Annotated in this window: 136 protein-coding genes and 6 tRNA genes; 94 read left to right on the top strand and 48 right to left on the bottom strand. The window is 60.6% G+C overall.

Annotation, left to right across the window (positions count from 1 at the left end; genetic code table 11):
* Window positions 1-91 precede the first annotated feature (91 nt).
* Window positions 92-167: transfer RNA gene (locus AC0C6X_RS09915), tRNA-Thr, on the top strand.
* A gap of 194 nt (window positions 168-361) precedes the next feature.
* Here AC0C6X_RS09915 and AC0C6X_RS09910 read toward each other — a convergent pair.
* Window positions 362-1,303 (bottom strand): LysR family transcriptional regulator, encoded by a 942-nt coding sequence (locus tag AC0C6X_RS09910; protein ID WP_472952898.1) that lies wholly within the window; start codon window positions 1,301-1,303, stop codon window positions 362-364.
* A 137-nt stretch (window positions 1,304-1,440) separates the two neighbouring features.
* Between AC0C6X_RS09910 and AC0C6X_RS09905 the strand changes: the two genes are divergently transcribed.
* Together AC0C6X_RS09905 and AC0C6X_RS09900 are read left to right on the top strand one after the other, a co-directional pair.
* Entirely contained in the window at window positions 1,441-2,061 is a 621-nt protein-coding gene (locus AC0C6X_RS09905) for an FMN-dependent NADH-azoreductase (protein WP_472952896.1), read from the top strand.
* 164 nt (window positions 2,062-2,225) lie between these two features.
* Complete coding sequence (locus tag AC0C6X_RS09900; protein WP_246304394.1) at window positions 2,226-2,480, top strand: hypothetical protein; 255 nt, start codon at window positions 2,226-2,228, stop codon at window positions 2,478-2,480.
* Here the strand turns inward: AC0C6X_RS09900 and AC0C6X_RS09895 are convergent.
* Window positions 2,470-3,186: an AprI/Inh family metalloprotease inhibitor gene (locus tag AC0C6X_RS09895; RefSeq protein WP_173516238.1), complete on the bottom strand. Its 717-nt coding sequence runs from the start codon at window positions 3,184-3,186 to the stop codon at window positions 2,470-2,472. The genes AC0C6X_RS09900 and AC0C6X_RS09895 overlap by 11 nt on opposite strands.
* Before the next feature lie 147 nt (window positions 3,187-3,333).
* The gene (locus AC0C6X_RS09890; RefSeq protein WP_472952893.1) at window positions 3,334-4,209 is read right to left on the bottom strand and encodes a TrmH family RNA methyltransferase; all 876 of its coding nucleotides are present in this window, start codon (window positions 4,207-4,209) and stop codon (window positions 3,334-3,336) included.
* A 218-nt stretch (window positions 4,210-4,427) separates the two neighbouring features.
* Here AC0C6X_RS09890 and AC0C6X_RS09885 point away from each other — a divergent pair.
* Window positions 4,428-4,512: transfer RNA gene (locus tag AC0C6X_RS09885), tRNA-Tyr, on the top strand.
* Between the two features lie 23 nt (window positions 4,513-4,535).
* A tRNA-Gly gene (locus AC0C6X_RS09880) sits at window positions 4,536-4,609 on the top strand.
* A gap of 49 nt (window positions 4,610-4,658) precedes the next feature.
* Here the strand turns inward: AC0C6X_RS09880 and AC0C6X_RS09875 are convergent.
* The gene (locus AC0C6X_RS09875) at window positions 4,659-5,801 is read right to left on the bottom strand and encodes a hypothetical protein (protein WP_472952891.1); all 1,143 of its coding nucleotides are present in this window, start codon (window positions 5,799-5,801) and stop codon (window positions 4,659-4,661) included.
* Window positions 5,791-6,009: a hypothetical protein gene (locus AC0C6X_RS09870; protein WP_472952888.1), complete on the bottom strand. Its 219-nt coding sequence runs from the start codon at window positions 6,007-6,009 to the stop codon at window positions 5,791-5,793. Before AC0C6X_RS09870 ends, AC0C6X_RS09875 begins: the two co-directional genes overlap by 11 nt.
* 35 nt (window positions 6,010-6,044) lie before the next feature.
* Here AC0C6X_RS09870 and AC0C6X_RS09865 point away from each other — a divergent pair, with 35 nt between their 5' ends.
* Window positions 6,045-6,254, top strand: a complete 210-nt coding sequence (locus AC0C6X_RS09865; RefSeq protein ID WP_472952886.1) for a hypothetical protein — start codon at window positions 6,045-6,047, stop codon at window positions 6,252-6,254.
* A gap of 2 nt (window positions 6,255-6,256) precedes the next feature.
* Here the strand turns inward: AC0C6X_RS09865 and AC0C6X_RS09860 are convergent, their stop codons facing one another.
* From AC0C6X_RS09860 to AC0C6X_RS09770, 19 genes are all read right to left on the bottom strand, one after another.
* Window positions 6,257-6,448: a hypothetical protein gene (locus AC0C6X_RS09860; RefSeq protein ID WP_472952885.1), complete on the bottom strand. Its 192-nt coding sequence runs from the start codon at window positions 6,446-6,448 to the stop codon at window positions 6,257-6,259.
* Window positions 6,445-6,657, bottom strand: a complete 213-nt coding sequence (locus AC0C6X_RS09855) for a hypothetical protein (RefSeq protein WP_472952883.1) — start codon at window positions 6,655-6,657, stop codon at window positions 6,445-6,447. Before AC0C6X_RS09855 ends, AC0C6X_RS09860 begins: the two co-directional genes overlap by 4 nt.
* Window positions 6,654-7,394, bottom strand: coding sequence for a hypothetical protein (locus tag AC0C6X_RS09850; protein WP_472952881.1), 741 nt, complete (start codon window positions 7,392-7,394; stop codon window positions 6,654-6,656). The genes AC0C6X_RS09855 and AC0C6X_RS09850 overlap by 4 nt, the downstream gene beginning before the upstream one ends.
* Window positions 7,394-7,681 carry a hypothetical protein gene (locus tag AC0C6X_RS09845; protein ID WP_472952879.1) on the bottom strand — a complete coding sequence of 96 codons (288 nt, stop codon included), beginning with the start codon at window positions 7,679-7,681 and terminating at the stop codon, window positions 7,394-7,396. The genes AC0C6X_RS09850 and AC0C6X_RS09845 overlap by 1 nt, the downstream gene beginning before the upstream one ends.
* Window positions 7,678-8,502, bottom strand: a complete 825-nt coding sequence (locus AC0C6X_RS09840; protein WP_472952877.1) for a hypothetical protein — start codon at window positions 8,500-8,502, stop codon at window positions 7,678-7,680. Before AC0C6X_RS09840 ends, AC0C6X_RS09845 begins: the two co-directional genes overlap by 4 nt.
* 29 nt (window positions 8,503-8,531) lie before the next feature.
* Entirely contained in the window at window positions 8,532-9,842 is a 1,311-nt protein-coding gene (locus tag AC0C6X_RS09835; RefSeq protein ID WP_472952874.1) for a DNA cytosine methyltransferase, read from the bottom strand.
* Between the two features lie 211 nt (window positions 9,843-10,053).
* The gene (locus AC0C6X_RS09830) at window positions 10,054-10,428 is read right to left on the bottom strand and encodes an HNH endonuclease (RefSeq protein ID WP_472952872.1); all 375 of its coding nucleotides are present in this window, start codon (window positions 10,426-10,428) and stop codon (window positions 10,054-10,056) included.
* A gap of 3 nt (window positions 10,429-10,431) precedes the next feature.
* Complete coding sequence (locus AC0C6X_RS09825) at window positions 10,432-10,638, bottom strand: hypothetical protein (RefSeq protein ID WP_472952870.1); 207 nt, start codon at window positions 10,636-10,638, stop codon at window positions 10,432-10,434.
* Window positions 10,635-10,817 (bottom strand): hypothetical protein, encoded by a 183-nt coding sequence (locus AC0C6X_RS09820; protein WP_472952868.1) that lies wholly within the window; start codon window positions 10,815-10,817, stop codon window positions 10,635-10,637. The genes AC0C6X_RS09825 and AC0C6X_RS09820 overlap by 4 nt, the downstream gene beginning before the upstream one ends.
* 160 nt (window positions 10,818-10,977) lie before the next feature.
* On the bottom strand, window positions 10,978-11,535 hold the full coding sequence (locus AC0C6X_RS09815; protein WP_472952866.1) for a DUF1643 domain-containing protein: 558 nt from the start codon (window positions 11,533-11,535) through the stop codon (window positions 10,978-10,980).
* The gene (locus AC0C6X_RS09810; RefSeq protein ID WP_472952864.1) at window positions 11,535-12,320 is read right to left on the bottom strand and encodes a recombination protein NinB; all 786 of its coding nucleotides are present in this window, start codon (window positions 12,318-12,320) and stop codon (window positions 11,535-11,537) included. Before AC0C6X_RS09810 ends, AC0C6X_RS09815 begins: the two co-directional genes overlap by 1 nt.
* A complete protein-coding gene (locus AC0C6X_RS09805) occupies window positions 12,317-12,931 on the bottom strand; it encodes a lambda exonuclease family protein (RefSeq protein WP_472952861.1) in 615 nt (204 codons plus the stop codon). Before AC0C6X_RS09805 ends, AC0C6X_RS09810 begins: the two co-directional genes overlap by 4 nt.
* Complete coding sequence (locus AC0C6X_RS09800; protein WP_472952859.1) at window positions 12,928-13,734, bottom strand: ERF family protein; 807 nt, start codon at window positions 13,732-13,734, stop codon at window positions 12,928-12,930. The genes AC0C6X_RS09805 and AC0C6X_RS09800 overlap by 4 nt, the downstream gene beginning before the upstream one ends.
* 106 nt (window positions 13,735-13,840) lie before the next feature.
* Entirely contained in the window at window positions 13,841-13,963 is a 123-nt protein-coding gene (locus AC0C6X_RS09795; RefSeq protein ID WP_472952857.1) for a hypothetical protein, read from the bottom strand.
* Complete coding sequence (locus AC0C6X_RS09790) at window positions 13,960-14,166, bottom strand: hypothetical protein (protein ID WP_472952855.1); 207 nt, start codon at window positions 14,164-14,166, stop codon at window positions 13,960-13,962. Before AC0C6X_RS09790 ends, AC0C6X_RS09795 begins: the two co-directional genes overlap by 4 nt.
* Window positions 14,163-14,501 (bottom strand): hypothetical protein, encoded by a 339-nt coding sequence (locus AC0C6X_RS09785; RefSeq protein ID WP_472952854.1) that lies wholly within the window; start codon window positions 14,499-14,501, stop codon window positions 14,163-14,165. Before AC0C6X_RS09785 ends, AC0C6X_RS09790 begins: the two co-directional genes overlap by 4 nt.
* On the bottom strand, window positions 14,501-14,920 hold the full coding sequence (locus tag AC0C6X_RS09780; protein ID WP_472952852.1) for a hypothetical protein: 420 nt from the start codon (window positions 14,918-14,920) through the stop codon (window positions 14,501-14,503). The genes AC0C6X_RS09785 and AC0C6X_RS09780 overlap by 1 nt, the downstream gene beginning before the upstream one ends.
* Before the next feature lie 35 nt (window positions 14,921-14,955).
* Window positions 14,956-15,693: a pentapeptide repeat-containing protein gene (locus tag AC0C6X_RS09775; protein WP_472952851.1), complete on the bottom strand. Its 738-nt coding sequence runs from the start codon at window positions 15,691-15,693 to the stop codon at window positions 14,956-14,958.
* A 66-nt stretch (window positions 15,694-15,759) separates the two neighbouring features.
* Window positions 15,760-16,050 carry a hypothetical protein gene (locus AC0C6X_RS09770; RefSeq protein ID WP_472952850.1) on the bottom strand — a complete coding sequence of 97 codons (291 nt, stop codon included), beginning with the start codon at window positions 16,048-16,050 and terminating at the stop codon, window positions 15,760-15,762.
* Window positions 16,051-16,378: 328 nt separating this feature from the next.
* On the opposite strand from AC0C6X_RS09770, the gene AC0C6X_RS09765 reads away from it, so the two are divergent.
* Window positions 16,379-16,648, top strand: a complete 270-nt coding sequence (locus tag AC0C6X_RS09765) for a hypothetical protein (RefSeq protein ID WP_472952849.1) — start codon at window positions 16,379-16,381, stop codon at window positions 16,646-16,648.
* Between the two features lie 291 nt (window positions 16,649-16,939).
* On the opposite strand, the gene AC0C6X_RS09760 is transcribed toward AC0C6X_RS09765, so the two are convergent.
* Window positions 16,940-17,347 carry a hypothetical protein gene (locus AC0C6X_RS09760; protein ID WP_472952848.1) on the bottom strand — a complete coding sequence of 136 codons (408 nt, stop codon included), beginning with the start codon at window positions 17,345-17,347 and terminating at the stop codon, window positions 16,940-16,942.
* A 388-nt stretch (window positions 17,348-17,735) separates the two neighbouring features.
* Here AC0C6X_RS09760 and AC0C6X_RS09755 point away from each other — a divergent pair, with 388 nt between their 5' ends.
* Window positions 17,736-17,945 carry a hypothetical protein gene (locus AC0C6X_RS09755; protein WP_472952846.1) on the top strand — a complete coding sequence of 70 codons (210 nt, stop codon included), beginning with the start codon at window positions 17,736-17,738 and terminating at the stop codon, window positions 17,943-17,945.
* On the opposite strand, the gene AC0C6X_RS09750 is transcribed toward AC0C6X_RS09755, so the two are convergent.
* Complete coding sequence (locus AC0C6X_RS09750; RefSeq protein ID WP_472952844.1) at window positions 17,942-18,313, bottom strand: helix-turn-helix domain-containing protein; 372 nt, start codon at window positions 18,311-18,313, stop codon at window positions 17,942-17,944. The two genes, AC0C6X_RS09755 and AC0C6X_RS09750, sit on opposite strands and share 4 nt — an antisense overlap.
* Before the next feature lie 69 nt (window positions 18,314-18,382).
* Here AC0C6X_RS09750 and AC0C6X_RS09745 point away from each other — a divergent pair, with 69 nt between their 5' ends.
* On the top strand, window positions 18,383-18,589 hold the full coding sequence (locus tag AC0C6X_RS09745; RefSeq protein WP_472952843.1) for a helix-turn-helix domain-containing protein: 207 nt from the start codon (window positions 18,383-18,385) through the stop codon (window positions 18,587-18,589).
* 5 nt (window positions 18,590-18,594) lie between these two features.
* On the opposite strand, the gene AC0C6X_RS09740 is transcribed toward AC0C6X_RS09745, so the two are convergent.
* A complete protein-coding gene (locus AC0C6X_RS09740) occupies window positions 18,595-18,843 on the bottom strand; it encodes a hypothetical protein (protein WP_472952841.1) in 249 nt (82 codons plus the stop codon).
* 26 nt (window positions 18,844-18,869) lie between these two features.
* Here AC0C6X_RS09740 and AC0C6X_RS09735 point away from each other — a divergent pair, with 26 nt between their 5' ends.
* From AC0C6X_RS09735 to AC0C6X_RS09600, 28 genes are all read left to right on the top strand, one after another.
* Complete coding sequence (locus AC0C6X_RS09735; protein WP_472952839.1) at window positions 18,870-19,334, top strand: hypothetical protein; 465 nt, start codon at window positions 18,870-18,872, stop codon at window positions 19,332-19,334.
* A 9-nt stretch (window positions 19,335-19,343) separates the two neighbouring features.
* Window positions 19,344-19,556, top strand: coding sequence for a hypothetical protein (locus AC0C6X_RS09730; protein WP_472952837.1), 213 nt, complete (start codon window positions 19,344-19,346; stop codon window positions 19,554-19,556).
* 323 nt (window positions 19,557-19,879) lie between these two features.
* Window positions 19,880-20,329 (top strand): hypothetical protein, encoded by a 450-nt coding sequence (locus AC0C6X_RS09725; RefSeq protein WP_472952835.1) that lies wholly within the window; start codon window positions 19,880-19,882, stop codon window positions 20,327-20,329.
* Between the two features lie 44 nt (window positions 20,330-20,373).
* A complete protein-coding gene (locus AC0C6X_RS09720) occupies window positions 20,374-20,925 on the top strand; it encodes a hypothetical protein (protein ID WP_472952833.1) in 552 nt (183 codons plus the stop codon).
* A gap of 85 nt (window positions 20,926-21,010) precedes the next feature.
* Window positions 21,011-21,319 (top strand): hypothetical protein, encoded by a 309-nt coding sequence (locus tag AC0C6X_RS09715; protein WP_472952831.1) that lies wholly within the window; start codon window positions 21,011-21,013, stop codon window positions 21,317-21,319.
* On the top strand, window positions 21,316-21,939 hold the full coding sequence (locus AC0C6X_RS09710; protein ID WP_472952830.1) for a hypothetical protein: 624 nt from the start codon (window positions 21,316-21,318) through the stop codon (window positions 21,937-21,939). The genes AC0C6X_RS09715 and AC0C6X_RS09710 overlap by 4 nt, the downstream gene beginning before the upstream one ends.
* Entirely contained in the window at window positions 21,936-23,381 is a 1,446-nt protein-coding gene (locus AC0C6X_RS09705; RefSeq protein WP_472952828.1) for a DnaB-like helicase C-terminal domain-containing protein, read from the top strand. The genes AC0C6X_RS09710 and AC0C6X_RS09705 overlap by 4 nt, the downstream gene beginning before the upstream one ends.
* Window positions 23,381-23,641: a hypothetical protein gene (locus AC0C6X_RS09700; protein WP_472952827.1), complete on the top strand. Its 261-nt coding sequence runs from the start codon at window positions 23,381-23,383 to the stop codon at window positions 23,639-23,641. The genes AC0C6X_RS09705 and AC0C6X_RS09700 overlap by 1 nt, the downstream gene beginning before the upstream one ends.
* Window positions 23,638-24,168: a helix-turn-helix domain-containing protein gene (locus AC0C6X_RS09695; RefSeq protein ID WP_472952825.1), complete on the top strand. Its 531-nt coding sequence runs from the start codon at window positions 23,638-23,640 to the stop codon at window positions 24,166-24,168. The genes AC0C6X_RS09700 and AC0C6X_RS09695 overlap by 4 nt, the downstream gene beginning before the upstream one ends.
* Complete coding sequence (locus tag AC0C6X_RS09690; RefSeq protein WP_472952823.1) at window positions 24,165-24,584, top strand: hypothetical protein; 420 nt, start codon at window positions 24,165-24,167, stop codon at window positions 24,582-24,584. Before AC0C6X_RS09695 ends, AC0C6X_RS09690 begins: the two co-directional genes overlap by 4 nt.
* Window positions 24,556-25,194 (top strand): DUF6362 family protein, encoded by a 639-nt coding sequence (locus AC0C6X_RS09685; protein WP_472952821.1) that lies wholly within the window; start codon window positions 24,556-24,558, stop codon window positions 25,192-25,194. Before AC0C6X_RS09690 ends, AC0C6X_RS09685 begins: the two co-directional genes overlap by 29 nt.
* 349 nt (window positions 25,195-25,543) lie before the next feature.
* Window positions 25,544-25,783 carry a hypothetical protein gene (locus tag AC0C6X_RS09680; protein ID WP_472952820.1) on the top strand — a complete coding sequence of 80 codons (240 nt, stop codon included), beginning with the start codon at window positions 25,544-25,546 and terminating at the stop codon, window positions 25,781-25,783.
* A complete protein-coding gene (locus AC0C6X_RS09675) occupies window positions 25,784-26,191 on the top strand; it encodes a hypothetical protein (RefSeq protein ID WP_472952818.1) in 408 nt (135 codons plus the stop codon).
* Window positions 26,163-27,467, top strand: a complete 1,305-nt coding sequence (locus AC0C6X_RS09670) for a phage terminase large subunit (RefSeq protein ID WP_472952815.1) — start codon at window positions 26,163-26,165, stop codon at window positions 27,465-27,467. Before AC0C6X_RS09675 ends, AC0C6X_RS09670 begins: the two co-directional genes overlap by 29 nt.
* The gene (locus AC0C6X_RS09665; RefSeq protein WP_472952813.1) at window positions 27,467-29,617 is read left to right on the top strand and encodes a portal protein; all 2,151 of its coding nucleotides are present in this window, start codon (window positions 27,467-27,469) and stop codon (window positions 29,615-29,617) included. Before AC0C6X_RS09670 ends, AC0C6X_RS09665 begins: the two co-directional genes overlap by 1 nt.
* A 4-nt stretch (window positions 29,618-29,621) precedes the next feature.
* The gene (locus AC0C6X_RS09660) at window positions 29,622-29,858 is read left to right on the top strand and encodes a hypothetical protein (RefSeq protein ID WP_472952811.1); all 237 of its coding nucleotides are present in this window, start codon (window positions 29,622-29,624) and stop codon (window positions 29,856-29,858) included.
* 14 nt (window positions 29,859-29,872) lie between these two features.
* On the top strand, window positions 29,873-30,892 hold the full coding sequence (locus AC0C6X_RS09655; RefSeq protein ID WP_472952810.1) for a hypothetical protein: 1,020 nt from the start codon (window positions 29,873-29,875) through the stop codon (window positions 30,890-30,892).
* Between the two features lie 19 nt (window positions 30,893-30,911).
* Window positions 30,912-31,922, top strand: coding sequence for a DUF5309 domain-containing protein (locus AC0C6X_RS09650; protein WP_472952808.1), 1,011 nt, complete (start codon window positions 30,912-30,914; stop codon window positions 31,920-31,922).
* 12 nt (window positions 31,923-31,934) lie between these two features.
* Window positions 31,935-32,363 carry a hypothetical protein gene (locus tag AC0C6X_RS09645; protein ID WP_472952806.1) on the top strand — a complete coding sequence of 143 codons (429 nt, stop codon included), beginning with the start codon at window positions 31,935-31,937 and terminating at the stop codon, window positions 32,361-32,363.
* Window positions 32,364-32,429: 66 nt separating this feature from the next.
* Window positions 32,430-32,657 carry a hypothetical protein gene (locus AC0C6X_RS09640; protein WP_472952803.1) on the top strand — a complete coding sequence of 76 codons (228 nt, stop codon included), beginning with the start codon at window positions 32,430-32,432 and terminating at the stop codon, window positions 32,655-32,657.
* Complete coding sequence (locus AC0C6X_RS09635; RefSeq protein WP_472952801.1) at window positions 32,641-32,991, top strand: hypothetical protein; 351 nt, start codon at window positions 32,641-32,643, stop codon at window positions 32,989-32,991. The genes AC0C6X_RS09640 and AC0C6X_RS09635 overlap by 17 nt, the downstream gene beginning before the upstream one ends.
* Window positions 32,991-33,614 carry a phage adaptor protein gene (locus AC0C6X_RS09630; protein ID WP_472952800.1) on the top strand — a complete coding sequence of 208 codons (624 nt, stop codon included), beginning with the start codon at window positions 32,991-32,993 and terminating at the stop codon, window positions 33,612-33,614. The genes AC0C6X_RS09635 and AC0C6X_RS09630 overlap by 1 nt, the downstream gene beginning before the upstream one ends.
* Window positions 33,611-35,065: a hypothetical protein gene (locus AC0C6X_RS09625; RefSeq protein WP_472952797.1), complete on the top strand. Its 1,455-nt coding sequence runs from the start codon at window positions 33,611-33,613 to the stop codon at window positions 35,063-35,065. Before AC0C6X_RS09630 ends, AC0C6X_RS09625 begins: the two co-directional genes overlap by 4 nt.
* Window positions 35,066-35,425 (top strand): hypothetical protein, encoded by a 360-nt coding sequence (locus tag AC0C6X_RS09620; RefSeq protein WP_472952795.1) that lies wholly within the window; start codon window positions 35,066-35,068, stop codon window positions 35,423-35,425.
* A gap of 173 nt (window positions 35,426-35,598) precedes the next feature.
* A complete protein-coding gene (locus AC0C6X_RS09615; protein ID WP_472952792.1) occupies window positions 35,599-35,838 on the top strand; it encodes a hypothetical protein in 240 nt (79 codons plus the stop codon).
* Window positions 35,839-36,699, top strand: a complete 861-nt coding sequence (locus tag AC0C6X_RS09610; protein ID WP_472952790.1) for a hypothetical protein — start codon at window positions 35,839-35,841, stop codon at window positions 36,697-36,699.
* Between the two features lie 10 nt (window positions 36,700-36,709).
* A complete protein-coding gene (locus AC0C6X_RS09605) occupies window positions 36,710-37,762 on the top strand; it encodes a hypothetical protein (RefSeq protein WP_472952788.1) in 1,053 nt (350 codons plus the stop codon).
* Window positions 37,762-39,834 carry a hypothetical protein gene (locus AC0C6X_RS09600; RefSeq protein WP_472952787.1) on the top strand — a complete coding sequence of 691 codons (2,073 nt, stop codon included), beginning with the start codon at window positions 37,762-37,764 and terminating at the stop codon, window positions 39,832-39,834. Before AC0C6X_RS09605 ends, AC0C6X_RS09600 begins: the two co-directional genes overlap by 1 nt.
* Here AC0C6X_RS09600 and AC0C6X_RS09595 read toward each other — a convergent pair.
* On the bottom strand, window positions 39,828-39,962 hold the full coding sequence (locus AC0C6X_RS09595) for a hypothetical protein (protein WP_472952785.1): 135 nt from the start codon (window positions 39,960-39,962) through the stop codon (window positions 39,828-39,830). The genes AC0C6X_RS09600 and AC0C6X_RS09595 overlap by 7 nt on opposite strands.
* Before the next feature lie 75 nt (window positions 39,963-40,037).
* On the opposite strand from AC0C6X_RS09595, the gene AC0C6X_RS09590 reads away from it, so the two are divergent.
* Genes AC0C6X_RS09590 through AC0C6X_RS09580 form a run of 3 tightly spaced genes read left to right on the top strand, consistent with a single transcriptional unit; the run spans window position 40,038 to window position 43,202 of the window.
* Complete coding sequence (locus AC0C6X_RS09590; protein WP_472952782.1) at window positions 40,038-41,198, top strand: glucosaminidase domain-containing protein; 1,161 nt, start codon at window positions 40,038-40,040, stop codon at window positions 41,196-41,198.
* Window positions 41,199-41,209: 11 nt separating this feature from the next.
* Entirely contained in the window at window positions 41,210-42,970 is a 1,761-nt protein-coding gene (locus tag AC0C6X_RS09585; RefSeq protein ID WP_472952780.1) for a hypothetical protein, read from the top strand.
* A gap of 4 nt (window positions 42,971-42,974) precedes the next feature.
* Complete coding sequence (locus AC0C6X_RS09580) at window positions 42,975-43,202, top strand: hypothetical protein (RefSeq protein ID WP_472952777.1); 228 nt, start codon at window positions 42,975-42,977, stop codon at window positions 43,200-43,202.
* A gap of 16 nt (window positions 43,203-43,218) precedes the next feature.
* On the opposite strand, the gene AC0C6X_RS09575 is transcribed toward AC0C6X_RS09580, so the two are convergent.
* Window positions 43,219-44,043, bottom strand: a complete 825-nt coding sequence (locus tag AC0C6X_RS09575; RefSeq protein ID WP_472952775.1) for a hypothetical protein — start codon at window positions 44,041-44,043, stop codon at window positions 43,219-43,221.
* A gap of 118 nt (window positions 44,044-44,161) precedes the next feature.
* Between AC0C6X_RS09575 and AC0C6X_RS09570 the strand changes: the two genes are divergently transcribed.
* The 4 genes from AC0C6X_RS09570 (at window position 44,162) to tuf (AC0C6X_RS09555) (ending at window position 47,182) form a co-directional block, all read left to right on the top strand.
* Window positions 44,162-44,845, top strand: a complete 684-nt coding sequence (locus AC0C6X_RS09570; RefSeq protein WP_472952773.1) for a lysozyme — start codon at window positions 44,162-44,164, stop codon at window positions 44,843-44,845.
* Window positions 44,842-45,102, top strand: a complete 261-nt coding sequence (locus AC0C6X_RS09565) for a hypothetical protein (RefSeq protein WP_472952770.1) — start codon at window positions 44,842-44,844, stop codon at window positions 45,100-45,102. Before AC0C6X_RS09570 ends, AC0C6X_RS09565 begins: the two co-directional genes overlap by 4 nt.
* Window positions 45,103-45,278: 176 nt before the next feature.
* A complete protein-coding gene (locus AC0C6X_RS09560; RefSeq protein WP_472952768.1) occupies window positions 45,279-45,584 on the top strand; it encodes a pro-sigmaK processing inhibitor BofA family protein in 306 nt (101 codons plus the stop codon).
* Between the two features lie 422 nt (window positions 45,585-46,006).
* Window positions 46,007-47,182: an elongation factor Tu gene (tuf, locus tag AC0C6X_RS09555; RefSeq protein WP_173516240.1), complete on the top strand. Its 1,176-nt coding sequence runs from the start codon at window positions 46,007-46,009 to the stop codon at window positions 47,180-47,182.
* A 128-nt stretch (window positions 47,183-47,310) separates the two neighbouring features.
* Here tuf (AC0C6X_RS09555) and AC0C6X_RS09550 read toward each other — a convergent pair whose 3' ends face one another.
* Window positions 47,311-47,847, bottom strand: a complete 537-nt coding sequence (locus AC0C6X_RS09550; protein WP_472953149.1) for a GrpB family protein — start codon at window positions 47,845-47,847, stop codon at window positions 47,311-47,313.
* Between the two features lie 247 nt (window positions 47,848-48,094).
* On the opposite strand from AC0C6X_RS09550, the gene AC0C6X_RS09545 reads away from it, so the two are divergent.
* The 9 genes from AC0C6X_RS09545 to rpoC all read left to right on the top strand — a co-directional run bounded on the left by AC0C6X_RS09545 (window position 48,095) and on the right by rpoC (window position 60,549).
* Window positions 48,095-48,170 (top strand) — tRNA-Trp (locus tag AC0C6X_RS09545).
* Between the two features lie 198 nt (window positions 48,171-48,368).
* On the top strand, window positions 48,369-48,569 hold the full coding sequence (gene secE / locus AC0C6X_RS09540; protein ID WP_173516242.1) for a preprotein translocase subunit SecE: 201 nt from the start codon (window positions 48,369-48,371) through the stop codon (window positions 48,567-48,569).
* Between the two features lie 16 nt (window positions 48,570-48,585).
* The gene (nusG, locus tag AC0C6X_RS09535; RefSeq protein ID WP_034795476.1) at window positions 48,586-49,116 is read left to right on the top strand and encodes a transcription termination/antitermination protein NusG; all 531 of its coding nucleotides are present in this window, start codon (window positions 48,586-48,588) and stop codon (window positions 49,114-49,116) included.
* Window positions 49,117-49,326: 210 nt separating this feature from the next.
* A complete protein-coding gene (rplK, locus tag AC0C6X_RS09530; RefSeq protein ID WP_173516243.1) occupies window positions 49,327-49,758 on the top strand; it encodes a 50S ribosomal protein L11 in 432 nt (143 codons plus the stop codon).
* 4 nt (window positions 49,759-49,762) lie between these two features.
* The gene (gene rplA, locus AC0C6X_RS09525; protein ID WP_247961097.1) at window positions 49,763-50,461 is read left to right on the top strand and encodes a 50S ribosomal protein L1; all 699 of its coding nucleotides are present in this window, start codon (window positions 49,763-49,765) and stop codon (window positions 50,459-50,461) included.
* Between the two features lie 332 nt (window positions 50,462-50,793).
* Window positions 50,794-51,312 (top strand): 50S ribosomal protein L10, encoded by a 519-nt coding sequence (gene rplJ, locus AC0C6X_RS09520; protein ID WP_173516245.1) that lies wholly within the window; start codon window positions 50,794-50,796, stop codon window positions 51,310-51,312.
* Window positions 51,313-51,370: 58 nt separating this feature from the next.
* Window positions 51,371-51,754: a 50S ribosomal protein L7/L12 gene (gene rplL / locus AC0C6X_RS09515; RefSeq protein WP_173516246.1), complete on the top strand. Its 384-nt coding sequence runs from the start codon at window positions 51,371-51,373 to the stop codon at window positions 51,752-51,754.
* Between the two features lie 267 nt (window positions 51,755-52,021).
* Window positions 52,022-56,161 carry a DNA-directed RNA polymerase subunit beta gene (rpoB, locus tag AC0C6X_RS09510; RefSeq protein ID WP_173516247.1) on the top strand — a complete coding sequence of 1,380 codons (4,140 nt, stop codon included), beginning with the start codon at window positions 52,022-52,024 and terminating at the stop codon, window positions 56,159-56,161.
* 182 nt (window positions 56,162-56,343) lie between these two features.
* Window positions 56,344-60,549 carry a DNA-directed RNA polymerase subunit beta' gene (gene rpoC / locus AC0C6X_RS09505; RefSeq protein ID WP_472952764.1) on the top strand — a complete coding sequence of 1,402 codons (4,206 nt, stop codon included), beginning with the start codon at window positions 56,344-56,346 and terminating at the stop codon, window positions 60,547-60,549.
* Window positions 60,550-60,683: 134 nt separating this feature from the next.
* Here rpoC and AC0C6X_RS09500 read toward each other — a convergent pair whose 3' ends face one another.
* Window positions 60,684-60,980, bottom strand: coding sequence for a transcriptional regulator (locus AC0C6X_RS09500; RefSeq protein ID WP_247961098.1), 297 nt, complete (start codon window positions 60,978-60,980; stop codon window positions 60,684-60,686).
* A gap of 564 nt (window positions 60,981-61,544) precedes the next feature.
* Between AC0C6X_RS09500 and rpsL the strand changes: the two genes are divergently transcribed.
* From rpsL to rplQ, 31 genes are all read left to right on the top strand, one after another.
* Complete coding sequence (gene rpsL / locus AC0C6X_RS09495) at window positions 61,545-61,916, top strand: 30S ribosomal protein S12 (protein WP_003507760.1); 372 nt, start codon at window positions 61,545-61,547, stop codon at window positions 61,914-61,916.
* Between the two features lie 77 nt (window positions 61,917-61,993).
* Window positions 61,994-62,464 (top strand): 30S ribosomal protein S7, encoded by a 471-nt coding sequence (rpsG, locus tag AC0C6X_RS09490; protein WP_173516250.1) that lies wholly within the window; start codon window positions 61,994-61,996, stop codon window positions 62,462-62,464.
* Window positions 62,465-62,497: 33 nt separating this feature from the next.
* The gene (gene fusA / locus AC0C6X_RS09485) at window positions 62,498-64,597 is read left to right on the top strand and encodes an elongation factor G (protein WP_173516251.1); all 2,100 of its coding nucleotides are present in this window, start codon (window positions 62,498-62,500) and stop codon (window positions 64,595-64,597) included.
* 71 nt (window positions 64,598-64,668) lie between these two features.
* A complete protein-coding gene (tuf, locus tag AC0C6X_RS09480; protein ID WP_173516240.1) occupies window positions 64,669-65,844 on the top strand; it encodes an elongation factor Tu in 1,176 nt (391 codons plus the stop codon).
* A gap of 319 nt (window positions 65,845-66,163) precedes the next feature.
* Window positions 66,164-66,472 (top strand): 30S ribosomal protein S10, encoded by a 309-nt coding sequence (rpsJ, locus tag AC0C6X_RS09475; RefSeq protein ID WP_003507767.1) that lies wholly within the window; start codon window positions 66,164-66,166, stop codon window positions 66,470-66,472.
* Between the two features lie 138 nt (window positions 66,473-66,610).
* Complete coding sequence (gene rplC / locus AC0C6X_RS09470; RefSeq protein WP_173516252.1) at window positions 66,611-67,297, top strand: 50S ribosomal protein L3; 687 nt, start codon at window positions 66,611-66,613, stop codon at window positions 67,295-67,297.
* A 12-nt stretch (window positions 67,298-67,309) separates the two neighbouring features.
* Complete coding sequence (gene rplD, locus AC0C6X_RS09465) at window positions 67,310-67,930, top strand: 50S ribosomal protein L4 (protein WP_173516253.1); 621 nt, start codon at window positions 67,310-67,312, stop codon at window positions 67,928-67,930.
* Window positions 67,927-68,220, top strand: coding sequence for a 50S ribosomal protein L23 (locus tag AC0C6X_RS09460; protein ID WP_057255571.1), 294 nt, complete (start codon window positions 67,927-67,929; stop codon window positions 68,218-68,220). Before rplD ends, AC0C6X_RS09460 begins: the two co-directional genes overlap by 4 nt.
* Window positions 68,221-68,263: 43 nt before the next feature.
* Entirely contained in the window at window positions 68,264-69,100 is an 837-nt protein-coding gene (gene rplB / locus AC0C6X_RS09455; RefSeq protein ID WP_057255572.1) for a 50S ribosomal protein L2, read from the top strand.
* A 15-nt stretch (window positions 69,101-69,115) separates the two neighbouring features.
* Window positions 69,116-69,394, top strand: coding sequence for a 30S ribosomal protein S19 (gene rpsS / locus AC0C6X_RS09450; protein WP_018239488.1), 279 nt, complete (start codon window positions 69,116-69,118; stop codon window positions 69,392-69,394).
* Between the two features lie 2 nt (window positions 69,395-69,396).
* On the top strand, window positions 69,397-69,786 hold the full coding sequence (gene rplV / locus AC0C6X_RS09445) for a 50S ribosomal protein L22 (protein WP_034795534.1): 390 nt from the start codon (window positions 69,397-69,399) through the stop codon (window positions 69,784-69,786).
* Window positions 69,786-70,520: a 30S ribosomal protein S3 gene (gene rpsC, locus AC0C6X_RS09440; protein WP_173516254.1), complete on the top strand. Its 735-nt coding sequence runs from the start codon at window positions 69,786-69,788 to the stop codon at window positions 70,518-70,520. The genes rplV and rpsC overlap by 1 nt, the downstream gene beginning before the upstream one ends.
* A 38-nt stretch (window positions 70,521-70,558) precedes the next feature.
* The gene (rplP, locus tag AC0C6X_RS09435; RefSeq protein ID WP_011975175.1) at window positions 70,559-70,972 is read left to right on the top strand and encodes a 50S ribosomal protein L16; all 414 of its coding nucleotides are present in this window, start codon (window positions 70,559-70,561) and stop codon (window positions 70,970-70,972) included.
* Window positions 70,973-70,984: 12 nt separating this feature from the next.
* Window positions 70,985-71,185 (top strand): 50S ribosomal protein L29, encoded by a 201-nt coding sequence (gene rpmC / locus AC0C6X_RS09430; RefSeq protein ID WP_056319072.1) that lies wholly within the window; start codon window positions 70,985-70,987, stop codon window positions 71,183-71,185.
* 12 nt (window positions 71,186-71,197) lie between these two features.
* Window positions 71,198-71,434: a 30S ribosomal protein S17 gene (gene rpsQ / locus AC0C6X_RS09425; RefSeq protein WP_173516255.1), complete on the top strand. Its 237-nt coding sequence runs from the start codon at window positions 71,198-71,200 to the stop codon at window positions 71,432-71,434.
* 178 nt (window positions 71,435-71,612) lie between these two features.
* Entirely contained in the window at window positions 71,613-71,981 is a 369-nt protein-coding gene (gene rplN, locus AC0C6X_RS09420; RefSeq protein ID WP_034795548.1) for a 50S ribosomal protein L14, read from the top strand.
* 14 nt (window positions 71,982-71,995) lie between these two features.
* Entirely contained in the window at window positions 71,996-72,307 is a 312-nt protein-coding gene (rplX, locus tag AC0C6X_RS09415; RefSeq protein ID WP_173516256.1) for a 50S ribosomal protein L24, read from the top strand.
* Entirely contained in the window at window positions 72,300-72,857 is a 558-nt protein-coding gene (gene rplE, locus AC0C6X_RS09410; protein WP_173516257.1) for a 50S ribosomal protein L5, read from the top strand. The genes rplX and rplE overlap by 8 nt, the downstream gene beginning before the upstream one ends.
* Window positions 72,858-72,891: 34 nt before the next feature.
* A complete protein-coding gene (rpsN, locus tag AC0C6X_RS09405) occupies window positions 72,892-73,197 on the top strand; it encodes a 30S ribosomal protein S14 (protein WP_173516258.1) in 306 nt (101 codons plus the stop codon).
* Window positions 73,198-73,209: 12 nt separating this feature from the next.
* Window positions 73,210-73,608, top strand: a complete 399-nt coding sequence (rpsH, locus tag AC0C6X_RS09400) for a 30S ribosomal protein S8 (protein ID WP_173516259.1) — start codon at window positions 73,210-73,212, stop codon at window positions 73,606-73,608.
* A gap of 44 nt (window positions 73,609-73,652) precedes the next feature.
* Complete coding sequence (gene rplF / locus AC0C6X_RS09395; RefSeq protein WP_173516260.1) at window positions 73,653-74,186, top strand: 50S ribosomal protein L6; 534 nt, start codon at window positions 73,653-73,655, stop codon at window positions 74,184-74,186.
* A gap of 12 nt (window positions 74,187-74,198) precedes the next feature.
* The gene (rplR, locus tag AC0C6X_RS09390; RefSeq protein ID WP_173516261.1) at window positions 74,199-74,561 is read left to right on the top strand and encodes a 50S ribosomal protein L18; all 363 of its coding nucleotides are present in this window, start codon (window positions 74,199-74,201) and stop codon (window positions 74,559-74,561) included.
* 134 nt (window positions 74,562-74,695) lie between these two features.
* Entirely contained in the window at window positions 74,696-75,265 is a 570-nt protein-coding gene (gene rpsE, locus AC0C6X_RS09385) for a 30S ribosomal protein S5 (protein ID WP_173516262.1), read from the top strand.
* 12 nt (window positions 75,266-75,277) lie between these two features.
* Window positions 75,278-75,481, top strand: coding sequence for a 50S ribosomal protein L30 (rpmD, locus tag AC0C6X_RS09380; protein ID WP_057255581.1), 204 nt, complete (start codon window positions 75,278-75,280; stop codon window positions 75,479-75,481).
* 13 nt (window positions 75,482-75,494) lie between these two features.
* Entirely contained in the window at window positions 75,495-75,965 is a 471-nt protein-coding gene (rplO, locus tag AC0C6X_RS09375; RefSeq protein WP_057255582.1) for a 50S ribosomal protein L15, read from the top strand.
* A gap of 234 nt (window positions 75,966-76,199) precedes the next feature.
* The gene (gene secY / locus AC0C6X_RS09370; protein WP_173516263.1) at window positions 76,200-77,540 is read left to right on the top strand and encodes a preprotein translocase subunit SecY; all 1,341 of its coding nucleotides are present in this window, start codon (window positions 76,200-76,202) and stop codon (window positions 77,538-77,540) included.
* A complete protein-coding gene (locus AC0C6X_RS09365; RefSeq protein WP_173516264.1) occupies window positions 77,537-78,115 on the top strand; it encodes an adenylate kinase in 579 nt (192 codons plus the stop codon). The genes secY and AC0C6X_RS09365 overlap by 4 nt, the downstream gene beginning before the upstream one ends.
* 232 nt (window positions 78,116-78,347) lie before the next feature.
* Entirely contained in the window at window positions 78,348-78,716 is a 369-nt protein-coding gene (rpsM, locus tag AC0C6X_RS09360; RefSeq protein WP_173516265.1) for a 30S ribosomal protein S13, read from the top strand.
* Between the two features lie 227 nt (window positions 78,717-78,943).
* Window positions 78,944-79,333, top strand: a complete 390-nt coding sequence (rpsK, locus tag AC0C6X_RS09355) for a 30S ribosomal protein S11 (protein WP_003536496.1) — start codon at window positions 78,944-78,946, stop codon at window positions 79,331-79,333.
* Between the two features lie 103 nt (window positions 79,334-79,436).
* Window positions 79,437-80,447: a DNA-directed RNA polymerase subunit alpha gene (locus AC0C6X_RS09350; RefSeq protein ID WP_034795592.1), complete on the top strand. Its 1,011-nt coding sequence runs from the start codon at window positions 79,437-79,439 to the stop codon at window positions 80,445-80,447.
* Between the two features lie 104 nt (window positions 80,448-80,551).
* Complete coding sequence (rplQ, locus tag AC0C6X_RS09345; RefSeq protein WP_173516266.1) at window positions 80,552-80,977, top strand: 50S ribosomal protein L17; 426 nt, start codon at window positions 80,552-80,554, stop codon at window positions 80,975-80,977.
* Between the two features lie 40 nt (window positions 80,978-81,017).
* Here rplQ and msrQ read toward each other — a convergent pair whose 3' ends face one another.
* The gene (gene msrQ, locus AC0C6X_RS09340; RefSeq protein WP_472952720.1) at window positions 81,018-81,680 is read right to left on the bottom strand and encodes a protein-methionine-sulfoxide reductase heme-binding subunit MsrQ; all 663 of its coding nucleotides are present in this window, start codon (window positions 81,678-81,680) and stop codon (window positions 81,018-81,020) included.
* A 2-nt stretch (window positions 81,681-81,682) separates the two neighbouring features.
* A complete protein-coding gene (msrP, locus tag AC0C6X_RS09335; protein WP_247959111.1) occupies window positions 81,683-82,624 on the bottom strand; it encodes a protein-methionine-sulfoxide reductase catalytic subunit MsrP in 942 nt (313 codons plus the stop codon).
* Between the two features lie 199 nt (window positions 82,625-82,823).
* On the opposite strand from msrP, the gene AC0C6X_RS09330 reads away from it, so the two are divergent.
* From AC0C6X_RS09330 to sugE, 3 genes are all read left to right on the top strand, one after another.
* Window positions 82,824-84,221, top strand: a complete 1,398-nt coding sequence (locus tag AC0C6X_RS09330) for a DegQ family serine endoprotease (protein ID WP_472952717.1) — start codon at window positions 82,824-82,826, stop codon at window positions 84,219-84,221.
* Complete coding sequence (locus tag AC0C6X_RS09325) at window positions 84,218-85,531, top strand: replication-associated recombination protein A (protein WP_472952715.1); 1,314 nt, start codon at window positions 84,218-84,220, stop codon at window positions 85,529-85,531. The genes AC0C6X_RS09330 and AC0C6X_RS09325 overlap by 4 nt, the downstream gene beginning before the upstream one ends.
* Before the next feature lie 249 nt (window positions 85,532-85,780).
* A complete protein-coding gene (gene sugE / locus AC0C6X_RS09320; protein ID WP_173516271.1) occupies window positions 85,781-86,095 on the top strand; it encodes a quaternary ammonium compound efflux SMR transporter SugE in 315 nt (104 codons plus the stop codon).
* A 125-nt stretch (window positions 86,096-86,220) separates the two neighbouring features.
* Here the strand turns inward: sugE and AC0C6X_RS09315 are convergent, their stop codons facing one another.
* The 9 genes from AC0C6X_RS09315 to AC0C6X_RS09275 form a co-directional block, all read right to left on the bottom strand.
* Window positions 86,221-87,006: an ATP12 family chaperone protein gene (locus AC0C6X_RS09315; RefSeq protein WP_173516272.1), complete on the bottom strand. Its 786-nt coding sequence runs from the start codon at window positions 87,004-87,006 to the stop codon at window positions 86,221-86,223.
* Entirely contained in the window at window positions 86,999-87,664 is a 666-nt protein-coding gene (locus tag AC0C6X_RS09310; protein WP_173516273.1) for an HAD-IA family hydrolase, read from the bottom strand. Before AC0C6X_RS09310 ends, AC0C6X_RS09315 begins: the two co-directional genes overlap by 8 nt.
* Window positions 87,664-88,656 carry an RluA family pseudouridine synthase gene (locus AC0C6X_RS09305; protein WP_173516274.1) on the bottom strand — a complete coding sequence of 331 codons (993 nt, stop codon included), beginning with the start codon at window positions 88,654-88,656 and terminating at the stop codon, window positions 87,664-87,666. The genes AC0C6X_RS09310 and AC0C6X_RS09305 overlap by 1 nt, the downstream gene beginning before the upstream one ends.
* 210 nt (window positions 88,657-88,866) lie before the next feature.
* Window positions 88,867-89,244: a fluoride efflux transporter CrcB gene (crcB, locus tag AC0C6X_RS09300; RefSeq protein WP_472952713.1), complete on the bottom strand. Its 378-nt coding sequence runs from the start codon at window positions 89,242-89,244 to the stop codon at window positions 88,867-88,869.
* Window positions 89,245-89,268: 24 nt separating this feature from the next.
* A complete protein-coding gene (gene fghA, locus AC0C6X_RS09295; RefSeq protein ID WP_472952711.1) occupies window positions 89,269-90,102 on the bottom strand; it encodes an S-formylglutathione hydrolase in 834 nt (277 codons plus the stop codon).
* Window positions 90,103-90,126: 24 nt separating this feature from the next.
* Window positions 90,127-90,774, bottom strand: coding sequence for a DUF1345 domain-containing protein (locus AC0C6X_RS09290; protein WP_173516277.1), 648 nt, complete (start codon window positions 90,772-90,774; stop codon window positions 90,127-90,129).
* 49 nt (window positions 90,775-90,823) lie between these two features.
* A complete protein-coding gene (locus tag AC0C6X_RS09285; RefSeq protein WP_173516278.1) occupies window positions 90,824-91,264 on the bottom strand; it encodes a YaiI/YqxD family protein in 441 nt (146 codons plus the stop codon).
* 184 nt (window positions 91,265-91,448) lie between these two features.
* On the bottom strand, window positions 91,449-92,576 hold the full coding sequence (locus tag AC0C6X_RS09280) for an S-(hydroxymethyl)glutathione dehydrogenase/class III alcohol dehydrogenase (protein WP_247959108.1): 1,128 nt from the start codon (window positions 92,574-92,576) through the stop codon (window positions 91,449-91,451).
* A 68-nt stretch (window positions 92,577-92,644) separates the two neighbouring features.
* Window positions 92,645-93,043 carry a helix-turn-helix domain-containing protein gene (locus tag AC0C6X_RS09275; protein ID WP_173516280.1) on the bottom strand — a complete coding sequence of 133 codons (399 nt, stop codon included), beginning with the start codon at window positions 93,041-93,043 and terminating at the stop codon, window positions 92,645-92,647.
* A gap of 306 nt (window positions 93,044-93,349) precedes the next feature.
* Between AC0C6X_RS09275 and AC0C6X_RS09270 the strand changes: the two genes are divergently transcribed.
* Window positions 93,350-94,288, top strand: a complete 939-nt coding sequence (locus tag AC0C6X_RS09270; protein ID WP_246304278.1) for a DMT family transporter — start codon at window positions 93,350-93,352, stop codon at window positions 94,286-94,288.
* 6 nt (window positions 94,289-94,294) lie between these two features.
* Here the strand turns inward: AC0C6X_RS09270 and lipB are convergent, their stop codons facing one another.
* The gene (lipB, locus tag AC0C6X_RS09265) at window positions 94,295-95,014 is read right to left on the bottom strand and encodes a lipoyl(octanoyl) transferase LipB (protein ID WP_246304279.1); all 720 of its coding nucleotides are present in this window, start codon (window positions 95,012-95,014) and stop codon (window positions 94,295-94,297) included.
* Window positions 95,015-95,208: 194 nt separating this feature from the next.
* On the opposite strand from lipB, the gene AC0C6X_RS09260 reads away from it, so the two are divergent.
* Together AC0C6X_RS09260 and AC0C6X_RS09255 are read left to right on the top strand one after the other, a co-directional pair.
* Window positions 95,209-95,293 (top strand) — tRNA-Leu (locus tag AC0C6X_RS09260).
* 383 nt (window positions 95,294-95,676) lie between these two features.
* A tRNA-Leu gene (locus tag AC0C6X_RS09255) sits at window positions 95,677-95,761 on the top strand.
* 145 nt (window positions 95,762-95,906) lie between these two features.
* Here the strand turns inward: AC0C6X_RS09255 and AC0C6X_RS09250 are convergent.
* Both AC0C6X_RS09250 and AC0C6X_RS09245 read right to left on the bottom strand, forming a co-directional pair.
* Window positions 95,907-96,176: a hypothetical protein gene (locus tag AC0C6X_RS09250; RefSeq protein WP_247959107.1), complete on the bottom strand. Its 270-nt coding sequence runs from the start codon at window positions 96,174-96,176 to the stop codon at window positions 95,907-95,909.
* Between the two features lie 48 nt (window positions 96,177-96,224).
* Window positions 96,225-96,734: a peptide deformylase gene (locus tag AC0C6X_RS09245; protein WP_247959106.1), complete on the bottom strand. Its 510-nt coding sequence runs from the start codon at window positions 96,732-96,734 to the stop codon at window positions 96,225-96,227.
* A 389-nt stretch (window positions 96,735-97,123) separates the two neighbouring features.
* Between AC0C6X_RS09245 and mgtE the strand changes: the two genes are divergently transcribed.
* Window positions 97,124-98,545: a magnesium transporter gene (mgtE, locus tag AC0C6X_RS09240; protein WP_173516283.1), complete on the top strand. Its 1,422-nt coding sequence runs from the start codon at window positions 97,124-97,126 to the stop codon at window positions 98,543-98,545.
* A gap of 68 nt (window positions 98,546-98,613) precedes the next feature.
* The gene (locus AC0C6X_RS09235) at window positions 98,614-99,000 is read left to right on the top strand and encodes a MerR family transcriptional regulator (RefSeq protein ID WP_113537749.1); all 387 of its coding nucleotides are present in this window, start codon (window positions 98,614-98,616) and stop codon (window positions 98,998-99,000) included.
* 76 nt (window positions 99,001-99,076) lie between these two features.
* Here AC0C6X_RS09235 and AC0C6X_RS09230 read toward each other — a convergent pair whose 3' ends face one another.
* The 3 genes from AC0C6X_RS09230 to AC0C6X_RS09220 form a co-directional block, all read right to left on the bottom strand.
* Window positions 99,077-99,550: a methyltransferase family protein gene (locus AC0C6X_RS09230; RefSeq protein WP_173516284.1), complete on the bottom strand. Its 474-nt coding sequence runs from the start codon at window positions 99,548-99,550 to the stop codon at window positions 99,077-99,079.
* Window positions 99,551-99,553: 3 nt separating this feature from the next.
* Window positions 99,554-100,564 carry a heparan-alpha-glucosaminide N-acetyltransferase gene (locus tag AC0C6X_RS09225; protein ID WP_472952709.1) on the bottom strand — a complete coding sequence of 337 codons (1,011 nt, stop codon included), beginning with the start codon at window positions 100,562-100,564 and terminating at the stop codon, window positions 99,554-99,556.
* A gap of 130 nt (window positions 100,565-100,694) precedes the next feature.
* Window positions 100,695-101,387, bottom strand: coding sequence for a DUF599 domain-containing protein (locus tag AC0C6X_RS09220; RefSeq protein WP_472952708.1), 693 nt, complete (start codon window positions 101,385-101,387; stop codon window positions 100,695-100,697).
* A gap of 733 nt (window positions 101,388-102,120) precedes the next feature.
* Here AC0C6X_RS09220 and AC0C6X_RS09215 point away from each other — a divergent pair.
* Window positions 102,121-103,521, top strand: coding sequence for an L-serine ammonia-lyase (locus tag AC0C6X_RS09215; RefSeq protein ID WP_472952705.1), 1,401 nt, complete (start codon window positions 102,121-102,123; stop codon window positions 103,519-103,521).
* Between the two features lie 177 nt (window positions 103,522-103,698).
* Window positions 103,699-104,136, top strand: coding sequence for a DUF1489 family protein (locus AC0C6X_RS09210; RefSeq protein ID WP_173516288.1), 438 nt, complete (start codon window positions 103,699-103,701; stop codon window positions 104,134-104,136).
* The last annotated feature ends 123 nt before the right edge of the window (window positions 104,137-104,259 follow it).

The following is a 104,259-nucleotide window of genomic DNA, read 5'->3' as shown; positions in this document are numbered from 1 at the left end:
GGCCGGCCGCCGAACGCATCTGAAAAATTGGGAGAATTCGCAAATTTGCTTTACACCGCGCGAGATTATGGTAACTCCGACCGCTGAAAGTGCCCTTATAGCTCAGTTGGTAGAGCGGCTGATTTGTAATCAGTAGGTCGGGAGTTCGAGTCTCTCTGGGGGCACCAAGTCATCCTTTTTTGCTGAAATCGTTCGCTTTTGCTGGGACCGCATTCGGGTTGAGATGCGGGCTGCCGCGCATCGTCACGCGGTGGCCCTCGGCGTGGAGATCGTCACGCCAATGCAATTCGGTCCACGGTCCGCGCTCCCGACGGCCATCTCTTGATGATTTGCCGGTGTCGAGCGGCACCGGGTAGCGACGTCAGATGTCGAACGAGGGGGCCATCCGTACCGGAACCTCGCGGCATTTCTGCAGGGCGTTGAGGAGATTTTCGGCGAGATAGTCGATCAGCGCCCGGGTTGCCGGCAGCATGCCCTGGCGGGACGGGAAGACGAGGTGCACGACGACGTCGTTCGAGGTCCACTCCGGGAGCACCGGTACCAAGACGCCGGCCCGGAAGGCGCGCTCGCAGATATGGTCCGGCAGCAGCGCCACGCCCATGCCTTCGATCGCGGCACGTTCGAGAATGATGAAGTCGCTGCAGCCGATGATCGGGCGGTGGGTGATCTCCGTCGTGTGCCCGTCGGCCGAGATGAGCCGCCAGACATCGGTCGGGTGCTGTTCGTTCATCGACAGCGTTGCCTGCCGGCTGAGATTGTCGATCGTGATCTCGCCCGCGCGGGCAAGGAACGTCGGGCTGGCGGCGAGCCGCTCGCGCACTTCGCCGAACTTGCGGATGATCAGTTGATTGTCGGTGTCGAGTTGGCCGCGGGCGCGAAGCGCTACGTCGATCCGTTCCTCGATGAGGTCAATGCGGCGGTTGGTGGCGGTGATCAGCAGCCGTACGCCGGGATAGCGCCGGTGAAACGCCGGAAGGATATCGGCGAGCATGGGCGTAAACCCGAGCGGGCAGGCGAGCCTGACGGTGCCGGAGGGCTCGGCCCGAACGGCCGCGATTTCGGCTTCGGCGGCAGCAACGCCGTCGAGCAGCCCCTGGCAATGCTCGTAGAACACGCGGCCGATGTCGGTGACGCGCAGCTTGCGGGTCGAGCGCTCGAGAAGGCGCACACCGAGCTGCTCCTCGAGGCGGGCCACATGTTTGCTGAGTTTGGACTTGGGTATGTTGAGGTCACGTGCGGCAGCACTGAAGCCGTTGTTTCGCACCACGGCGGCAAAAAGCCCGAGGTCGTTTAGATCCTGCATTGTCCTGTCTCCGAAGTGCGGATGCTCGGCGTGATTGTTTCCGTCTGGAAACAGTATGTCAAATATCCACTGGCTTATCGGGTGATTGTTTTCCCCTCATATGTGGATCACCGCAACGCAAACACAAAGGTGTTCCCATGAATGTTCTTCATATCGACTCCGGTATCCTCGGTGATCACTCGGTTTCCCGCCGCCTGACGGCCGCACTCGCTGCTCAGGTCAAGGCTGATCGCCCGGATGCAACGGTGACCTACCGTGACCTCGCCGCCAGCTCGCTCCCGCACCTGACCGGCGCCCAGATCATGGCTCCCGCAGATCTCGCAGGCGTGGACGCCGTCCTTGCCGCCGACGTCAAGCTTGGCCGCGACATGCTCGAAGAATTCCTGGCTGCCGACACGATCATCATCGGCGCCCCGATGTACAATTTCGGTATTCCGAGCCAGCTCAAGGCCTGGATCGACCGCATTGCCGTCTCCGGCAAGACCTTCCGTTACACCGAAAATGGTCCGGAGGGCCTCGCCAAGGGCAAGAAGATCATCGTCGCCTCGACCCGCGGCGGTCACTATTCCGCCGGTCCGGCTGCCGTGATGGACCACCAGGAATCCTACCTGAAGACGGTCTTTGGTTTCCTGGGCGTCACCGATGTTGAGTTCGTCCGCGCCGAAGGCCTGAACCTCAGCGCCGACTCCAAGCAGTTCGCGATCGCCGAGGCCGAAAAGACCATTGCCGAGGGCAATGTGCTTCGCCTGGCGAGCTAAAATATAGATAGGTTCAGCGGATCACGGCGGTGATCCGGTGGAGGGGCCTTGGCCCTGCTTGCGGACGGTGCCGGTTGCGGATGCAGCCGGCATTGTCCGTTTTCGTCTATCCCGATTTGCTTTATATTGCCTTCATGACGAACCGGCGGACGATCCTTTGGGGCATGACCGCTACGGTGGCCCTTTTGCTCGCCGCCGAAGCCGCACTTGCCGCGCCGCCGGATCACGGCTGCACCTGCCGCAACCGCGATGGTTCGAAGTATGAACTTGGACAGATTGCCTGCGTGCGCGTTGGCGGTAACGCCTATCTCGCGCGCTGCGAGATGAACCTCAATGTCACCACGTGGAAAAAGTTGCGCGACGGCTGTCCGACGGCAAGCACGCCTCTGGACTTTACGCGGCCATCGGTCAGTTTCTGACGAGGAGCAGCGGCTTGCCGCCTTCGTTCCGGTCTTTCTCGAATCCGGAAGCTGTGGCCGTGAAAGCGAGCGAACTGCCGCCGTCTCCGAGCAGGGTTATGCCAAGGCCGTTTGCTGTCCAGCTCCGCAGTTTCAGTTTTCTGACGGCGCCTTCGCAAGGTTCCTCCACGGACAGCCCCAGATTACCGCCACTGTCGACGGTCCCCGTGAAGGTCACCTGGCAGACGGCGGTTCCGTCCGGACGTTTCATCTGCCATGCGCCTTTCATATTGGCCGGCGCCGGCAGATGCGAGATGCCGTCCACCGCCGGCACGAGCGCCAGTCGCGGCCCGTTCTCGCCGTTCGTCAGGAGAGGGGATCCCTCGCTCTCTTCAAAGCGGGCGTGGACTTTTCGCAGGACGTCGATCAGCAACAGGCCACCACTGCCGTCGAAATTCCACGCGGCGACGTCGGCAAGGATTGGCAGACTCTTGGCGCAGCCCTCGGCCCCGGCAACGGCGTAGCCGCCGATCGCCTCGTCGGCGGTGAGTGTGAGCTTGCATCCGTCGGCGCCATCGAGCGGCGCGACCAGATAATCGCCCGTCTGCGCCGCGATGATGGCGGGATCGATGTCGCCGGCCGCGGAGGCGGTGTGTGGACCGAGGCAGACCGCAGTCAAAACCAGCAGCCGAAACAGTGGTACGCGTGATGCCAGTGCGATGACCATGAAAGCTCTCCGATCCCAACCACGCGGAGATTTCCACTGGCCCAATATCGCGTCAATGTGCGGCCCTTGGTGTCGCTGCGCTAAGCCTGGGGCAATGCGACCGCCCGCATGGTCGTCGCGATGGGCGGTCGGCGCTGTCTGGAGATCTCAGCGGTTCAGGAACTGGCGCGCAGCATACATGGCGATCGCCGCCGCGTTCGATACGTTCAGTGATTTGATCGCGCCCGGCATGTCGAGCCGGGCAAGGTCCGTCACGATCGAACGGGTCTTCTGCCGCAGCCCCTTGCCCTCGGAACCGAGAACGAGTGCGATCTTCTCGCCGCTGAATGTTCCCTCGAGCGGCTGCGGCCCTTTCGAATCGAGGCCGATCGTCTGGAAGCCCAGCCGATGGAGCTCTTCGATGGCATCCGCAAGATTGGTGATCTGGATATAGGGAATCATCTCCAGCGCGCCCGAGGCGGATTTGGCGAGCACGCCCGATTCGGTCGGGCTGTGGCGCATGGTGGTGATCAGCGCGCCGGCGTCGAAGGCGACGGCAGAGCGCATGATGGCACCGACATTGTGCGGGTCGGTCACCTGGTCGAGCACGAGAATCAGCGGGCAGTCGCGAAGCGCTTCGAGCTTGCGATGCGGCAAGGGACGCGTTTCGAGCATGACGCCTTGGTGGATCGCATCAGGACCGAGGATCTTGTCGAGATCCTGCGGCGTCACGGTCTCGACCGGGAAGGGCAGGGCCGACAGTTCGCCGAGCTCCAGCCGGGCAGCGGCGTTCTGTGTAACGCTGAGGCGAACGACCTGGCGCGCCGGATTGTCGAGAGCGGCGCGAACCGTGTGCAGGCCGTAGAGCAGGACTTGTTCCGGCGCGAGTTGCGGCGGCTTCCAGTCGGCCGGCGCCTTGCGGCGCTTCTCCTGTTTTGGCGTTGGGATTTCGCCTCGCTCCCGCTTGGCGTCGCGGTGGGCGCGCCTGAGGTTGGCGTAATGGGTGTCCTTGGCGCTCTTGTCGCCGGTGCGATCTTTGCTCATGGGCGTCTTATAGAGAGGTTGCAGGCGGGGCGAAATGGTTTTCGGTGGGCGGTCCGGAATTGTCGCTGTGGAGAAATTCAGAAATTTTCCATTGAGCCGTGTTGACAGGACGAAAGAGGGCAGTCATATACCCGGCCACAGATCGAGAGCGGCAACGACAAGTCGCTGGGTTGTCTCGCGATCTCAATTGCTTGGTCGAAAGATCCCGACAGAATAATGGAGGGATGCCCGAGTGGTTAAAGGGGACGGACTGTAAATCCGTTGGCTCAGCCTACGTTGGTTCAAATCCAACTCCCTCCACCATTCTGCTTCTGGATCGAAGGCCCGCGGGTATAGCTCAATGGTAGAGCAGCAGCCTTCCAAGCTGAATACGCGGGTTCGATTCCCGCTACCCGCTCCAATGAAATCAAGACCTTAGCAGAACGGCGTTTCACTCGTTTCACGACGTGTCACTTACGCATTTCAGCACGAGCCTTGGCAATCTGCCGGCTCTTTTCCAGGCCATCCCCGCGGCTATAGCGGCGAGTGGTCTTTGTCGTGCTGTGCGTCGCCAAATTGCTGGCGTCTTCCAATGAGCCGGTTGCCTCGACCGTCTCCGTCACAGCGCCGGCCCGCGCATCCATCGACCAGACATTTGATGGTACGCCGGCCGCGTCTCTCACCTTCCGGAATTTCTCCGTATAGCGATTCTCCCAATAGGGCTTGCCTGTGTCCTCGTCGACGACGACGGGGCCGATGTCAGGGATGCGGAATGCCTTCAAGGCTTCCTGCACAAGCGGCATAACCGTCAGATCGCGCGCCACGTCGGCGCCCGTCTTGCTCGTCTTGAGCGTCAGGATCATATCCCGCGATATGTCCTGCCCCGTCAGTCCGCGCCAACGGAACGCGCCACCTTCAGGCGGCGGGGCCCACTCCCCAATCACGTCAATGCGCCTCAGCGCCGATTCGAACTTCAGCGCCTCGACGAACCCGATCGAGGGGCATTCCATTTCGATGCTCTTCTGCACGATCGCCAGGCACTGGTCATAGGTCATGACGACCGTGCGCGCCGTCGGCTGTTCGAAACGCATGTCGGAGAGGATTTCTCTGGCCTGCGCGCAGCCGCTGAGGCGTTCGCCGGCTCCGTAGGAGATAATCACCCGCAGGAGCTTGATCGCGCCTGACGCCCTCCTATGGCCTTTCTGTCGCCACTTGGCGAACCACTCTCTGAAATCAGATGCCTTGAGCAAGTCAATACGCCGGCTGCCGACGTTCTTCTCGAGAACGCGCAAGCTCGGTTCGTAATCCCTTATGCGCGTCGAGTGTTTGACGGTGTGGAGCGTGCTCGTCTTGTCGCATCGGTAGCAGTCGATCAGGGCCTTGATGGTCCCGTCGTATTTGGGTGGCGCATCGATATTGCGCAGATCCGCCCGTAACTGCTCGGTGAGCCGCTGGCATTCCGCGGCTATCCCCTCGTCGGAAAGACCATCGGCAAGGCGGATGGTCGCGAGATAATCCGGGGCGGCCTTCACCGCCCGTTTCGGATTCCAGTAATGGACGGCAGTCCCGTCCTTGTTCAGCCGGTACTGGTAACCCGGCCTGTCAGTCCTCATCCCAATTTTCCTTTCCATCGGGGGCGAGATTGCCCGATGGTAGGATGCCTCCTTGATTGGCTGGCGTGTCAACCGGTTCCTTCTTGTGGATACCGGGGATCAAGGTGACAACGAGCGTGCGCAGATCGACCTGCACCGCGGCGCCCTCGCGATCCGCAGCACGGATCAGGCGCTCAACATCTGCTTGTCGGAAGGCCGCTCTGCTCATCTTGCCTCCTGCGCTTCCCGCGCCAAATATCCGAGATGGCTAAGAAACCCGCGAAATCCCCCGACGCCCCCGAGATCGGCGATACCGTCGTGCTTACGGGTGAGGTCGTTTGGATAGACGACGACTTTGTGCCGCGGGTGGCGATCTATGGCGTTGATTACCCGGTCAGGGTTGCGGGACATCGTTATGAAGTGATCAAGTCGACGAAGGCCAAGCCGGTTAAGGCGCCGAAGAGTGAGGGGTAGGGTCATGGCTTCCTCCTCGCGCCGCAGTCGTCACATTCGTAGCGGATATCGGCCAGCGCCTCGTTAGCGCCGAAGCTAACGATTCCCCAGAACACCCGGGAAACAACCCCTTCGTCCGTCTCTCCGAAGACGTTAAACCGGATCTTGGTGTGATCGGTCGCGCACTGGCAGAACCGGCAATAGCGCTTGGTCATGGGGACTCCTTCATCGCTGCCTGTGCTGGGTTATGGTCTACCGTCAGCACGGCCATGTTCTCGCCGGTGGCTTTGCGGTACACAGCTTGCAGTCTCAAGCGCAGGTCTTCCCACAGGCGCGGCTCAAGGTGCCGGCTCAACTGGCCCCTGGATGCCAGGCCGATAGCGGCTTCATCGAAGCGTTTTGACAGTTGCTCGGGCATGGTCACGACCGCCCCTCCGTTTCCTTCATCGCGGCACGGCCGGCGTCGGTGATGGAGAACATCCAGTGCCAGCCAGTCACAGACATTTCCTTCTGTGCATAGCCTAAAGCCACAAGCTGGACCAATGTGAGGGGCATATATTTGCCATTCACTCGGCCTGTCGATAGCTGCTTCAGCGCTTTAGTTTGCAGCTTTGTCATCTTCATGGCTTGCCCTCCTGCTCTGGTGGCGCTGGGCGGACGGAGAGTGGTTGGTGGTGCTCCCTCCGCTCTCTGCCTGATGGCGGCGGCGATGCGCTCGGCTCTCATGTTTGCGGCCAATGCCGCCGCTGCTGAATTTGGCTCGATGGTATTCTCAGCGATATGCGCGGCCTCTTCGAAATCCTGCCTGCGTGCGTCGTTGTAATCATCGATCGCTGCGGTCAGGTGGCCTTCGAGGATCGCCCGGGCCTCACGTGCTTCGGCCAACTCGCGCTCCAGACGGGAGAACAGATCGGCGCGCACGTATTCGGTCGGCTCTTGCTGCTCTGCGCATTCGGGCCAGACCTTATCTTCGCACCATAGGCGGCCTTCGCCGATAGCTTTGGCATCCTCGGCATTCTGCAGCCAGATGCGTTCGGGATCGCCCTTGCCTTCGGAGGGGGTCATGGGAGGCGGATCAGGATCGGTATGGGTGTGAGGATTGCAGTCCGGGCAGCTTCGGCTGCACATGCGCTGATGCCGGTGGCAATAGTCGTGGCCCATCACTTGATCCTTTCGCCGCGCTGGTGGAGCATCATGCAGAAGTTGGCGACGTCTACCGGGTCACCCTTCTCGACGTGCTCGCGGAGGAGTTGCGATAGGAACTCTGCCGAGCATTCTTCCTTGTTCTCCCATCCGCCGCGACCTTCGTTGCGCTTCTGAGCAAGCTTATCCTTCATCGCATAAGCGAACCCGTCCACGGCGAAGTCGTCTGCATGAGGAGCTCGGACGCGTCCCATTGGGGCGGTCCCAAGATTTGGCAGGCCGTGCGTCTGCTTGGGCTTTCTCATCCCTGTCTCCTTTCCTCGTCTCTGGACGCATCGCGGGAGAGGGCGCGAATGGCATCGCGGAGGTATTCAAGCGAGATTTGCGCGACGTTGCCTTCGCAATCGACGTAGGCGTGCCACATGGTTGCGTCGGCAGGAGCTTCTGCGAGGATGTATTCAGCTACCTCGGCGAATGGCTTGAGGGCTTCCCGCATTCGCTCCAGATCATCCTGAGCGGCGGGAGGGGTGGAGAGAGCCGACAGGATGCAGCCATTGAGGTGAGCCTGTGCGGCTTCCTTGGCATCATCAAGGGTCTTGAACCAAACGCCGTACTGGCTCGTTCCGAGAAGCCGCACCGCCAACTCGTCGTCGCCGACAACTGGATACTCGGTGATGATGTAGTTGCCGATGGACGACTGTGCGAAATGATACCATGGGTTTTCGTCGCCTTGCTTCCATTCGAGTTCCTTGACCTTTACCGCCACACCCACCGACGGCTGAACGGGACGGAGGGCGTCGGCTTCCGGCATGCCGCATTGAAGTAGCCATTTCTCGCGCGTGTCATGATCTCGCTTGCCGGCTGGAAGCTGCAGGTCAGCCAGTCGCGCCTTCAGCCATTCGACTTGGGCGGCAGCCCCGCCGTTCTCCTTTTCAGGGTCATTATCAGGGTCATTTAGGCAACTTGTTTCCAAGGGGGAGCGGGACGGCAGAAGGGCGACGGCGGCACGAATGCCAGCCTCAACTGCCTGGTCAAAAGCCATGTCGTCGTCAATCATGAATTCGAGATATCGGCTGTTCGCGGCTTCCAGGCCGGCTTCGATCATTTCCTTGCTGAGCTCGGTCACGTGTTCTCTCCTCGGGGAAGGGGTGGCGGTCATGGATCGATCTCCATCATCCGAATAAGGCGAGCTGCGCCGGCGGAGCCTCGCGCGGCAAGCCGAGTTGCAAGAGTGCGGATCGCATATGCTGCCTGAAGTGGGACAACGCCGTTTCCGAGCATGCGAAGTCGGTCCACGCGGCCAATGTCCAGCCGGGAGGCCAGCCCATCAGCCACTCGACGAAAAGCGGGTTCAAGCTCCGGCGCGGATGCGAGAGTGTCGCGCCAACTGGATAGGTCAGCCGGTCCCGGAGCGAAGAGGGGTCGAATCCAAGTCGGCGCTGCGTCTTCTCGCTCACGAGATAGATCTCGCGCGGGACTTCCCCCATGACCATTTCCGCCTGTTGCGCGATCGATAGGGACGACACGCTGTCTGGTCGCTCCAGCGCGATCGATGATGTCCTCTCCGATGAAACCCGAGGTGTGGCCCATTGGCTGGCTTGCGCCGGCAGCGCTGGACGTCCTGAACTGTCCCTCTGGTTCGGGCCCCCGTGCTCGGCGTCCGATGCTCTCGGCGTGCTCCATAGCTGCTCGGCTGCGTAGTCCAGCCGATCGCCCCGCATCTGCCCGTCCTTGCGCTCCAGCGTCGGGCCTGAGCCCTTCCAGTCGTTCGCTGTAGGCGTCGGCCTGGCCGACGCCTGGAACACCTTCGCAGCTATCGCCAGAGGCACGCCGGCCCCATTGCCGTTCTGGTGCTTGTCCTTCAGGTCGCTCGCTCTCGCAAACCACGTCTCCGGCTCTTCCCCGTCGTTTGGAAGCCCCGATGCTGGGGTCGGCCACTGCGAGGATGATGATGCGTTCGCGCTGATGGCTCGCGCCGACTTCTGCCGCCGTGAACAATCCTCCCTCAACCTCGAAACCAAGCTTGTGAAGGTCTCGGAATACTCGTTGCGCGCCAGCGATTTCGTCAGACCCCGCCGCGAGCATGCCGCCGACGTTCTCGATGACGACGAACCAGACACCGGACTGGACGATGATGCGACGGGCCGTTGACCAGAGGTCGCGGGCATCGAGGCTTCCTTGCTTTCGGCCGGCGAGGCTGTGAGGCTGGCACGGGATGCCACCAATGAGGCCGTCCACTGCGCCACGCCACGCTCTGCCATTGAAGGTTCGGGCATCGCTCCAAATAGGAGCTTGAGCCAGGAGGCCTTGTTCCATCGCTGAAACCAGTGTCGCGACTGCGAAGGCTTCCCTCTCCACCATGCAGACTGTTCGAGCGTCTGGAACTGCCAGTTCGAAGCCGAGATCAAGGCCGGCTCCTCCGGTGCAGATAGAGATGAGGTTGAGGTGTTCGGTACGTAAAGCCACAACGGTCACTCTCCTGCGTCTCTCACGCCGTCTAGGGAACGGGGGGTGGTGCGGCGGTTCCAGTCCTGATCTCTGATGTGCGGGTTCATCGTGCACTCAGGGCCGTCTTGCGAGCATGGGCCGTGCGCCTCGCATTCCTCGCAGACGATCACGTTTGCGAAGACCTCAAGTTTCGTGCTGCCGCAGAACGGGCAAGGGAGGAGGGTGGTGCTCATCGGCTTACGACCTCCCCAGTTCGACGATCGACGACGGTCCCGTCCATCAGTTTGCGGAAGCGGGGATTCGACAGGCTCGACTTCGGCTTGTTCAGGCCAAGGTGTTTCGCCTTGACCCGCTTGGCCTTGGCGATTGCGGCCACGTCGAGTTTGTCCTTGCCGCGGCGGCAGTCTTCATGAGCCGGAGCGCAGTTGTCGTCCTCGTCCTTGCCGCCGAGCCCGAGCGCGATCAGATGCTCGATCGTCCATTTCTGGCGCACGCCGTCGATCTTCTGCTCGCAAAGGCAGCAACGCCCGCCATGGGCTTCGAAGATGCGCAAGCGGCGCATGCGGGACATGGAGCCGCGTTTGGTGGTGCCTACGTCGGTCACTGGCTACTCCATCATCTGGCGTTTGCACGGGCCATCGCACCAGAAGCGAAGGTGCTTATTCCGGCCGGCGAGGCGGGCGTGAAGGAATCCGTCACACTGAGGGCATTGGACGCGGGCGGATCTGATACCCTTCTTGAGCATCTGGGCCTTCATCTTCATGCCGTCGGTCAACGTCGACATGATCGCCGCTTTGTCGAAGGTCGCGCTCATGCGTCATCCTCCAGCTTCATCGTTCCGGCCTTCCAGTCCCGCTTGATGGATGCGAGCTCCTGATCAACCGCAAGGATTGCAAACACGACGGCCTTGGCGATCCCGCACAGCAGCGCGTAGACGAAAGACAGGATCAGGGTCGGCGGGGCGAACACGAGGATGAAAAGTCGGGCGATCATCAAAGCCTCCCTGTATCGCGGCGGATGCGCTTGATCAGCCCGAGATAATCAAACGGCTCTCTGCGTTCGTCAGGAAGCCGCACAGCGCGTTCTGCGGCCTCGGCGGTGTCTGGGGTCGGGTGAGTGTCGACGGCGCTCGGCGGGGCTGTGAGAGGGGATGTCATGCTGCCGCCTTCCAAATGATTGCCGGCTGGTCAGCAGCTATCCTGTGCTTGCCCCGCGCCAACGGATGCTTTGGTGCCCCGGATGCTGTTTTTCCCCAGCACCAGAGGTCTGGATACGGCCCCTCACCGGATTGGATTTCTTCGACAACGTGATCGATCCACAGGTCATCCCAAGCGATGGCACCCCAGCAGACGAACACCTGATCGGCGGCCTTTGCCTTTGCGACGACATGCGGAAGGTTGACGAAGTGCAGATCGTCGCGAATGTCCCATGCACCGTGGTCGATCGTCGCGACAATGCGGCGGCACTCTGCCGGGTCCGACGTGCAGAATGGGTAGAGGTTCACGGCGTCATACCGTCCGAACCCAGCGCGGAGGAACCAGGAATTCCACCAGCGGGACGTCGGGTCATCCTTGTAGGCGTCCGCCGTCGAAGGGTTGCACCCGATGACGCAAGCTCGGGGGCCGCTTCCCCATTCGCGGGACAGGGTGAGCCTGTTATCGCCGTGGAATTCGGCGGTGGCCCTTGGTGCATGTCCGAGAAGATCAAGCATCACGCCGCACCTCCGATCTCGGCAACGTCGCAATCAAGCAGGTCGCCGGCGATGAACTTTCGCGACTGCTCAAGCGTGCGCTTGCCGTTCAGAACCGCCTTCAGGCAGACAACGACGGTCGACAGCTTCGGCCAGTCGGCTTCCGGCACGACGTCGCGATAGTTCAGCATCATGTCGCTGACGGCCTTGTCCTTGGCTTCGGCGGTCAGTTCCTTGTCGTCGACCGTCTTCGATGCCTTGCGGGCGAAGTCCATCAGGTGTTGCCGCAGTTCGGCCGGCAAAGGGTTGGAGGGCGACGGCTGAGGGGTTGTGCCGTCGCCCTCTCTGACTGACGGTGGCGGATCGTCAGTCTCCGGCGGGCCTGGGGTATCCTCGCCGGGATTGGTGTTGTCGTTGGATTCGCGCGGCTCCTTGAACACGACGTTCTGTTCCGCGCCGAACGCATAGATGAGCTCGATCAGGTTCGTCATTTCCTCGATCGTCATGCTTGACGTGCGCATGCCGAGCGGAACGAAGGTTCCCTTGTCGATGCCAGGCACGACGCGAGCGTGACGAAGGGAGGCGGTGAAAACGTCCTTCCAATCTTCCGCGTCCAGCTTCGTGCCGTACCACTCGACCTGGTCGGATACCTCATGGAGCATGGCCCACATCTTGGCGCTCTGCTCATGGGAACGGGTTTTCTTCCGGAACTCTACGATGGTCCCGGCTTCGACCTTGTGAGCCCACCGAGCGATTTGCTCGCGTTCGGCTGGCCCGTTGATGGTGACGATGGCGCGCGTGCTCATGCGGCCTCCAATTGACCATAGCGGCGGATCTTCTCGACCGTGGCGGCGAGTTCATCGTTGAACCGGTCGATCTCTCCGGCGATTTCCGAGATGTATTTTTCGTCGCGATAGGCGCGCTTCACGAACAGCGGGAGCTTCGGCCAGAAGCAGACGATATCGACCCACTCGCGTTCTGCGACCCACAGAGCGCCCTGGCACTGAGCCCGATGCTCTGGCGGGAACTGATCCTTCAGCAACACCTCGATCAGGATATGAGGTGCCTTGCTCTTGAACTCGCCGAGCCCATTGGTACCGACGAGGCAATCCGGGCTGGCTCCCTTGTTGCCGTTCCTGACGAACCCGACCAACTCGGGCTCACAGTTCGTCAGGAACTTGTATTCCTTGAGCGCTTCGGGCTCCATTTCGTGCCCGCGCTCCATGGCAGCGTTGGTGTAGTTTTCCGCTGGCGCGCCGGTCAGGATTTCGCCGGCCAGCTTGAGCATGTACGTGCGCCGGGTCTTGCCCTCGCCCTTCGCCATCACAGTGGCGAAATTGGAGGCCGTAGGGATGCCAAGGCGCGCCTCGTACCATTCGGGCGAGTTCTGCTCGCAGGTGATGATATCGACGCTCATGCTGCGCTCCCTGCGCGGGCCTGAGCCTGGGCGCGCTGGTTCGTGAGGTAAGCCACGCGCTGGCGAAGCGACTGCACGACGTCGTTGAACTTGTTCATCGGGATATCGTTGACGGCCCCGATCTCCCACCGCTCGCAGAACTTATCGGTTTCGAGTTCGGCTTTCTCGATCAGTTCGCGGATGACGGACGCCTGTGCTTCCGTGATCAGCTTCGTGTCGTCGGTGGTCTCGTCCGCTTTGGCGCCGTCGTCGTCAGCCGCAGCGGCCAGCCCGAGCGCGGCCTTGAGCGTATATCGCTGCAGATAGGTGACGGTAGAACCGATCGCCTGGATGCTGTTCTTGTTGCCGCTGTCGTCCTTGCCGGCCATCAGCGTGTTTTCCTCACTGTGGCCAAGCCGATGCGAAATGATGCAAGTGACGGAAATCGGATGGTTCGGCTCGGCCGACGTGCGGTAGCGGACGGAAAGGCCATGAGCCGAAAGGACCGGGCCGATCTGGTTCATGATCGAGGCCAGATCCTCATACTGGTAATTCGTCCGGCCCTTCTGCGTGGTGAAATCGACTTTCCGGGTTTTGACGATCTTCGGCATGTTCGCTTTTACGGCCGCCATGGCTTCGTCGAACGCCTTGCGGGCCTGGTTGGCCTCCCACCGCTCCTGCAACGTCATGAGCTGCGTCAGCGTCTCTACGCTGGCACCAGACGAGACGGCGCGGTCCAGCATCTCCATGGGCGTCATAACGGCGCGAGGCCGCTCAGCGGTCATCTGTGTGGGCGTGTGCATGATCTCAACTGCGTTTGCCATCTTGGCCTCCATGGTTTGTTTGACTTGTGGGAGGACGCGGTTTGCGAGAACGTCGCCCAAGAGCACCTCGGGGCCGGCGGGGTCGATTACGTTGCTCATGGTGTCCTCACAGAAAAAGCGGGATAACGATTGCCGCGAAGCAGACGATCACGGCGGTCAGATAGTGGTCGGCCTTCGGCGGCTCGTGCGTGGGCTCAAGGGCGACGACGCGGGAACGAGGAAGGGTCATTCGGCTGCCTCCTTGACCGGATCGCGCTTGACGATCTCGAAGCCGAGACGGTCGGCCAGTTCGCGGAATTGACGATCGATCTCTGCGGTACGGAAGTCGCCGACTGTGCCCCGATGGCCGTCTTCGGCGTAGGCCAACAGGACATCCGCCGAGAGGTTCCGGGCTGACAGGTAGGCGCCGTATAGGTCGGGGTTGTGCTTCACAGCCGGTCCTCCCATTCGCGGTCCCTGCGGGCTTCCGCCTTCATTTCCTCGGCGTCGATGTAATCGGCCTCGTCCTGCATGTGGCTGCGGAAGCGCTCCAGCAGCTTGCCGCGCGATATCGCCTTGGCCTTAAAGACGTTGAAGTCCTGCTGGCTGGCAGGTTCAATGCGCACCAAATTCCCAGCATGGCCGTTTTCTTTCAGCCGGCGTTCGGTGTTGTCGTGCGCGTCCTGCATGATCTTGCGGAGTTGTTCACCGCGCTCGCTGGCAATCTTTTTTTGAGCCTTGCCGACAGTCAGGTAGTTGTCAGGGTCGTTTTTGGTGACCGTGCTCATCACAGCCGCCCTCCGAACTGCTGACGGGCGTTGTAAGTCCCGTGACTGCTCTGGGTGTACGGGAGGCCATCGCGAACCGTGCGGGCCTCGCACCACGATTCCCAAGCATCGGACTGGCGAACGAAGTCGGGGAGGAGCCCTTCGTCGGAAACCCGACCGCCCCAATCGGACAGGAACGCCTCAGCCATCTGCTCGGTCACATCCTCGCCGTGGAGGGCATCTAGATCGAACCGAACGAACTTCGTCACGTCATCCCCGAACCGCGCCTTGCCTTCATCGAACAGAGCTTCAAGCTCGGTGGCGAAGGTGACGCCGAAGGGCTCCGTCTCGTCGTAGTAGAACCCCTTCGGCGAAGCGGTCATGGCGAGAAGGACCTCGCGGCTCTGGATGAACGGTGTGCCTGCTGTTCTCGCGTACATCGTCGTGTCCTCTGGGTTCGGTGGGCGCCGGTAGGTCAGCCGCAATAGGCTTCGGCTTCGGCCTTGGTGATGAAGAAGTGGATGCCGGCGGCGCATTCCTGCTGCCAGTTCTCATCGAAGCAATCCGGAGTGACGCGGGAGCCGGCGACGTATTCCGTCACGCCGTCGTGCAGGGAAATTCCCGTCTCCGCCCCAATGACTTCGGTAACGTCCGCGAACTCGGCCCTGCACTTGCGGCCGAACGCATGGGAGCGCTTCGCATCTGCCGGGATGAGCAGCTTCACGATCACGTCGCCCCGGCATTTCTTCCAGCCGATGAGGTCGCCTTCGGGAAGAATGCGGGTCTGAGCAATAACCAGATCTGCGCTTGTCGCGTCCTTCAGGTCGGCCCGGAACAGGTCGGCCCCGGACAGGTTGGCCCCGTACAGGTTGGCCCCGGACAGGTTGGCCATGGACAGGTTGGCCCCGTACAGGTTGGCCCCGGACAGGTTGGCCATGGACAGGTTGGCCCCGTACAGGTTGGCCCCGGACAGGTTGGCCATGGACAGGTTGGCCCCGGACAGGTTGGCCATGGACAGGTTGGCCCCGTACAGGTTGGCCCCGGACAGGTTGGCCATGGACAGGTCGGCCCCGGACAGGTCGGCCCTGGACTTAATCGCCCACTTCACAGCCAAGCCGATCTTGTAGGAGCGCGCCGAATTCTCGTCGCACTCGATCTCGGCCGTGAACTGCACCGAGCCGCTGAACCTGTTGAGAATGTCGAACTTGATCACGGATATGTCCTCGTGAGTGGTTGAGATCACTTTCCAAATCCGCCCGAAGGCGGATGCCGAAGCGGTTCATGCGGCAGCAGCGCGGATCCGTTCCCGAGCGGCGCGGTCTTCGTTGTCGATCTCACGAGCGCGGAGGAGGTACTGTTCGCAAAAGTCGCGGTCGTCGTCGTTGAGGGCCGCTGCGAAGAAGGTCGGCTTTGACATGAAGGACGGGTCGCGGATGATAGCGATCATGTCGTCCGTGTAGTCGTTGTTCCAGAACTCGTGATCCGTGATTGCCGGCCGAGCGACTTCCGCCAGGTGGCGTGCCTTACGGAAGGCTTCCATGTGAGTGAGCGTGTATCTGACCTTTGTCATTTCCCCATCCTCTTGTTCAGCCCTTCGCCAAGGGCGGTCTGTCGTGAAATCCGTTGGGCCTTTTCCGTTCGTGCCCAGGAACAAAAATCTCTGACGTGTCATCTGTCGGTAGTTGGTCCAGTGCGGACGCTCGCCCCGAGCTGCAGTTCACATGACGGCCTCCAATCGCAGTTGGCTTGATTGCCGTGTCCGTCGATCACGTTTCGCTTTGTCCCTGTCGGGCGGTCAGTCGTGATTGGTTGATGGAGACAATAGTGCATTACATTCACATATCCGTCAACGATAAAAGTGAATGACATGAACGAAAATTTGACTGCGGAGGAATCATGTGCCAAAAGAAAAGCGCCGGCGGGATGATCCGACCGGCGCTGATGGCTTCCAATGCTGTACCGATTGTTTAGCAGAACCGCTTTTGAAACGCAATCGGATTGGTCGCTGTCAGGCGCTGAAAATCGCAAAATCTTGGGTCTGCTCGGAGGTTCCCGCCAAGATGATGTGTTCGGAGGCGCAATGGCAGCGGTCTTTTTCGGGCTTTGACCCCGCGCCGCCGATCAATCCGGCAAATCAAATCCCACGCGGTTACCGGTTCCCAGGCTGAACCGGATAGTCATGGCGGGTCTTATACTTGCGACTTCGACCGTCCGAATGCTGACACGAGCTGAGGAGTAACCAGAGCACACAAACCCGACCGTCCACGTAGCCATCCACAGCTCTGGACGATCACCTTGAGAAAGGGGCGGCGCAAATTTCGCCGAGGGGCAGGGGGACGGCCACCTTCCATCACGGAAAACGGCACTCTGGCTATACTGTGACTTGAAAGGTGTCCTGCCCGGTTCGCAGCCCGCTCGATTGTAGTGGGGGCAGTAAGCGAAGGGGGGAAGTGTACCTACTACTCAACCAGACAGCCAGCCTTGAGCATCTTAGCCTGCTCGACTTCGTGCGCGCGCTGCAGCTTGTTCATCGTTTCAAGGCAGAGGTTCATTACGTCAACCGAGTTCGGGTCGAGCCCATTTGCGAAGTCACTCTTCGCCGCCCGATCCTTCGCCCGCTTGTCAGCCTCATCGGCCTCAATGATCGCGTCGTTCTTGCTGCGGCCACTCTTCGCTAGGAACAACCGCAGGGACATCACCCCGGTCTCGGCATGGCCCCCGCCGATCGACGGCGCACAGAGATAGGCATAGGTCTGATAGTCGAATAGCGCCCGGTACGCTTCTACAAAGTGCTGCTTCACGGACTCGGCTTCGAAGTGGCATTCCTCCGCAGCGGCCGGCGCCGCGATTGCCAAGCTGGCGATCATCAAATATGTCCGCATCACCGTTCCCCCATCGGCCCAAGACGCCAGCCTACGACACCCGCAACCCTCGCGGAAGTCACCTGAGATTTCAGTAATTTATCAAAAGTGAATACTCAGTTCGGGCTATAGGATCGTCCTCGGATGGGACAGACCATGCTGCATCCCGTGTCGTTCATCAGCCATGTCTGCAAAAACCCATAGATTCCATGGGTCTCAAACTCCTGATCCGTCACATAACTGTCATAAATCTTCCATGATCGATGAACCGGCAGGCCGATTATGACGGGTATGTGAAATCTTCACGCCGCAACTACCCCAGAAAATAGCCCTCGCCAAATGCAACCGTTGGGCTAACGTGCGGTGGCATAGGGCGTTTGGGGGTCAACTTAGAATGCTTAGACGAGAGTTCTTTTCCTTCGCGGCGGCAGGAGTGGCCGCAGCTCCACAGAATGCAGAGACGGAAGCGATTGACGTCGCAGGCTTAATTGAGCAGATCGACAAAACAATCCGCAGGGAAGTGCCAGGCGTCACGCGCGTCGAGATCATCCATGATCCAGCTAACCGCAAGATGCCCCTGATGATCGCAGCTTTCTGCGACTAGCCGTCTGTCCCGGTTCTCTTCTTTATCAAGGCGTCGGCCATGGTGAGGATGTCCCCTCGAAGCTCGGGGGATGCCTTCTTCAACTGGTCGTAAAGCGACCATACGGCGTCCTTGTCGAGCGGATTGCGCATGATCAGGTCCGCCACCTCACAGCCATAAGCGACCGCAGCGTTTTCCATGAACTGCTGTGTGTAGGGGCTCTTGGCGTTTTCGATCTTGGACAACAGCGTTCTTGATACGTTGAGGCGCGATGCTGCGGCCTCCTGGCTCAGGTTATGAAACTCCCGCCATTCCTTGATGAATGTCCGCTGTAGCTGCTGCTTTGGTTTCTTGACTGGAGCCATTTTCAGATTTTCGCACAGCAGCAATCTCGTTTCCATGCATTGTCATTCACAATGTGCTTGACATTCACGTTCATCACATTCACATTGTGAAGCATGAAAACGCTCGCTGAATATATGGCCGAACACAACATCAAGGACGCTCCCATGGCGGAGAAGGTCGGGTGTGACCGTTCGATGATCACCAAGATCAGGCTGCAGCAGGCAACGCCGTCGTTGCCCTTGGCCGTTAGGATCAACAAGGAAACGGGCGTTCCGATCGAAAGCCTTCTCGTTTCCAAGGCCGGCGAGGTCGCCCAATGACCCGCTCACTCCTCCAGATCCTTCAGCGTCCGACAGAGTTGCCAAGCCAGATCCTTCGGGATGCGCAGACGAGCGACAACGGTCGCCTTCGGGATGCCGTCGCCGTTCTGCGTGATGGCGGCAAAGCCGAGGCGCACGATACCGTCCTCCTCGGAAACCTCCGTCGCGATGTCGACGAAGACGGGCGGGTTTCCCTGATCAAAGATCACGAGGACCTCGTCGCCATTCCGGATTTTCCCGACCGTTCTCAACATGCCGTCTCCAGATTTTCGAGGGCTGCGTGATGAATGCGATACCGGAAGACATCAAGGAAACGGCCAAGTGCCTCTTTGAGGCGATCAAGATGCTTGAAGGTGAGCCTTCGACGAGCAAGGTGAACGTGATCGCCCATTCGCTTTTCGCCGAGCGCCAGCTCTGCGCTGAACGCGCCAAGCACGCCACGATGATGACCGGTGCGCCTCTTGAAGAGATTGGCGACGAGGTTGCCGAGTACGTCATGATCCCGCTCCATCGCGAACGGTTCTGGATGGTTCTCGGCATCGGGCAGGGTGTCCCGCGCTATCAGCACACCACCAAGGCAAGCGCCCAGGCAGAGGCTAAACGCCTCGCGGGCTGTTACCCCGAAATTATGTTCGTCGTGCTCGAAGTGGTCGATGGCTATCGATCCGAGAAGCCGACCGTCAACCAGTTCCGCATCGTCGACCCTGATCCCAATCAGCCGGAAGACGACGGAATCCCATTCTGAGGACGGGCCATGATCGATTTCATCCAACAGCATCCGAAACTGTTCTGGTCGTTGCTGATGTTCGCCGGCCTCGTTGGCGTGGTCCTTCTGTCGGTCGCAATGCCGCAGATGTACCGTAACTTCCTTCTCGCCCAGCGCGAGCAGCAGAAACGCGAAGAGGCCCTGATGGGCCGATACGCAAGTCTCAAGGAGTCTGTTGAGCGCGCTTCGAGGGGCATCTGATGTCATCTCGTCTTCTCCCCGGCGCACGTCGCATTCCAACCAGTCTTCAAGGGCGATCTGCCCTTGAGCTTTTCCGAGCCGGTTTCGACACCGTCGATATCGCGGCTCATTTCCGGATCGATGAGAATGAGGCGCACAAGTTAGTGTCCAGCTGCCTCAGCGCCATTCTCGGTCGATCCAATCCATATCCATCCAATTCGCTCCCCGCGGTGCGGGAAGTCCCCCATAGCCGAAAAGGCCGGGTGGCTTACGCGGGGCGCGGGTAACTCCTTCCTGCGTCATGGCCCCTGTCCGATGGGATCAACCTATCGGAGTGAATGACCATGACGCGGGTAGAAACTGACACGTTGGCGGCAACAACCAAACAAGAGGCAAGTGCAATGTCTGCGGTAGATGCATACAGCCCAGAGGAGGCCATCCAGTTCGCAAGCAAGATGTTCAAGCGTCGTTGCGAGGGATGGGGGGACGAGACGAGAGCTCTCGACGAGGTTTCGACATGGTGCGGCATGTCGGCCCGAAGCTTCAAAAGACTGATGAAGCGCGACGTGAAGGATCTGACACTCAGGTCCTATCGCAAGGTTCGCCTTGCTTACGTCGACTTCACGCACCGGCTCATCTCCGAGCTGAAGAACGAAATCTACGCGTTGGAGGAGACCCACGGACATGCGCCTGTGGCGGATATCGCAGATAGCCTGGCGGTTATTGAGGCTCAAGTCAAAGCTGAAAAAGCAGCCATCAAAAAGCGAATGCAAGACGCTGAAACCAAGAGGTGACGGGGAGAACACTCCGTCGCCCGTAGCCAAAGGATAAGGTGAGAATGCTAGTCAATGACACAGCCAAAGCCGAGCGCGAGCGCAGGACGCTCTTCAGCTACTACCACCAGCAGGACCGGGCAATAGCGGCCAAGATCAAGGCGCTGAACGAAGAGCGCAAGTCGGTTCGTCAGAACGCAAAGGCAAGCGGCTTCGCGGCGCAAAAGCTGGATCACTACCTCAAGTCCTTCCAGGCAGAAGACCAGCAGAAGCCCGTCGATCGGCTGCGGTCTGATCGGCAGAACCTTGAATGGCTCGGGCTCATCCCCGAGACGAGCGGCGGCGACCTCTTGGCCCAAGGCGATCGTGTCGACGGCGAGCAGCTTATCCGAGCCAAGGGCTTCCATGCCGGCCTGACGTGTCTGGACCGCGTGTCCGGTTATGACGCCGGCAGTGTCGACGACAAGCTGTGGCTGGAAAGCTACGACGCCGGGAAAGCCGAATACGAAGCCGAGATCCCCGACATTCTGGCGCGGGTACAGGCCGCCGCGACGAACGAAGAGCCCGCTGCGACGGGCGAAGACCCGTTCGGCGACACCCCGATCCCCTTCGACTGAGTTACCGCCGGCCGCGCTTTCCCTCCCTCGCGCGGTCGTAAACTATCCCGGCTTCGGCCGGGAGCTTTTTCGCAAGAGGTTCCCCGTGAGCGTGAAACTGGCAGTTCAAGGCAAGACATTGGCGATCCTCGAAAGGGAAGCCGCCACCCTCAAGGCGCCGCCGACCGTCGTGGCCCGCGCAATCATCGACACAGTCATTAGAGAAGGCATCACGCAAGAGGTTTTGGCCGGCGTGGAGCTCGAATCCTACCTGAACCGGAAGCGCGGTCAGCGGCAGGGCAAGCACCTGTTTCAGGGAAAGCTGCGCACCATGACGTGGGGCTGGACGCTGGAGAAGGCCGCGACCGTACCGAAAATGTCCAAGGGCTTTCCGAAGCGGGAGGTGGTGCAATGAAGGTCATTGCTTTCGACCCTTCGAAGACGACCGGCTGGGCATGGCGCGATTGCGACCGTGATCATTCCGCCATCCGCTGCGGCGTCTTCCAGATGCCCGATAAGGCCGACCACTATTACACCGCCGACCAGATCGGCCAGAAGGTGAAGAACTTCATCCGGGATCTGATGGCCGACAAGGACGCCGGCAAGCCCGATTTCGCTGTTCTAGAGGAGCAGAGCCTTGCCAAGATCGGCAACACCTCAGCCGACGCCATGATCTATCCTTGGCTTGCTACCTCGGCGATCGTCGCCACTCTCGCCAATTTCGGCATCCCCTACGGCACTCTTCCGGCCAGCACATGGCGCGTTGCCTTCTACGGCAAGGGATACAAGCCTCCGGTGGACAGCAAGGGCAAGAAGGACTGGAAGTCGGCGGCGATCACCGCTTGCGAACAGATGAACATCACCCTCCCGCCACAGAAGACACTCGCCCACAACGCGGCTGAAGCCTGCGCGCTGGCTATCTGCTGCCAGGTCAAGGCCATGAAGGTTCACGCCGGCCGGTATCAGCCCGCATGGATGGCGTTGCAGATGGCGCGCAATGTCCGCAGCGGCGATTTGTTCGGGAGCGCGGCATGAACATGCACCCGTCATTCCACGCCAACGACCGGATCACCGAAGACGACGCGTTTACCGCGGCCGAGAAGTTCTTCGCCTGCGTTCTGGCTGACAACAACATCATGGCCGATTGCGGCCTCGATGCCGAAGACTTCGCCGAGGAGCTTCATCAGCGGATCTTCCGCGAGGCGTACCGGCTGTTCCAGTCTCAGCAGCACATCAATGCCGTGTCGCTCAAGCCGGGGGTGCCGAAGGATTTGCCCGGTCTACCGTGCTCGCCGGCCGAGTATCTGACGAACCTGCAAAAGCTCGGTCTCAATCCGGCGATCAAATACGAGCTCGACCCGGTTCTGCAGATCATCAAGGGCGTTGCTCTCGCCCGCGGTCTGGCCGAAGACGCCAAGACGGCGACGGACCTTGCCTCTGAAGGCCATTCGCTGCTCACGCTGGACGAGGAGATCGAAGCCCTTGAACAGCGCCTCAGAGAGAGACGTACGCGCCTGTCAGCGCTCAAGGCCGGGGTGAGTGCCGCCGACGCCTACCTCGCGTCCTTCAACGCCTCAGCGCGTCATGACGGGGTGATCGGTGTCCCGATCGCCATGCCTGAGATTGCCAAGGTTCTTTCCGAGCCGGTGTTCGAAGCCGGGAACCTATACGGGCTGCTTTCGTCATCAGGCGAGGGCAAAACCAGCCTCACCATGCAAATTATCCTGCATGCAGTGAAGAACGGCCATCCGGTTCTCTTCCTCTCCTATGACCAGTCGGCCGCGCAGTGCGTGCGTCAGATGATCGCCCAGGAAAGGGGCATCGACCTCAAGCAGCAGCGCGAGCCGAACGAGCGGATGAGCCAGAGCGAGCGCGATGCATGCGTCAACTTTGCTCTCTGGCTGAAGAAGCAACCGCTCGAGATCGTCCGATGCCAGCGGGAAGGGGTGTCGCAACTGGTCGCCTACGCCCGCCGGTTCATCAAGAAGAGCGCCAACGGCAAGACGCCGCTCGTCGTCGTCGATCACATCGGGAAGGTTAAGCCTCGCGACCCGAAGCTGTCACCTGACAGGATATCAGGCGAGGTCACCGTCGAGTTGAAGGCAGTGGCCGACGAACTCGGCGCCTCTGTTCTGATCCTCAATCAGAGGAACGGGGAAGGCAGCCGGCGCCAGAACCCTCGCCCGATCGCCAAGGACTTGTATGGGGGCGAGGGTGCGCGCGCCGACTATGACGCGATCATGACCCTCTATCGCCCGGAGAAATACAAGAAGGAGATGGAAAAGATCGCCGCCACGCCAGGGGACTGGGCCATTATCAATCGGGTCTTCGGGTCGGAAGTCGAGGGGGTGGCTGAAATCGCCTCGATCAAGGTCAGATTCGGAGACCCCTCCATCGTCGAGAGACTGAAATTCGAGGCCCGATACACCCGGTACGTGTCGGACAAGCCCGTCGTTGCGCAGGAAAGGATGCTTTGATGAACCGGTCTGGAGCAAAAGCAATTGGCACCATCAACGGCTGGGAGGCGCAGTATCGCCCCGTTTGGGCGGCCAGTTACCGCACGGTCAAGGAGAAGGGGCGCACGGTCTATTTCAAGTCGGCCTTGGCCGCAGAGGTCGCGGCTTGGCGGTTCCTCTATGCGTTGGAGCAGCGGGTGATGAAGCGCGACGGTGAGACCGTCATGGCTGCGAAGTCGGCCGCACATGCCTTGTTCGCGAAGCAGGAGGCGCTGGCATGATGTGGGTCCAGGCAGAACGCTATTCATCCGCCGCCGACATGAAACGGCAGTATGCAGCAGGGCGCGCGAGGCTGATGGGGAAGCCGCCAAGGCCAGAGCCTAAGTCTGAGCCAGAAGAGGCGCCGCCAGCGCGCGTCATCGTCTTCCGAGACCAAAGCCCCAAGGATGCGCATGTCCGCGCCTGGGAATACTGGAAGGCCGAGGCGGGCAGCCCATGCAAGGCCTATATCAAGCGCCGTTGCGAAGAGATGGGTCTGGCCTATGTCGCCGTGATCGGCCCGAGCCGCATTCAGAAGTTCGTCGATGCCAGGCAGCTTCTAATGTGGGAGGTCAAGACCATCATCAAGCCGGAGATATCGTATCCTGAGCTTGGGCGCCTGTTCGGTGGTCGTGATCACACTTCAGCGCTGTACTCCGTCCGCAAGGTCGAAGCCATGAACGGCGAGGATCGGGGAGCGGCCTGGCTGGAGCGCAAGGAACGGTGCGCGAAGGAAACCCACGCGCGGAAGAAGGCAGCAAGCCAATGAGCAAGGGCCGGCTCGACGCACTGCTTGACGGTCTCGGCATTAAGTTGGTGCCGGTCTATCGCCGTCGTCTGGCAGCGCAGAGCCACGCCCGCGGAACCATGCACGAGATCCGCAACCAGTACGGCGACGGTCATCTCGTCATGACCCTGCGCTGTATCCGCCAGACCAAGAACAACAGAGACGAGTTGTGGAGCGAAACCATCGGCGCCGTCTCTGATATCCTCATCCAACGCCCTGATTGGGCCATAGAGCGCGCTGGAGAGGTTCTAGACGCCTTCGACAGCGTTCCACTCGGTATTCTTCGCGGCAAGGCTGTAGCCCGTCGCCCTTGGCCCGTTCGGGCAACCCTTCGCACCCTGATCTACGAACAACTGGAGACGATCCTTGATGAGCCAGAGCAACGCCTTGCGGTTTGACGTGACGATCAGCACAGAAGCGGCCGAGGTTGCCGACGCCATCATTATCGTGAGAGCCAGGTTCATCGAGGCGGCCGACACCATGGCCCACCTCGACGTGCGTAACCTGCGGCCGGCGGCGGTGCGCTCCTTCTGGCCCACCACCCAAGACGAGACAGTCGGCGGTCACTCGGTCGGCTATGGCATCAACGGCACCCGCGTTCGATACACGCCGTCATCAGCCGCCATATCCAGGGCAGAGGAAGTCATGTACGGTTGGCTCCTCGACCATGTGCGCGACGATGAGCGCCGCATTCTCCTCGGCAAGTGGTCAATGTGCCTGGCAGCCCCCAAACAGGCCGGATCATTTCGCGCTTTCTGCCAGAAAACAGGCCGCTCGCGTAGTACAGCAGAACGCCGCTTGAATAATGAATTTCAAAACGTTTCCAGCGCGTTGATCAAAAACGCTAAATCGTTACATGAGCCAAACTGGTCGAGAGTGGTGCCAATGGTCCCGAACTGGGCTATTGATCCGAATACGGTCGCGAGACGTCCACCCAAGAACGAAACACACTGGATCGCCGAGGACGGCAGAACCGGACGGGCCGATTGGGCGAGCAGCGCGACATAGATAACAAGACCGGCCACGCTTCGGCGCACCAAGGCCGGTTACTAATCGGGACACGGTCAACCGAAACAGACCTACCCACCGCAGACCGGTTAATGCGGGTGTCCTGACAGTCGGTTAAGCGTGGCGAAAAGTCCTTGTGAGCGCCTGGCCTTCGGGTCCGACTAGGGCAAATATCAAAGTTAGCGCCAGAGAGCCCCGCGCCGGTTTGTCACCCGGTCAGCGGGGTTTTCGCTTATCGAACTCGTGCAACATGACATTCGTCGGCGCCGTCTAATGAGCAAGCCCAAGCCCATCCATAGGTCCGGCTGGATAGGTCCATGGTTCGGCAACCCGAAGACAGGGGAGTGGGATGGCCAAGGTAGTGTTCACGACCGGCGAAGAGGTCATCAGCGATCGAGGGCAGAACGACGATTGCGTTTCGTGCCTCGAAAACCTCCTCCAGAAGGCCAAGGACGGCGAAGTGACCGGCGTGTGTGTTGCCATCCAATATGCCGATAGATCGACGGGCAACGCGACGGGCGGCTTCGTCTGGAATAGCGCGCTGATCGGCTGCCTGATGCGCATGGTCAACAAGCTTGCGAGTGAGTGAATGCCAGTCCTTCAGAATGCACGCCATGAGAGGTTCGCCCAGGCGCGCGCGACAGGCAAAACAATCGACGAGGCATATGCAGATGCAGGGTTCAAAGCCAACCGCGGCAATGCTGCTCGCCTGAATGCAAATGAAAGCGTGCGCAAGCGCGTCGAGGAGATCACGTCTCGGGTAGCTGAGAAGGCCGAGTGGAGTTCAGCTGCACGCCTCCGCATGCTCGGCATCATCGCCAAGCGGAACCTGCTGAAGGACCCGCGGTCGTCGATCGCAGCCATTGCCGAAGCAAACAAGATGCAGGGTTCTCATGCGGTCGTGCGCCATCAGATCGGCGGCATCACCGACAACCCGATTGAAGTGGTTCACACGATAGAGCGCCGCATTGTCCGTCCTACAGATACCAACGGCTGAGGTCTTCGCGCCTCTCCTTGAGCCTGCTCGTGACAAAGGGGCATGGGGCGGCCGAGGGTCGGGCAAGTCTCACTTCTTCGCGGGCTTGCTCATCGAGGACAGCCTGGCAGAGCCGGGGCTTACTGGTGAGGGGCTTCGATCCATCTGCATTCGTGAAGTGCAGAAGGACTTGCAGCAGTCATCCAAGGCGCTGATCGAGCGCAAGCTGGCTGAATACCGATTGGGAGAAGCTGCAGGCTTCCGCATCTTCAAGGATGTGATCGAGACGCCCGGCGATGGTCTCATGCTCTTCAAGGGCATGCAGGACTATACGGCCGAGAGCATCAAGTCGCTCGAAGGCTTCAAGCGGGCATGGTGGGAAGAGGCGCAGACGGCCACGGCCAATTCGATCAAGCTGCTTCGCCCGACGATGCGAACGGCCGGCGCTCAGATGTGGTGGAGCTGGAACGCTCGACGGAAGACTGATCCGGTCGATGTCATGCTCCGCGGTCCTGAGAAGCCGACAGGCGCCATCGTCGTCAATGCCAACTGGAAAGACAATCCGTGGTTCGGCGCAGAGCTTGAGCAAGAGCGAGCCGACTGCCTTCGCATGTCGCCCGATGATTATGACCATGTGTGGGAAGGCGGATACGTGACGGTTGTTGCAGGCGCCTACTTCGCAAAGTGCCTCAGCGCTGCAAAGACAGAGGGGCGCATAGGTCGCGTTGCTGCTGACCCGCTGATGACGCTGCGCCTCTTCTGGGACTTGGGTGGCCGAGGCGCAAAGTCGGATGCAACGGCTATCTGGGTCGCTCAATTCATCGGCAAGGAGATCCGCGTTCTTGATTACTACGAGGCGCAGGGACAGCCGCTGGCTACGCATCTCAATTGGTGCCGGTCCAAGGGCTACACGCCCGACAGGGCCAGCATGTGGTTGCCGCACGACGGCGCGCCTATCAATCCGGTGGCTGACGCCTCTTGGGAAACGGCGCTGAGGTCTGCGGGCTACGGTGTGACTGTGATCCCCAACCAGGGGCCCGGAGCTGCCAGCATGCGCATTGAAGCTGCCCGCCGGCTATTCCCGGCCATGTGGTTCAACGAAGAGCCAACGCAGGGCGGCCGAGAAGCGCTCGGCTGGTACCATGAAAAGAGAGACGAGGAGCGGGGCCTTGGCCTTGGTCCCAATCACGACTGGTCATCGCACGGCGCCGACGCCTTCGGGCTGATGTGCGTGGCTTATGAAGAACCACGGAAATTGCAGGCCCCCGCGCCCGCTAAACGGAACTGGGTTGTTTGATGGCATCACGCGACAAAGCTATGGACGAGGACGAGATCAAGGCTCTCGTCACGGCAGAGATTCGCGACGCCGAACTCTATTTCCGTGATGACGTGGTGCAGAACCGTGAGCGCGCCATCAATTATTACAATGGCGAGATGCCCGACACGCCGGCCGCGCCGGGTTGGTCGTCGTTCAAGAGCCGCGATGTCTCCGACGTGATGGGCTGGGTGCTGCCTGGCATCATCCGAGTGTTCTCAGCATCCGATCGCATGGTCAACTACGAGCCGCGGCGCCCTGGTGATGAGCAGTTTACGGATCAGGCATCCGACTACGCGAATTACATCTTCTGGGTAGACAATAACGGCTATCGCATCCTCTGGGATGCCACACACGACAGCCTGTTGCTCGCCGATGGCATCGTCAAGACCTATTGGGATGACAGCGAGGAGTGTGAATACTCGGTGCATTCTGGCCTCACGGCAGAGCAGGTCATGCTGCTGACCGAAGAGGAAGGCGTCGAGATCACAGCGCAGAAGGAAGGCGAACCCTTCGTTGATGTGGACCCGCAGACGGGCGAGCCGATCGAAATCCCAACCTACGATGTGAAGATCAAGCGGGTAACGTCGCATGGACGCACTCGCATCGAAACGGTAGAGCCTGAGAACTTCCTGATCGATCGGAATTCGATCTCCATCGCCGATGCTCGGTTTGTCTGCCACCGCGATCCGCATGTGACCCGCTCGAAGCTTATCGAGATGGGTTTTGACAAGGACATCGTCGAGAGCATCCCGCGCTACACCTTCGGTTATTCCCAGCTTTCGGAAGAGGCGACCGCACGCGATCCGAACGTGGTCACCGACAACATCGGCGACAAGTCGATGGATCGCGTGGAACTGTACGAGTGCTATGTGAAGGCCGACGTGAACGGCGACGGAATCGCCGAGACGGTTCTTGTCTACTATGCCGGCGGCAACGGTGCGGGCACGCTGCTCGATTGGGAAATCTGGGACGACGACCTGCCCTTCTCGCAGATACCCTGCGAACCGGTACCGCATCGCTTTTCCTCGCGGTCACTGGCCGGCGAGGTCATGGACGTCCAGCAGATCAAGACAGTTCTGTTCCGTCAGATGCTGAACAACCTGTATCAGGTCAACAACCCGCAGAAGGACGTTGAAGCTGAATCGGTCATCAATATGGATGAGCTGATCAACCCGACGATCGGCGGCGTTATCCTGCGCAAGCGCGGGGCTGCCCCGATCAACTACAACGTCGTTCCGTCCATCTTCGACAGCGCTCTTGCCGGCATTCAGGCCATGGACAACGTGACCGAGATGCGCACAGGCGTTTCCCGCGCCACGATGGCTCTCGACCCGATGACGCTGCAGAACCAGACGGCGACGGCCAGCCAGAACCAGCGGGACAGCGCCTATTCGCAGATCGAGCTTATCGCCCGAAACCAGGCCGAACTGGGCTGGAAAGACGTCTTCGGCAAGATCCTTCGCCTGATCGTCAAACATCAGGACCGGCCGCGCACCATCCGCCTTCGCGATCAGTGGGTGGATATGGACCCGCGCCAGTGGAATGCAGGCATGGATGCGGTGATCAACGTAGGCCTTGGTACCGGCTCGCGTGACCGTGACATGGCGATGCTCAACACCATTCTGCAAAGCCAAATGGGCATCACCGATCGCTTCCAGACCTCAGGCATGACCCAAGAGGCCTTGGACATGGTGCCACGCATCAAGAAGACTCTCGTCAAGCAGGCCGAGGCCGCGGGCATCCGCAATGCAGACGACTTCTATCCCGAGATCACGCCGGAACGGCTCCAGCAGATAGCACAGCAGCAGGCCGCAGCCGCCCAGCAGCCCGACCCGAAGGTTGCCGCCGATATGGCGAAGTCCCAGGCTGAAATGGGAATGAAGCAGCAGCAGATGCAGCAAGACGCCGCACTGCAGCAGGAGAAGATCCAGACCGATGCAGCCTTGAAGCGCGAGCAGATGGCTATCGACGCGCAGTTGAAGCAAGAGCAGATGCAGCAGGAAATCGCCTTGAAGGAGCGCCAGCTTGCGGCAGAGATCGAGTTGAAGCGCGAGACCGCCTATCTCGGCGCCGCGGTCAAGGGAGCCTCTGCCTCGTCAGAGGTCCACGTAGGCGGGGAGCCTGGCTAAACACATGGACAAAGAATTCTTGGCACGTGAGGCTGCAAGGCTTCGCGACGATCCCGTATTCCGTGAAGCCCTGTCAAAGATCCGCGCCGACGCTGTTGAGCGCATCATCGCAGCGCCGGCCGCCGATACGGACAAGATCACCGAATTGCAGGCGCTAGCGCGAGCCTGTGACCGTCTCCCGAGCGAGCTTGAGGCCATGATCCAGAGCGCCCAGCCGCGACAAATTCCCCGCGCTGTATAGCAAAGGAAAGTCTTATGACTGACACAGCTACGACCTCCCCGAGCGGGACCGTAGAACAAGCCCCCATGTCTTTTGATGCGGGGGTCAATGCCATTGAAAATCTGTTGTCCGACGACCCTGAAATGGATCTCGAAGGCGCAGGTGAGGCAGCCGCCAGCCAAGGCAATGCCGTCGAAGCTCAGGCCGAAGACGACGAGCCGGATCTGGTTCTTGATGACGAGGACACAGGCGAAGTAGCAGACGGCGCGGCCAATGCCTCTTCCGAGCCCGAGGACAGCGTGATGATCACGCTTCAGGGCGGCGAGAAGATCAGCTTAGGCGACCTGAAGCGCAACAACCTGTTTCAGCGTGATTACACCCAAAAGACGACGGCCCTGAAAGAGCAGGAAAAAGCTCTCGAAGACGCCTTCAACAAGCGGGTGAGCGACGCGGAAAGCGATATCCGCCAGCGACGCGATTTCATTCTGGACAACTGGCAGAGGTTCATTCCTCAAGAGCCCGATCTGTCGATGATGGACGAGAAGTCCGAGAACTTCGACCCGATCGGCTACCTCCAGGCAAAGCAGCGCTATGATGCCGACATCAACCGGCTGAATGCCATGCATGCCGACCGCGTGAACGAGGCCAACGCTTCCTCCGAAAAGGAGAAGGCTGATGCTGAAGCGTTCGCCCGGGAGGAGTGGAGCAAGTTCCTCGGTAGCAACAAGCGTCTGCAAGACGAGACGAAGCTGAAGGCTTTCCGGGACGACGTGAAATCCATTGGTGTCGGCCACTACAAGCTGTCACCGGAGGAAGTTCAGGGCGTTACCGATCATCGCTATATGCAGGTTCTTCATGACGCGATTGCCTATCGCAAGCTCGTCGCCAAATCCCAGGCGGCGAAGCAGGAAATCACTGCCAAGCCCAGGCTGCGCCAGCAGCAGCGGATGTCTCCGCAAACCGTCCAGTCCCGAGACCGTCAGGGCCGATTCGAAAACGCGCGCCAGAGCGGCAGCCTCGATGCTGTCGCGCGATCCATCGAAGACCTCATCTAACGTCTGAAGGACAAACACCATGCCTCAGGTATCCAATACCTTTGAGACCTACGACGCCGTAGGCAACCGCGAAACCCTCGCGGATCGCATCTACATGATCACGCCGGAGGAAACCCCGTTCCTCTCCATGATCGGCAAGACCGATTTGGAAGGCGTGCACCCGGAATGGCAGACGGATTCGCTTGCCACCCCGGACACCAGCAACAACCAGCCGGAAGGCAATGACTGGTCGTTCCAGACCGTCAGCCCGACGACCCGCGTGGGCAACTACTGCCAAATCTCCGACAAGCGTATCGTCATCTCGAACACGCAGGAAGTCGTGTCGAAGGCCGGTCGCAAGTCGGAAATGGCGCGCGAGATCGCCAAGAAGGGCCAGGAACTCAAGACCGACATGGAGGTCATTCTCCTGTCGAACCAGGCTTCCTCGGCTGGCTCCGGCGATGCAGCAAGCAACCGCACGCTCGGCGGCTTCCGTGCCTGGCTGGCATCGAACGACAGCCTCGGCGCTGGCGGTGCTTCCGGCGGTTTCAACTCGTCCACCGGTCTTGTCGACGCAGCCACCAACGGCACCCAGCGTGCCCTGACGAAGGCTCTTCTGGATACCACCATCCAGGCGACCTACATCTCCGGCGGCAATCCGACGACCCTTCTGCTTTCGCCCTACGCAAAGACGGTCTTCTCGACCTTCATGAGCGACGCCAACGTTGCGCAACAGCGCTTCGCGGCCAAGGGCTCGGGCCAGACGACCATCGTCGCCGCCGCTGACATGTATCTCTCGGACTTCGGCACCCTGACCGTCGTCCCGGATCGTCAGATGGCTCGTGCCGGCGCCACCATCGCCCGCAACGCCTTCCTCGTCGACCCGTCCATGGTCCAGCTCGGCACGCTGCGCGATATCGCAAAGCGCGACCCGGCGGAAACCGGCGACGCGAAGAAGAAGGTTCTGAACGTCGAGTACTCGCTCGTCGTGAAGAACGAGGCCGCCCACGGTGTCGTTGCCGACATCTTCGGCATGACCGCATCGAGCTAAGGAGACACGGACATGCCTTATCAGCCCATCAATATCACCGCGGCGACGCTCACGCTCAACGCGAACGCACATGGTGATGCGACTATTACCGCCAACCGTGCCGCCGGCACCACCTTCACCCTCCCGGCTTCGGTCGGCAAGGGCGCGAAGTTCAAGATCGTCGTCGGCACCACGATCACAAGCAACAGCCTGATCGTGAAGGTTGCCAACTCGACCGACGTCATGACCGGCGTCGCTGTCGTCGCCAACGACACGGACGCGTCCATGTCTGGTTGGGAGACCGCAGCATCGTCGGACACGATCACGCTGAACGGCACCACGACCGGCGGCATCAAGGGCGACATCATCGAGTGCGAAGATATTTCCGCTGGCCTTTGGTCGGTCAAGGTCGTCGGTTCGGCGACCGGTACGGAAGCAACGCCGTTCTCGGCGACGGTCTAACCATCCTGAAACCTGGAAGGGCGCTCTACGGGGCGCCTTTCTGTTCCTGAAACAGAGGATTTTTCAATGGCACCCGAAGCAAAGAAGGCTGACAGCAAGACTTTCCCGGTCAAACTCCTCAAGAATTATCGCCCGGTTGGCGAATTCCTCATCGAGGACGCAGAAGAACTGCGTGAGCCCACAGGCGACGAACTCGCCAAGGTTCCGGCCGGCTCCGTCATTCATCTGCCGATCGACGAGGCCCGCGCCATCGTTGGCAAGAAGATCGCCGACCGCAATGACGCAATCGCTTGATCTCCGCAACATCGACGGTGCGGCGTGGGAACTCGAAGAGGTCACCCCGCACTATCGTCGCTGGCTGCTCCCCCTCGGCGAAGGTCGTTTCATCCGCAAGACCGAGTTCCTGGCGGATGACGAGTTGGTAGAAGCCAACCGGCAAGCCTTCAACGACAGTGATGGCAAGCGTTGGGGTGACGGCCAGATCGTGGCGCGCGTGCCGCTGAACAAGCTCTACGGCGCCCAAGACCAGATCATGGAGAAGTTGCGCGAAGGCGATCGGGATCACCTGAAATGGTGGCTCAACTCCGAAGCCGCGCGGCCGTATCGAACCTTTAAGGGGCGCATCTGATGGACTATGCAGGCCTTCAGGCCGCGCTGGCGGATTGGTCGGCGCGCAACGACGTTACCGCCGCCGTCCCGTCATTCATCGAGTTCGCAACCGCCATGTTCAATCATGGCATCCCCGACAGGGCCGTTGCGCCTCTCCGGGTGCGTGAGATGGAGACGATTGCCAGCCTGACACCTGCCTCGGGTGCCTGCACGCTTCCAGCCGACTACCTGCAATATCGCCGCGTCGTCGAGAAAGCCTCTATTCGCCGTGAGCTTCAGTATGTCGTGCCGAGCTACACGGATCAGCAGTATCCGGATCGCTCCGGCGGCCTGGCCTGCGACTTCACGATTATCGGCTCTTCGCTCTACATGTTCCCGGTCTCTGGAAACGACATCGAGCTGACCTACTACGCTGCTGTCCCGAACCTATCGGACAGTGCGACGACAAACTGGCTGCTGGCCAAGCAACCGAGCCTCTATCTGCACGCTGGCCTGATGCAGCTCGCCATGTACGTCAAGGATGATGAGTTGATGGCGCGGTCCTCGGCGCTGGTCACGATGTTGATCGACGGACTCAACAAGACGAATGAGCTTGCGAACTTCGCAAGGGCCGGAACCCGCATGAAGGGGCTGACGCCGTGATCGTTCCCTTCCCACCCTTCGAGCCCGATCGAAGCCAGTTCGCCGGCGCCAGCAGCAACAACGTCGTCAACGCATTGCCTGTGTCTGACGGCTGGGGGCCTATGCCAGGCCTCACCGAGATTTCGCAGGCGCTTGGGGCTGAGTGCCGCGGCGCTGTGTACGTTCGCACCTCTACCGGGACGTTCACGATCATCGCCGGCACGGCAACGACCCTCTACAAGCTGAACACGACGGATTACACGTGGACGGACATCAGCGGCCCGAGCGCGCCGTATTCTGTCCCGTTGCTGGATACGTGGACGTTTACGCGCTTCGGCAGCCAGCTTGTTGCGCATAATCTGTCAGATCCCATTCAGGTTTACGACATCGAGGCCGGCGGCAATTTCGCTGATCTCGCGGGCAGCCCTCCGAATGCTCGCTATTCCTGGGTGGCCGGTGACTTTCTCGTCCTCGCCTATCTCGAAGGCGTTGCAGGGCAGAAGACGGTCCGCTGGTGCGGCCAGAACAATATCGAACATTGGACGATCGGCAAGGAAGGCGCTGACTCCCAGGAGTTGCCGGAAGGCGACGAAATCATGGGCGGCTTTGCCGAGCAGGGCGGCTTTACCGTGATCCAGCGCGCCGGGATGCAGTATTTCCCGTTTGCGCCGTCGTCTGGCTTCACCTTCACGCGAACGGTCGTCAACCCGAAGCAGGGCACGCTTGCGCCTCGCTCGATTGTCTCGATCGGGCCGGGGGCATTCTTCTACCTGTCTGAGGATGGATTTTTCGGCGGCGTTGACCGCAAGCCGATCGGCGCTGAACGGGTGGATAGGTGGTTCCTCGATCAGGTTGACCAGAACTATCTGGCTGACGTTCAAGGCGCGGCAGACCCGTTCGAAAAGATCGTCTGGTGGCGCTATCGGGCATTGAACGGCAGCTATTACCGCTTGGGCTACGACTGGCAGCTTGACCGCTGGTGCACGACGGATCTGCAGGTTGGTGAAATGGTCGTTCTCGCCACTCCCGGCATTACCTGGGATGGCCTCGATCTTCTCTATCCGGATATCGAATCGGTAACGGAGCCCTTCGACAGCCGTCTCTTCTCTGGTGGTCGCCCCACGTTCGCGACCTTCACGACGGACAACAAGCTCGCCTATTTCACCGGGCCGAACCTTCAGGCGACCATCGACACGGCAGAGAACGAGGTCGATGGCCTGTCTCGGTCTTTCGTCAACGGCGCGCGCGTGATCACGGATGCGACGACCTTCACCCTTTCGGATGGGGTAGCAGCGTTCCACGGTGGTCCTATCACGTTCTCGACGGCGAACAGCCCGCATAGCCGAACGGGCCTTGTCCCCTTCCGGTCAGACGGCAGGCTACACAAGCAACGCCTGGTCATCCCGACCGGTGAGGCGTGGAGCATTGCGTCGGCCGTCAACGTCAACGCGCAACCGAGCGGACAGCAGTAAATGAGCGTACATGGCAACTATGCCGGCAACGTCGAACAGCCGGTAAACGTCAGCCTGGCCGGCACATCGTTGACGGATATCGGCGATGCGGCCGGCAAGATGGTGAAGGCGCTTGCGTCCTTCGCGTTTGCCAATCCGACCGGCGGCGCGGTCGACTGCTCGCTGTACTGGTATGAGGCAGCGACGGCGACCGATCGCCTCATCTGGTTCAAGACGGTAGCGACGAAGGACACGGCGATTGTGTCCGATCTGCCTATCCGCCTCAAGGAAGGCGACAAGATCAAGGCGATTGGGGCCAACACGGTCCGCGTGACCCTGTTCTATCTCGACCTCATCCCGTTGAACCGGCCGACGATATGAGGATCGGGATAGCGAATGCGGCCGAGGTTGATGCCCTGTGGCCCAAACTGGCTATTCGGTTTCAGGAGGCGATCGACGCTTGCGGGGATGATATCGCGCTCGGTGATCTTTGGCAGATGTGCCGGTCTGGAAACGCTTTTCTCGTCTGCGCAATAGCCGGTGATGAGCCGGTCATGGGAGCGGTTCTCCAGTTCCAGAAGTGGAGCAAGGGCCCGGTTCTCCGGTGCCTGATCATCGGCGGCGACCAGATGGCCGCATGGCTTCCTGATTGGATTGCCGCGGTGCGCAACATGATGCGCGAAGGCGGCGCAACAAGGTTTGTCTTCGACGGGCGGGACGGATGGAGCGAAGTGCTCCGTCGCTCGCTTGAGCACACCCGAAAACTCCGCACGACCTACGAAGTGGAAATCTAGATGTCCGGTGGAAGCAAGAACACCACGACCACGACGAACAACGCGCCATGGTCGGCGGCGCAGCCTGCGCTCCAGACTGGCCTGAACCAGGCGACGAAGCTCTTCAACGCTGATCCAACCGGACAGAACAGCGTCTATAAGGGCTCAACAGTCATTCCGTGGTCGTCTCAGACCCAGCAGGGCATGGGGCATATCCAGAACATTGCCAACGCCAACACGCAGCCCAACAGCGGCACGTCGAGGCAGTATCAGGATATCATCGATCGCGGCGGCTTTACCGATGCCCAGGCGGCGGCGCTCGGCAACACGCGCGCCACTGCCAATTCCACCTTCGATCTCAATGCAAACCCGGCGTTTCAGGACGTTCTGAGGCAGGCGCAGGATTCGGCATCGAACGCGGTCAATCTGAGCGCTGGCGCGGCTGGCCGGTATGGTTCCGGCGTCCACCAGGGCAATCTGGCGCGCGAGGTTGGTGACCTGACGAGCCGCATGGTCGGGCAGGAATACAACAATTGGCAGAACCGCCGCGATGCCGCGAATTCGAACCTGTTCAACATGGGTCAGCAGGGCCTTGGCAACCTCGGGACGGCCTATCAGGGGCTACGGCAGCCGGCGCAGGACTTTATGCAGATCGGCGCCATGAACGAGGACCTCGCGACCCGTCAGAAGAACGATGAGTTGCGGATCTTCAACGATCAGGCCAACGCGCCTTGGAACCAGCTTGGACGCCTCAATGCCATCGCCTCGGGTGCCGGCACGATGGGCGGGACGCAGACGCAATCACAGCCGGGACAGAACCCCTTCCTCACGGCGCTGGGCTACGGCACCACAGGCCTCGGCCTGCTTGGCGGTCTTTTCTAAGGAGCGATAGATGGCCGGTCCCTTGGACTTCCTGCGCACGAACAACATGGCGCTCACTCAGCTTGGGCTCGGGCTGCTCTCGGGGCAGAACGCACAGCAGCAGGCCGCTCTCGGCGCACAAGGGCTGGCGCAGGGCATCAACACCAACAAGACGATGCAGTTCCTTGCAAAGTCGTACCCGGAACTAGCTCAGGCCGTTCAGTCGGGCGCTATGTCGCCGGGGGATGCCTGGAAAATGGCCTATACCCAGAAGCTCGAAGCCGCCAAGCCGAAGAACAATTTCATCACTGCCGGCAAGAACCTCTACAACGTCGAAACTGGGCAGTGGGTCGCGCCACCGGCTGGCATTGGCGGCGAGGACATCGAGGCGGGCCTGAACCTCGTCTACGGACGGGACGCGCAGGGCAACACGGTCGGCTTCCAGCCACTCAAGAGCGGTGGTCTCAAGCGCGTTGACGTTCCCGAGGGCGTCAGGCTCACCCCCGGCACGTCGTCGGTTGATCTCGGGACCTCGATAGGCATTCGCGACAACAAGAGCGGCGCCATCATCCAGCAAGTTCCGAAGGATCTCGCCGGAGCCGAGCGGCAGAAGGAAATCGGCACGGCCGAAGGCAAGTCCATTGCCGCGGCCCCTGGCGACCTGCAGGCGGGGATGAACGCGAAGGACATCATCACGCAACTCAAGACTGACCCCAATCGAGAGATGGGTACCGGCTGGAGTGGGTGGGCGCTGAACAGCGTGCCGGCAACGCCCGGTTACGACTACCAGAACAAGGTCAATCAGGCGAAGTCAGGGGCGTTCCTCACGGCTATCCAGCAAATGCGCGGACTTGGCGCCCTGTCGAATGCTGAAGGCGATGCCGCGACAAAGGCGGTAACCCGAATGGATACGGCAACCTCCGAAGAGGCATTCATGGAAGCCCTGAACGCTTACGAGAAGATCATCGACCAAGGTATTGCCAAGGCCCAGTCGCGCATTCAGGGCGGCGGCGCACCGGCGGCAGCCACTCAGGGCCGGCCAACCGGCACCACTGGCAGCGGTGTGAAGTGGAGCGTTGAATAATGGCGACACTCAACATCAACGGGCGGCGCGTTACCGTCGATGACGGATTTCTGCAGCTTTCCCCGGAAGAGCAGAACGCGACGGTCGAGGAGATTGCAGCATCGCTACCGGCATCATCTTCTGCGCCGCAAGAGAAGGCACCGGCAGGCCGCCACCTCTCCTATGAGGAAGGCCTGAAGGAACTTGAGAAGGAAGACCTTGGCGCGACCAGCGGCCGCGTAGGGGCTGGTCTGACCGGTATACTTGAAGGCGTTCCCGTCCTTGGCCCGATGTTGCTCGGCGGCACGCAGCGCGGTGCGGCCGCACTCACGTCGGCGATCGAGGGCAGCGACTACGGCGAGAACGTCAAGGAAGCGCAGCGGATCTCGCAGGCGGCAAAGGAAAAGCACCCCCGTATCAATTTCGCGGGCCAGCTTGCCGGGAACGTCGGTTCTATGGCCGCAGGTGGCTCTACGGCTCTCGGCGCCAAGGCGCTAGGCATCACCGGGCGTAACCTGGCAACGCGCGTCGGCGCTTCCGGTTTGTCGTCTGCGGCCATCTCTGGGGCCGATGCTGCGGCCCGGGGCGGCGATGCGGCCGACGTAATCAACAGCACGGCCATCGGTGGCGGTATTGGCGCGGGTATCCCTGTTGTCGGTGCAGCCCTCAGCGCTGGGGCTCGCGCCCTCGGCGACAAGCTCTATCCGGTCGTCAATGCCATGCGGAATCCGGCCCAGGAGGCACAGCGCCGCGTTGGGATGGCGGTCACACGCGACATCGAGGCCAACCCGAACATGATCATGACGGCGGCCGACCAGCAGGTTGCCCGCCAGAACGCTATCCCGCTCATCAATGCCGATCGGGGCGGCGAGACCACTCGGGCGCTGGCACGCTCTGTCGCCAATCAGTCGCCCGAGGCGCGCGCCGTCATCGAAAACACCGCGAGCGACCGTTTCGGAGCGCAGAGCCAGCGGGCGGCCCAGTTCATCCGGCGCATGACCGGCGGCGCTGTCGATGATCTTGGATATCAGGCCAACCTGACGAAGCAGGCGCGGGCGATCAACGCGCCTGCTTACAAGGCGGCTTTCGACGATCAGAAGGCGCAGACGATGTTTTCGCCCCGCCTGCAGGAGCTTATGCAGTCGCCGACGTTCCGCAGTGCGATTGATGACGTTCCGACCCGTAGCGCAGACCGTGGCGCGGTGCAGGGGTTCAAGGAGATCGGCAATCCGTTCTCGAAGAACAGCCAGGGCGCCTACGTCCTGCGGCGCAATGCCGATGGCACGATGGTTTCCCCAAATCTCCGCTTCTGGGATCAGGTGAAGCAGAACCTTGATTCCGAGATCGGAAAGGCTACACGCGCAGGCGACAAACAGACGGCCTCCGATATCCTCGGGCTGAAAAAGGCTCTGGTCGATGAGCTGGATTTCACCGTTCCCGCTTATAAGGCGGCACGGCAGGGTGCGGCGGGGTTCTTCGATGCAGAGGATGCGCTGGAAGCGGGCCGGAAGTTCGCCAACACGCCGCGCCTTGTTCCTGAGGCAAAGCAGGCCTTCTCCAAGTTCTCCAAGCCGGAGAAGGAAGCTTTCGCCACCGGCTACGCCTCGGAACTGATCGACAAGATCAAGGCCAGCGGCGATCGAACGAACGTCATCAACTCCGTCTTCAAAAACCAGTCGGCGCGGGAGTCGATGGATCTCGTCTTCGGGCCTAAACGGCTGAAGGAGATCGAGGCCTATGTGCGCATCGAGGACATCGTTGATCGTCTTCGCGGCTCCATGGGGAACTCGACGACTGCTCGCCAACTGATGGAGATGGGGATCGGCGCCGGCGGCGGTGGCTATCTCACCGGAGATTGGACCGGGGCTCTTGCTGGCGCTGCTGCAGCGCGAGGCGCTCGCTATGTCGGCCAGCGCGTCGACAACAGGGTCATGCAGCAGGTGGCGAAACTGCTCACCAGCGACAACCCCGGCGCTTTGAAGCTGGCTGTTCAGCAGGCAGCGGCGCAGCCCTCATACATGAAGGCTCTCGATAATCTTGGGGCTGCTCTCGCGATCCCGGCACGAACCGGCGCGATGGTTGGCGCTCAGTGAAACAGGCTTACGACCCAATCGCCGAAGCCGAAAAGGCGTTCTGACTTCAGCCACCAGCCAAGCGGGATAAGCAGCGCGGCAGCCACAAGGTAGCTGATGATGGAAATAGCGTCGGGGGTGTCGTTCATCCCCGCAACATACACGAGTGCAGATTGACTGGATAGGCGGTTCTTCGGGGCCGCCTTTTTCTATGAGGGCAAGCCATGGCTTCACCGCGAGAGCGCTTTTACAACGAGGCCTACCAGCAGGCCAGAGAGGCCGGCCTCAATGACCCACAAGCTCGCTTGGCGGCGTCACAGGCGGCTCTGGAAACCGGTTATGGCCAGAGCGTTGTAGGCAACAACTATTTTGGCATCAAGGCCGGCTCGGCGTGGAACGGGCCGACAGTCACCGCGAATACGTGGGAAGACACCGCCAATGGCCCGGTTCGGGAGTCGGCACGGTTCCGGTCATACGAGAACCCTGTTGGGGCCTTCGGAGATTGGGCGCGCACAGTCAGCCGGAAATGGAGCGATGCGTTCACCGCTCCGACCTTCAACGATGCAGTCGAGGGCCTGAACTACGGCCGGCAGGGCGGTTACGCGACCGATCGCAAGTATGGCGCCAAGCTGCGCGCGATCGACGCCAAGTATGGCCCCCAGGCTTCCGCCACCACCGGCATCATGTCGGCCATCAACCCCGCGAAGAGTGCAACTCCCATGGCAAGACCTATGTCGCTGGCCGAGCAATACGGCCTTCTCGATCAAGCACGCGGCATGCAGCGCGATATTGGCCTGTTGCGGCAGGACGTGGCAGCACAAGACCCTATGGGCCAGTTGAAGCGCGATCTGATCGCCCGAAACAAGGCCTACGAGATGGCTACAGCGCCGCCGGCGGGTGGCTTGCTGGAGAGCCTTCCAGAGGCTCCTGTCGCCACCGTCGAAGGCCCTGCCGGCGCCTCCGTGGTTTCGGCCTACGACCAGCCAGCGCCGGCTGGAGCATCCCCGTTCAATTCGGTTATGGGCGGCGGTGCCCCCGGCCTTCTGTCCGCTCAGGAGCAGGACATGGTCAACGCGCAGCAAGCGCGCCTGGCCGACATGGGCCTCAACCGCCGTGTTCAGTTCGCCAACGCCGCAAAGAAGGGCCTGAGCGCCTTCGGCGGCGGCGTCCTGGGCGGAATGCTTCTCGGGCCGCTCGGGGCCGTCGCTGGCGGCCTGCTTGGTCCGACCATCGTCAACGGGATGACGAGCGCCGGCAACTTCCCGGCAGCACCGAAAAACACGCCTCGCGGCGACGGCAAGGTGACCGAGTACGGCGAGAGAGTTCAGCGAGATTCGAAGCAGTTTGACCGAGCCGTCAAGAGCGGTCGCGGCGGCCTCTGGTAAGGGATTGAGATATGGCCTTTCTTGATTGGAGCACGACTGCTTCCAGCAATACCTCTGTCGGTGGTATTGGCATCCAGGGCACGAACGCCGTCAGCAACTTCGACGATGCCATCCGAACCATCATGGCGGAGGCGCGCGCTGGCGTAGATGGCAAGGTGGCATATGTCACCAAGAGCGCCAACTATACGGCGGTCGCGAACGACAACAACGCCTTCATTCGTTGCTCGGCGGCCATGACGCTCTCCCTGACGGCTGCCGCTACTCTTGCTGCCAACTGGCATCTGTTCGTCTATGCTGACGGCGCAGATGTCATCATTGACCCGAATGGCGCCGAAACCATCAACGGCTTGAGCACGATCACGCTCAAGAACGGCGAGTCTGCGGACATCATCTGCACCGGAACGGCCTTCTTTGCCAAGGTCGGAAGCTCGATCCAGCAGGACGACGTTGCCTTCTCCGTGCTGAACTTCCCCGGCGCCGACGATAACGCCAGGTTTACCGCGGCCATTGCCGCAGCAGCAGCTTTGGGGAACGGGGCAACGGTCTTCGTTCCTCGCGGAACCTATTCCATCACCCAGAAGACCGTGCCAGCGAACGTCAAGCTTGTGCTCGACAAGGGGGCGGTTATTCAGCCTTCGTCCGCGACTGCGAGCCTGTTCAATTTCACTGGGGGTCTTTCTGGTATCTCCGGGGGCCTTCTCATCAACACCGGTTCTCTCGCGACAGATGGCATCGTCATCGCTAAGCCAGCGAATGATCTGAGTTTTGAGGTAAACGATGTCTATATGTCGTCGTTCACTCGCGCAGTTCGTCTCACAAGCGGTGACTGCCTGAAGGTGACGGGCTGCATCGGGGTATCAAACAGTACCTTCGTTCGCATCGACGACGACGGGCGGAACTCGAAGATATCGGAAAACTACGCCATCGGCGGTAACGGCGTCAGCATTCAGAAGGCTACCCAAGGGGCGGAAGGCGTCTTTATCGAGGGCAATAGCTTCCTGCCGGCGAGCGGGACCTTCTGTGTCCAACTGCTGTGTGGCCTCGAAATCTCGATCATCGGCAACATCTTCGATCAGGTCACCACCGGACCCGCCGTAATCATCGATGGTCAGACCAATGCAATCAACAGCGTAAAGGTGGAGAGCAACTGGCTTGGTCGACAGGCAGCCGCCGCAGCCGCCGATTACGGCCTCTACGTCGTTGGTAACGTCCGCGACGTGAAGTCGTTCAACAATACCTACGTTGGCTGGCGACAGGCTGGCATCTATTTCAACGGCTTGACACCGGGAACCCTTCTGCACTGCAAGAGCCTTGATGACACCTTCTATTATGTGGATCCCTGTGTCCGCGATATCCAACTCACCTATGCCGAAAACACGACGGTACGAGGCGCTACGTTCTCAGGGACGGCCTCTATCGTCGAAGGAACCGGCGTCACTGGGCGGGTGGATTTCTGCGATTATTCCGCCTCTACTATCCCTGTGGGCATTTCGAGCGGACTTCGCTACGGCCGGCAGACGGCAGGGATGACTTTGCGGGCGAAGGGCACGGCAACGCTCGCGCAGACGACAAAGGTCGCCACTATCACGCATACGCTTAGCTACACGCCCGCCGCGCAGGATATCAAGATCGAGGCAAACGGCTTCGCGAACAACGCCCCGGGGGAATACGTTGCCGACACGATCGGCGCGACGACGTTCCGCGGCGTCTGCCGAAACGATCCGGGCGCCTCGGGGGCACCGGTGAAGTGGGAAGCGAATATCGAGAGGTGAGAAAATGAAGTTTGTTATATCGCGTTCAAGCCATGAAAATCGTCGGCTCACGCATCTACAGCCCATCGATGGGGCCGTCTATGCTGGTAAAGACGAAGATGATGAAGAAGAGACAGTCTGGGAAATCGAGATCAATACTCTTGAAGAGCTAATGGACCTTCGGAAGAGGGCCAAGGAAAATCTGATCGTAAGGGCGTTGTCGATAGAAATCTATGATGACCGGATCGAGTAACTCCGCCGCACCGTAATCAGCGCCGGAGCATGCCTAAGAGGGAGCGCTTGCGCTTCCTGATCACGATTTGAAACTCGTTCTCGATCGACGATTCAAAGACGATATCAGCGATCCCTCTGATAACCCGGCTCACATGATCCCTGAAGGTATCCGGCGTCCAGCAATGGACATGGGTATCCATCCTTTTCTGCAGCAGGGATTGCGCCTCGGCCTCTTGCTGTTCCTCTGGAATGGCTGGGCCATAGAGCGGGTGAACCAACTTCACATGGTCCCGATAGGCTTCGATCAAGGAGGGTTCACCTCCGGTGCGGAGATCAGCGGCCAGGTGTTCGAAGGTGGTAGGAGTGCGGAACCGGTCGAAGGTATGCCGCATGTCGGGCACCACAACCACATAGACGCCACCGCCCCTAAGGCGCTTCAGCCCTTCAAGGATGGAGCCGAGTGGGTTGGCGAGGTGCTCGATAACGTGAGCTGAGATGACAAAGTCGAGGATGCCGGGGGTGATGCCTGCGAAGGTCTCGGCGTCGATCATGCCGCCTTGGACGACGGCATCGTTTCGGAAATGCTCCTTGAGTTCGGTGTTGTCTCGAATGTCACCATAGGAGACCGTCACCCCTTCCTTCACCGGGAAGGGACGGTCACCGCCGCCGACCTCAACGCCGAATCCTGAAATGAACACGTCAGAGATAATCGCCCGGGCGCCGTTCACACGATGAAGGCCGACCTGCTCCTGCATCACCCGGCGCTGTCTGTGAAGCTCGGCCACGGTCTCAACGAGCAAGCTGCGCTCCTTGTCCTGCCAGAACGGGATCGTCTCCGCTTCGTGTGCCGTGCTCATCATCAATCCCTCATCGTCTCAAGCGTTGGGTATTGCTCACACAATGCAGAATTGTGTCAACCCTAGATCCGTCTGGGTTGGCCGAAACGGAATCAGTAATCCTCAGAACAAGGTGAAACACATGGAACGACGCATCAACGCGGCGGGGCTTGCGCTCGTCAAGCAATGGGAAGGCCTGGAACTCGTCGCCTATAAGGACGTGGCCGGCGTGCTGACGATCGGCTACGGCCATACGACCGCAGCGGGCATCCCGTATGTCAAGCAGGGCATGCGCATCAATGAGCGCGAGGCGGAAGACATTCTGCGCGATGACCTCAGGAAGTTCGAGGAGCGCGTTAACCGGCTCGTGAAGGTATCTTTGACGGATAACCAGTTCGCGGTACTCGTCTCCTTCGACTTCAACACCGGGGCGCTGCACAAGTCCACGCTGCTCAAGAAGCTGAATGCCGGCGACTACGACGCTGTGCCGATCGAGCTAATGAAGTGGGTCAACGCCGGCGGCAAGAAGGTGAAGGGCCTTGTGAACCGGCGCGCTGCTGAAGCTGGCCTGTGGGCCAAAGGCGAGTTTGTCGCGAGCAACACGGTCCCGGCATCCACCAAGGCGCCATCGACTGACGTTGCAGTCATAGGGGGCAGCGGTGCGGCTGGCGTGGGCGTTGCTGTCGGCCCTGCCATCCCTGACCTCATCAGCGCCATCAGCGGGCAGCAGGACGCGCTTACAAGCGGGCAGTGGGCACGCATCGCCGTGGCGCTCGTCATCCTCTCCCTGACGGCCTACGGCATCTATCGCAAGGTGCGGGCGTGATCTCCCGCCTCAGTTTGGCCGTGGGCGCTCTTATCGGTGGCCTGGCTGTCTTCCTCATCATGCAGGCAGCAAACGCGCTCTGGCTGCTCCCTGCGGCCAAGGAAGCGGGCAGGGATGAGGAGCGCACCGCCGCCATTGCCCGATCGATGGAGATCATCAAGGAAAGGACGCGCACCAATGCGCAAGTCAACGCTCTTACTGACGCTGATCTGTGCCGCGAGCTTGGCGGCCTGTTCGAAGACGGGGAGTGCCGTTGACGGCGCTGGCTTCGAGCTTCTGACGCCTTCGCCGGCCACCCGACAGTTCATCATCGCCAATGACCAGCCGTTCGCGCGACAGGTCGCAAGCCATAATCGCACCTGCCAAGCATTGGCGGGCTGCCAAAAGTGATTTCGCATTGCATACGAGGGGCAGGATGCAAGAGGACAACACCATGGAAGCCGCCGACCTGCGCTCGCGTATGGTTTCACAGGAACACAAGACAGCCGCGCTCGATCAGCGATTGACCACGATCGAGCAATGGCGCGCGCAAAGCGATATCTCCGATGCGCGGAAAGACGAGCAGTTCAAGAGCCTGCTTGAGAAGGTCGGGCTGCTCGACACGAGCATGAACAAGAAAATGGACGAGCTCGGTGGCAGCATCAAATGGGTCGGCAAGCTGGTCATCAGTTCAGCGCTCGGCGCCATCATTGCCGGGGTCGTAGCCTTTATGATGAAGGGCGGGTTTCATATCCCTTGAACGCAACGACGGCGACAAGCCGTGTCAAGCCTGCCGCCGTCCTTAGTTGTCACAACTGATTCCTAGTGACACGCTGCCCTGTTTTTATTAAGAGTTCTCGAAGCCTTCCAAGCTGAATACGCGGGTTCGATTCCCGCTACCCGCTCCAGCAGCGAATTCTCTCCAAATCTCCAATTAAATCGATGCCTCAGCGCCTCGTGATAAGCCATTGTTTATCTTGCTTGGCTGGCGATCCGTGATTCGCAGATGCCCGGTCTTGCGTCGGCGCTTCACCGTTCTTACATTTCGATAGGAAAAGGCCGTCGGCGACCGGTCCGGGCGTACGCAATTAAGTCTTGCGCAAATCCCCTGAAACCCTTAAACGGCTCCACAAACCGGCCCTGCCGGCTGATCATTCATACTTGACCACAGGAAACGTACCCATGGCAAAGAGCAAATTTGAGCGCAACAAGCCGCACGTTAACATTGGCACGATTGGCCACGTTGACCATGGCAAGACGTCGCTGACGGCAGCGATCACGAAGTACTTCGGCGAGTTCAAGGCGTATGACCAAATCGACGCCGCTCCGGAAGAAAAGGCCCGTGGTATCACGATTTCGACGGCGCACGTCGAGTATGAGACGGCCAACCGTCACTACGCTCACGTTGACTGCCCCGGCCACGCCGACTACGTCAAGAACATGATCACCGGTGCTGCACAGATGGACGGCGCGATCCTGGTTTGCTCGGCCGCTGACGGCCCGATGCCGCAGACCCGCGAGCACATCCTGCTCGCCCGCCAGGTCGGCGTTCCGGCGATCGTCGTGTTCCTCAACAAGGTCGACCAGGTTGACGACGCCGAGCTTCTCGAGCTCGTCGAGCTGGAAGTTCGCGAACTTCTGTCGTCCTACGAATTCCCGGGCGACGACATTCCGATCATCAAGGGCTCGGCGCTTGCCGCTCTGGAAGATTCGGACAAGAAGATCGGCGAAGACGCGATCCGCGAGCTGATGGCAGCGGTTGACGCCTACATCCCGACGCCGGAGCGTCCGATCGACCAGCCGTTCCTGATGCCGATCGAAGACGTGTTTTCGATCTCGGGCCGCGGTACGGTTGTGACCGGTCGCGTTGAGCGCGGCATCGTCAAGGTCGGCGAAGAAATCGAAATCGTCGGCATCCGTCCGACGACGAAGACGACCTGCACGGGCGTTGAAATGTTCCGCAAGCTGCTCGACCAGGGCCAGGCCGGCGACAACATCGGTGCGCTGCTGCGCGGTGTCGACCGCAACGGCGTCGAGCGTGGCCAGATCCTGTGCAAGCCGGGTTCGGTCAAGCCGCACAAGAAGTTCAAGGCCGAAGCCTACATCCTGACGAAGGAAGAAGGCGGCCGTCATACGCCGTTCTTCACGAACTACCGTCCGCAGTTCTACTTCCGCACGACGGACGTGACGGGCATCGTGACGCTGCCGGAAGGCACGGAAATGGTCATGCCGGGCGACAACGTCACCGTTGACGTCGAACTGATCGTTCCGATCGCGATGGAAGAAAAGCTGCGCTTCGCGATCCGCGAAGGCGGCCGTACCGTCGGCGCCGGCATCGTTGCTTCGATCGTCGAGTAACGATCGGAAGGGCGATGCCGTAAGCTGCCGACGGCAGCAAAGATGTGCAAATGGCGCGCAAGCGCGATTTGCACGCGGCGCCGGCATCGTTGCCTCGATCGTCGAGTAATCCCTAGGGTTACAGTTCTTCAGAGGGCCCCGCTGGCGACAGCGGGGCCCTTTTTCGTTGCCGCCAGTGCCAGGACTTCATTGATGAAGCCGCGCTTCCCATTGGTGTAGATATCCCAGTCTCCCTTCGCCTCCCTTGCGAGCCGCCGCTTCAGCGTGTCGTAACGGCGGGCGAGATCCTGGTGCTCGCGAAGCGCATCGCGGAACAGGAGGCGTGCCGCATGCGCGGCGTTGCCGGTTTCGCAGAGATAGAGGCGCGTGCCACAGGGGCGCGTGTCGGCGGTGAAGGTCCAGAGGTTGCATGCGTACGGATCGCCGTGAAAGGTGTAGCCGGCGCTACGAAGGCGCGCGCTCATTTCCGCCACCATCCTTTGATCCGAGACGACGACATCGATATCGATCTTCGGCTTCGCCGCCAGTCCCGGTACTGCCGTGCTGCCGATGTGGTGGATCTCGCTGACGAAAGGGAAGAGCAGGGTGGTTACGGCCATGGCTCGTTCTTCGAAGAGCGATGGCCAGCAGGGATCGTATCGACCAGCGCGATGCGCGACATTGATTCGGTTCCAGCCAATTGCCGGCAGGGTAGCGGCTCCTTTGGTTCTGCGCCTGTGGAAAATTCCGATTGGCACGGCAATAACTTGCGCCCCTTCTTCGAGCCTGTAGGCGGGAGGGTAAGGCCGGATACGTTCCGATGAGGATTTTTTCGCTTCTTCGGTGAAAGATGCTTGTCATCCTCCGGCAAACTGAATATGAAGCCGCTGACTTGAGGCGGTGACGCGTCGTTGGACGAAGGCGCCGCTGAATAGGGGTATAGCTCAGTTGGTAGAGCGGCGGTCTCCAAAACCGCAGGTCGGGGGTTCGAGCCCCTCTGCCCCTGCCATTCTCCTCGACACTTGCATAAAGGTTGAGGGTTCGGCAGAGTAAGTTTAAGGGCCGGTTACCCGGCTGACGAAATTCACAAAAAAGACTGATTGGCTCTTGTGGTTTTCAGAATCGGTCTTTATGTAGGGTCCAAACAGACACGCGGTGCGTGGGGCTGAATCATCGGCTTTACGCGCCGTAATGGCGTGAGCATTACATGGCATCCAAAACGAATCCGGTAACGTTTCTGCAGCAGGTTCGCTCCGAGACGTCGAAAGTGACTTGGCCCTCTCGGCGCGAGACGATGATCTCGACGCTGATGGTTTTTGTCATGGTCTTTTTTGCCGCTGCCTTCTTCTTTGCTGCGGACCAGTTGATGGGATGGCTGATCGGCCTCGTCCTCAACGTTGGCGCTTGATTGGGTGGAGGGTAGCATGGCTGCGCGCTGGTACATTGTTCACGCCTATTCGAACTTCGAAAAGAAGGTCGCTGAATCGATCGAGGAAAAGGCCAAGCAGAAGGGCCTCGAGCATCTGTTCGAGAAGATTCTCGTGCCGACCGAGAAGGTTGTCGAAGTGCGTCGTGGCCGCAAGGTCGACGCCGAGCGCAAGTTCTTCCCGGGCTACGTTCTGGTTCGTGCCAACCTGACGGATGAGGCATTCCACCTTATCAAGAACACGCCGAAGGTGACGGGTTTCCTCGGTACCGACAGCAAGCCGGTTCCGATTCCGGATCATGAGGCCGAGCGCATTCTCGGCCAGGTGCAGGACGGCGTCGAACGGCCGAAGCCGTCGGTTTCGTTCGAGATCGGCGAGCAGGTTCGCGTCTCCGACGGTCCGTTCGCCTCGTTCAACGGCGTCGTTCAGGACGTCGACGAAGAGCGTTCGCGCCTCAAGGTCGAGGTGTCGATCTTCGGTCGCGCGACGCCGGTCGAACTGGAATACGGTCAGGTCGAGAAGGTCTGAGAAGATCTCAAGAGATAGGGCGGGTTACGACCCGTTCTGGCGGAGAAATCCGCATGCGCGTGGAAGGAGGCCGGCCTTAGCCGGGTCGGATGTTCCGCACCACGCAACCGCAGCCGCCGATCTCCCCGTGGTCGGCAAAAGCCGGGAAGCCGGCGCAATCGATCCTTGGAGCGATCCGTCGCGAGAGGGTTTTAGAAAAGGCAGAGAGAAATGGCTAAGAAAGTTGCAGGCCAGCTCAAGCTGCAGGTGAAGGCTGGGTCGGCCAATCCGTCCCCGCCGATCGGTCCTGCGCTCGGTCAGCGTGGCATTAACATCATGGAATTCTGCAAGGCGTTCAACGCCGCCACGCAGGAAATGGAAAAGGGTATGCCGATCCCGGTCGTCATCACCTATTACCAGGACAAGTCCTTCACCTTCGTCATGAAGCAGCCGCCGGTCAGCTACTTCCTGAAGAAGGAAGCAAAGATCCAGTCCGGCTCGAAGACCCCGGGTAAGGGCGCTTCCGCTGGCAAGCTCACCAAGGCTCAGATCAAGTCGATCGCCGAAGCCAAGATGAAGGATCTCAACGCTGCCGATATCGAAGGCGCAATGGCTATGGTCGAGGGCTCTGCCCGCGCTATGGGCCTGGAAGTGGTAGGCTAAGACCATGGCGAAGATTGCAAAGCGTGTACAGAAGTCCCGCGAGGGCATCGATCCGGCGAAGATCTACGGCCTCACCGAAGCCGTATCGCTGGTCAAGGAACGTGCGACCGCCAAGTTCGACGAGACCATCGAAGTCGCGATGAACCTCGGCGTTGACCCGCGCCATGCCGACCAGATGGTTCGTGGCGTTGTCAACCTGCCGAACGGCACCGGCCGCTCGGTTCGCGTCGCTGTTTTCGCCCGTGGCGCCAAGGCTGACGAAGCCAAGGCTGCCGGTGCTGACGTTGTCGGCGCGGAGGAACTCGTCGAAATCGTCCAGGGCGGCAAGATCGATTTCGATCGCTGCATCGCCACCCCGGACATGATGCCGCTCGTCGGTCGTCTCGGTAAGGTTCTCGGCCCGCGCGGCATGATGCCGAACCCGAAGGTCGGCACGGTTACGATGGACGTTGCCGGTGCCGTCAAGGCATCCAAGGGCGGCGCTGTCGAGTTCCGCGTCGAGAAGGCTGGTATCGTTCACGCCGGCGTTGGCAAGGCATCCTTCGATGCCAAGGCGCTGGAAGAAAACATCCGCGCTTTCGCTGACGCCGTGATCAAGGCGAAGCCGACCGGCGCCAAGGGCAACTACGTCAAGCGCGTCGCGATTTCGTCGACCATGGGCCCGGGCCTCAAGATCGACCCGGCCACGCTCAGCGTCGCCTAATTGTTTTCGGGCTTCGGCCCGGCACACAAATTCCCGGTCCTTCGGGGCCGGGAATTCCGGATGTCAAGTCCGGAACTCCTGTCCGAGATTGCGGGTGGTTCTACCTTAATCACTTCGGCCTGCATGAGACGGGTAAGATCTGAATTTCACCATGGCGCCGGAGGCGTCGAAATTCGGTTCGAACCTCGCTTGCCTTGTGTCAGACCCGGCTCTCCCGGGAACGCCAAGGGACAGGATCCTTAAGCGTTATCAGGGATCGAGCTCGATCTCGGGTGACAAAGGCAAACCCGGCAGGGGGGCATTATTGCAACCCTGTCAACTGGAGACAGACAGTGGAAAGAGCGGAAAAACGCGAATTCGTCACGGAGCTGAACGAAGTCTTCAAGGCTTCCGGTTCGGTTGTCGTGGCCCACTATGCTGGTGTCACAGTTGCGCAGATGAACGACTTCCGTTCGAAGATGCGCGCTGCTGGCGGCACCGTCAAAGTCGCGAAAAACCGCCTGGCCAAGATCGCTCTTCAGGGCACCGAGTCGGAAGGGATGAGCAATCTCTTCAAGGGTCAGACGCTGATTGCATACAGCCAAGACCCGATCACGGCTCCTAAGGTTGTCATGGATTTCGCCAAGACCAACGACAAGCTCGTTGTTCTCGGTGGCGCCATGGGCACGACCACGCTCAACGCCGAAGCAGTCAAGTCGCTCGCGACCCTGCCTTCGCTCGACGAGCTGCGCGCAAAGCTGCTGGGCCTTCTCAATGCCCCGGCAACCCGCGTCGCAACGGTTGTTCAGGCACCGGCAAGCCAGCTTGCTCGCGTGTTCTCGGCCTATGCCAAGAAGGACGAAGCCGCCTAAGGCGGATTTTCGCTGTTGTATTTAAAACCAGTTCGAACCGAACAAAAGGAAAAGTAAAATGGCTGATCTCGCAAAGATCGTTGAAGACCTCTCCTCGCTCACCGTCCTGGAAGCTGCTGAGCTCTCCAAGATGCTCGAAGAGAAGTGGGGCGTTTCGGCTGCTGCTCCGGTAGCTGTTGCTGCTGCTGGCGGCGCTGCCGGCGGTGCTGCTGCTGCTGCTGAAGAAGAAAAGACCGAGTTTGACGTAATCCTCGTTGACGCTGGCGCCAACAAGATCAACGTCATCAAGGAAGTTCGCGGCATCACCGGCCTCGGCCTCAAGGAAGCCAAGGACCTGGTCGAAGGCGCTCCGAAGCCGGTCAAGGAAGCAGTTTCCAAGGCTGAAGCTGCCGACCTCAAGAAGAAGCTCGAAGAAGCTGGCGCCAAGGTTGACGTCAAGTAATTCGGCTACATGCAAGGGGAGGTGGCCTTTTCAGGCCGCCTCTCTTTGACCGTTTTTAGAACATATTACCCAAAAGCCTGTCGAAAAACGGCTTTTGGGTAATGGGTTCTTCAAGAGGATGGTCTCGAACGGAAGGCAGCACAGCAATCCGCGCTGAGCGTTTTTCGTTAGCTGGACGAGATTGGACTACTCATTGATTGACGGGATCGACTGGCCATCGGTTCCCGTCCGTTGCAGGCCCGGATGCAAGATTGACAAGGAGCGACGATGGCTCAGACCCTTTCGTTTAACGGTCGCAGGCGCGTACGCAAGTTTTTTGGTAAAATTCCAGAAGTCGCAGAAATGCCGAACCTCATCGAGGTTCAGAAGGCGTCCTACGACCAGTTTCTGATGGTTGAAGAGCCCAAGGGCGGTCGCCCTGACGAAGGGCTCCAAGCTGTTTTCAAGTCCGTTTTCCCGATCAAGGATTTCTCGGGCGCATCGATGCTGGAGTTCGTGTCCTACGAATTCGAGCCGCCGAAGTTCGACGTCGAAGAATGCCGTCAGCGCGATCTGACCTACGCAGCGCCGCTCAAGGTGACGCTGCGTCTCATCGTGTTCGATATTGACGAGGATACCGGCGCGAAGTCGATCAAGGACATCAAGGAACAGAACGTCTACATGGGCGACATGCCGCTCATGACCGACAACGGTACCTTCATCGTCAACGGCACCGAGCGCGTCATCGTTTCGCAGATGCACCGTTCGCCGGGCGTCTTCTTCGATCACGACAAGGGCAAGAGCCACTCGTCGGGCAAGCTGCTCTTCGCAGCTCGCGTCATTCCTTACCGCGGCTCCTGGCTCGACATCGAGTTCGACGCCAAGGACATCGTGCATGCCCGTATCGACCGCCGCCGCAAGATTCCGGTGACGTCGCTGCTGATGGCGCTCGGCATGGACGGCGAGGAAATCCTCGACACCTTCTACACGAAGTCGCTCTACCAGCGCGACGGCGAAGGCTGGCGCGTGCCGTTCCAACCGGATGCGCTCAAGGGCCAGAAGGCCATCACCGACATGATCGACGCCGACACCGGCGAAGTCGTTGTCGAGGCCGGCAAGAAGCTGACCCCGCGCCTGCTCCGTCAGTTGCAGGAAAAGGGCCTGAAGGCGCTCAAGGCGACCGACGATGATCTCTACGGCAACTACCTTGCCGAAGACGTCGTCAATTTCGCCACCGGTGAGATCTACCTCGAGGCCGGCGACGAGATCGACGAGAAGACCCTTCCGGTCATCCTCTCGGCCGGTTTCGACGAGATCCCGGTTCTCGACATCGACCATATCAATGTCGGTGCCTACATCCGCAACACGCTCGCGGCCGACAAGAACGAGAACCGTCAGGACGCCCTGTTCGACATCTATCGCGTGATGCGTCCGGGTGAACCGCCGACCATGGATTCCGCGGAAGCCATGTTCAACACGCTGTTCTTCGATGCCGAGCGCTACGACCTTTCGGCCGTCGGTCGCGTCAAGATGAACATGCGCCTCGACCTCGAAGTCGCCGACACCGTGCGCATCCTGCGCAAGGAGGACATCTTGGCGGTCGTCAAGATGCTGGTCGAGCTGCGCGACGGCAAGGGCGAGATCGACGACATCGACAACCTCGGCAACCGCCGTGTTCGTTCGGTCGGCGAGCTCATGGAGAACCAGTACCGTCTCGGCCTGCTCCGCATGGAGCGTGCGATCAAGGAACGCATGTCCTCGATCGAGATCGACACGGTCATGCCGCAGGATCTGATCAACGCGAAGCCGGCCGCTGCTGCCGTTCGCGAATTCTTCGGCTCCTCGCAGCTGTCGCAGTTCATGGACCAGGTGAACCCGCTTTCGGAAATCACCCACAAGCGCCGTCTCTCGGCACTTGGCCCGGGTGGTCTGACCCGCGAGCGCGCCGGCTTCGAAGTCCGCGACGTTCACCCGACCCACTACGGCCGTATTTGCCCGATCGAAACGCCGGAAGGCCCGAACATCGGTCTGATCAACTCGCTCGCAACCTTCGCCCGCGTCAACAAGTACGGATTCATCGAAAGCCCGTACCGCAAGATCGTCGACGGCAAGGTGACGAACGACGTCGTCTATCTCTCGGCGATGGAAGAGGCGAAGTATCACGTTGCCCAGGCAAACTCGGTTCTCGAGGGTGATGGCTCCTTCGCTGAAGAGTTCGTCGTTTGCCGTCACGCCGGCGAAGTTATGCTGGCGCCGCGCGACAACATCAATCTGATGGACGTTTCGCCGAAGCAGCTCGTTTCGGTCGCAGCCGCGCTCATCCCGTTCCTCGAGAACGACGACGCCAACCGCGCACTGATGGGCTCGAACATGCAGCGTCAGGCCGTGCCGCTGCTGCGCGCCGAAGCACCGTTCGTCGGTACCGGCATGGAGCCGGTCGTTGCCCGCGACTCCGGCGCGGCGATTGCAGCCCGTCGTGGCGGCGTCGTCGACCAGGTTGACGCGACCCGTATCGTTATCCGCGCCACCGAAGACCTCGATCCGTCGAAGTCGGGCGTCGATATCTATCGTCTGCAGAAGTTCCAGCGTTCGAACCAGAACACCTGCGTCAACCAGCGCCCGCTGGTGACCGTCGGCGACGTCCTGAACAAGGGCGACATCATCGCTGACGGTCCATCGACCGACCTCGGTGACCTGGCTCTCGGCCGCAACGCGCTCGTCGCGTTCATGCCGTGGAACGGCTACAACTACGAAGACTCGATCCTGCTCTCCGAGCGGATCGTGCGCGACGACGTGTTCACCTCCATCCACATCGAAGAATTCGAAGTGATGGCGCGCGACACCAAGCTGGGGCCGGAAGAAATCACCCGCGACATTCCGAACGTTTCGGAAGAAGCGCTGCGCAACCTCGACGAGGCCGGTATCGTTTATATCGGTGCTGAGGTTCAGCCGGGTGACATCCTCGTCGGCAAGATCACGCCGAAGGGCGAAAGCCCGATGACGCCGGAAGAAAAGCTTCTGCGCGCCATCTTCGGTGAAAAGGCCTCCGACGTCCGCGACACCTCGATGCGCATGCCTCCGGGCACCTTCGGTACCGTCGTCGAAGTTCGCGTCTTCAACCGCCACGGCGTTGAAAAGGACGAGCGCGCGATGGCGATCGAGCGCGAGGAAATCGAACGCCTCGCCAAGGACCGCGACGACGAGCAGGCGATCCTCGATCGCAACGTCTACGCACGTCTCGTCGACATGCTGCGCGGCCATACGGCCGTTGCCGGCCCGAAGGGCTTCAAGAAGGGCACCGAGCTTTCGAACCTCGTCGTCAGTGAATACCCCCGCTCGCAGTGGTGGATGTTCGCCGTCGAAGACGAAAAGGCTCAGGGCGAGATCGAAGCTCTGCGCGCCCAGTACGACGAGTCCAAGTCGCGCCTTGAGCAGCGCTTCATGGACAAGGTCGAAAAGGTCCAGCGTGGCGACGAAATGCCTCCGGGCGTCATGAAGATGGTCAAGGTCTTCGTTGCTGTTAAGCGCAAGATCCAGCCGGGCGACAAGATGGCCGGCCGTCACGGCAACAAGGGTGTCGTGTCGCGTATCGTGCCGATCGAAGACATGCCGTTCCTGGAAGACGGCACGCATGTCGACGTCGTTCTGAACCCGCTCGGCGTTCCGTCGCGCATGAACGTCGGCCAGATCCTCGAAACCCATCTCGGCTGGGCTTGCGCCGGCATGGGCAAGAAGATCGGCGCGATGCTCGATGCCTACCACGAGAGTGGCGACATCAAGCCGCTGCGCGCGACCATCGACGATGTCATCGGATCCGGTCCGAAGGGCGAGCCGATCAAGCAGTACGACGACGAGTCGATCGTGCGCCTGGCCGAGCAGACCCGCCGCGGCGTGTCGATCGCGACTCCGGTCTTCGACGGTGCAGTCGAAGCCGACGTCAACGAGATGCTGGCCAAGGCCGGCCTCAAGGTGACCGGCCAGTCGACGCTCTACGACGGCCGTACCGGCGATCAGTTCGACCGCCAGGTGACCGTGGGCTACATCTACATGCTGAAGCTCAACCACCTGGTCGACGACAAGATCCACGCCCGTTCGATCGGACCGTACTCGCTCGTCACCCAGCAGCCGCTGGGCGGTAAGGCGCAGTTCGGCGGTCAGCGCTTCGGGGAAATGGAGGTCTGGGCGCTGGAAGCTTACGGCGCGGCCTACACCCTGCAGGAGATGCTGACGGTCAAGTCGGACGACGTCGCTGGTCGTACCAAGGTCTACGAAGCGATCGTCCGTGGCGACGACACCTTCGAGGCGGGCATTCCGGAGAGCTTCAACGTTCTCGTCAAGGAAATGCGCTCGCTGGGCCTTTCGGTCGAGCTCGAAAACTCGAAGGTCGACGAGGCTGGCGCGGCACAGTTGCCGCACGCAGCCGAGTAAAGAGACCCAAGGTGCGTGCCGCGATGCGGCGCGCACCGTTTCCGCCTGGAGACGCTCAGTCTTCGGAAGGAACAGAGCCGCAGCCAATGCGGTTTTAGCTGTTTAAGGGGCAGGGGCCGGCGCCCGGGATTTGTCGGCACCCTCGCCAAGCTCAGGGCGTAAAGCCCGTAAAGGAGACAGGCATGAACCAAGAGGTCATGAATCTTTTCAATCCGCAGGTGCCTGCACAGACCTTCGATTCCATCCGGATTTCGATCGCGTCGCCGGAGAAGATTCTTTCCTGGTCTTACGGTGAGATCAAGAAACCGGAGACGATCAACTACCGCACGTTCAAGCCGGAACGCGACGGTCTGTTCTGCGCGCGCATCTTTGGCCCGATCAAGGACTACGAGTGCCTGTGCGGCAAGTACAAGCGCATGAAGTACAAGGGCATCATCTGCGAAAAGTGCGGCGTCGAAGTCACGCTGTCGCGCGTTCGCCGTGAGCGCATGGGCCATATCGAGCTCGCTGCTCCGGTTGCCCATATCTGGTTCCTGAAGTCCCTGCCGAGCCGCATCGCGACGCTGCTCGACATGACGCTGAAGGATGTCGAGCGCGTTCTGTACTTCGAGAACTACATTGTCACCGAGCCCGGTCTGACGTCGCTGAAGGAAAATCAGCTTCTCAGCGAAGAAGACTACATGCTCGCCGTCGATGAGTTCGGCGAAGATCAGTTCACCGCCATGATCGGCGCTGAAGCGATCTATGAAATGCTCGCTTCGATGAACCTGGAGAAGATCGCCGGCGATCTGCGCACCGAGCTCGCGGAGACGACCTCGGATCTGAAGCAGAAGAAGCTGATGAAGCGGCTGAAGATCGTCGAAAACTTCATGGAATCCGGTAACCGGCCGGAATGGATGATCATGAAGGTCGTTCCGGTGATCCCGCCGGATCTGCGTCCGCTCGTCCCCCTCGACGGCGGCCGTTTCGCGACGTCGGATTTGAACGATCTCTATCGCCGCGTCATCAACCGTAATAACCGTCTGAAGCGCCTGATCGAACTGCGTGCTCCGGGCATCATCATCCGCAACGAAAAGCGCATGCTGCAGGAATCTGTCGATGCGCTGTTCGACAACGGCCGTCGCGGCCGCGTCATCACCGGCGCCAACAAGCGCCCGCTGAAGTCGCTGTCCGACATGCTGAAGGGCAAGCAGGGCCGCTTCCGTCAGAACCTGCTCGGCAAGCGCGTCGACTATTCCGGCCGTTCGGTCATCGTGACCGGTCCGGAACTGAAGCTGCATCAGTGCGGTCTTCCGAAGAAGATGGCACTCGAGCTGTTCAAGCCGTTCATCTATGCGCGGCTTGACGCCAAGGGCTTCTCCTCGACGGTGAAGCAGGCCAAGAAGCTCGTCGAGAAGGAAAAGCCCGAAGTCTGGGATATCCTCGACGAGGTCATCCGCGAGCATCCGGTTCTGCTGAACCGTGCGCCGACGCTGCACCGCCTGGGCATCCAGGCCTTCGAACCGACGCTCGTCGAAGGCAAGGCGATCCAGCTGCACCCGCTCGTCTGCACGGCCTTCAACGCCGACTTCGACGGCGACCAGATGGCCGTTCACGTGCCGTTGTCGCTCGAAGCGCAGCTCGAAGCCCGCGTGCTGATGATGTCGACGAACAACATTTTGCACCCGGCAAACGGCGCGCCGATCATCGTTCCGTCGCAGGACATGGTTCTCGGTCTCTACTACTTGTCGATCCTGAACCAGAACGAGCCGGGCGAAGGCATGGCGTTCTCGGACATGGGCGAGCTGCATCATGCGCTCGAAACCAAGGCTGTGACGCTGCACGCCAAGATCCGCGGTCGCTACAAGACCGTCGACGCCGAGGGCAATCCGGTTTCGAAGATCTACGAAACGACGCCTGGCCGCATGATCATCGGCGAACTGCTGCCGAAGAACTCGAACATTCCGTTCGACATCTGCAACCAGGAAATGACCAAGAAGAACATCTCCAAGATGATCGACACGGTCTACCGTCATTGCGGCCAGAAGGACACGGTCATCTTCTGCGACCGCATCATGCAGCTCGGCTTCGCCCATGCCTGCCGCGCCGGCATTTCGTTCGGCAAGGACGACATGGTCATTCCGGACACCAAGGCGAAGATCGTCGGTGACACCGAAGCGCTGGTGAAGGAATACGAGCAGCAGTACAACGACGGTCTCATCACCCAGGGCGAGAAGTACAACAAGGTTGTCGATGCCTGGGGCAAGGCGACGGAAAAGGTCGCCGACGAGATGATGGCACGCATCAAGGCGGTCGAGTTCGACGACAATGGTCGCCAGAAACCGATGAACTCGATCTACATGATGTCGCACTCGGGTGCTCGTGGTTCTCCGAACCAGATGCGTCAGCTGGGCGGTATGCGCGGCCTGATGGCCAAGCCGTCGGGTGAAATCATCGAGACGCCGATCATCTCGAACTTCAAGGAAGGCCTGACCGTGAACGAGTACTTCAACTCGACGCACGGCGCCCGTAAGGGTCTTGCAGACACCGCCTTGAAGACCGCGAACTCCGGTTACCTGACCCGCCGTCTCGTCGACGTGGCGCAGGATTGCATCGTCAACTCCGTCGACTGCGGTACCGACAAGGGTCTGACCATGACGGCCATCGTCGATGCCGGTCAGGTCGTGGCATCGCTCGGTGCACGTATCCTCGGCCGCACGGCCCTGGACGATATCGATCACCCGGTGACCGGCGCTCGCATCGTCGATGCCGGCAAGATGATCCTTGAGGCAGATGTCATCGAGATCGAGAAGGCTGGCATCCAGTCGATCCGTATCCGCTCGGCGCTGACCTGCGAAATCCAGACTGGCGTCTGCGGCGTCTGCTACGGTCGCGACCTGGCGCGTGGTACGCCGGTCAACATGGGCGAAGCGGTTGGCGTTATTGCAGCTCAGTCGATCGGTGAGCCCGGCACCCAGCTCACCATGCGTACCTTCCACTTGGGCGGTACCGCGACCGTGGTCGACCAGTCGTTCCTGGAAGCGTCCTACGAAGGTACGATCCAGATCAAGAACCGCAACATGCTGCGCAACTCGGAGGGCGTTCTCGTCGCGATGGGCCGCAACATGGCGATCCAGATCCTCGACGAGCGCGGCGTAGAGCGTTCTTCGCAGCGCGTTGCCTATGGTTCGAAGATCCTCGTCGACGATGGCGACAAGGTGAAGCGCGGTCAGCGTCTCGCCGAGTGGGATCCCTACACCCGTCCGATGATGACGGAAGTGGAGGGTACCGTTCACTTCGAAGACGTCGTCGACGGCATCTCGGTGCTCGAAGCGACCGACGAATCCACCGGCATCACCAAGCGTCAGGTTATCGACTGGCGTTCGACGCCGCGCGGCTCGGATCTCAAGCCGGCGATCGTTATCAAGGACAAGAACGGTGCAGTTGCCAAGCTGTCGCGCGGCGGCGAAGCCCGGTTCATGCTCTCGGTTGACGCGATCCTCTCGGTCGAACCCGGCCAGAAGGTAAGCCAGGGTGACGTTCTCGCCCGTTCGCCGCTCGAAAGCGCCAAGACCAAGGACATCACCGGTGGTCTGCCGCGCGTTGCCGAACTGTTCGAAGCACGTCGTCCGAAGGATCACGCCATTATCGCCGAGATCGATGGTACCGTTCGCTTCGGCCGCGACTACAAGAACAAGCGTCGCGTTCTGATCGAGCCGGCGGAAGACGGTGTCGAGCCGGTCGAGTACCTGATCCCGAAGGGCAAGCCCTTCCATCTTCAGGACGGCGACTACATCGAAAAGGGCGACTACATCCTCGATGGCAACCCAGCGCCGCACGACATTCTGGCGATCAAGGGCGTGGAAGCACTTGCTTCCTACCTGGTCAACGAAATCCAGGAAGTCTACCGACTGCAGGGCGTTGTGATCAACGATAAGCACATCGAAGTCATCGTTCGCCAGATGCTGCAGAAGGTGGAAATCACCGATGCCGGCGACTCGACCTACATCGTCGGTGACAACGTCGATCGTATCGAGCTCGAAGACGTCAATGACAGCCTGATCGAACAGGGCAAGAAGCCGGCATACGGCGATCCGGTCCTGCTTGGCATCACCAAGGCGTCGCTGCAGACACCGTCCTTCATCTCGGCAGCTTCGTTCCAGGAAACCACCAAGGTCCTGACCGAAGCGGCGATCGCCGGCAAAACGGACGGCCTGCAGGGCCTGAAGGAAAACGTCATCGTCGGCCGTCTGATCCCGGCCGGTACCGGTGGCACGATGACCCAGATTCGCCGCATCGCAACCGCGCGCGACGAAATGATCCTGGAAGAGCGTCGTCGCGGCACGGGTGCGGAGGCCGCAACGCCGATGCTGGCCGATCTCGCCAACGAGAACGCAGCAGCCGAATAAACGGGGGAGGGCGGGCTTCCGCCCTCTGTCCAGACAAAGAAGAAGCCGCCGAGATCGCTCTCGGCGGCTTCTTCTCTTGGGGAGGTGCGGCCCGCGCGCAAGCGGCGAGGGCGAAGGTCGCTTGCCCGTAAAGCTCAACTGAAGCGGATGATCGCCACTTCGCCTTCGAGTGCGCCTTGGTAGGCGGAGGCATGAGGTTCTTCGCTCGGCACCTCGGTCAGGGTGCCGATCTGGTCCAGATCGGCCTCGAGAAAACCCTCTTCGGCAAGGGCGTTCAGTGCTTCGCGAACGGCGGTATCGTCGTCGGGCGCCTTGAGCATCACGTGAATGTCCACGCCGTCTTCGTCGCCGTCGGTCTCATAGGCCTTGCCGATGATGATGAACACCATCGGTTCGTCCGGGGCATTGTCGTTGTCTGGGGTGACGGCCATTTTGTTTCCTTTCGTTTGGCGGGCGCGACCTTAGCGCCCTTTTTTGTCCAAGGCGATGGAAATGCGGCGCAGCCGGAGCGCATCTCGGGCGGCCGACTCGAAGACGGTGGAAAACCCCCACAAAGTGGTTGCCGATTCCTTAACCCTGTCGGACACTCCGGCTGCTGAAGGGTCAAAGAGGCGAGCGCCGGGTGCGAAACCATGTGCAAAAGCCTGGTTTTGCAGGCATGTCAGGCCTGCGGGCGATAGAATATTTCTTAATTGCCCTTGACTGTTGGCTTTGAAATCAGTACACCCCGCCGCATCGGAGCCCATGTGAGGCTGGCTGGTTCGGAACGTCGCGTTCTGGAGTTCGCCTCAAACAAGGTTCGAAACGCACGCTGACGACTACAATGCTGCACGCACGACGCGCACGATAGTGCGTCCTCTGCTTTATTTGGGGCCATCTGCGGAAAGGCGGATCGGCCCCTGTTTTGCGCATTTCATGAGGCGTTCGAAACTGCCGGCGACGGCAACGATCCGCCCGCAAGGGTAACGTGACAAGATTTTGCAAGGGATGGGTATATGCCTACCGTAAACCAGCTGATCCGCAAGCCTCGTCAGGCACAGGTAAAGCGCAACAAGGTTCCTGCTCTGCAGGAAAACCCGCAGAAGCGTGGCGTTTGCACCCGCGTTTACACGACGACCCCGAAGAAGCCGAACTCGGCTCTCCGTAAGGTTGCCAAGATTCGTCTGACGAACGGCTTTGAAGTCATCGGCTACATTCCGGGTGAAGGTCACAACCTTCAGGAACACTCGGTTGTTATGATCCGCGGCGGCCGTGTTAAGGACCTTCCGGGTGTTCGTTACCACATCATCCGTGGCGTTCTCGATACGCAGGGCGTTAAGAACCGCAAGCAGCGCCGTTCGAAGTACGGTGCGAAGCGTCCGAAGTAATTCGGTTTTGAAAATCCTGGCGCTGCGCGAGGTCCTCCGCGTGGTAAAGCGCTGAAACAGTTAAAGAGACGAAAAGTATGTCCCGACGTCATAGAGCAGAAAAGCGTGAGATCAACCCGGATCCGAAGTTCGGTGATCTGGTTGTCACGAAATTCATGAACGCAATCATGCTGCACGGCAAGAAGTCCGTAGCGGAAAGCATTGTTTACGGCGCATTCGATGCGGTCCAGGCTAAGCTGAAGCAGGAGCCGATCACCGTATTCCATTCCGCGCTCGACAACATTGCGCCGCACGTTGAAGTGCGTTCGCGCCGCGTCGGTGGTGCTACTTACCAGGTTCCGGTCGATGTTCGTCCGGAGCGTCGCCAGGCCCTCGCCATCCGTTGGCTGATTGCGGCCGCACGCAAGCGTAACGAAACGACCATGGTCGATCGCCTCTGCGGCGAACTCATGGACGCAGCGAACAACCGTGGTAGCGCCGTGAAGAAGCGCGAAGACACGCACAAGATGGCTGATGCCAACCGTGCGTTCTCGCATTATCGCTGGTAATTCTGGCGCGAACGTCTCGAGAGGCAGTCCACTATGGCACGCGAATATAAAATCGAAGACTACCGTAACTTCGGTATCATGGCGCACATCGACGCTGGCAAGACCACGACGACCGAGCGCATCCTCTACTACACCGGCAAGTCCCACAAGATCGGCGAAGTCCACGACGGCGCCGCTACCATGGACTGGATGGAGCAGGAGCAGGAACGCGGCATCACCATCACGTCCGCTGCTACGACGACCTTCTGGAAGGGTCGCGACGGCAAGACCCGCCGCTTCAACATCATCGACACCCCCGGCCACGTTGACTTCACCATCGAAGTCGAGCGTTCGCTGCGCGTTCTCGACGGCGCCATCGCGCTGCTCGACGCCAACGCCGGCGTTGAGCCGCAGACGGAAACCGTCTGGCGTCAGGCTGAGAAGTATCATGTTCCGCGCATGATCTTCTGCAACAAGATGGACAAGACCGGCGCCGACTTCTACCGCTCGGTCGAAATGATCAAGACCCGTCTCGGAGCGACCGCCGTCGTCATGCAATTGCCGATCGGCGCTGAAAGCGACTTCAAGGGCGTCGTCGACCTGATCGAGATGAACGCTCTTGTCTGGCGCGATGAATCGCTCGGCGCCCAGTGGGACGTCGTCGAGATCCCGGACGACTTGAAGGATAAGGCCGAAGAATATCGCGAAAAGCTGATCGAGACCGTTGTCGAGATCGACGAAGCCGCGATGGAGGCCTACCTCGAAGGCAACATGCCCTCGAACGACAAGATCCGCGAACTCGTTCGCCGCGGCACCATCGACGTGAAGTTCCACCCGATGTTCTGCGGCACCGCGTTCAAGAACAAGGGCGTTCAGCCGCTTCTCGACGCCGTCGTCGACTACCTGCCGTCGCCGGTCGATATTCCGGCCATCAAGGGCATCGACGTCAAGACCGAAGCTGAAATCGAGCGTCATGCTGACGATGCCGAGCCGCTCGCGATGCTCGCGTTCAAGATCATGAACGACCCCTTCGTCGGCTCGCTGACCTTCGCCCGCATCTACTCGGGCAAGCTCGAAAAGGGCTCGTCGGTCATGAACACGGTCAAGGACAAGCGCGAGCGCGTCGGCCGTATGCTGCAGATGCACTCGAACTCGCGTGAAGACATCGAAGAAGCCTTCGCAGGCGACATCGTTGCTCTCGCCGGCCTCAAGGAAACCACGACGGGTGACACGCTCTGCGATCCGCTGAAGCCGGTCGTTCTCGAGCGCATGGAATTCCCGGAGCCGGTTATCCAGATCGCGATCGAGCCGAAGTCCAAGGGCGACCAGGAAAAGATGGGCCTCGCGCTCAACCGCCTGGCGGCCGAAGATCCGTCGTTCCGCGTCAAGACCGACCAGGAATCCGGCCAGACGATCATCGCCGGCATGGGTGAACTTCACCTCGACATCATCGTCGACCGCATGCGTCGCGAGTTCAAGGTTGAAGCCAACGTTGGTGCACCGCAGGTTGCTTACCGCGAAACGATCACGCGTCAGCACGAAGAAGACTACACGCACAAGAAGCAGTCCGGTGGTACCGGTCAGTTTGCGCGCGTCAAGCTCGTGTTCGAACCGAACCCGGACGGCGACGATTTCGTCTTCGAATCCAAGATCGTCGGCGGTGCTGTTCCGAAGGAATACATCCCGGGCGTTCAGAAGGGTATCGAAAGCGTTCTGTCCTCGGGTCCGCTTGCTGGCTTCCCGATGCTGGGCGTCAAGGCGACGCTCGTGGACGGTGCATTCCACGACGTCGACTCGTCGGTCCTCGCCTTCGAAATCGCTTCCCGTGCTTGCTTCCGTGAAGCAGCCAAGAAGGCTGGCGCACAGCTGCTCGAGCCGATGATGAAGGTAGAAGTCGTAACGCCGGAAGACTACGTCGGCGACGTTATCGGCGACCTGAACTCCCGCCGTGGCCAGATCCAGGGCCAGGAATCGCGTGGCGTTGCCGTTGTGATCAACGCAAACGTTCCGCTGGCGAACATGTTCAAGTACGTCGACAACCTGCGCTCGATGTCGCAGGGTCGTGCACAGTACACGATGACCTTCGATCACTACGCGCCGGTCCCGTCGAACGTCGCACAGGAAATCCAGGCAAAGTATTCCGGTCAGAAGTGACCGGAATACCGACACGCTGAAAGCAGATAGAAAGTTTTCCCCGAGAGGGGATAGAAAACGGAGAGCCGGAAATGGCAAAGAGCAAATTTGAGCGCAACAAGCCGCACGTTAACATTGGCACGATTGGCCACGTTGACCATGGCAAGACGTCGCTGACGGCAGCGATCACGAAGTACTTCGGCGAGTTCAAGGCGTATGACCAAATCGACGCCGCTCCGGAAGAAAAGGCCCGTGGTATCACGATTTCGACGGCGCACGTCGAGTATGAGACGGCCAACCGTCACTACGCTCACGTTGACTGCCCCGGCCACGCCGACTACGTCAAGAACATGATCACCGGTGCTGCACAGATGGACGGCGCGATCCTGGTTTGCTCGGCCGCTGACGGCCCGATGCCGCAGACCCGCGAGCACATCCTGCTCGCCCGCCAGGTCGGCGTTCCGGCGATCGTCGTGTTCCTCAACAAGGTCGACCAGGTTGACGACGCCGAGCTTCTCGAGCTCGTCGAGCTGGAAGTTCGCGAACTTCTGTCGTCCTACGAATTCCCGGGCGACGACATTCCGATCATCAAGGGCTCGGCGCTTGCCGCTCTGGAAGATTCGGACAAGAAGATCGGCGAAGACGCGATCCGCGAGCTGATGGCAGCGGTTGACGCCTACATCCCGACGCCGGAGCGTCCGATCGACCAGCCGTTCCTGATGCCGATCGAAGACGTGTTCTCGATCTCGGGCCGCGGTACGGTTGTGACCGGTCGCGTTGAGCGCGGCATCGTCAAGGTCGGCGAAGAAATCGAAATCGTCGGCATCCGTCCGACGACGAAGACGACCTGCACGGGCGTTGAAATGTTCCGCAAGCTGCTCGACCAGGGCCAGGCCGGCGACAACATCGGTGCGCTGCTGCGCGGTGTCGACCGCAACGGCGTCGAGCGTGGCCAGATCCTGTGCAAGCCGGGTTCGGTCAAGCCGCACAAGAAGTTCAAGGCCGAAGCCTACATCCTGACGAAGGAAGAAGGCGGCCGTCATACGCCGTTCTTCACGAACTACCGTCCGCAGTTCTACTTCCGCACGACGGACGTGACGGGTATCGTGACGCTGCCGGAAGGCACGGAAATGGTCATGCCGGGCGACAACGTCACCGTTGACGTCGAGCTGATCGTACCGATCGCGATGGAAGAAAAGCTGCGCTTCGCGATCCGCGAAGGCGGCCGCACCGTCGGCGCCGGCATCGTTGCTTCGATCGTCGAGTAATCGACGGGACTAAAGGCGGAAATGAAGTGAGGCGCATGCTATGCGCCTCCGTCATAGCCGCCCCGAAAGATTTAGTTGGTCGCACGGCTTGCCGAAGACGACGAAATAGTGCAAATGGCGCCCACGCGTGATTTGCATGGTGCTTCGACGTTGTGCGCTCACCAAAGAACAGGCCGGCCACGGCCGCTCAAATAGGAAGGGGCAGGGGAAACCCTGTCCCTCCGATCTTTGAAAATTTGCGGACTGGCCGAACATTAAACGAAGTTCAATGCGTGTTTTTCCACGGAAACCGCAGACAACATGAACAAGGATAAGTCGTATGAACGGCCAGAACATCCGCATCCGCCTCAAGGCGTTTGATCACCGGATCCTCGACGCCTCGACGCGCGAAATCGTGTCGACGGCAAAGCGTACCGGTGCAAGCGTGCGCGGTCCCGTACCGCTGCCGACGCGCATTGAAAAGTTTACGGTCAACCGCTCGCCGCACGTCGACAAGAAGAGCCGTGAACAGTTCGAAATGCGCACCCACAAGCGCCTTCTCGATATCGTAGATCCGACCCCGCAGACCGTTGACGCGCTGATGAAGCTCGACCTGGCTGCCGGCGTCGACGTGGAAATCAAGCTTTAATAACAAGGAAGGTACGTGGACCCCGGTCCAACGGCTTCCGAAAACGGGCGACCTCAAGATCGGATGATCTCAAGGAAACCTTAAACCAGAGATGTGAGGGGGCTCGCCCCGTCACTAACTCTCAAGAGGAATGAACCGATGCGTTCAGGTGTGATTGCACAGAAAGTGGGAATGACCCGCGTCTATAACGACGCCGGTGAGCATATCCCGGTTACAGTATTGAAGCTGGAGAACTGCCAGGTGGTAGCCCAGCGTACGGAAGAGAAGAACGGCTACGTGGCTGTCCAGCTGGGTGCCGGCCGTTCGAAGGTCAAGAACACGCCGAAGGCGATGCGCGGCCATTTTGCTGCTGCCAACGTCGAGCCGAAGGCGAAGCTCGTCGAGTTCCGCGTTACCGCGGACAACCTGATCGACATCGGTGCAGAACTGACGGCCAACCATTTCGTTGCCGGCCAGCTCGTCGACGTTACCGGTACCACGATCGGTAAGGGCTTTGCTGGTGCGATCAAGCGCCACAACTTCGGTGGTCTGCGTGCAACGCACGGCGTTTCCGTATCGCACCGTTCGCACGGTTCGACCGGTTCCAACCAGGATCCGGGCCGCGTTTGGAAGGGCAAGCGCATGGCTGGTCACATGGGTCAGACCCGCGTCACCACCCAGAACCTCGAAGTCGTATCGACCGATGAAGACCGCGGTCTGATCCTGGTCAAGGGCGCAGTCCCCGGCTCCAAGGGTGCCTGGATCGTCGTTCGTGACGCCATCAAGTCGGGCACCCCGGAAGGCGCTCCGCGCCCGGCCGCCGTGCGCGCCGAAGCATCGAAGTAAGGGAGCCGAGTAATGGATCTCAACGTCAAAACCCTCGAGGGCAAGGACGCGGGAAAGGTTTCCCTTTCTGACGCCATTTTCGGCCTCGAACCCCGTGAAGACATCATTGCCCGCGTCGTTCGCTGGCAGCTCGCCAAGAAGCAGCAGGGCACGCACAAGGCCAAGGGCCGCGCGGAAGTTTCGCGCACCGGCGCCAAGATGTACAAGCAGAAGGGTACGGGCCGCGCCCGCCACCACTCCGCTCGCGCTCCGCAGTTCCGCGGCGGTGGCAAGGCCCATGGCCCGGTCGTCCGCAGCCACGAGCATGATCTGCCGAAGAAGGTTCGCGCCCTCGGCCTGCGTCATGCCCTGTCGGCCAAGCTGAAGGCTGAAGAGATCATCGTCATCGACGACCTCGTTGCCAAGGAAGCCAAGACCAAGGCTCTCGCCGGTGCGTTTGCATCGCTCGGCCTCACTAACGCTCTGATCATCGGCGGCGCCGAGATCGAGAACAACTTCAAGCTCGCAGCCCAGAACATCCCGAACGTGGACGTTCTGCCGGTTCAGGGCATCAATGTTTACGACATTCTGCGCCGTGGCAAGCTCGTGCTTTCCAAGGCTGCCGTGGAAGCTCTGGAGGAGCGGTTCAAATGACGGATCTTCGCCACTACGACGTGATCGTGTCCCCCTCGATCACCGAAAAGTCGACGCTGGTTTCCGAACAGAACCAGGTCGTCTTCAACGTCGCCAAGGACGCTTCGAAGCCTGAAATCAAGGCTGCCGTCGAAGCTCTGTTCGGCGTCAAGGTTACGGCCGTGAACACGCTCGTCCGCAAGGGCAAGACCAAGCGTTTCCGCGGCTTTGCCGGAAAGCAGAAGGACGTGAAGAAGGCGATCATCACGCTCGCCGACGGTCAGTCCATCGACGTCTCCACCGGTCTCTAACGGATAGGCCCATTAGGGTAAAAACCCAAAAGGGAACAAGAAAATGGCATTGAAAAGTTTCAATCCGACGACCCCGAGCCAGCGTCAGCTGGTCATCGTAGACCGGGCTGGCCTCTACAAGGGCAAGCCGGTCAAGGCGCTGACCGAAGGCCTGTCCTCCAAGGGCGGTCGCAACAACCTCGGTCGCATCACCGTTCGCTTCCAGGGCGGCGGTCACAAGCGTACCTACCGCCTGGTCGACTTCAAGCGTCGCAAATTCGACGTTGAAGGCACGGTCGAGCGTCTGGAATACGACCCGAACCGCACCGCCTTCATCGCGCTCGTCAACTACGCCGACGGCGAAAAGGCCTACATCCTCGCTCCGCAGCGCCTCGCTGCCGGCGACAAGGTCATCGCTTCCGAGAAGGCCGTTGACGTCAAGCCCGGCAACACGATGCCGCTGCAGTACATCCCGGTCGGCTCCATCATCCACAACGTGGAAATGAAGCCGGGCAAGGGCGGCCAGATGGCCCGCTCCGCCGGTACCTACGCACAGCTCGTCGGTCGCGACCAGGGCATGGCGATCCTTCGTCTGAACTCGGGCGAACAGCGCCTCGTGCACGGTTCCTGCCTCGCATCGATCGGCGCCGTATCGAACCCCGATCACGGCAACATCAATGACGGTAAGGCTGGTCGCTCGCGCTGGCGCGGCAAGCGTCCGCACGTTCGCGGCGTCGTCATGAACCCGGTTGACCACCCGCACGGCGGTGGTGAAGGCCGTACCTCGGGTGGTCGTCACCCGGTTACCCCGTGGGGTAAGCCCACGAAGGGCAAGCGTACGCGCTCGAACAAGTCGACCGACAAGTTCATCATGCGTTCGCGGCATCAGAAGAAGAAGTAAGAGAGGAAGTCTCGAATGACTCGTTCAGTATGGAAAGGTCCGTTCGTTGACGGTTATCTTCTCAAGAAGGCTGAGAAGGTCCGCGAAGGCGGTCGTAACGAAGTGATCAAGATCTGGAGCCGCCGCTCCACGATCCTTCCGCAGTTTGTCGGCCTCACCTTCGGCGTCTACAACGGCAGCAAGCACGTTCCGGTCAGCGTCAACGAAGACATGGTCGGCCACAAGTTTGGCGAATTCTCTCCGACCCGGACCTACTACGGTCATGGCGCGGACAAGAAGGCAAAGAGGAAGTAACAATGGGCAAGGCAAAAGCCGAACGCCGGCTGAAGGATAATGAGGCGCAGGCAGTTGCGCGCACGATCCGCGTCAGCCCCCAGAAGCTCAACCTGGTTGCCGCGATGATCCGCGGCAAGAAGGTCGACCGCGCTCTGGCCGAACTGGAGTTCTCCCGCAAGCGCATCGCAGAGACGGTCAAGAAGACCCTTGAATCTGCGATCGCAAACGCAGAGAACAACCACGATCTCGACGTCGATTCGCTCGTCGTCGCAGAAGCTTACGTTGGCAAGTCGATCGTCATGAAGCGCTTCCACGCTCGTGGTCGCGGCCGTGCATCGCGTGTCGAAAAGCCGTTCTCTCACTTGACGATCGTCGTTCGTGAAGTGGAAGCCAAAGGGGAGGCCGCATAATGGGCCAGAAGATTAATCCGATCGGTTTCCGTCTCGGCATCAACCGGACCTGGGATAGCCGCTGGTTCGCGGACAATGCCGAATACGGCCAGCTTCTTCACGAAGACCTGAAGATCCGCGCCTACCTGATGGAAGAGCTGAAGGCTGCCGGTATCGCCAAGGTGGTCATCGAGCGCCCGCACAAGAAGTGCCGCGTCACGATCCACTCGGCTCGTCCGGGCCTGATCATCGGCAAGAAGGGCGCCGACATCGAAAAGCTCCGCAAGAAGCTTTCCGAGATGACCAACTCCGAAACGCACCTCAACATCGTCGAAGTGCGCAAGCCGGAAGTTGACGCAACGCTCGTTGCCCAGTCGATCGCCCAGCAGCTCGAGCGCCGCGTGGCCTTCCGCCGTGCGATGAAGCGCGCTGTTCAGTCGGCCATGCGTCTTGGCGCCGAAGGCATCAAGATCACCTGCGCCGGTCGTCTCGGTGGCGCCGAAATCGCTCGTACCGAATGGTACCGCGAAGGTCGCGTTCCGCTGCACACGCTGCGCGCGGATATCGACTACGGCACGGCCGAAGCGGAAACCGCTTTCGGTATCTGCGGCATCAAGGTCTGGATCTTCAAGGGCGAAATCCTTGAGCACGATCCGATGGCTTCCGAGCGTCGCGCGATCGAAAGTGACAACCAGGGCCCGTCCGGCCGTGATCGCGACCGTGGCGATCGTGACCGCCGTCGTGAAAACGCGTAACATTCGCGTTTGGCAGCCAATATCGGAGAAGTAAAAAAATGTTGCAGCCAAAGCGTACGAAGTATCGCAAGCAGTTCAAGGGCCGCATCAAGGGCGTTGCCAAGGGCGGTTCTGATCTCGCCTTCGGTGAATTCGGCCTGAAGGCTCAGGAACCGAACCGCGTCAATGCGCGCGAGATCGAAGCGGCCCGCCGCGCGATCACGCGTCACATGAAGCGCGCCGGCCGCGTCTGGATCCGCGTGTTCCCTGACGTTCCCGTCACCGCCAAGCCGACGGAAGTCCGCATGGGTAAGGGTAAGGGTTCGGTCGAATACTGGGCATGCAAGGTCAAGCCCGGCCGTATGATGTTTGAGATCGATGGTGTCAGCGAAGAACTTGCCCGTGAGGCACTTCGTCTTGGCGCTGCCAAGCTCTCTGTCAAGACGCGCTTCGTGCAGCGTATCGCAGAGTAAGGAGTGAAGCTCATGAAAGCCGCAGATGTTCGCGCTCTGAGCGCCGATCAACTCAACGAAGAGCTTGCCAAGCTGAAGAAGGAGCAGTTCAACCTGCGCTTCCAGAAGGCAACCGGCCAGCTCGAGAAGTCTTCGCGTATCAACGAAGTCCGCAAGGACATCGCACGCGTCAAAACCATTGCCCGCCAGAAGGCGGCAGAAGCCAAGGCCTAAGGACCAGAAAATATGCCGAAACGCATTCTGCAGGGCACTGTTGTCAGCGATAAGAACGACAAGACGGTTGTCGTCCGGGTCGAGCGCCGCTTCGCGCACCCGATCCTCCAGAAGACCGTTCGCCGTTCGAAGAAGTACAAGGCGCACGACGAAAACAACCAGTACAAGGTTGGTGACGTCGTTTCCATCGAGGAATGTGCGCCGATCTCGAAGGATAAGCGCTGGACGGTCGTAGCCGTCCACGCTTGATTTCTGCAGGTTTTGACCGCAAGACCCTTGCGTCTTGGGCAAATACCTGTATGAAGCACGCAATTGAAGCAGAGGAACGCTCGAGTCCGGGCGTTCTTTTGCTTTGAGATGAGCACTATAAGCCAGGCGAGGGGGTCTCGGCCCAACCGGCCTGGTAACAACAAGAAGGCGACCTGACATGATTCAGATGCAAACAAACCTCGACGTGGCGGATAATTCCGGCGCACGTCGTGTCATGTGCATCAAGGTGCTGGGCGGCTCCAAGCGCAAGTATGCGTCGGTCGGCGACATCATTGTCGTTTCGATCAAGGAAGCCATTCCGCGCGGCCGCGTAAAGAAGGGTGATGTCATGAAGGCTGTTGTCGTTCGCACTGCGAAGGACATCCGCCGTCCGGATGGTTCCGTCATCCGCTTTGACACCAACGCAGCCGTTCTTATCGATAACAAGAAAGAGCCGATCGGCACCCGTATCTTCGGACCGGTTCCGCGCGAACTCCGCGCCAAGAACCACATGAAGATCATCTCGCTGGCTCCAGAAGTACTCTAAAGGAGCGTTGAGAGATGCAAAAGATTCGCAAAGGCGACAAGGTTGTCGTTCTCACCGGTAAGGACAAGGGCCGTACCGGCGAAGTCGTCCAGGTTATGCCGAAGGAAGACCGGGCTGTCGTGCGTGGCGTCAACATGGTGAAGCGTCACCAGCGCCAGACCCAGAGCCAGGAAGCCGGCATCATCAACAAGGAAGCCCCGATCCACCTTTCGAACATCGCGATTGCCGATCCGAAGGACGGCAAGCCGACCCGCGTCGGTTTCAAGATCGATGGCGACAAGAAGGTCCGCGTGGCCAAGCGTTCGGGAGAAGTGATCGATGGCTAAGTCCGCTTATGAGCCGCGGCTCAAGAAGGAATATGTAGAGCGCATCCGCAAGGCGATGCAGGAGAAGTTCTCCTACGCCAACGAAATGCAGATCCCGCGCCTCGACAAGATCGTCATCAACATGGGTGTTGGCGAAGCAACCGGCGACTCGAAGAAGCCGACCGTTGCTGCTGCCGACCTCGCAGCGATTGCTGGCCAGAAGCCGGTAATCACCCGCGCTCGCAACTCCATCGCAGGCTTCAAGGTCCGCGAAGGCATGCCGATTGGTGCCAAGGTTACCCTGCGCGGCGTTCGGATGTATGAGTTCCTGGATCGTCTCGTGAATATCGCTCTCCCGCGCGTTCGCGACTTCCGTGGCCTCAATCCGAAGTCTTTTGACGGCCGTGGCAACTTCGCCATGGGCATCAAGGAGCACATTGTGTTCCCTGAGATCAACTACGACAAGGTTGATCAGATGTGGGGCATGGACATCATCGTTTGCACGACGGCAACTAACGACGACGAAGCTCGCGCTCTGCTCACAGAGTTCAACTTCCCGTTCCGTCAGTAATCCGTAACGACAAGCGTAAAGAAGGATAACTGTAATGGCGAAAACGAGCGCAGTTGAAAAGAACAAGCGCCGCCGCAAACTGGTTGCCTCGCAGGCTGCAAAGCGTGCCGCTCTGAAGGCGATCATCATGAACCAGTCTCTGCCGATTGAAGAGCGGTTCAAGGCAACCATCAAGCTGGCAGGTCTGCCGCGCGATGGATCCAAGACCCGCATCCGCAACCGTTGCGAAGTTACCGGCCGTCCGCGCGCCTACTATCGTAAACTTCGTATGTCGCGTATTGCGCTTCGCGAACTGGGCAACCTCGGCAAGGTGCCGGGCGTCGTCAAGTCGAGCTGGTAAGGAGACGGGCACATGGCAATGACTGATCCGCTGGGCGATATGCTCACCCGTATCCGTAACGGCGCGGCTCGCCGCAAGTCGAGCGTTTCGACGCCGGCTTCGAAGCTCCGTGCACGCGTTCTGGATGTCCTTCAGGCCGAAGGTTACATCCGCGGATACTCTGAAGTCGAATTCGGCAACGGCAAGTCCGAGCTGAACATCGAGCTGAAGTACTACGAAGGCGCTTCCGTGATCCGCGAGATCGCACGCGTCTCCAAGCCGGGCCGCCGAGTCTATGTCTCGGTTAAGTCCATTCCGCAGGTCGCGAACGGCCTCGGCATCACCATCCTTTCGACCCCGAAGGGTGTGATGGCCGATCATCAGGCACGCGAACAGAATGTTGGTGGCGAGATCCTTTGCTCCGTCTTCTAACGAAGGCGTAGCAGGTTCTCCATAGCGAACAGACAGGTATAAAAATGTCTCGTATCGGTAAGAAGCCCGTTCAGGTTCCGGCAGGCGTCACGGCAAGCGTTGATGGCCAGAAGGTAACGGCGAAGGGCCCGAAGGGCGAACTGTTCTTCGTTGCAAACGACGAAGTTTCGGTAAAGCTCGAAGATAATGCGGTTGTTGTTCAGCCGCTCAGCCAGAGCAAGGATGCTCGTTCGAAGTGGGGCATGTCCCGCACGATGATCGAGAACATCTTCAAGGGCGTCAAGGACGGTTACGAGCGCAAGCTCGAAATCAACGGCGTTGGTTATCGTGCGTCGATGCAGGGCAAGAACCTGCAGCTCGCGCTCGGTTTCAGCCACGACGTCGTCTACCAGACGCCAGAAGGCATTACGATTGCTGTTCCGAAGCCGACCGAAATCATCGTGTCCGGCATCAACAAGCAGCAGGTCGGCCAGGTTGCCGCGGAAATCCGCGAATACCGTGGCCCCGAGCCCTACAAGGGCAAGGGTGTCAAGTATGCCGAAGAGCGGATTGTCCGCAAAGAAGGCAAGAAGAAGTAAGGATCACGCGAAATGGCTAGCAGGAAAGATACTCTTGTGCGTCGCGCCAACCGCGTGCGCCGTCAAATCAAGGCGGTCGCCAACGGCCGCCCGCGCCTGTCGGTTCATCGCTCGTCGAAGAACATCTACGCGCAGATCATCGATGACGTTGCCGGCAAGACCCTTGCTTCGGCATCGACCCTCGACACGGATCTGCGGTCTTCTCTGAAGACCGGCGCAGACACGGCAGCCGCTTCGGCTGTCGGCAAGCTCCTGGCGGAGCGTGCTTCGAAGGCTGGCGTCAAGGACGTTGTCTTTGACCGCGGCGCCTTCATCTACCACGGCCGCGTCAAGGCGCTGGCCGAGGCAGCCCGCGAAGGCGGCTTGAACTTCTAAGTTCGTTGGCCCGGGCGTAACGCCCGGGCTTTTCAGCCGGTTTCGCAAATCTCCAGCCGTCTTCACCTCAAAAAGAGGGGAGGCGGTCTCGTCAATCTGCCGATTGCACCCGGAAAAGAAAAAGGAAGAGGACAATGGCACAAGAAAAAAGAGGTTCTCGCGAAGATCGCCAGAACCGCGAAGAGCGCGACAGCGAATTTGTCGATAAGCTCGTAGCAATTAACCGCGTCGCCAAGGTGGTGAAGGGCGGTCGTCGTTTCGGTTTCGCCGCTCTCGTCGTCGTTGGCGACCAGAAGGGCCGCGTTGGCTTCGGCCATGGCAAGGCACGCGAAGTGCCGGAAGCCATCCGCAAGGCCACGGAAGCTGCCAAGCGCGATCTGATTTTCGTCCCGCTGCGTGGTGGTCGTACCCTGCATCATGACGTTCATGGCCGTCACGGCGCCGGCAAGGTGCTGCTGCGTTCGGCCAAGCCCGGTACCGGTATCATCGCCGGTGGTCCGATGCGCGCCGTCTTCGAAACGCTCGGCGTTCATGACGTCGTTGCAAAGTCGACCGGTTCGTCGAACCCCTACAACATGGTTCGCGCAACCTTCGACGCCCTCAAGAACCAGATGCACCCGAAGGACATCGCAGCTCAGCGCGGCATCAAGTACGCCACGCTCCAGGCTCGTCGTGTTTCCTCCGGCGCTGCTTCCGAAGAATAAGGGAGCTGACAGATGGCTAAGAAAGAAGTTGCCAAGAAGACGGTTACCGTCGAGCAGATCGGTAGCCCCATTCGCCGTCCGGCCGTACAGCGTCAAACGCTGATCGGTCTGGGCCTCAACAAGATGCACCGGGTTCGCACGCTGGAAGACACTCCGTCTGTTCGCGGCATGATCCGGACCGTCCAGCACCTCGTTCGCGTCGTCGACGAGAAGTGAGGGGGATAAGATCATGAAACTGAATGAAATCAAGGACAACGAAGGCTCTACCCACAGCCGCAAGCGTCTCGGCCGTGGTATCGGCTCGGGCTCCGGCAAGACGGCCGGCCGCGGTGTCAAGGGTCAGAAGGCTCGTTCGGGCGTTGCCATCAACGGCTTCGAAGGCGGTCAGATGCCAATCTACCGTCGTCTGCCGAAGCGCGGCTTCAACAACATCTTCGCTTCGGAGTTCGTTGTCGTGTCGCTCGGCCGTATCCAGACGGCAATCGACGCCAAGAAGCTCGACGCTTCGAAGACCGTTGACGCAGCCGCTCTCAAGGCCGCTGGCGTCATCCGTCGCGAAAAGGACGGCGTCCGCGTTCTCGCTGACGGCGAGCTGAAGGCGAAGGTTTCGATCGAAGTTGCCGGCGCTTCCAAGTCGGCGATCGAGAAGATCGAAAAGGCCGGCGGTTCGGTCAAGCTGCTCGCAGCTGCCGCTGAATAATATTACTGATGAACCGCCCGGGGTGCTTCACTCCGGGCGGTTTTGCTCCCATATGTGAGCCTCACGTCCGCAGCCGGCGAATCGCTCGTCGCGGCGGACATAGCGGAAACCACGGTGAGGCATCCGATTGCAGACACAATCGCCTCGCGTCCGGTTTTCAAGACGAAAAGTTACTCCTTCCGGAACGGACCGGGTGTTCCCGCTGATTCCGAGATTTGGTACGCGGAGAATTGCATGGCTTCTGCAGCGGAACAGCTCGCCTCGAACCTGAATTTCTCGACTTTCGCCAAGGCGGAAGATCTGAAGAAACGGCTTTGGTTCACGCTTGGTGCGCTTCTGGTTTACCGTCTTGGCACCTATATCCCGCTGCCCGGTCTCAATCCGGAAGCATTTGCCCAGGCATTCCGTGGCCAGAGCGGCGGTATCCTCGGCCTCTTCAACATGTTTTCGGGTGGTGCAGTTGAGCGCATGGCGATCTTCGCGCTCGGCATCATGCCCTATATCTCTGCTTCGATCATCGTTCAGCTGATGACTTCCGTCGTTCCGGCGCTGGAACAGTTGAAGAAGGAAGGCGAGCAGGGCCGCAAGATTATCAACCAGTACACCCGCTACGGCACGGTGCTTCTCGGCACGGCGCAGGCTTACGCCATCGCCGTCGGCCTTGAGAGCGGCAACGGCCTCGTCAACGATCCGGGCTGGTTCTTCCGCATTTCGACCGTCATCTCGCTGCTCGGCGGCACCATGTTCCTGATGTGGCTCGGTGAGCAGATCACGTCGCGCGGTATCGGCAACGGCATTTCGCTGATCATCTTCGCCGGTATCGTCGCCCACCTGCCGACCGCACTTGCCGGTACGCTCGAACTCGGTCGCACGGGCGCGCTTTCGACGCCGCTGATCCTCGCGATCATCATCATGGTCGTTGCCGTCATTGCGCTCATCGTCTTCGTCGAGCGGGCACAGCGCCGGCTTCTGATCCAGTATCCGAAGCGCCAAGTCGGCAACCGCATGTTCCAGGGCGACACCTCGCACCTGCCGCTGAAGCTCAACACTTCGGGCGTCATCCCGGCGATCTTCGCTTCCTCGCTGCTGCTGCTGCCGGCAACGCTTGCAGGCTTTGCCAACACGGCGACGCTGCCGGGTTGGGCGACGACCATCGTTGGTGCGCTTGGTCACGGCAGGCCGCTCTACATGGTTCTTTATGGAGCGATGATTGCGTTCTTTGCCTTCTTCTATACGGCGATCGTCTTCAATCCGAAGGACACGGCCGACAATCTCAAGAAGCATGGCGGCTTCATTCCGGGCATCCGTCCGGGTGAACGCACCGCTGAGTATATCGATTACGTCCTGACGCGCATCACCGTCATCGGTGCGGTCTACCTGATCTTCGTCTGCATTCTGCCGGAAGTTCTGATTTCGCAGACCGGCGTGCCGTTCTACCTTGGTGGTACGTCGCTTTTGATTGTTGTCAGCGTGACCCTCGATACTGTAGCACAGATCCAGGGCCATCTCATCGCACAGCAATATGAGGGGCTGATCAAGAAGTCGAAGCTGCGCGGAGGAAAGAGGGGACGATGAGACTGATATTTTTGGGACCGCCGGGCGCTGGCAAGGGGACTCAGGCCAAGCTTCTGACGGAGAGATACGGCATTCCGCAGCTTTCCACAGGCGATATGCTGCGGGCGGCCGTTGCCCAGGCGACTGAAGTTGGCAAGCGCGCCAAGGCAGTCATGGACGCCGGCCAGCTGGTATCGGACGAGATCGTCAACGAAATCGTGTCGGATCGCATCGATCAGCCGGATTGTGCGAAGGGTTTCATTCTCGATGGCTACCCGCGCACGGTTCCGCAGGCGATTGCCCTCGACAAGATGCTGGAAAGCAAGGGGCTGAAGCTCGATGCGGTCATCGAGCTGAAGGTCGACGAGGCGGCCCTTGTAAAGCGGATGGAGAATCGCGTAGCGGAGACCATCGCTGCGGGAGGCGCGGTCCGTTCGGACGACAATCCGGAAGCCTTCCGGCGTCGTCTCGCCGAATATCGCGAAAAGACTGCGCCGCTGTCCGAGCACTATGCCGGTACTGGTCAGTTGAGAACGGTCGATGGCATGGCGGACGTGACCGCCGTCACCGCAGAGATCGAGAAGATTCTGGCTTAGACACTGGTCTTTGCCGAAAAGGGACCGCCGGGGAGTTGACTTTTCCGGCCGATTCCGCCAAAGACAGCGCCAACTCGCGACATGAGAGCGATCGGCGCGGTCTTCAAAGAAAATGAAGTCCGGGTACGGTCGTTTTTGACGTGTCTCGAACCTCAATCAACGTGCGGCTCTTCGAGGTCGCGTAACGAAGCACCTATTGCCGGATGGCAACTGGAACGCAAGGAGAATAGACGTGGCACGTATCGCTGGCGTCAACATCCCGACGGCGAAGCGCGTAGTTATCGCGCTGACCTACATTCATGGGATCGGCCCGAAATTCGCACAGGAAATCGTCGAGAAGGTCGGTATTCCGTCCGATCGTCGCGTGCATCAGCTGACGGACGCTGAAGTTCTGCAGATCCGCGAAACGATCGACCGTGACTACCAGGTCGAAGGTGACCTGCGTCGCGAAACCTCGATGAACATCAAGCGCCTGATGGACCTTGGCTGCTACCGCGGCCTGCGTCACCGTCGTGGCCTGCCGGTTCGTGGTCAGCGCACCCACACCAACGCCCGCACCCGCAAGGGTCCGGCGAAGGCGATTGCCGGTAAGAAGAAGTAATTTCCCGAAAAGGGAGATTGGGAGGCTGGCGTCAGGCGCCGGCCTCCTTTTGCAGTTTGGTAAGGCGCTTGCCTGACCGCTGTCTGGCCGAATGGCTGGATGTTAAGTCCGAAGAGCGGGTATTCCGCTCTTCGGGGAAATGAAGATGCAGGGCAGGGGACGACAAATCCTTTTCCCGGTGGAGCCGCTGGAATTACGGCGGTGCAGAGATCTAAGAAAGGGATCCTATGGCCAAGGAAGCCACCCGCGTTCGCCGCCGCGAACGCAAGAACATCACGTCTGGCGTCGCACACGTCAATTCGTCGTTCAACAACACGATGATCACCATCACCGACGCACAGGGCAACGCGATTGCCTGGTCGTCTGCCGGTGCAAAGGGTTTCAAGGGCTCGCGTAAGTCGACCCCGTTTGCCGCACAGATCGCCGCTGAAGACTGCGCCAAGAAGGCTCAGGAACACGGCATGAAGTCGCTGGAAGTCGAAGTTTGCGGTCCGGGTTCCGGCCGTGAATCGGCTCTTCGCGCGCTGCAGGCTGCGGGCTTCATGATCACCTCGATCCGCGATGTGACCCCGATCCCGCACAACGGCTGCCGTCCGCGCAAGAAGCGCCGCGTCTGATCATATGCATTCAACATGCCGGTGAGGGTGCATCCGCGCTCTGCCGGTCTTCGGGGCTCGGTTGTCACGATTGGATGGTGGCAACGAACGGAAGGCAGAAAACATGATCCAGAAGAATTGGCAGGAATTGATCAAGCCGAACAAGGTGGAGTTCGTCTCCTCCGGCCGCACCAAGGCAACGCTGGTTGCGGAACCGCTTGAACGCGGCTTTGGCCTGACGCTCGGCAACGCGCTTCGCCGCGTGCTTCTGTCGTCGCTGCGCGGTGCTGCTGTCACCGCAGTGCAGATCGACGGCGTCCTGCACGAGTTCTCCTCTATCCCGGGCGTTCGGGAAGATGTGACGGACATCGTGCTCAACATCAAGGAAATCGCCATCAAGATGGATGGCGACGACGCAAAACGCATGGTCGTGCGCAAGCAGGGTCCGGGCGTTGTTACCGCCGGTGACATCCAGACGGTTGGCGATATCGAAATCCTCAACCCGAACCATGTGATCTGCACCCTCGACGAGGGCGCGGAGATCCGCATGGAGTTCACCGTCAACAACGGCAAGGGCTACGTGCCGGCTGATCGCAACCGTTCGGAAGATGCTCCGATCGGCCTGATCCCGGTCGACAGCCTGTACTCGCCGGTCAAGAAGGTGTCCTACAAGGTGGAAAACACCCGCGAAGGCCAGGTTCTTGACTATGACAAGCTGACGATGTCCATCGAGACGGACGGTTCCGTCACCGGTGAAGATGCGATCGCTTTTGCGGCCCGCATCCTTCAGGACCAGCTGTCGGTCTTCGTCAACTTCGACGAGCCGCAGAAGGAAGCAGAGGAAGAAGCAGTTACCGAACTCGCCTTCAACCCGGCGCTTCTCAAGAAGGTCGACGAACTGGAACTTTCGGTCCGTTCGGCCAACTGCCTGAAGAACGACAACATCGTCTACATCGGCGACCTCATTCAGAAGACCGAAGCAGAAATGCTCCGCACGCCGAATTTTGGTCGCAAGTCGCTGAACGAAATCAAGGAAGTTCTCGCTTCCATGGGCCTGCACCTCGGCATGGAAGTGCCGTCCTGGCCGCCCGAGAACATCGAAGATCTCGCCAAGCGTTACGAAGACCAATACTAACAGATAAAGGCAGCTTGTTCTGCCTTTCCCCGTCAAACAGCAGGTGCTTGCACCTGTATGTGCCAGGAAACGGCAGGCAAAGCCTGCATTGAAGGAGAATAGCCATGCGCCACGCAAAAGCCGGCCGCAAGCTGAATAGAACCGCCAGCCACCGCAAGGCGATGTTTGCCAACATGGCAGCTTCGCTGATCCAGCACGAGCAGATCGTCACGACCCTGCCGAAGGCCAAGGAAATCCGCCCGATCGTCGAGAAGCTCGTCACGCTCGGCAAGCGCGGTGACCTGCACGCTCGCCGCCAGGCGATCTCGCAGATCCGCGACGCCGCCGTCGTTTCGAAGCTGTTCGATACGATCGCATCGCGCTACGCCACCCGCAACGGCGGCTACCTGCGCATCATGAAGGCTGGCTTCCGCCACGGTGACAACGCCGCTCTCGCCGTCATTGAGTTCGTTGACCGCGACGTCGACGCCAAGGGCGCAGCGGACCGCGCCCGCGTTGCCGCTGAAGCTGAAGCTGCCGAAGCAGCCTAAGCCGATCGAAGGCAGAAAAACAAAAGCGGCCGGGTGGTGATCACCCGGCCGCTTTTTCTATGGGCTGCCGTCTGACCGGCGCATTGGCCGCCTGACGTTTGCGGCGCAGATAGGGCTTGCGCACCGGTCGCCAGGCGAGCAGCACGGCGACCAGGCCGAGATAGAGCATCTGCTCGGGGCCAACGACCTTCACCGACATCGAAAAATGCAGGGCGCCGGCAGCGGCGATGACATAGGCAAGCCGGTGCAGCGTATTCCACCGGGTCCCGAGCCTGCGAATCGACCAATTGTTGGACGTCAGTGCCAGCGGGATCAACATCACGAGCGCGGCCATGCCGATGGTGATGAACGGGCGACGGCCGATATCGGTGAGGATCGCCGCGACGTTCAGCACCTGGTCGAGCAGCATGTAAGCGAGGAAGTGCATCAGCACGTAATAGAAGGCGAGCAGGCCGAGCGCCCGGCGGTAGCGAAGCCAATTGATGCCGAAAATGTCGCGGATCGGCGTGATCGCCAGGGTCGCGACGAGAAAGCGAAGCGCCCAGAGACCAAGCAGGTGCTCGAATTCCTTGACCGGATTTCCGGGGGGGTGCCCGGTGGCGCCGAGATAGAAGCCGTAGCCTGCCGGCAGCAAGCCGAGGCCATAAAGCGCCCATACCGAGGCTGAATGGTAGCGTTTCGGGAGGGCGGGCAGATGGACCATGATCAATAGTTCGCTCTCAGATCCATGCCGACATAGAGGCTGGCAACCTCATCGGCATAGCCATTGAAGGGCAGGGTATCGCGACGATTGGAGCCGAAGAAGCCGCCGCCACCGATGCGGTTCTCCGTCGCCTGGCTCCAGCGCGGGTGATCGACGGCCGGGTTGACGTTGGCATAGAAGCCGTATTCGTGTGGGGCCGACAGGTTCCAGGTGGAGGGCGGTTGCGTTTCGGTGAGCGAGATCCGCACGATCGACTTGATCCCCTTGAAGCCGTACTTCCAGGGGGTAACGAGCCGGATCGGCGCCCCGTTCTGGTTGGGAAGGGTCTTGCCGTAGACGCCGACGGACAAGAGAGTGAGCGGGTGGCGGGCTTCATCCAGCCTCAGCCCTTCGCGATAGGGCCAGGGCAGCGGCTGAAAGAAGCCGGATTGGCCCGGCATCTCCGCTGGGCGCACGACCGTTTCGAACGAAACATACTTGGCGCTGCCAAGCGGCTCGACCCTGTCGAGAAGGGTCGAAAGCTGGAAGCCGGTCCAGGGGATCACCATCGACCATGCCTCGACGCAGCGCATGCGGTAGACGCGTTCCTCGATCGGGAACTTCAGCAGGTCTTCCAGCCCGAACTCCTGCGGCTTGCCGACGAGACCGTCGACCTTCACCGTCCAGGGCGTCGGTTTGAAGTTGCCGGAATTGGCGGCGGGATCGCCCTTGCCGGTCCCGAATTCATAGAAGTTGTTGTAGCCCGTGACGTCGGCCTCCGGGGTCAGATCCTCGTCGACGACGTATTTGCCTTTCGGTGCGCTGAGCGCAGCCGCCATGCCTGAACTGCTTCCGGCGAGGAGGATGCCGCCGGCAGCGGCGCCCAGGAATGCGCGGCGGTTGATGAAGATATTCTCCGGGGTGATTTCGGAGGAAACGATTCGCGGCGGACGATAGGATGGCATGGTCTTATCCGAGAGTGGTTTATGAGCCTTGGCTTGTAAGAACTCAGCAGACTTTCGATCACCGTGAAAGGGGTGCCGAACCACGTTTTCGTGCGTGGCGCGTGAAGCCGGCAAGTTCGCGTATCTTGCGCCAACATTTGCCTTTTTTCCCGCGAAATCCTATCTGAACGTAGCCGCGACGAATAGGAGAATGCTTCACATGATCGTTAGTCACAGAGCGCTTGCCGCGCTCGTCATTGCTGTTTCTCTTGCCAGTCCGGCATTGGCCGAGGAGGCCAAGACCGTTCCGCAGTCGCGCACCGAAATGCAGCTTTCCTTCGCGCCGCTCGTCAAGCAGACGGCAAACGCGGTCGTCAATGTCTACGCCGAACGGGTCGTCGAGCGCCGCTCGATCTTTTCCGGCGATCCCTTCTTCGAGGAATTCTTCGGCCAGCGGATGCCGAACCGTTCGGAAAAGCAATCCTCGCTCGGCTCCGGCGTGATCGTCGGCAAGAATGGCATCGTCGTGACGAACAACCACGTCATCGAGGGCGCCGACGACATCAAGGTGGCGCTGGCCGATGGCCGCGAGTTTCCCTGCAAGATCGTGCTCAAGGATGACCGGCTCGACCTGGCGGTGCTGAAGATCCAGTCGGACGGCCCGTTCGAGATCGTCCCGCTCGGCGATTCCGATGCGGTCGAAGTCGGCGATCTCGTTCTCGCGATCGGCAATCCCTTCGGCGTCGGCCAGACGGTGACGAGCGGCATCGTCTCGGCGCTCGCGCGCAACCAGGTCTCGTCGGGCGATTTCGGCTTCTTCATCCAGACGGATGCGGCAATCAACCCGGGCAATTCCGGCGGGGGCCTCATCGATATGAATGGCCAGCTCATCGGCATCAACACCGCGATCTTCTCCAAGGGGGGCGGTTCGAACGGCGTCGGCTTCGCCATCCCGGCCAATCTGGTGAAGGTCTTCGTCGCCTCCGCCGAAGGCGGTAACGGCACCTTCGTGCGTCCCTTCATCGGCGCAAGCTTCGAACCGGTGACCTCTGAAGTCGCCGAAGCCCTCGGCCTCAACCGCGCCCGTGGCGCGCTGGTGACTGCTGTCGTGGCGGGTGGCCCGGCCGAACAGGCGGGCATCAAGCCGGGACAGGTGATCACCGCCGTCAACGGCATCGACGTCGAACACCCGGATGCGCTCGGCTACCGCCTGACGACGGTGGGCATCGGTCACGAGGCGCATGTCACCGTGTCGGAAAACGGCAAAACCCGTGACGTGACGCTGAAGCTCGATCGGGCGCCCGAGACGTCGCCGCGCGACGAACGGTTGATCGAAGGGCGCAATCCCTTCGCCGGCGCGGTCGTGGCCAACCTGTCGCCGCGGCTTGCCGACGAGTTGCGCATGTCGACCTCGCTGCAAGGGGTCGTCGTCATGGAGGTCAACCGCGGCTCGCCTGCGGCACGCATCGGCCTGGAGCCGAAGGACATCGTGCGTTCGGTCAACGGCACCGCGATCGACACGTCCAAGACATTGGAGCATGTGATGGCCGACGATGCCTCCTTCTGGCGGGTCGAGATCGAGCGGGACGGGCAATTGATCCGGCAGTTCTTCCGATGAGCGATCTCTTCTCCGCCTCCGAACCTCCTGAGATGGCATCGGCAAGACCGCTTGCCGACAGGCTTCGTCCGCGCACGCTTGCCGAAGTCACCGGTCAGGAACACCTGACCGGGGACGATGGCGTGCTGTCGCGCATGATCGCGTCGGGTTCTCTCGGATCGATGATCTTCTGGGGGCCGCCGGGTACCGGCAAGACGACCGTGGCGCGGTTGCTTTCGGGGGAGGCGGGGCTCGCCTTCGAGCAGATCTCTGCCATCTTCTCTGGTGTCGCCGATCTCAAGAAGGTGTTCGAAGCGGCGCGCGCGCGGCGCATGTCCGGCCGGCAGACGCTGCTCTTCGTCGACGAGATCCACCGCTTCAATCGCGCCCAGCAGGATAGTTTCCTACCCGTCATGGAAGACGGCACCGTCATCCTCGTCGGTGCAACGACGGAAAACCCGTCCTTCGAGCTCAATGCCGCTCTGCTGTCTCGCGCCCGCGTACTGACGTTCAAGCCGCATGACGAAGACAGCATCCAGGAGCTGCTGTCGCGAGCCGAGCAGGCGGAAGGCAAGACGCTGCCGCTTGATGCGGATGCGCGTGCCAGCTTGATCCGCATGGCCGATGGCGATGGCCGGGCGGCGCTGACATTGGCCGAGGAAGTCTGGCGGGCGGCCCGGCGCGACGAAATCTTCGATGCGGCAGCACTTCAAAACATCGTACAACGCCGGGCGCCGGTCTACGACAAGGGCCAGGACGGCCACTACAATCTGATTTCCGCATTGCATAAGTCGGTACGCGGCTCCGATCCGGATGCTGCCCTCTACTATCTCTGCCGCATGTTCGACGCTGGCGAGGATCCGCTTTATCTTGGGCGACGCCTGGTGCGCATGGCGGTCGAAGACATCGGCCTCGCCGACCCTCAGGCGCTGGTGATCTGCAACGCCGCCAAGGACGCCTATGATTATCTCGGTTCGCCGGAGGGCGAGCTGGCGCTCGCCGAGGCCTGCGTCTATCTGGCGACCGCGCCGAAGTCGAATGGCGTTTACACTGCCTACAAGGCGGCGATGCGCGCTGCCAAGGAAAACGGCTCGCTGCTGCCGCCGAAACACGTCCTCAACGCACCGACCAAGCTGATGAAAGGCGAAGGCTACGGCGACGGCTATCGTTACGATCATGACGAACCGGATGCTTTCTCTGGCCAGGATTATTTTCCGAAAAAGATGGGCCGCCAGACCTTCTACGACCCGCCGGAGCGCGGCTTCGAGCGCGAAATCCGCAAGCGGCTGGAATGGTGGGCGAAACTGCGCCGGGAGCGCACTGCTCCGTAGCGCCTATCCGGAAAAGCGTAAGACCGCTTCCCTTTGCGAAATTCCTGGCTCGCAGGAACCCCACTTGTTTTCAAGCAATGCGTGAAACGATCTAGCTTTGCCACCGGTGCAAAGCTGATCTGTCCGTGGTTGCCTTGCTGTCGGCGCCGGTGTATGGGATAGAGCCTGCATTGCAGACGGCTGCACGGTTCGCAAAGTCGATACCGAACATCCGCGGGGACGGCCTCGCTCCAACCTTGGGAGTTTGACATGGCCTGGTTCCTTCTTCTGCTTGCCGGTGTCCTCGAAATCGGCTGGGCAATCGGTCTCAAATACACGGATGGCTTTACGCGCGTCACGCCGACGATCCTGACCGTCGGGTCGATGATCCTCAGTGTCGTGCTGCTCGGTCTTGCCGTGCGCAGCCTGCCTCTTGGCACGGCCTACGCGGTCTGGACCGGCATCGGCACCGTCGGCACCGTCATCCTCGGCATCTTCCTGTTCGCGGAGCCCGCGACCTTCATCCGTCTCGGCTGCATCGCGCTCATCGTCAGCGGCATTGCCGGACTGAAGCTCGCTGCCTAACGCTGCGTACTGCATTGCCGTAGCGTCAGGCTCTCGAAGCGGCGGCCATAGTTACAAATGAAGCGGGCTGCGCGTCATGAAGGACGCGCAGCCCGCAATCGTATTCAGCGATGTGGCGTTCTCGTTTAGCGCAGGGCGTCGAGCACCGCCGCGGTCGCCTGCATTTCCTGCCAGCGGTTCTCCCGCCGGCGGAAGGCCTCGTCGTCGGTTCCCCAATGCTCGATCTGCCAGTCCTCGTCCACATGCGCGGCCGTCCAAGCCTCTTCGGCGGAGAGCCTGCCCGAGGCGAAGGCGAGCGCCAAGAGGGCCGAGCCCGTCAGGCTCGTCACCGTGTGGACGCAGGTGAGGCCGAGCGGCGTCGCGAAGGCACGCAAGCCTTCCGCATAGGCGGCGAGTGCTTCTTCCGGCTGTTCCTGATGGATCACGCCTTCGGCAAGGATGAAGCGGGCGCCGAGCGTTTGTTGTGCCCAATCGAGCACTGGATTCCAGATTTCGTTCTGGCGCGCGACGAGACCTTCCGGACTGTCGGCGCGGTAGCAGAGCATATCGGTTCCGGCGAAGCGCAGGATGTCATCGAAGACCGAGCGCTGGTCCTTGGCGACGCCGTCGAGTGCCGTGTTGACGATGCGGGTGACCGGCATCTGGCCGGGGTCGATGACCGCGGTCTGTGCCTCCCATTCGGCGGCGAGAATCTCCGCGAGCTTGCGCGTCGGCACGGCAAGCGGCTGTTTTGCCGGCGTGCGCACCGTCCGGCCATCGAGCAGCACGCTGTGCGTATCGCCGTCGACCGCAGCGACACTGACCTCTTTGTAGAAGCGCTTCGGCAGCGGTTTCAGCATCTGGATCTGTGCGCGGCGGACCGGATCCTCGTGGCTCATCGCACCGGTGAGTTCGTCGCGAATATCAGGCATGATTGTGTTCCATCCATTCAATGATGTCAGCCGGCGTCTGGGCAACGAAATCCGCGCCTGCCTCGATGAGGTCAGGGACGGACGCATAACCCCAGGCGACGCCGATGGCGGCGGCACCGGCTGCCTTGGCCATCTGCATGTCGTAGATCGCGTCGCCGATGACGACCGTATCCTTCGCATCGATGCCGGCTTCCGAGCAGCACTCCGTCACCATTGCCGGATGCGGCTTGGAGGGGCAATCGTCGGCCGTACGGGAAACGAAGAAGATGCTGTCGAAGCCGTGGGTTGCCGCGATATGGGTCAGGCCGCGCCGCGACTTTCCAGTGACGGCACCGATCAGCAGTTCATGGCGCGACGAGAGCGTCTGCATCATGTCGGCGATGCCCGGAAACAACAGCTCCTGGAAGCCGGCTTCGCCGCGCACGCCTGCGAAAATCGCCTTATAGTGTGCCGTCATCGCCAGCGCCAGATCGTCCACGTGCTCGCGGCCGAGCAGGCGGGCAATGGCGATGTCCAGGGTCAGGCCGATGATGCCCTTGGTCGCCGAAAGGGGCGGGCGCTCGCGGTCGAAGGCCTGGAAGGTGCGCGCCATCACTTCATGGATCAGGCCACCGCTGTCGACCAGTGTCCCGTCACAGTCGAAGAGAGCCAGTTTCATCAATCTTCCTCGTTCGCAGCATTCTCGTCGAAACCGAGCAGGTTCCAGCTCTGCACCATGTGCGGCGGCAGCGGTGCGGTCACCTGCAGGCGACCGCCGTTCGGATGCGGGATGTCGATGTGTCGGGCATGCAGGTGCAACCGGTTCTGAATACCGCCCGGGAACGACCAGTTGATGTCGGCCTCGAAATATTTGGGATCGCCGATGATCGGATGACCGATATGGGCTGCGTGCACGCGCAGCTGATGGGTGCGGCCGGTATAGGGCTCCATCTCCAACCAAGCGAGGTTCTGGCCGGCCTGTTCGACGATCCGGTAGTAGGAGATCGCGTGATCGGCGCCCTCGTCGCCATGCTTGGCAATACGCATGCGGTCGCCATCCGGCGTCTGTTCCTTGACGAGCCAGGTGGAGATCCGGTCTTCACGCTTTCGCGGCACGCCCTTCACCAGGGCCCAATAGGTCTTCTTGGTGTCACGCTCGCGGAAGGCGGCCGTCAGTTGCTGGGCAGCACCGCGGGTGCGGGCGATCACCAGCACGCCCGAGGTGTCGCGGTCGAGCCGGTGCACCAGGCGCGGTTTTTCACCCTTCTGGTTGGTCCAGGCCTCGAGCATCTTGTCGATATGACGGCTGACGCCGGAGCCGCCCTGGACGGCAAGGCCGGCCGGCTTGTTCAGCACGATGACCTTTGCATCCTCATGCAGCACCATGCGCGACAGAAGCTCGCCATCCGGAGAATGCCTGAGATCACGGCCACCGATCGGGCCGGTCTTGGTCTCCTTTGGGTCAACGCCGAGCGGCGGAATGCGGATCGTCTGCCCGGGCTGGACGCGGGTGTCGGATTTGGCGCGCGCGCCATCGACGCGAATCTGGCCGGAGCGCAGGAGTTTCTGCAGCGGACCGAAGCCCAACCCGGGAAAGTGCACCTTGAACCAGCGGTCGAGACGCATGCCGGCCTCGTCACCATCCACTTGTCTGTGTTCTATACCTGCCATTTGAGCGAACCTGCCTTCCGTTTCCGCAGCGTCGCGCGTCAGTCCGAAGCTCCTGCGGCTGGGATGGACGCAAGAAAACGCTTCAGGCGCGCAAAGGCTGCCGCAATCCTTAGCCGCTGCATGACAACGCCCTCGAAACGATGACGATCGAGGACCAATGCAGCAGCGCCACGTTTCCCTCTGGAGACGCAGCGCCTGTAGGAGCAGCCTTTAGACTATTGCGCGCACCAGAGCCAGCCCGCTGAAGACCGCCAAGATCGAAAGCGCGACGCTGGCGATTACGTAGATGACGGAAAGCACGACATCGCCGCGCTCGGCCAGCGTGATTGCGTCCAGCGAGAAGGCGGAGAAGGTCGTGTACCCACCGAGGACGCCGGTGATGAGGAACACGCGCATTTCCGGCGACGCGCCGAACTTGCGCATGATCATCTCCACCAGCAGGCCGATCAGGAACGAGCCTGTGATATTGACCCCGAGGGTGCCCCACGGGAAGCTGGGCCCGAAGCGGTGGATAGCCCAGAGCCCGGCGAGGTAGCGCAAGATCGAGCCGATCGCGCCACCGGCGCCGACGAGAAAGAGGTGGGTCATCAGTCGCTCCGCGGTCAAATCGGCTCAGGCCAGCCTGTCGGCATGCCACTTCAGATGATCGTCCATGAAGGTCGAGATGAAGTAATAGGAGTGGTCGTAGCGTTCATGCATCCGCAGCGTCAGACCGATGCCCGTGCCCTTCACGGCGTCTTCGAACAGCCAGGGGCGCAGTCCGCTTTCGAGGAAGCTGTCTGCCTTGCCCTGGTCGATCAGGAATTCGGGGAAGCGTGCGCCATCCTGGACGAGGGCGCAGGCATCATATTGCCGCCAGGCTGCGCGATCGGTTCCAAGGTACTTCTCGAAGGCGCCGATCGACCAATCAGCGGTCGACGGCTCGACGATCGGCGCGAAAGCCGAGCAGCTCCTGAATCGGTCCGGCTGCTTGAGCGCGATCGTCATCGCGCCGTGACCGCCCATTGAATGTCCGAAGATCCCCTGGCGGCTCATGTCCATGCGGAAGTGCTGGCTGACGAAGGCGGGCAGCTCTTCGGTAATGTAGGTGTACATCTGATAGTGCTCGGCCCAGGGCTTCTCGGTGGCGTCGAGATAGAACCCGGCGCCTTTGCCCATCTGCCAATTCGTCAACTCGTCGGGGACGTCGGTGCCGCGCGGGCTGGTATCCGGGCAGACGATGATGAGGCCGAGCTCGGACGCCATGCGCCGGTACTCGCCCTTCTCCATGACGTTCGCGTGCGTGCAGGTGAGGCCGGACAGGTACCAGACGACCGGCCTCGGTTCCTTGATAGCCTGTGGCGGTACGAAGACGGCGAAAGTCATCTCGCCCTTGCAGGCCTCGGATTCGTGCGAAAAGACGCCCTGCATGCCGCCGAAGGCGGTGTTTTGCGAAAGGACTTTCATGGGATGCTCCTTGGATAATTATGCTCAGCCGGCAAGCTGCACGGCCGCGTTCACGGCGGCGGCGACGAGCACGGTGTTGAAGAAGAACGAGACGATGGCGTGCATCAGGTTGATGCGCCGCATGGTCGTCGTCGTGATGGCGACATCAGATGTTTGCGCCGTCATGCCGATGACGAAGGAAAAATAGAGGAAATCATAGCCGCCAGGATCAGGGGTCCCGGGAAAATCGAGGCCGCGCGCCGGCTCCGCTGCCTGCTTGGTCTGGTCAGCCACCCAATAGACATGGGCATAGTGCATGGCGGCCATCATGTGGATGGTCGCCCAGCCGAGCACGACGGAGGCAAAGGCGAGGGCGAGCGCCAGGGCGGATGCGGTCTGCTGGGCATTGAGCGCAAAGAACAGCGAGACGAGCGCGGTTGTGGCGGCGCCGAATGTTACAAGGAAGATGACGGCTTCCGGCTCGTCGGTGTTGCGGGCATGCGTTTTCAGGTGTCTGCCCGTCATCATTCGCAGGCGCCGCCAGCTCATGAAGAGATAGACGCAGAAAAAGGTGATGGCCGCGGCCACGAGGACAAAGGGGCGCGCAACGAACCAGAGGGCTGGTACGGTCAGAGCTCCGCAGAAGAGGGCGGTGTAGAAGGGCCAGTGCCTGAGCTTTGTCGTCGCTTTCATTGAAATGCCCCTGCGATTGCGGTTGCCCGCAGGATTGCTCGTCGCGCTGTCATTTTTTCGACTGGCGTGCGAGTCGGTCAAGTGTTTCAAGAAAGGCAGAGCGATCCCGTGGGGTGAAGGCGGCGTTGTAGCCCTTGCTCTCGCCGGTTTCGCGCAGGTGTTGGCCAAGATCACGCATGGCGGATGCCATGCCGATATTGCTCTTGTCGAAGAGGCGGCCCGATGGACCGGTGACCAGTGCGCCGGCGGCAACGCAGCGCGCGGCCAGCGGCACGTCGGCGGTGACGACGATATCGCCTTCATGCGCCCGTTCCGCGATCCAATCGTCCGCCGCATCGAAGCCCGCCGAGACGATGACGTTGTGCACCATCGGGTCGCGCGAGGGACGCAGGCCGGAATTGGCGACGAAAGTCACCTCTATTCCATGGCGCTCGGCCACCTTCAGGATTTCCGCCTTCACCGGGCAGGCATCGGCATCGACATAGATCATCTTGAATCAATTTCTCAACGGACTGAAAAAGCGCCGGAAATCAATCGACTCCGGCGCCGTTCTGAATCGGATTGTGAGCAATTCCAGGAAAAGTGCGAAGCGGTTTTCCGTCCGGAATTGCGTCATTCAGGTTGTGAAGCAATTCCGGGCATAGTTTGAAGCCCGGAACTGCGCCACCTGGCGCTCAGTAAAGAACGACCGAGCGAATGCTTTCGCCGGAATGCATCAGTTCGAAGCCCTTGTTAATGTCTTCGAGCGCCATGGTGTGGGTGATCATCGGATCGATCTCGATCTTGCCCTCCATGTACCAGTCGACGATCTTCGGCACGTCGGTGCGGCCGCGGGCGCCGCCGAAGGCGGTGCCCATCCAACTGCGGCCGGTGACGAGCTGGAACGGCCGGGTGGAGATCTCCTGGCCGGCACCGGCGACGCCGATCACCACCGACTTGCCCCAGCCGCGATGCGAGGCTTCGAGCGCCTGGCGCATCACCTTGGTGTTGCCGGTGCAGTCGAAGGTGTAGTCGGCCCCGCCGATCTGGTCGGCGCCGCGCTTCGTCATGTTGACGAGATAGGGCACGATGTCGTCGCCGACCTCCTGCGGGTTGACGAAGTGGGTCATGCCGAAGCGCTCGCCCCAGGCCTTCTTGTCGTTGTTGAGGTCGACGCCGATGATCATGTCGGCACCGGCAAGCCTGAGCCCCTGGATGACGTTGAGGCCGATGCCGCCGAGACCGAAGACGATCGCGGTCGCGCCGATCTCCACTTGTGCCGTGTTGATGACCGCACCGATGCCGGTGGTGACGCCGCAGCCGATGTAGCAGATCTTGTCGAAGGGCGCGTCCGGGTTGACCTTGGCGATGGCGATCTCCGGCAGCACCGTGTAGTTGGCGAAGGTCGAGCAGCCCATGTAGTGGTGGATCTTGTCCTTGCCGATCGAGAAGCGCGAGGTGCCGTCCGGCATCAGGCCCTGGCCCTGCGTCGCGCGGATCGCGGTGCAGAGATTGGTCTTGCGGCTGAGGCACGACGGGCAGGAACGGCACTCGGGGGTGTAAAGCGGAATGACGTGATCGCCCTTCTTCACCGAGGTGACGCCCGGGCCGACGTCGACGACGATACCGGCGCCTTCATGGCCGAGGATCGCCGGGAACAGGCCTTCCGGATCGGCGCCCGACAGGGTGAAGTCGTCGGTGTGGCAGATGCCGGTGGCCTTGACCTCGATCAGCACCTCGCCGGCCTTCGGGCCTTCGAGCTGAACCGTCATGACCTCGAGCGGCTTGCCGGCCTGAACGGCAACGGCGGCGCGTACATCCATCTAATTTCTCCCTTGAGCAAAAATGGTTTCGGGCCACCAGGACGGCGGCCCGTTGGAATCGGTAATAGCTAACGAATGTTCTGTTGAACGCGATTGAGTTCCATCTCAAGAGCCGCGATGGCCTTGCCGGTCTGCTCATGCAGCTTCTTGACCAGTGCAAGCTGCTCGCGAAGACCGTCGCGCTCGTCGTCGCACGCGTCTGAATCCGGGGCCTTGCCGAGGCCGGCAATCAGCCAGGCGGGCGTAACGCCCAACACGCCGGCCAGCAGGAACAGCCGGTTCGTCCGGGGTTCGGCGCGATCGCGCTCCCAGGCCGAGACCGTTTCAGCGCGGACCCCAAGCTGGTCTGCAAGATCCTTGGTGCTGAGGTTGGCGGCATCGCGCGCCCTCCAGATGCGTCCACCCAGCGTGTCACCGTCGCTGGTGTCTCGCAGGCGGGCAATCATCGTTTCGGTGGACAAGCGCATGGATATCTCCTTTGCCACGGTTACGTTCAAAGGTCCCGGACATCAGGCAGACCGCCGCTTTTGATGTCCGGGGCGGAAGATGGTCCTGAACTTATAGGCATTTGGTCGGCGAGGGACCACCCCGAAGCGCCAAAAACACCGTCAATTGCGGCTTACTGCATGTCTCCTTAAGTCGACCTCGCTTTGAGGACGAAGACATGCAGAAAATCAAAGTGCCACAGCAACCTTTGCGCGTCTGATAAAACGCCCGACCGTTGAAAACCACAGCGTTGCCACTAATCTGCCGCGGCCAACCGGAGCTTGCCCATGACCGACGCCCGAACCGCGGCTGCCGAGCCTGCCAATACCGTCATGCAAGGCGTCGCCATCATGCTCTTTGCGATGGTCATTCTGCCCGGCATGGATGTGATTGCAAAATATATGGCCGTTTATGAAGGCATGTCGCCCGGCCAGGTAACCTTCTATCGCTTCTTCTTCCAGTTGGTGGCTACGTTGCCCATGCTTCTCGGCGCCGGTGGCCTGCGGGCGCTGAAGCCGAAGCGTCCCTGGGCCAATCTGCTGCGCGGCGTGCTGCTGGCGACCGCGGCCTTGTTCTTTTTCATTTCCGTGAAGTACATGCCTTTGGCCGACACCTTTGCCATCTACTTCGTCGAGCCCTTCATCCTGACTTGCCTTTCGGCCGTGTTTCTCAAGGAGAAGGTCGGCTGGCGGCGTTGGCTGGCGATCGTCGTCGGCTTCGGTGGGGCGATGATCGTCATCCAGCCGAGCTTCGCGGTCTTCGGCGTGACGGCGTTGCTGCCGGTTGCCTGCGCCTTCGTGTTTGCCTGCTATCTGCTTCTCAATCGCGCGGTCGGTACCGGCGACTCGCCGCTGACGATGCAGACCATCGCCGGTATCGGCGGCACATTGATGATGGCGCTGGTGATCCTGATCGGTAACGGCATGGGGAGTGCGGACTTCGTGCCGTCCTTACCCAAATCGGCACTTGGGTGGACGCTGGTGGTCGTGCTCGGCACGCTCTCCGGCTACGGCCACCTGCTCGTCGTCAAGGCCTTCAGAGCGGCGCCTGTTTCCTTGTTGGCGCCATTCCACTATTTCGAGATCGTCACGGCGACAGCGCTTGGCTACCTCATCTTCGGAGACTTTCCATCGCTCTCCAAATGGCTCGGCATCGCCATCATCGTCGGCTCTGGCCTCTTCATCATCTGGCGCGAGCGGCAGGCGGGGCGACGGGCCGCAAACTAGGCGGAATTAGGCTCCGTCGGTTGTCGTCGGGCCGAACACGCTCTCGAAGGCTTCGCGCAGACGAATGTCCACGTCCGGCATCATGACCGGCAGACCAAGGTCGACGAGACTCGTGACACCATAACCGCGGATACCGCAGGGCACGATGCCGCCGAAATGGTCGAGGTCGGGATCGACGTTCAGAGCGAAGCCGTGGAAGCTCACCCATTTGCGCAGGCGGATCCCGATTGCGGCAATCTTGTCTTCTGCCATGGAGCCATCCGGCAGGGCTGGCTTTTCCGGGCGGCGAACCCAGACGCCGACCCGATCTTCGCGGCGCTCGCCTCTGACATTCATGGAATCGAGCGTGGAAATGACGACGCTCTCCAGCGCGGCGACGAAGGCGCGCACGTCCTGTTTCCGGCGCTTGAGGTCGAGCATGACGTAAACGACGCGCTGTCCCGGACCATGATAGGTGTATTCGCCGCCGCGACCTGTCGCGAAAACCGGAAAGCGGTCTGGCATCACCAGGTCGGCAGCATCGGCGCTGGTTCCGGCCGTATAAAGCGGTGGATGCTCGACCAGCCAGACGAGTTCGTCCGCCGTTCCGGCCGCGATCGCGGCGGCTTCCTGCTCCATCAACTCGACGGCCTGTGGATAATCGACCAGTTCGGAGGCGATCCGCCAGCGAACCGGCGGTGATTCCGGAGGGGCGAACATGTCCTGGCTCAGATTCTCACGCTGCATTCGCTCGGTATTCCTGTTTTTCAGAGCTTGTACATGGGACGGCGTGAGACAAGAGTCCAGCGTTTCCACGGCTTCCCGAGCGGGCTGTTGAAATAGTTTCATTTCCCGTCAAATTTCTGTCGTCATCCTCTTGTGCCCCCCAGGGGCTTTTGCTACATGCAGCCGCGTCGGCGCAAGTCGGCACCTACCACGATGCGGTCGTGGCGGAATTGGTAGACGCGCAGCGTTGAGGTCGCTGTGGGGCAACCCGTGGAAGTTCGAGTCTTCTCGACCGCACCAAATACCCGGCTTCGGCCGGGTTTTTGTTTTTTTCTTCAGCTCAGCGAGATGGCGTTTAGCCTGGGATCGGGTCTTTGACCGATATATTCGCTGCACGTTTCCGCTCAAGAACAGGCGTCCAACATGGCGGAAGCTCGTTCGTCTTGCTCGCGATTGGCAGGGGCCTGCCGCGATCCAAACGGCCGGTCTCGGCGCTATGGCTGATAACGTGCGTGCGCACTTGGTCTGCGAGAGGCGGCCGGGCACGGCTTCTTCACACCGAAAAATGCGAAGGCTGCTGCGTTCCGTCGCGATCATTCGAATTGTGCACAGCCGTCCCTTGTGCACCCCGGGGGCTTTTGCTAAATGCAGCCCCGCCGGCGCGAGTCGGCAGCTACCACGATGCGGTCGTGGCGGAATTGGTAGACGCGCAGCGTTGAGGTCGCTGTGGGGCAACCCGTGGAAGTTCGAGTCTTCTCGACCGCACCAAATACCCGGCTTCGGCCGGGTTTTTGTTTGTAAATCCAACAGTTAGCTTTGAACGCGCGCGTGGACGGACCTGTGCCGGGCCTTGCGATCGTCTGCTGTCGATCGCAGGGCGCCTCTCAGGTTGAACACGACTCCACGGCCCGCGTCAGCTGTTGCCGGCGGGCCCGCTCTGGTCCATGCGGCGGCGGACGAGCTTGTAGCTGTGATCGGGCTGAACCTCGTAGGTTTCGTAGACCATCTGCCCTTCATACATGAAGCGGTTCTGGACCATCGTGCCGGGAGCGGCCTGCGTCTTTCTCTTGCTCGCGTTCTCGCCGTAGGTCAGGCTTTCGGGCAGGGGTTCAAGGCTCTGTTGGGCGCTGTTGCAACCGGCAAGAGCCAGGAGGCCGATGACTGCAAGATATGTTGGCTTCATTGTCAGATCCTTGGTGAAGTCATTTGATACTGTCTGCGGGGCACGGCTCTAGCCGCGTGGCTGTTCCCTTGTCAGTTTTTCGAATTTCTTGATCGCCCGATCGCGTTTCAGGCGCGAGAGGCGTTGGGTCCAGAATATGCCGTCCAGTTGATCGATCTCGTGCTGCAGGCAAATCGCCATCAGCCCTTCGGCCTCTTCTTCCATTGTTTCACCGCAGAGCGCCTGAAAGCGAACTCGCACCGCTTGCGGACGTTCGACGTCTTCCGTGACCCCTGGCATCGAAACGCTGCCTTCCGCATGTTTCATGAGCTGGGTAGAGTGCCAGACGATCTCCGGGTTGACGTAGATCCTAACGCCGCTCTCCTGGTCGAGTTCGATCACGGTCACCCGCTGAAGGACACCAATATGCGGGGCGGTGATGCCGATACCCGGTGCCGCTCGCATCGTGTCGAGAAGATCGGCCGCAAGGGCCTCGAGCGTCGCGTCAAAGCGGGTGACGCTGTCCGCCTTGCGGCTCAGCATTTGGTTTGGAAAGCGGACAATGGGACGGATCGCCATCAGATATTCCTCGACTGCAGCGGTGCGGGGGCGTTCGTCCCGTTGAGGAACGCAAGAGACGCCGTAAACCTTGAGCTGCCGTTTCGCTCGCTGAAATCGATTCCGGCTTCAGGGAACGAAGAAAAGTGCTAACCGATCGTGCGATCGATGTCGACTGCATCGAGATACCGCCGGTTTCTCATGTATTTGCAACAGCTTGAATAAATCTGTTGTCGCCACGCGCGGGGTGGTAACTGTGCTGTGGACCTCGGCGGGGCTTTGCGGTAGCAGGCTCTAGAGCCCGACTCCGAACCACGGCGGCGGAAGAAGGCCAGCCAACCGTCAGTGACGCATTCTTTCCGGTCTGCAAAGATGGCCACCGGAAAGCAGCAATCGTTTCGAGGGCGCCCATGAGCAATATCGGCGACGACGACAGCGGTCTCGAAGACGTCAAGACCTTTGACGGTTCGGACATCTATGCCGACGACGGTTCGGTCCGTTCCGATTTCCTCATGCATGTCGGCGCGGCGATTGCCGATCGCGACACGATCTATCTGCGCCAGCATGTTGCCGGCCTGCATTCCTCGGAACTCGGCGACCTGCTCGAGGCGATCCAGCCGGAGCAGCGTCTGGCGCTGGTCTCGCTGCTCGGCAAGGAGTTCGACCTTTCGGCGCTGACCGAGGTCGACGAGGCGATCCGTCTCGATATCGTCGATCATCTGCCGAACGAGCAGATCGCCGAGGCTATCGGCGAGATGGATTCCGACGACGCCGTCTACATTCTCGAGGACCTCGACCAGGAAGACCAGGACGAAATCCTGGCGAAGCTTCCCTTCACGGAACGGGTTCGTCTGCGCCGCTCGCTCGACTATCCCGAGAGCACGGCCGGCCGGCGCATGCAGACCGAGTTCGTGGCGGTGCCGCCGTTCTGGACCGTCGGCCAGACGATCGACTACATGCGCGAGGACGAGGACCTGCCCGAGAGCTTCACGCAGATCTTCGTCATCGATCCCACCTTCAAACTGCTCGGTGCCGTGGACCTCGATCGCGTGCTGCGTACCAAACGCTCGGTCAAGGTCGATGCAATCATGCACGACACGAGCCACGCCATTCCTGCCGAAATGGACCAGGAAGAGGCAGCTCAGCTCTTCGAGCAGTACGACTTGCTCTCCGCGGCGGTGGTTGACGACAACGGTCGGTTGGTGGGCGTTCTCACCATCGACGACGTCGTCGACGTCATTCAGGAAGAAGCCGAGGAAGACTTGCTGCGCCTGAGCGGCGTTGGCGACGAAGAACTGTCGGACTCGGTGGCGGAAGCATCGCGCTCGCGCGTGCCCTGGCTGTTCATCAATTCCATGACGGCCTGCATTTCCGCTTCGGTCATCGGCCTCTTCGATGCGACCATTCAGCAGATCGTGGCGCTTGCCATCCTGATGCCGATCGTCGCCGGCATGGGCGGCAATGCCGGTTCGCAGACAATGACGGTCACCGTGCGCGCGCTGGCAACCCGCGGCCTCGATATTCACAACGCTCCGCGCATCATCCGGCGCGAAGCCGGGGTGGGGCTCCTCAACGGCATGATCTTCGGCGCGCTGATCGGTCTGGTGGCTGGTCTCTGGTTTCAGGATCCGAACATCGGCGGCATCATCGCTACTGCGATGCTGATCAACATGATGGCCGCAGCGCTCGCCGGCATCCTCGTTCCGCTGTGTCTGGACCGCTTCGGCGCGGATCCGGCCGTCTCTTCCGCCGTCTTCGTGACCGCCATTACCGATATCACCGGCTTCTTCAGTTTTCTCGGCATTGCCACCTGGTGGTTCCACGTCACGTAGGCGCCGTTGTTTGACTTTTACGTCAAGGTCAACGATAGTGGATTTGCGAAAAATCATGGAATGGCAGCGTGAATAAATATTATAGCATCACCGAATTGACGCGGGAATTCGGCATTTCCACCCGAACGCTGCGGTTCTATGAGGACGAGGGCCTCATTCATCCCGAGCGCCGCGGCCGTACGCGGCTGTTCCGGCCGGCAGATCGCCGGCTGATCCAGGAAATTCTGCGTGGCCGGCGGATCGGCTTTACGATTGCCGAGATCCGCGAAATCATCCAGGTCTACAAGGACCCGCCCGGCGAGATGGGCCAGCTTCGCCTGTTGATGAGCCGCGTCGAGGAAAAGCGCGAGGAACTTCGCCAGAAGCGCAAGGATATCGAAGATACATTGGCAGAACTCGACAATGTCGAAGAGGCGTGCCTCACGCGTCTGGCGGAGATTGGCGTCGGCACCTGATCCGCCAATGCATTTGAGGAATTTGAAGGGTGGCGTCTGCGCCGCCTTTTTTGTTTGGCCATTCCGGCCTGCCGGCTCAGATCCAGCGGCTGGTGTGCCGGCAATAGCGCTCGAACTCGAAGCCGAAGCGCGACAGCAAGTGCCGCTCTTCATTGCGAATGGCAAAGAGCGTCGTCAGCATCACCGCTGCGATCGCCGTGATGAAGAACCACGGATTGAGCGTCGCTAGGCCAAAGCCGACCATCATCAAAGTATAGCCGAGATAGATCGGATTGCGCGTGAAGCGGAAGGGGCCGTAGGTGACAAGGCAGGTCGCCGAGCGGTAAGGCATGACGGCCGTGTGGCGGTCGAGCAACGTCTTGACCGCCCAGAGGTCCAGCCAGATGGCCGCAACGATCAGTATGCCGCCGATGATCCAGGGAAACCAGCTATGTCCATGTGCCACCGGGATGGGGGAATATCGCCCCAGAACAAGGGCCGCGAGCGTGGCGACGCCGTAGAGCAGGGCGGGCCACGGGAAGGTCAGCGGCTTGGCACGATAGGCATTCATGTCCTAGTCCCCTGATTGCACGTCCATTGTGCACTGTCGCGCGATTCGCGCAATGCGTTCATCGGTGCTGACGTTGATCTCTCCCCTGTTCAGATCGTCGAACAGGTTCTGCTGTACCAGAAGGTCTAACGTACAGCCGCAGAAGGTCTCGCACGGCACGGCTGGGTTGCCCTGGTTGCAGGCCGCCACGCAATTGCTGCGGTACGCCTGTTTGGGATCCGGCAATGTCGGCGGTGAGATCAGCGAGAAGAGATAGACCAGTCCGATGAGCACGGGCTGGTGAATGAGGTATATGGCCAGACTGTGACGGCCGCCGAAGACGAAGGGCCTCATCCACAGCTTGCCCTTGTCGCCTGTGGATGGACGGATTGCCAGGGCGGCGACGAGCCGCGTGTGGAAGAGCTTGGCTGCGGCAAGGCCGAGCAGGAAAGGCCCGAGCCACGGCAGCAGCGGCACGTAGTCGTTGGAGCGCGGTAGCGTTTCGGACAGTCCGACCCACCAGAGCCACGGTGCGTCGAAGGCCGGCGAGCGCAGATAGAAGGGGGCTGCGATGGCTGCCGCCGCCGCAACGAGGGAAATGACGGCGGGAAGCCGCAGGAAGACAAGGCCGATTATGCTTGCCGCGGCGATAGCATGCAGGATGCCGAAGAAGATGAACGTGTCCGGGAACGCGAAATAGGTCGCGATGGTAATCAGCGCCGCGGCACCGGCGATCTTGGCAAAGCGGCGCATGAACGCGTCGAGGCGCAGCTTCGGCCATTGTCCCAGCACCAGGCTGTAACCGGCGAGGAACAGGAAGCTGCTGGCGATCAGCCGGGCGAAGATCTTCCAGCCGCCGGTGCCGGCGGTTCCCGCGGCAACGTAGCCGAAGAACTCGAGATCCCAGACGAAGTGATAGGTTGCCATGGCGAGCAGCGCCACGCCGCGCGCGACATCGATGAAAGCGAGCCTTCCCCGTGCGGCGGGTTGAGCCGGTATCTGTGTTGCCGGTGAAGTCACGTTGCTGTCGGACATGGGCATTCGCCATCCTGTGGGCGTGAGGAAGAGTGACAGGTTTGGCTTGCGCCAAACACGCGTCGCTGGTTGATGGTGGAACTGAGTAGGCCTGACTTGTTTCTGTTCGGCGCGAAAGGCGTGCGTGCCGTCAGGGCGCTGCGTCCTGCAGCAGCGCCGCGCGTGCCTGCGAGTAGAACTGCCGGCGGGTCAGCACGTAGATGACGAAGACGGTAAGCCCGACAAAGACATAGGGGCTGACGAACCAGCCGAGATAACCGATCGACAGGAAAATCGCCCTGAGGCCGGCGTTGAAGTGCTTGGCGGCCAGCACGTTCATACGGATCGCCCGTTCGGCCGCTCTCTCGGCCGCCCGCGGATCTCGCTGCATGTCGGCGGTCATCGGAATGCCGCCCATCAGGATCGAGCAATAGTTGAACAGCCGATAGGACCAGCCGAACTTGAAGAAGGAATAGCCGAAGAGGCAGGTGAGGCCGCCAACCTTGAGCTCGAATGCGGTGCGCCCGCCATGGAAGACGTAGGGCATGTCCGCGAAGATCATCTGCGCCTGTTCGGTCGCCCCCAGCAACGCGAAGCAGCCGCCGAGCGCGAAAATCGTCGTCGAGGCAAAGAAGGCGGTGCCGGCCTGAAGCCCTGCAATGATCTGCGTGTCGATCATCTTCAGGTCGCGGTTCAGCGAATTGCGGATCCAGCGGCCGCGATGCTCGTTCATGAGGCGGGTGAGACTCACACGCTTGAAGCCGCGCGAGCCGTCGGTCGCCCAACTGAAGCCTGCCCAAAGCAGGATGAACACGACAAGCGCTATGTAATCTTCGAAGGTCATACACGTGTTTTTGGCATGGCTTTTGGAAATTGCAAGGTGGCCGCGGCGGCGTGGGAATCGGCGGCGCGTCAACTACTGTGATGAAATTGCGGCGGAATTTCTCTCCGTCGCCGCCGGTCGACTGCGCGGTTTTCACCAGTTTGGCGTTTGGTGCGACAAGGCCAGGACACCTTTTCGCCACATTTCCCCATTGCGGATTTACGTTTTCTTCAATATGCATGGCCCCAGACGCGGGGCGCGCCATATGTGCTGCCCGCGGCCGTTGAGAGTGTTTCGGAGACATCATGGACAATACAATTCAGAAGTCTTGCTGGGGTGTGACTGCTCGCGCCGTAGCTGGTTTCGCTGGCGTTCTTGTTCTTGCTTATCTTTTCGGCGGCCTTTGATATCTAGTATCTAGAAAAGTCCACTGATTGTCGGCGCGGCTTCCCAGGAGCCGCGCCGTTTTGATTCCAGATGGCCGGAGCGCCTGCGCACGGCAATGTCGCACGGATGGGATCGAATGTCGGTTGATCGCCTGACCGTTCGCTATGGGATCGCATAGGCTTCGTTCCTATATTTGGTGCGGATTTCCTTAAATCGGGACCGATCTGAGGATAAAATCGTCCAGCAAATATGAGGATAGCGCGCCGGTTCGCACGGACCGTGAAGCGTGATATCGAGGCAATCGTGAATGCGGCGTTCAGGCGGTCATGCCGGTGCGCTGCGGGTCAGTCTCCGGGGCAGGCAGCTTATGTTTCTTTCCGTCTTCGACGTGTTCAAGATTGGTATCGGGCCTTCGAGCTCGCACACGATGGGGCCGATGTCGGCCGCCAACCGCTTTCTCGATCTCATCTTGTCTGATGACTGGCCGCGCCCGTCCCATGCTGCCGTTGCGGCGATCAAGGTCAGCCTGCATGGTTCGCTTGCCCATACCGGCATCGGCCATGGAACGGGCAGGGCGGTGATCCTTGGCCTCGTCGGCGAACGCCCCGATCTGGTCGACCCCGATCGCATGGACGCGTTGATCGACGAGGTCGAGCGCAGCGGACGCATTGCGCCGCCCGGACATCCATCCTACGAATTCCAGCCGAAGACGGACCTGATCTTCGACAAGAAGGTGCCGCTGCCGGGCCACGCCAATGGCATGTCCTTCTCCGCCTTCGATCGGGATGGCAGGCTGCTTCTGAAGCGGATCTATTACTCGATCGGCGGCGGTTTCGTCGTGACCGATACGGAACTCGAGGCCATGCGTGCCTCGAAGAACAAGGCGGCTGGCGTCAAGGTGCCTTTCCCGTTCTCGACAGCCCAGGAGATGCTGGACATGGCGGCCCGCTCGGGCCTGACGATCGCCCAAATGAAGCGGGCGAACGAAGAAGCGACCATGTCGCCGGATGAGCTCAATGCCGGGCTCGACCGCATCTGGAGCGCGATGAGCAACTGTATCGACCGAGGGCTGAGCCAGGAGGGCATCATGCCGGGCGGCCTGAAGGTCCGTCGCCGTGCCCGCTCGATCCACGACAAGCTGCAGGAAGAATGGCGCTCCAACAAGACCAATCCGCTGCTCGCCAACGACTGGCTGAGCGTCTACGCCATGGCGGTCAATGAAGAGAATGCCGCGGGCGGCCGCGTCGTCACGTCGCCCACCAACGGTGCCGCCGGCGTCGTTCCCGCCACGATCCGTTACTACATGCACTTCCATGACGATGCCGATCAGGAGGGCATTCGCGACTATCTGCTGACGGCCGCCGCGATCGGTGGCATCATCAAGCACAATGCCTCGATTTCGGGCGCAGAAGTCGGCTGTCAGGGCGAAGTCGGTTCAGCTTCCGCCATGGCGGCTGCGGGGCTTGCTGCCGTCATGGGCGGTACGCCCGAACAGATTGAAAATGCCGCCGAGATCGCACTCGAGCATCACCTCGGCATGACCTGCGATCCAGTGGCCGGCCTGGTTCAGGTGCCGTGCATCGAACGCAACGCGCTTGGCGCGGTCAAGGCCGTGACGGCGGCGTCGCTGGCGCTCAAGGGCGACGGCAAGCATTTCGTACCGCTCGATGCCTGCATCGAGACGATGCGCCAGACCGGCGTCGACATGAACGAGAAGTACAAGGAAACATCGACCGGCGGTCTCGCGGTCAACGTCGTCGAATGTTGAGCCATACAGCGCCGCGCGCCTCTTAGGGCGCGCCAAGATCGCTGTATCACTTTGAAGCGCTGCATAATTTTGTCCCTAAATCGATCCCGGTTTAAGGAATTATGCAGTGGCGGTGATTGTGGATGAACAGCGTCTGGCCGCTTGACCGCAACGGCCGGACGGGTGTTCAAAACAGCTATGTCTCTGCATCTCATAAAGCTCTGCGTCGGGGCGGAATCGATCGATGACCTGCGCGAATGGGTTTCGCGCAAGGCGATGGCCGCCATGGCCGCCGGCCTTGAGCCCCATTCGTTTCACACGACCCGCATGGTGCCCAAGCGCATGGAGGAACTGCTGGACGGCGGTTCGCTCTACTGGGTCATCAAGGGGACGGTGCAGGCGCGGCAGCCCTTGATCGGTATCGAGACCTTCACGGATGGCGAGGGTATCGGCCGCTGCAATCTGCTGCTCGGGCCGGAAGTGGTTGAGACGGAGCTGCAGCCGCGGCGCGCCTTCCAGGGCTGGCGCTATCTCACCGACAAGGACGCGCCCCGCGACCTGGCGTCGCTTTCCGGCGGTGGCGCCGATATGCCGCTCGAACTGCGCCGCGAACTGGCGGAGCTCGGACTTCTCTAGTGTCCTGATCGATAAATTTGTGCGATCATTTTCCCTGTTTGAGAAGGGGATGATCGATGGGCAAAGCGGCGGTTGCGATTGTCTTGACGGGTGAGGAGCGCGGTGAACTGGAGACATTGGTTC

Source organism: Ensifer sp. VA4, assembly GCF_055710065.1.
This window is presented reverse-complemented; position numbering and strand designations above follow the sequence as displayed.

What these genes read in the sequence shown, in the direction of transcription:
- AC0C6X_RS09680 (WP_472952820.1), top strand. Translation starts at nt 25,544, where the DNA reads ATGGCCAAGGTAGTGTTCACGACCGGCGAAGAGGTCATCAGCGATCGA.
- rpsE (WP_173516262.1), top strand. Translation starts at nt 74,696, where the DNA reads ATGGCACAAGAAAAAAGAGGTTCTCGCGAAGATCGCCAGAACCGCGAA.
- AC0C6X_RS09740 (WP_472952841.1), bottom strand. Translation starts at nt 18,843, where the DNA reads ATGTTGAGAACGGTCGGGAAAATCCGGAATGGCGACGAGGTCCTCGTG.
- AC0C6X_RS09325 (WP_472952715.1), top strand. Translation starts at nt 84,218, where the DNA reads ATGAGCGATCTCTTCTCCGCCTCCGAACCTCCTGAGATGGCATCGGCA.
- AC0C6X_RS09230 (WP_173516284.1), bottom strand. Translation starts at nt 99,550, where the DNA reads ATGAATGCCTATCGTGCCAAGCCGCTGACCTTCCCGTGGCCCGCCCTG.
- AC0C6X_RS09660 (WP_472952811.1), top strand. Translation starts at nt 29,622, where the DNA reads ATGGACAAAGAATTCTTGGCACGTGAGGCTGCAAGGCTTCGCGACGAT.
- rplK (WP_173516243.1), top strand. Translation starts at nt 49,327, where the DNA reads ATGGCTAAGAAAGTTGCAGGCCAGCTCAAGCTGCAGGTGAAGGCTGGG.
- AC0C6X_RS09665 (WP_472952813.1), top strand. Translation starts at nt 27,467, where the DNA reads ATGGCATCACGCGACAAAGCTATGGACGAGGACGAGATCAAGGCTCTC.
- AC0C6X_RS09675 (WP_472952818.1), top strand. Translation starts at nt 25,784, where the DNA reads ATGCCAGTCCTTCAGAATGCACGCCATGAGAGGTTCGCCCAGGCGCGC.
- AC0C6X_RS09745 (WP_472952843.1), top strand. Translation starts at nt 18,383, where the DNA reads ATGAAAACGCTCGCTGAATATATGGCCGAACACAACATCAAGGACGCT.
- rpmC (WP_056319072.1), top strand. Translation starts at nt 70,985, where the DNA reads ATGAAAGCCGCAGATGTTCGCGCTCTGAGCGCCGATCAACTCAACGAA.
- AC0C6X_RS09285 (WP_173516278.1), bottom strand. Translation starts at nt 91,264, where the DNA reads ATGATCTATGTCGATGCCGATGCCTGCCCGGTGAAGGCGGAAATCCTG.
- AC0C6X_RS09815 (WP_472952866.1), bottom strand. Translation starts at nt 11,535, where the DNA reads ATGCTTGATCTTCTCGGACATGCACCAAGGGCCACCGCCGAATTCCAC.
- AC0C6X_RS09330 (WP_472952717.1), top strand. Translation starts at nt 82,824, where the DNA reads ATGATCGTTAGTCACAGAGCGCTTGCCGCGCTCGTCATTGCTGTTTCT.
- AC0C6X_RS09500 (WP_247961098.1), bottom strand. Translation starts at nt 60,980, where the DNA reads ATGGCCGTCACCCCAGACAACGACAATGCCCCGGACGAACCGATGGTG.
- rplN (WP_034795548.1), top strand. Translation starts at nt 71,613, where the DNA reads ATGATTCAGATGCAAACAAACCTCGACGTGGCGGATAATTCCGGCGCA.
- msrP (WP_247959111.1), bottom strand. Translation starts at nt 82,624, where the DNA reads ATGCCATCCTATCGTCCGCCGCGAATCGTTTCCTCCGAAATCACCCCG.
- AC0C6X_RS09860 (WP_472952885.1), bottom strand. Translation starts at nt 6,448, where the DNA reads ATGACCAAGCGCTATTGCCGGTTCTGCCAGTGCGCGACCGATCACACC.
- AC0C6X_RS09695 (WP_472952825.1), top strand. Translation starts at nt 23,638, where the DNA reads ATGATGTGGGTCCAGGCAGAACGCTATTCATCCGCCGCCGACATGAAA.
- rpsN (WP_173516258.1), top strand. Translation starts at nt 72,892, where the DNA reads ATGGCGAAAACGAGCGCAGTTGAAAAGAACAAGCGCCGCCGCAAACTG.
- AC0C6X_RS09655 (WP_472952810.1), top strand. Translation starts at nt 29,873, where the DNA reads ATGACTGACACAGCTACGACCTCCCCGAGCGGGACCGTAGAACAAGCC.
- rplF (WP_173516260.1), top strand. Translation starts at nt 73,653, where the DNA reads ATGTCTCGTATCGGTAAGAAGCCCGTTCAGGTTCCGGCAGGCGTCACG.
- AC0C6X_RS09870 (WP_472952888.1), bottom strand. Translation starts at nt 6,009, where the DNA reads ATGAGCAGAGCGGCCTTCCGACAAGCAGATGTTGAGCGCCTGATCCGT.
- AC0C6X_RS09605 (WP_472952788.1), top strand. Translation starts at nt 36,710, where the DNA reads ATGGCCGGTCCCTTGGACTTCCTGCGCACGAACAACATGGCGCTCACT.
- AC0C6X_RS09685 (WP_472952821.1), top strand. Translation starts at nt 24,556, where the DNA reads ATGAGCCAGAGCAACGCCTTGCGGTTTGACGTGACGATCAGCACAGAA.
- AC0C6X_RS09600 (WP_472952787.1), top strand. Translation starts at nt 37,762, where the DNA reads ATGGCGACACTCAACATCAACGGGCGGCGCGTTACCGTCGATGACGGA.
- AC0C6X_RS09270 (WP_246304278.1), top strand. Translation starts at nt 93,350, where the DNA reads ATGACCGACGCCCGAACCGCGGCTGCCGAGCCTGCCAATACCGTCATG.
- AC0C6X_RS09215 (WP_472952705.1), top strand. Translation starts at nt 102,121, where the DNA reads ATGTTTCTTTCCGTCTTCGACGTGTTCAAGATTGGTATCGGGCCTTCG.
- rplC (WP_173516252.1), top strand. Translation starts at nt 66,611, where the DNA reads ATGCGTTCAGGTGTGATTGCACAGAAAGTGGGAATGACCCGCGTCTAT.
- tuf (WP_173516240.1), top strand. Translation starts at nt 64,669, where the DNA reads ATGGCAAAGAGCAAATTTGAGCGCAACAAGCCGCACGTTAACATTGGC.
- AC0C6X_RS09770 (WP_472952850.1), bottom strand. Translation starts at nt 16,050, where the DNA reads ATGACAAAGGTCAGATACACGCTCACTCACATGGAAGCCTTCCGTAAG.
- AC0C6X_RS09700 (WP_472952827.1), top strand. Translation starts at nt 23,381, where the DNA reads ATGAACCGGTCTGGAGCAAAAGCAATTGGCACCATCAACGGCTGGGAG.
- tuf (WP_173516240.1), top strand. Translation starts at nt 46,007, where the DNA reads ATGGCAAAGAGCAAATTTGAGCGCAACAAGCCGCACGTTAACATTGGC.
- crcB (WP_472952713.1), bottom strand. Translation starts at nt 89,244, where the DNA reads ATGACCCACCTCTTTCTCGTCGGCGCCGGTGGCGCGATCGGCTCGATC.
- AC0C6X_RS09895 (WP_173516238.1), bottom strand. Translation starts at nt 3,186, where the DNA reads ATGGTCATCGCACTGGCATCACGCGTACCACTGTTTCGGCTGCTGGTT.
- rplD (WP_173516253.1), top strand. Translation starts at nt 67,310, where the DNA reads ATGGATCTCAACGTCAAAACCCTCGAGGGCAAGGACGCGGGAAAGGTT.
- AC0C6X_RS09280 (WP_247959108.1), bottom strand. Translation starts at nt 92,576, where the DNA reads ATGGATGTACGCGCCGCCGTTGCCGTTCAGGCCGGCAAGCCGCTCGAG.
- fghA (WP_472952711.1), bottom strand. Translation starts at nt 90,102, where the DNA reads ATGAAAGTCCTTTCGCAAAACACCGCCTTCGGCGGCATGCAGGGCGTC.
- rpsJ (WP_003507767.1), top strand. Translation starts at nt 66,164, where the DNA reads ATGAACGGCCAGAACATCCGCATCCGCCTCAAGGCGTTTGATCACCGG.
- AC0C6X_RS09650 (WP_472952808.1), top strand. Translation starts at nt 30,912, where the DNA reads ATGCCTCAGGTATCCAATACCTTTGAGACCTACGACGCCGTAGGCAAC.
- AC0C6X_RS09620 (WP_472952795.1), top strand. Translation starts at nt 35,066, where the DNA reads ATGAGCGTACATGGCAACTATGCCGGCAACGTCGAACAGCCGGTAAAC.
- AC0C6X_RS09575 (WP_472952775.1), bottom strand. Translation starts at nt 44,043, where the DNA reads ATGATGAGCACGGCACACGAAGCGGAGACGATCCCGTTCTGGCAGGAC.
- AC0C6X_RS09845 (WP_472952879.1), bottom strand. Translation starts at nt 7,681, where the DNA reads ATGAGAAAGCCCAAGCAGACGCACGGCCTGCCAAATCTTGGGACCGCC.
- rplB (WP_057255572.1), top strand. Translation starts at nt 68,264, where the DNA reads ATGGCATTGAAAAGTTTCAATCCGACGACCCCGAGCCAGCGTCAGCTG.
- AC0C6X_RS09720 (WP_472952833.1), top strand. Translation starts at nt 20,374, where the DNA reads ATGCTAGTCAATGACACAGCCAAAGCCGAGCGCGAGCGCAGGACGCTC.
- AC0C6X_RS09640 (WP_472952803.1), top strand. Translation starts at nt 32,430, where the DNA reads ATGGCACCCGAAGCAAAGAAGGCTGACAGCAAGACTTTCCCGGTCAAA.
- rplA (WP_247961097.1), top strand. Translation starts at nt 49,763, where the DNA reads ATGGCGAAGATTGCAAAGCGTGTACAGAAGTCCCGCGAGGGCATCGAT.
- AC0C6X_RS09635 (WP_472952801.1), top strand. Translation starts at nt 32,641, where the DNA reads ATGACGCAATCGCTTGATCTCCGCAACATCGACGGTGCGGCGTGGGAA.
- AC0C6X_RS09825 (WP_472952870.1), bottom strand. Translation starts at nt 10,638, where the DNA reads ATGAGCGCGACCTTCGACAAAGCGGCGATCATGTCGACGTTGACCGAC.
- AC0C6X_RS09560 (WP_472952768.1), top strand. Translation starts at nt 45,279, where the DNA reads ATGGAAGCCGCCGACCTGCGCTCGCGTATGGTTTCACAGGAACACAAG.
- AC0C6X_RS09645 (WP_472952806.1), top strand. Translation starts at nt 31,935, where the DNA reads ATGCCTTATCAGCCCATCAATATCACCGCGGCGACGCTCACGCTCAAC.
- rpoB (WP_173516247.1), top strand. Translation starts at nt 52,022, where the DNA reads ATGGCTCAGACCCTTTCGTTTAACGGTCGCAGGCGCGTACGCAAGTTT.
- AC0C6X_RS09585 (WP_472952780.1), top strand. Translation starts at nt 41,210, where the DNA reads ATGGCCTTTCTTGATTGGAGCACGACTGCTTCCAGCAATACCTCTGTC.
- rplE (WP_173516257.1), top strand. Translation starts at nt 72,300, where the DNA reads ATGGCTAAGTCCGCTTATGAGCCGCGGCTCAAGAAGGAATATGTAGAG.
- AC0C6X_RS09805 (WP_472952861.1), bottom strand. Translation starts at nt 12,931, where the DNA reads ATGAGCGTCGATATCATCACCTGCGAGCAGAACTCGCCCGAATGGTAC.
- rplV (WP_034795534.1), top strand. Translation starts at nt 69,397, where the DNA reads ATGGGCAAGGCAAAAGCCGAACGCCGGCTGAAGGATAATGAGGCGCAG.
- sugE (WP_173516271.1), top strand. Translation starts at nt 85,781, where the DNA reads ATGGCCTGGTTCCTTCTTCTGCTTGCCGGTGTCCTCGAAATCGGCTGG.
- AC0C6X_RS09730 (WP_472952837.1), top strand. Translation starts at nt 19,344, where the DNA reads ATGATCGATTTCATCCAACAGCATCCGAAACTGTTCTGGTCGTTGCTG.
- AC0C6X_RS09850 (WP_472952881.1), bottom strand. Translation starts at nt 7,394, where the DNA reads ATGGGCCACGACTATTGCCACCGGCATCAGCGCATGTGCAGCCGAAGC.
- AC0C6X_RS09890 (WP_472952893.1), bottom strand. Translation starts at nt 4,209, where the DNA reads ATGAGCAAAGATCGCACCGGCGACAAGAGCGCCAAGGACACCCATTAC.
- rpsQ (WP_173516255.1), top strand. Translation starts at nt 71,198, where the DNA reads ATGCCGAAACGCATTCTGCAGGGCACTGTTGTCAGCGATAAGAACGAC.
- rplP (WP_011975175.1), top strand. Translation starts at nt 70,559, where the DNA reads ATGTTGCAGCCAAAGCGTACGAAGTATCGCAAGCAGTTCAAGGGCCGC.
- rpmD (WP_057255581.1), top strand. Translation starts at nt 75,278, where the DNA reads ATGGCTAAGAAAGAAGTTGCCAAGAAGACGGTTACCGTCGAGCAGATC.
- AC0C6X_RS09705 (WP_472952828.1), top strand. Translation starts at nt 21,936, where the DNA reads ATGAACATGCACCCGTCATTCCACGCCAACGACCGGATCACCGAAGAC.
- AC0C6X_RS09365 (WP_173516264.1), top strand. Translation starts at nt 77,537, where the DNA reads ATGAGACTGATATTTTTGGGACCGCCGGGCGCTGGCAAGGGGACTCAG.
- AC0C6X_RS09910 (WP_472952898.1), bottom strand. Translation starts at nt 1,303, where the DNA reads ATGCAGGATCTAAACGACCTCGGGCTTTTTGCCGCCGTGGTGCGAAAC.
- AC0C6X_RS09590 (WP_472952782.1), top strand. Translation starts at nt 40,038, where the DNA reads ATGGCTTCACCGCGAGAGCGCTTTTACAACGAGGCCTACCAGCAGGCC.
- AC0C6X_RS09570 (WP_472952773.1), top strand. Translation starts at nt 44,162, where the DNA reads ATGGAACGACGCATCAACGCGGCGGGGCTTGCGCTCGTCAAGCAATGG.
- AC0C6X_RS09460 (WP_057255571.1), top strand. Translation starts at nt 67,927, where the DNA reads ATGACGGATCTTCGCCACTACGACGTGATCGTGTCCCCCTCGATCACC.
- rpsC (WP_173516254.1), top strand. Translation starts at nt 69,786, where the DNA reads ATGGGCCAGAAGATTAATCCGATCGGTTTCCGTCTCGGCATCAACCGG.
- secY (WP_173516263.1), top strand. Translation starts at nt 76,200, where the DNA reads ATGGCTTCTGCAGCGGAACAGCTCGCCTCGAACCTGAATTTCTCGACT.
- AC0C6X_RS09580 (WP_472952777.1), top strand. Translation starts at nt 42,975, where the DNA reads ATGAAGTTTGTTATATCGCGTTCAAGCCATGAAAATCGTCGGCTCACG.
- rpsH (WP_173516259.1), top strand. Translation starts at nt 73,210, where the DNA reads ATGGCAATGACTGATCCGCTGGGCGATATGCTCACCCGTATCCGTAAC.
- AC0C6X_RS09315 (WP_173516272.1), bottom strand. Translation starts at nt 87,006, where the DNA reads ATGCCTGATATTCGCGACGAACTCACCGGTGCGATGAGCCACGAGGAT.
- AC0C6X_RS09310 (WP_173516273.1), bottom strand. Translation starts at nt 87,664, where the DNA reads ATGAAACTGGCTCTCTTCGACTGTGACGGGACACTGGTCGACAGCGGT.
- AC0C6X_RS09725 (WP_472952835.1), top strand. Translation starts at nt 19,880, where the DNA reads ATGACGCGGGTAGAAACTGACACGTTGGCGGCAACAACCAAACAAGAG.
- rplO (WP_057255582.1), top strand. Translation starts at nt 75,495, where the DNA reads ATGAAACTGAATGAAATCAAGGACAACGAAGGCTCTACCCACAGCCGC.
- rpsS (WP_018239488.1), top strand. Translation starts at nt 69,116, where the DNA reads ATGACTCGTTCAGTATGGAAAGGTCCGTTCGTTGACGGTTATCTTCTC.
- AC0C6X_RS09245 (WP_247959106.1), bottom strand. Translation starts at nt 96,734, where the DNA reads ATGGCGATCCGTCCCATTGTCCGCTTTCCAAACCAAATGCTGAGCCGC.
- AC0C6X_RS09225 (WP_472952709.1), bottom strand. Translation starts at nt 100,564, where the DNA reads ATGTCCGACAGCAACGTGACTTCACCGGCAACACAGATACCGGCTCAA.
- rpsK (WP_003536496.1), top strand. Translation starts at nt 78,944, where the DNA reads ATGGCCAAGGAAGCCACCCGCGTTCGCCGCCGCGAACGCAAGAACATC.
- AC0C6X_RS09290 (WP_173516277.1), bottom strand. Translation starts at nt 90,774, where the DNA reads ATGAAAGCGACGACAAAGCTCAGGCACTGGCCCTTCTACACCGCCCTC.
- nusG (WP_034795476.1), top strand. Translation starts at nt 48,586, where the DNA reads ATGGCTGCGCGCTGGTACATTGTTCACGCCTATTCGAACTTCGAAAAG.
- AC0C6X_RS09220 (WP_472952708.1), bottom strand. Translation starts at nt 101,387, where the DNA reads ATGACCTTCGAAGATTACATAGCGCTTGTCGTGTTCATCCTGCTTTGG.
- AC0C6X_RS09905 (WP_472952896.1), top strand. Translation starts at nt 1,441, where the DNA reads ATGAATGTTCTTCATATCGACTCCGGTATCCTCGGTGATCACTCGGTT.
- AC0C6X_RS09610 (WP_472952790.1), top strand. Translation starts at nt 35,839, where the DNA reads ATGTCCGGTGGAAGCAAGAACACCACGACCACGACGAACAACGCGCCA.
- AC0C6X_RS09275 (WP_173516280.1), bottom strand. Translation starts at nt 93,043, where the DNA reads ATGCGCTTGTCCACCGAAACGATGATTGCCCGCCTGCGAGACACCAGC.
- AC0C6X_RS09630 (WP_472952800.1), top strand. Translation starts at nt 32,991, where the DNA reads ATGGACTATGCAGGCCTTCAGGCCGCGCTGGCGGATTGGTCGGCGCGC.
- secE (WP_173516242.1), top strand. Translation starts at nt 48,369, where the DNA reads ATGGCATCCAAAACGAATCCGGTAACGTTTCTGCAGCAGGTTCGCTCC.
- lipB (WP_246304279.1), bottom strand. Translation starts at nt 95,014, where the DNA reads ATGCAGCGTGAGAATCTGAGCCAGGACATGTTCGCCCCTCCGGAATCA.
- AC0C6X_RS09760 (WP_472952848.1), bottom strand. Translation starts at nt 17,347, where the DNA reads ATGATCGCCAGCTTGGCAATCGCGGCGCCGGCCGCTGCGGAGGAATGC.
- AC0C6X_RS09800 (WP_472952859.1), bottom strand. Translation starts at nt 13,734, where the DNA reads ATGGCAAACGCAGTTGAGATCATGCACACGCCCACACAGATGACCGCT.
- rplX (WP_173516256.1), top strand. Translation starts at nt 71,996, where the DNA reads ATGCAAAAGATTCGCAAAGGCGACAAGGTTGTCGTTCTCACCGGTAAG.
- AC0C6X_RS09865 (WP_472952886.1), top strand. Translation starts at nt 6,045, where the DNA reads ATGGCTAAGAAACCCGCGAAATCCCCCGACGCCCCCGAGATCGGCGAT.
- AC0C6X_RS09710 (WP_472952830.1), top strand. Translation starts at nt 21,316, where the DNA reads ATGAAGGTCATTGCTTTCGACCCTTCGAAGACGACCGGCTGGGCATGG.
- AC0C6X_RS09875 (WP_472952891.1), bottom strand. Translation starts at nt 5,801, where the DNA reads ATGAGGACTGACAGGCCGGGTTACCAGTACCGGCTGAACAAGGACGGG.
- msrQ (WP_472952720.1), bottom strand. Translation starts at nt 81,680, where the DNA reads ATGGTCCATCTGCCCGCCCTCCCGAAACGCTACCATTCAGCCTCGGTA.
- rpsL (WP_003507760.1), top strand. Translation starts at nt 61,545, where the DNA reads ATGCCTACCGTAAACCAGCTGATCCGCAAGCCTCGTCAGGCACAGGTA.
- AC0C6X_RS09755 (WP_472952846.1), top strand. Translation starts at nt 17,736, where the DNA reads ATGCTTAGACGAGAGTTCTTTTCCTTCGCGGCGGCAGGAGTGGCCGCA.
- AC0C6X_RS09210 (WP_173516288.1), top strand. Translation starts at nt 103,699, where the DNA reads ATGTCTCTGCATCTCATAAAGCTCTGCGTCGGGGCGGAATCGATCGAT.
- AC0C6X_RS09305 (WP_173516274.1), bottom strand. Translation starts at nt 88,656, where the DNA reads ATGGCAGGTATAGAACACAGACAAGTGGATGGTGACGAGGCCGGCATG.
- rpoC (WP_472952764.1), top strand. Translation starts at nt 56,344, where the DNA reads ATGAACCAAGAGGTCATGAATCTTTTCAATCCGCAGGTGCCTGCACAG.
- AC0C6X_RS09810 (WP_472952864.1), bottom strand. Translation starts at nt 12,320, where the DNA reads ATGAGCACGCGCGCCATCGTCACCATCAACGGGCCAGCCGAACGCGAG.
- AC0C6X_RS09350 (WP_034795592.1), top strand. Translation starts at nt 79,437, where the DNA reads ATGATCCAGAAGAATTGGCAGGAATTGATCAAGCCGAACAAGGTGGAG.
- AC0C6X_RS09785 (WP_472952854.1), bottom strand. Translation starts at nt 14,501, where the DNA reads ATGAGCACGGTCACCAAAAACGACCCTGACAACTACCTGACTGTCGGC.
- AC0C6X_RS09690 (WP_472952823.1), top strand. Translation starts at nt 24,165, where the DNA reads ATGAGCAAGGGCCGGCTCGACGCACTGCTTGACGGTCTCGGCATTAAG.
- mgtE (WP_173516283.1), top strand. Translation starts at nt 97,124, where the DNA reads ATGAGCAATATCGGCGACGACGACAGCGGTCTCGAAGACGTCAAGACC.
- AC0C6X_RS09820 (WP_472952868.1), bottom strand. Translation starts at nt 10,817, where the DNA reads ATGATCGCCCGACTTTTCATCCTCGTGTTCGCCCCGCCGACCCTGATC.
- AC0C6X_RS09595 (WP_472952785.1), bottom strand. Translation starts at nt 39,962, where the DNA reads ATGAACGACACCCCCGACGCTATTTCCATCATCAGCTACCTTGTGGCT.
- rplL (WP_173516246.1), top strand. Translation starts at nt 51,371, where the DNA reads ATGGCTGATCTCGCAAAGATCGTTGAAGACCTCTCCTCGCTCACCGTC.
- AC0C6X_RS09780 (WP_472952852.1), bottom strand. Translation starts at nt 14,920, where the DNA reads ATGTACGCGAGAACAGCAGGCACACCGTTCATCCAGAGCCGCGAGGTC.
- rpsG (WP_173516250.1), top strand. Translation starts at nt 61,994, where the DNA reads ATGTCCCGACGTCATAGAGCAGAAAAGCGTGAGATCAACCCGGATCCG.
- fusA (WP_173516251.1), top strand. Translation starts at nt 62,498, where the DNA reads ATGGCACGCGAATATAAAATCGAAGACTACCGTAACTTCGGTATCATG.
- rplR (WP_173516261.1), top strand. Translation starts at nt 74,199, where the DNA reads ATGGCTAGCAGGAAAGATACTCTTGTGCGTCGCGCCAACCGCGTGCGC.
- rplQ (WP_173516266.1), top strand. Translation starts at nt 80,552, where the DNA reads ATGCGCCACGCAAAAGCCGGCCGCAAGCTGAATAGAACCGCCAGCCAC.
- AC0C6X_RS09795 (WP_472952857.1), bottom strand. Translation starts at nt 13,963, where the DNA reads ATGACCCTTCCTCGTTCCCGCGTCGTCGCCCTTGAGCCCACGCACGAG.
- AC0C6X_RS09900 (WP_246304394.1), top strand. Translation starts at nt 2,226, where the DNA reads ATGACCGCTACGGTGGCCCTTTTGCTCGCCGCCGAAGCCGCACTTGCC.
- AC0C6X_RS09250 (WP_247959107.1), bottom strand. Translation starts at nt 96,176, where the DNA reads ATGAAGCCAACATATCTTGCAGTCATCGGCCTCCTGGCTCTTGCCGGT.
- AC0C6X_RS09615 (WP_472952792.1), top strand. Translation starts at nt 35,599, where the DNA reads ATGGGAGCGGTTCTCCAGTTCCAGAAGTGGAGCAAGGGCCCGGTTCTC.